Genomic DNA, 115343 nt, shown 5'->3' on the forward strand with positions numbered 1-115343 from the left:
CTCGTCCATGTGCTCTCCGCCATTCCCTTTGTTCTGCTGGGTCTGGCTCTGGGCTTTGTCTTTGGCGCCAACGCCGCGGTCGCCGTCGCCAATATCGCCTATCTGGGCATGGCGGTTCTGGGCGGCCTGTGGATGCCGATCAGCGTCTTCCCGAAGATCATGGGGCAGATCGCCCAGTTCCTGCCCAGCTATCATCTTGCGGAAATCGCCCTGGGGGTCAGCGGCGCCGCAGGCGAGAAAGCCCTGCTGGGTCACATGCTGGCCACGCTGGTCATCACCCTCATCGCAGCAGGTCTCGCCCTGCTGGCCTGGGCGCGTCAGCGCTAGGGTCTGGTTCTGCACGGCGGAGCAGGGCAGGGTATCCCCTCCCGGCTCCGCCCGCTCACCGACAAATAGTCCGAACACCATGGCGTCAGAACCGATCTACAAGCCCGCCGACGGCTCCGAAGACGCGCCGCATGAGCAGGCAAAGCCGCGCGCACGCGCCATCGGCATGCGCGGCCTGTCTGAAACACCCGCCTTCTACCTGATCTATCTGGTCTTCTACTTTACGCCCTGGTTCTTCCAGCTGCCGGGTCTGCGTGACGCCCTCATCGGCTTCGCCGCCGTGGGCAGTTTCATTCCCGTCTATCTCTACGCCAATGCCGGCGACCCGTATCGCAACGGCGCCAAAGCGCACCGCATCGTGATCGCCGCGGCCTATGCCAGCTTCCTGTCCCTCGCCCTGATCCCGGTCGCAGGCATGAGCGGCAATTTCCATATCTTCGCCGTCACCCTTCTGGCCGGCCTGCGCCCGCAAAAGCTGGCCCTCATGGTCATGGCCGGGCTGAGCGCCTTCTATCTGTGTGCGTCCTGGCTCCTGGATGTCACGATCTTTGAAATGGTGCTTTCCCAGTTCATCGCCGTGATGGCGGGCATGGCGACGTTGGCGGGCTATAACACCGCCCAGCGCGTTTCGGTTCGAGAGCAGAATCTGCGCATGGAGGCGGAACTTGCCGCCCTGCGCGAACGCGAACGCATCGCCCAGGATCTGCACGACCTTCTGGGTCACACCCTGACCACCATTGCCGTGAAATCCGAGCTGGCGGCGCGACTTCTGGATGCCGACGCCGATCGGGCGCGCTCTGAAATTATCGAAATCCGGGACGCCGCGCGGATCACTCTGCGCGATGTACGCGCGGCGGTCGCCGGCATGCACGTCACCACCCTGCATCAGGAACTGGCGCGCGCCCGCTCCGCCCTGTCGGCGGCGGACATCCGGCTGGTGGTCGAGGGCGAGCCGCCCGAGATGGATCAGGCTGCCCATGCCGCCCTGGGTCTGGCGCTGCGAGAAGCGGTCACCAACATCATTCGACATTCCGGCGCGGAAACCGCCCATATCCGCTTTGCGCCTGAAGGCGCGCTGATCATCGAGGATGATGGACAGGGCGGTGAGCTGAATGCGGGCACGGGCCTGATGGGCATGCGCCGCCGCATTGAATCCCTGGGCGGGGAGATGGAGATCGAAAGCCGGGAGACCGGCGTTTGCGTCACCCTCAGCCTGCCGCCCGCCCAACCCGGCCATGAGAGCCTTGAGTCCGAACCATGATTTCCATCGTCATCGCTGAAGACCAGTCGCTGCTGCGCGGCGCCCTGGCGGCCCTTCTGACGCTTGAACCTGATATCGAGCTCCTGGCGCAGGCTCAGGATGGCGAGGAAGCGGTCCGGCTGGTCAAAGAGCTCAAACCCGACGTGCTGGTCACCGATATCGAGATGCCCGGACTGACCGGCATCGAGGCGTCAGAAACCCTGCGCCAGTCCGGCAGCGAGACGCGCGTGCTGATCGTGACGACCTTCGCCCGCCCCGGCTATCTGCAGCGCGCGCTGCAGGCGGGCGTACTGGGTTATGTGCTGAAAGATGCGCCCAGCGAAGAGCTGGCGGATGCGGTGCGCCGCGTCGCCCGCGGCCAGCGCGCCATCGCCTCGGAGCTGGCCGAAAGCGCCTGGAGTGCGCCGGTCGTTCTGACAGCGCGTGAGCGCGACATATTGCGGCTGGTGGAAGAGGGCAAGTCCAACAAGGAGATCGCCCGCCTTCTCAATCTGTCTCCGGGTACGGTGAGAAACTATCTCGCCGAAGCCACCCAGAAGCTGGGGGCGGCCAACCGCATCGAGGCATTCCAGATCGCCCGCGAAAACGGTTGGCTGTGACCCGTCAGTTCTGCGCCTAGCTGCGGTCCACGACGGCGGCCAGCTCACGCAATTGCGTCGAGCAGATCGCCACTTTGGACAGCGTCCAGCCGCCGGTTGCCGAGACTTCCTCGAGCGCCCGGTCAGCGCGTTTGACCATGACGGACTGGGAGTCCGCCCAGGCGGAAACCACCTCTTGAGCCCACTCCGCTCCGGCCGAGGAGAGATCCTTGGCCAGATCGGTTCGGTCCGATTTCACATACGCCATCATGCCTTCGCAGATCGCCTGCTGGCTGCCGTACAGATCCTCGATCAGACGGCGCATGGCCAGACGGTCCCAGTGCAGGGTCGAGGAAAGCTGATTGCCCGCCGCGCGCAGGCGGTCGAACATGAAGCGCGCGCCCACCGCGTGATATAGGCGCCCCACCGCCGCCAGCGGCCAATCTACCGCCTTGGCGAGGTCGATCACGTCAGAGGACGAGGTCAGCGGACGCAGACGCGCCACATCGCGGGCGATGTCTTCAGGCGCGCCGGCCTCCACATAGGCCTGGAAGCGCGCTTCCACAGCTTCACAATCAAACGGGCTGGCGATCTCGGTCACCAGCGGCTTGAGTTCGTCCACACCCGGCTGATAGGCCGCAATCACATCCGCAATCGGCAAGGCGTCCTGACCCAGCGTCCGGCGTGACAGCCAGTAGCTCTGACGGCGCAGCAGGCGGATCACCTCGTCATGCAGAGCGATCTGAACCTCGGCCGGGGCCTGGTTGTCGAGCGCGTTGATGCGGTCGCTGTACTCGTTGAAGCGGAAGATGTTCCGCCCCGCCTCGAACGCCCGCGCCACCGCGGCCACATCCGCGCTGGTGCTCTCGATGGCTCGGTTCACAAAGGTCGGGCCGCCCAGATTGATCATGTCGTTGGCGAGCCGCGTGGCGATGATCTCGCGCTTCAGCCGGTGCCCGTCCATGGCGTCGGAGAATTTCTCCAGCTTGTCAGGGAAGTAAGTCACCAGCGATTGCTTGAAGTGAGCGTCGTCCGGCACGTCGGACTCCACCAGCGCATCAAACAGGGCGATCTTGGAATAGCTGATCAGCACCGCGATTTCGGGACGTGTCAGGCCCAGCCCCTGATCTTTAAGCTCGCGGATCTGATCTGGCGCCGGCAGGCCCTCGACCTTTCGATCCAGACGGCCATCCTGCTCCAGTCGCTCCATCAGACGCTCATGGGCGTCCAGATCCTCGACCGCATGCTCCTTGGCGATGGTGATCGCCAGGGTCTGGTCGTAATTGTGCTCAAGCACATGGTGCGCGACCGTATCGGTCATGGATTCCAGAAGCGTGTTGCGGGCGTCGAGCTTCATCGAGCCCTCCCGCATCATCGGGTTCAGCAAGATCTTGATGTTGACCTCGTGGTCCGAGCTGTCCACGCCGGCCGAGTTGTCGACAAAGTCCGCATTCACGCGGCCGCCATTGCGGGCGTACTCGATCCGCGCCGCCTGAGTAACGCCCAGATTGGCGCCCTCGCCGATGACCTTGGCGTTGAGCTCCTTGGCGTCGATGCGCAGCGCGTCGTTCGCCTTGTCGCCCACCTGATAGTTCTGCTCGCTCGACGCCTTCACATAGGTGCCGATGCCGCCAAACCACAGCAGCTCCACATCCGCTTTCAAAAGCGCCTTGATCAGGGTCGTGGCCGGGGCCGTCTGCGCTTTCAGCCCGGTCAGCTCGCGGATCTCGTCGCTGAGCTTGATGGACTTGGCCGCGCGCGGGAATATCCCGCCGCCCTTGGAGATCAGCGACTTGTCATAGTCCTGCCAGCTTGAGCGACCCAGTTCGAACAGGCGCTTGCGCTCTTCCCAGGTCTTTTCAAGATCGGTCGGATTGGGATCAATGAAGATGTCGCGGTGATCAAATGCGGCGATCAGGCGGATCTGCTTGGACAACAACATGCCGTTGCCGAACACGTCGCCGGACATGTCGCCGACGCCGATGACGGTGAACGGCTCGTTCTGGATATCCTTGCCCATCTCGCGGAAATGGCGCTGGACGCTGACCCAGCCGCCGCGCGCGGTGATGCCCATCTTCTTGTGGTCATAACCGGCTGAACCGCCAGAGGCGAAGGCGTCGCCGAGCCAGAAATCATACTCGGTCTGCGCCACGGAGTTGGCGAGGTCGGAGAAGGTCGCCGTGCCCTTGTCGGCGGCGACGACGAGATACGGGTCCTCGTCATCCCAACACACCACATTGTCGGGACGTTTCACCGCGTCATCGACAAGATTGTCGGTGATGTCGAGCAGACCGCGCAGGAAGGTCTTGTACGCTTCCTGACCTTCGGCCAGCCAGGCGTCGCGATCGCCGCGCGCGGGCAGTTGCTTGGGATAGAAACCGCCCTTGGAGCCCACCGGCACGATGACGGCGTTCTTGACCTGCTGGGCCTTCACCAGACCCAGAACCTCGGTGCGGAAGTCTTCGCGACGATCCGACCAGCGCAGGCCGCCACGGGCGACCGGGCCGAAGCGGATATGCACGCCTTCGACGCGCGGGCTCCACACGAAGATTTCGCGGTACGGCTTGGGATCGGGCAGCTCGCGCACATCGCGGCTGGCGATCTTCATCGAGATCCACGGCTTGGCGCGACCCTCGCTGTCGGTCTGGAAGAAGTTGGTGCGCAGCACCGCCTCGATCAGACGCAGCATCCGGCGCAGGGCGCGGTCATGGTCAAGGCTTTCCACGCGCTCCAGAAGGATGCGGATGGCCTTTGAGACATCCTTGGCGTGGTTCTCGCGGCTCTCCTCGCCAAAGTCGAGATCGGGGTTGAACTTGGTGTTCACCAGCTCAAGCAGGCCGCGGGCAATTTCAGAGTTCGCAGCCAGCGCCTCTTCCTGAATGGCCTGGGACGGATCAAGACCCGTTTGCTGGCGATAACGCGCGACCGTGCGCAGGAAGGCGGCTTCCCGCCAGCTCACCCCGATGCCCAAGACCAGCTTGTTAAAGCCGTCATCCTCGGTCTGACCGTTCAGAACCGCCAGAAGCGCGTCTTCAAAGGCCTCGGCTTCGCTGTCGATCTTGCTGGCGTTCTCCCCGTTCAGGGAGGCCTCGAATTCGTGCACCCAGACGGTTTCTGAGCCGTTCTCGCCATGACGCTGGACCGGATAGCCGGCCTCGGCCAGCACATGCAGGCCCAGATTTTCCAGAACCGGCATGACGCCGGACAGCGCCACCGGCTCACCACAGCGATAGAGCTTCACGCGCAGGCGGTCCTCGCCGTCCTTTTCGACGCGATAGGCGCGCGCAGACGTGTCGTCAGAGGTCTTCACCCGCTCCATGCGGCCAATATCCGCCAGCGCGTCTTCAGGGCTGAAGCGTTCGCGATACCCGGCGGAATACCCGTCGAGATAGCGGGTCACCGCCCGGCGCAGCTCGGCATCGCCCGACGTGCGGGCGGCGTTGTGCAGCTCGTCTTCCCACGTGCGCGCCAGCGCCGCGATCTCACGGTCAAGCTCGGACGGATCGGGCTCGGGATGGTTGAACGGATCCAGGCCGATGATGAAGTGGACCCGCGCCAGCGGCGCATCGCCAAACTGCGGGTAGAACGCAGACAGGCGGCCATTGAAGGCCTCCCGGATCTTCTCGCCCGCAAGCTCGCGCACCTTGGAGTTATAGCGGTCACGCGGCACGAAGAGCAGGCAGGACACAAAGCGATCAAACTGGTCACGGCGCATGAACAGCTTGGTGCGCGGACGGTCATGCAGGTGCAGAATGCCCAGCGAGATATCCAGAAGATCCTGTTCCTCGGTCTGGAACAGCTCGTCACGCGGATAGTTCTCGACGATGTTCTGAAGCTTCTTGGCCGAGTGCGAGCCCGGCGCCTTGGCGGCCTTGTCGAGCACGCGGCGGACCTTGCGCCGGATCAGCGGCACTTCGCGCGCCATCTGGTCATAGGCCTCGGCGGTGAACAGGCCCACAAAGCGGGTCTCGCCCACCACATTGCCGTCGGAATCGTAGCGTTTGACCCCGATATAATCCATGTAGACGCGGCGGTGGACGCGGCTCTTCATGTTGGCCTTGGCCACGATCACCGGCGAGGGTGCGCGCATATAGGCTTCGATGGCCGGGGTCAGCATCATCGGCTCGGCGCTCTTGCGCAGCACCTTGCGATCGGGATCGCGCAGCACGCCGCGACCGCTTTCCGATTTCACTTCCGGCTTCTGGTCGCCCGCTTCGCCCTTGTCGAAGTCAAACTGATAGGTACGGCTGCCCAGGAAGGCGAAATGGTTGTCCCGCAGCCAGCGCAGGAAGGCGACGGCCTCTTCCTGTTCTTCCTTGGACGCCGAAGTGTTGGCGTTGGTCAGATGGTCGATTGCATCGTCCATCTCCGCGCGCATGTCGTTCCAGTCCTCGACCGCATCGCGCACATCATCAAGCGTGGCGCGGACGCCCGCCTCGAGACGCTCGCGCAGATCGTCGCTCAGAAGGTCCAGATGGACCTGGATCATGGACTCGTTCAGACAGCGACCGCCCGAGGCGATGCGCTGGCCGTCATCATTCCGGCGCACCTGCACGACCGGGTGGAACATGGCCAGCACGTCCAGACCCTGGCTGGCGATCTCGCCCATGACAGAATCCACCAGGAAGGGCCGGTCCTGACCGATCACTTCCAGAATGTCGCGTTCCAGGCTGCGGCCGTCCGCGCCATGGGCCGTGCGCACCCGCACCAGCAATTTGTCCGACGCCCGCTCGGCGCCATAGCCCCAGAATTCCTCGGCCAGGGAAATCGCGTCCTGCTCGCTGATGCCTGCAAGATCATCCGCCAGAGCATCGCCCCAGACCTGTTCCAGGAAACTGGCGGCATCAGGCCCGCTATCGCCATACGCCGCAGCAAAACGGCTTTGTGCGGCCTTTAAAAAGGCCTCTCTGTCATATGCGTGTCGGACGCTGACCACGGCGTTCATATCAAGGGGCTCCTGAACGGAAAAATGGTGGACGGTGGACGGTGTTCATCGAATAACCATGAACATATGACCCGCAGCCTACTCCCGCTCGCGCTGGGTTCAAGCGGTACTGAGCGGCTAGACCTGCAATCTTGGCTGTGCTTGGTTCTGCCCTAACAAAAGAACAGATTTCCACATCGGAGACGACCATGCCACACGCTCTCATTACGGGTGCCAATCGCGGGCTCGGCCTAGAGCATGTCAGCCAACTTCTTAAGCGGGAATGGACGATCAGCGCCGCTGTGCGCGATCCTGACAGCGCCGACGCGCTCAAGGCGCTCGATCCGGGCGATGGCCGGCTGACAATTCTGCCCTATGACGCGTCCGACCTGAACGCCGCAAAAGCGCTCAAGGACCAGGTCACCGGACCGCTCGACATCCTGTTCGCCAATGCCGGCGTCATGGGCCCGAAAGAGCAATCCTTCGGCGAGGCCGCCAATGACGGCTTCCTCGACACCTTCCGCATCAACACCCTCGCCCCGCTGGCGCTGGCTGAAGCGTTCGCCGATCAGGTCGCACAGAGCCAGCTGAAGGTGATCGCACTGCAATCAAGCCGCATGGGTTCGATCTCCGACAATGACAGCGGCGGGCGCTACGCCTATCGCGCTTCCAAGGCGGCGCTGAACGCTGTGGGCAAATCGCTGAGCATCGACCTTCAAGACAAGGGCGTCGTCGTCCTGATCCTGCACCCGGGCTGGGTGCGCACCGATATGGGCGGCCCCAACGGGCTCATGACCCCCAGCGAATCCGTCAGCGCGCAGCTTGATCTGATCGCGCGCGCCAATCCGGCGATGAGCGGCCGCTTCTTCCACATCAGCGGCGAAGACCTGCCCTGGTAGTGCGCTCGAACACTCGCAAATCAAAAAACCCCGCAGCCACGCTGCGGGGTTTCTTTTTTCAAGCGGCGCCGCCGGACGGGGACAGGCTTGTCCGGCGGCGCCTGCAGGCCTCATCGGGCAGGCTGGGGGGACGCACTCTGAGGCCTGTTCTGTTCACTGACGCGTTTCACCGAATCGCGTTCACTTAACTCGTGATGTAGAGACCTTCGCCTGAAGCGCAAGCCGCGATCAGGCTGAGAGTCAGAAAAATACCAGTTGCGATCACCAGTGAGATGGCGCGGGTCATGGCTGAACCTTCTTTCTTTTTGTTGGCCCCGGACTCATGCCGGTTGGCGAAGGGCGGAGCCGGGCAGGCCCGTCAAGACACGTCTTTCAGGGCCTTCCGGCTGGGGAGAGGTCCGGTGGGGGGAACCGGCTCCGCCTTCGCAAATGGGGATATGGGACGCCTTTGAGCCTTTCGCCAGACACAGACAGTCACAGCTGTGTGAAAGCTATCTTTCCTGTTGAGCAACACTGGAACGCGCTCCGCGCAAATCCGGTTCCGGCGTATCCGCACCGAATACGCTTATGCTGTCATGAGGATGATTGATCACGGCCCGGTATCGGTCACAATCAGCCATTGTCCAGCGCGTTGAAGAGACTCAAGGCTTTCTTTCATGATGATCCTCCGAAACGCCGTCCGCCTGCATAAATGGCTGGCGCTCATCATCGGCCTGCAGGTGATGATCTGGCTCCTGGGCGGACTTGTGATGAGCGCCCTGCCCATCGAGCGGGTGCGGGGCGAACACAAGATCGCCGAGCACCCGGCGCTCATGGCCTCGCCCGGCACACTGATCCCGCTCTCAGATGCGGCGCAGTCCGCAGGTTTTGAGACGCTGGATGGCGCGGTTCTGACAACCCTCACCGGAGAGCCGGCCTGGCGTTTGCAGAGTGATGACCGGACGGTTCTAGTCTCCGCGCGCGACGGCTCACGCCTCTCCCCGGTAAACGAAGATCTCGCCCGACGCATCGCCGAGCATGACTTCGCCCCCGAAGCTGACATCGAGAGCATCCGCTTGCTCACCGACCCGCCCTCCGAATACGGCCCGGGCGGGCCGGTCTGGCAGATCGTTTTCGCGGATGAAGAGGGCACCCGGCTCTATATCGACCCCGAGAGCGGCCTGGTCCGTGCGCGACGATCTGATGCCTGGCGGCTCTTTGACTTTTTCTGGCGTCTGCACGTGATGGATTATGATGACGGCGAGGACTTCAACCACCCGCTGCTGATCGTCTCGGCGGCGCTAGGCGTCATGGTCGCGCTGGCCGGGCTGGTCATCCTGTTCATCCGGATGCGGCGCAGCTGGATGATCTTCAGGCAGACGCGGACACGATAAGGATGGGTGCGGGGCGGAGCCTGTCAAAGGCGGTCCAGAGGGATTGGGGGCCGTAGGCCTTGGGGGAAGGCTGACCAATGATCCGCCCCGCGCAGTCCATCCTGAAACGCAACGCCCTTGCGGGCACGTTCCTCAAACGACTTCACCGGCCCGAAGGCCGGCAACTGGGGACTTGCCCGGGCAAAAGCCCGGCTGCAGGTGCAAGTCATTCTGTCGTCTGAAAAATGGAGCGGGCGATGAGATTCGAACTCACGACCCTCACCTTGGCAAGGTGATGCTCTACCCCTGAGCTACGCCCGCTCACTACCTGCGTACAGGGTCCGGCTTGCGCCGAGGCCGGGTATATCGCTCATCGCCGTTCGTTTTGCAAGCCTGTCATCTGCAGCTTTTGCAGTCCTGTTGCACCTTGCCTGACATCCCTTGTCCTGCTGATCTATTCTGATGACACAGACGCCGCCCCTGCCCGCCCCGCCCGCTTCCCGAGACGCGCTCTTCCAGTTTCTGAATGCGCTCGAGATCCGCCATGACACGCGCGATCACGAACCTGTCTTCACCGTCGAGGAAGGCGAGGCGATCAAGCTGGACATGCCGGGCGGGCACACCAAGAACCTGTTCCTGAAAGACAAGAAGGGCGCGCTGATCCTGATCTCGGCGCTGCAGTCGACCCGAATTGCGCTCAACCAGCTGCATCACAGGCTGGGCTGCGGGCGGCTCTCCTTTGGCAAGGCCGACCTTCTTGAGCAGAAGCTGGGCGTGACGCCGGGTTCGGTGACCGCCTTCGCCCTTCTCAATGACCCGGCGCGCGACGTCCGGTTCATTCTGGACGAGGCGCTGATGGCGCATGAGATCGTCAACTTCCACCCGCTGAAGAATGACGCCACCACCGCGATACGGTCCGCGGATCTGCTCAAATTCGTTCAGGCGCTGGGCCGCGCTCCGGAAATTGTGAAGCTCGACGGGTGAGCTGATGCGCTTGCATCACGGCGCGCAAACGGCCACCTAGAGGTCAAACGACATTTCGCCCCAAACGGGAGGCTTTCATGGATATTATCGGTGCAAACGGCGCAGGCGCGTCCGACGGAAATGATCTGGTGCGCGATGGCACCGACCAGTCCTTCATGGCCGACGTTATCGAACCCTCACGCGAGGTGCCGGTGCTGGTGGACTTCTGGGCGCCCTGGTGCGGTCCGTGTCGCCAGCTGGGCCCGACCATCGAGCGCGCCGTCACCAAGGCTGGCGGCAAGGTGAAGCTGGTCAAGGTCAACATCGACGAAAACCCAGGCGTCGCGGGCCAGCTGCGCATCCAGTCCATTCCGGCGGTCATCGCCTTCAAGGATGGCCAACCGGTGGACGGCTTCATGGGCGCTCTGCCCGAGAGCCAGGTCAATGACTTCATCAACCGCATGACGGGCGAAGTTTCCGAAGAGGAAGTCGCTGCGCTTGTGGAACGCGCTCAGGACGCGCTTGAAAACGGTGATTTCGGCGGCGCAGCGCAGGACTTCGCCACCGCGCTTCAGATGGACAAGGACAATGCCGAGGCTATCGCCGGCATGGCGCGGGTCTATCTGGCGAGCGGCGATCCGGTTCAGGCCAAGGCCCTTCTGGACAATGTGCCCGACACGCTGCGTTCGGTGCCCGCCATCGCTGCGGTTCGCGCCTCCATGGAGCTCGCAGGCGAAGCCCAGGATGCGCCGGAACTCGACGCGGCCGAGGACGCCGTGCAGTCCTCGCCCAATGCGCAAACCTGGTACGAGCTGGGCCGCGCCCGCCTGGGCGTGGGCGATATGGGCGGCGCTGCAGACGCGCTACTGGAATCCATCGCGATAGATCGCGAGCACAATGACGCGGCGGCCCGCCAGCTGCTGCTGCGGGTGTTTGAATCCGCAGGCGCCGGATCTGATCTGGCCAAGAATGGTCGTCGCCGCCTGTCCTCGATCCTGTTCTCCTGATCCAGTCAGGGCTGCGGGCCTCGCCTGCAGCCCGGATCGGACTATCTGACGCCCAAGGAGCGACCCAAGAGCCCAGCCATGTCCGAAAGCCTCATCCTGCCCAGCGAGATCAAGCTGTTCCCCATCCGCGGCTGCATCCTGCCGCCGGGCGAGCACTTGCCGCTGAACGTGTTTGAGCCGCGCTATCTGAACATGGTCGATGACGCTCTGGCCTCTGACCGGATCATTGGCGTGATCCAGCCCGCTCCGGGCGGAACGCCCGACAAGCCCGCCCTTCATGGCGTCGGCGGCGCAGGCCGCATCGTCAGCCATCAGGAAACCTCTGACGGGCGCTATCTGATGGTGCTGGAGGGCCTTACCCGCTTTGCGCTTGAGGCGGAGCTCGACCGGCAAACCCCCTATCGTGTGGCGCGGGTCGACTATCGCCCCTTCACCCAGGACCTGGTGGAAGTTCACATGCCGCCCGCCATCGAGGTGACAGGGCTGATCGAGCGCTTGCGCGCCTATTTCGATCTTGTGGGCATCGAGACGGACTGGCCCGCGCTGGAGAAAGCGCCACTGTCTCTGGTGATCAACAAGACCGCCATGGCCGCCCCCTTTGATCCGAACGACAAGCAATCCTTGCTGGAAGCGGTCTCGATCCCGCATCGCGCCGAGATTCTGGACCGGCTCATGCAAGACAGTCTGGACGAGGCGGCGAGCGGTTCGCAAGGCTGGACGCCCTGACCCGCCCGGCGTAAGAGTTTTCCCATGAGTGATGCCAAAACCGAACAATCCGCTCTCGATCCGAAGCTCCTTGAGATTCTGGTGTGCCCGGTCAGCCGCGGCCCGCTTGAGTATGATCGGGAGGCCGGCGAGCTGATCTCCAAACAGGCGCGTCTCGCCTTTCCCATCCGGGAAGGCGTGCCGATCATGTTGCCTGAAGAAGCCCGCAATCTGGACGACTGATCCATGAGCGACCGCCCCTGGCCGACCCGGCTGAGCTTCAAGGGCTCTGACCGCGTGCTGGACATCGCCTTTGACGATGGCGCGCGCTTCGCCATCCCGTTCGAGCTCTTGCGCGTGGAAAGCCCGTCCGCCGAGGTTCAGGGCCATGCCCCGGATCAGAAGAAGCTGGTAAGCGGCAAGTCAGCCGTGCGCGTCACCGCTGCTGACCGGGTGGGGCGCTACGCTGTCCGCCTGAGCTTTGACGACGGCCATGACAGCGGCATCTATTCCTGGGACTATCTGCATGAGCTTGGCGAGAACGCTGACGCCATGCTCAGCGCCTATCGCGCCCGACTGAAAGCCGCCGGCCTGCCGCACTAGGCGGCCGTATCGCTCTGTGGCGGGCTCTGGGTTTCCGGCGGGGCCAGCTGGGCGAACAATTGCTGCACGGCCAGCATCTTTTCTTCCCCGCCCGGAGAGGCGGCGGCGACCCGCGCCTCATCGCTTTCCATCATCCGCACAGCGCGCAATTGCGCATCGGTCCGGCAACGCCCTTCGGGCAGCACGCCCGTTGTGGAGAGCTTCAGCAAGGCTGCGGCCCGATCCAGAACCGGCGCCGGAGAATTCGCCACCCGGTCCATCACCTTGGTGGCGTCCAGGATGGCGAGGCCAAGATTGTCGAACGCGTCCACCAGCTCTTTCTTGTCTGACTTGGGGAAACCGCCCTTCTTGGCGCGGGCCTGAAGGCTGGTCACCCGCGACAGGCGCTCCAGCGGGGAACCGCTGCCACGTACGAAATAGCTCACCGTGGTGTTCGCCGTCACCTTGGCGCGAATATAGCTCGCGAGCTTCTTCTTGTTCTCCTCGCCCACCAGATGGTCTTCCATGGCGAACAGACGCTCGATCTGATCCACCGGGGTATGAGCGCCTGACAGCGCCTCCTCGATGGCGTCCGGTTGCAGCAACCGGGCGGAGCGGTGGGTGAAGGCGTCCACCAGCGCTTCGGGGTTGAGATTGTCTCCCGCCGATACGATCAGCCGCTGAGCCAGCTTCCGCGCCAGTTCGATCTCGGCCATCACCGAACGCGGTCGGAAGCGTTTGGGCGCACGCAGTTTTTCAAGGATCTGCTGAGCCAGCTCGCTATGAGCGGCCGGCAAGGAGGCCGACTTGATCTGGCTGGCCAGCCGGCGCGCGGTTTCCGGCGCGCGGCTGAGGTCAGGGCTGTCCGGCGCGCCTTCATAAATCCCGGTCAGGCGCAGGACTTCGTCCCCGAGATCCACCGTATCGCCAAGAACCCGGCGCAGGGCGGAATCAAAGGACAGAATTTCAGCGATGAAAGCGTCGGTCTGCTTGGCCGCCATCGCCCGCGCGTCCTCGCTTTCGGGCAGATCATCATGCATGTCGAGCAGGCGGCGAACCTTCTCGCCCATGTCATACGCTTCAGACAATTCATCCGCGATCAGGCGGCGCATCTGCTTTTCGGACGTGGATTTGCAGGCGACCAGGGTCGCGCTTTCCGCAAACGACTTGCCACGCGGCGGCTTGCCGCCCGCCTTGGCTTCCTTGCGTGATTGTTCAATGCCGCGCTGCACGAGCTCGGTGATCAGACGCACATAGGCGTGAACGCTGGCGTCAGAATTCTGGGCGCGTGCAATGGCGACCTTCTGAATGGCGTGCTGCAGATCGGTGTCCGACCCGTCAAGCTCCTCGATCAGGTCAGGACGGTTGAGCAATTCCATCGGACAGACCTGAGAGCGCTCAAGCCAGCCAGACAATGCCCGGCGGACCGTATCGCGCGCTGCGGGCCCGGACAGGTCATCCGGCGTCAGGCAGGGGATCGTCGCTTCAGCCGGCTTGTCGCCCCCGGAAAACTTCTCGGGGCCGACCTCGAAGATCGCGCCGCCGCGGAAACCGCTTGAGTCCGCGTCCCAGACTTCGCGCACGACACGGACCGAGCCGCTGGAATGGTTTGAATGCAGCTTGTTGGCCAGCGCAAGGGCGGCGTTGCGATCCTTGAGCGCCTCCACCAAGGTCCAGGAGGCCTTGATGTTTTTCTTCAGAAAGACCTCGTAATGGACGTCTTCGTGCGCCATTTCCGCCTCATTCCCCAGCAGGTTTCGTAAAGTAATGCACTACCCGCCTTAACCCTAGGTAACCATGTCTTTGCTTGATCTTGGACACCAACTAGTGTGAAGCGCTAACGACATCGGTTTCGCCGAGAGATGACAGGATACGAACGATGGCGACCATCGCCCTTGTGGATGACGACGAGAACATTCTGACCTCTGTTTCCATGTTCCTGGAAAACGAGGGATACAACGTGCGCACCTTCACCGACGGGTCCGCCGCCCTGCCGCATCTGACCGAAACGCCGCCCGATCTGGCGATCTTCGACATCAAGATGCCGCGCATGGACGGGCTGGAATTGCTGCGCCGGGTGCGTCAGTCCTCCAACCTTCCGGTGATCTTCCTGACGTCAAAGGACGGTGAGTTCGACGAAGCGCTGGGCCTCGATCTGGGCGCGGACGACTACATCGCCAAACCCTTCTCCCACCAGCTGCTGGCGCGCCGCATCAAGGCCGTGCTTCGCCGCGCCCAGGCCGATCCGGCGGGCGCTGAAGGCGGTGAAGGCAATGAGCACAAGGTGATCGAGCGCGGCTCGCTGGTGCTGGACCCGAACCGTCACGCCTGCACCTGGTCGGGCAAGCCGGTGCGCCTGACCGTCACCGAATTCCTGATCCTGCATGCGCTGGCGAACCGTCCAGGCTTTGTGAAGAGCCGCGACAGCCTAATGGACGCAGCCTATGACGATCAGGTCTATGTGGACGACCGCACGATCGACAGCCACATCAAGCGCATCCGCAAGAAGTTCCGCGACGTGGACGACACGTTTGACAGCATCGAGACCCTGTATGGCGTCGGCTACCGATATAAGGAAGCTTAGGGTTACGCACCGCGCCGTCATGCGTCTGTCGGCCCAGCTCAAACCCCTTCTGTTCACGCGTCTCGGCGCCACCATCATCCTGACAAATCTGGTGGCGCTGAGCGTGCTGATCGGCGGCATGTTCGCGATTACCGAGAACCGTCGCGGGCTGGTGGACGCCAAGGTGGACTCCCTGTCCGCCCAGGCCGAGATCATCGCCAACATCATCACAGAGACCGCCGTGTACGGCGACGCGCCCGGTCCGCAAATGGACCGCGATGCGGCGCGTGAGGTTTTGCGTCGCCTGTCCGGTCTTTACGTCCCGGACGAAACGCGCGCCCTGCTGCATGCGCCCGGACCTGTCCGGATTGCGGACTCAGACCTCATCGCTGGCGAGGTGGACCAGATTCCCCTGCCCCCGATTGACGACGAAGCCGACACGCCCATCGAACGCGCGCGCGGCTTCGGTCACTCGATCATGGAGCATGTCGGGGAGATCTTCCTGCCCGAGGAGGAACGCGCCGCGCTTGATCGCACCCTGTCTGACGAAGTGCGCGCCGCCTTCCAGACCGGCGAGGCGCAGACCGGCGTGCGTCGCGATCCCGATGGCGGACGCGTGGTGTCGGTCACCATCCCCATCCAGCTGATCCAGGCTGTGGTCGGCACGATCACCTATGAATCCTATGACCTTGACGCGCTGATCGCCCAGGAGCGCGCCGCCATCCTGCCCTATGTGATCGTGGCGGCGCTGGCGACGACCTTCATGGCGGTTGTTCTGACCGTCCAGATCGCCTGGCCGGTGCGGCGGCTGGCGGAAGCCGCGCGCGAAGTGCGGCTGGCTGGCGGGCGTCGCGTGCCCCTGCCCGACATGAAGGGCCGCAAGGACGAGATCGGGGATATGGGCCGCGCCTTCACCCAGATGACGAACGCGCTCTATGACCGGCTGGACGCCATCGAGGCCTTCGCCGCAGACGTCGCCCACGAGATCAAGAACCCGCTCACCTCGATCCGCTCGGCGGCGGAAATCCTGCCCCTCGCCAAGGATGACGAGAAACGCGCCCGTCTTCTGGATGTGATCCAGCATGATGTGAAGCGTATTGACCGCCTGATCACCGACATCTCCAACGCCTCGCGTCTGGACGCCGAGCTGGCGCGCGAGAATCTCGAGACCATTGATCTGGTCGTATTGCTGACCGACATCGCCAGCCTGCAAAACGATCCCGATGCGCCCGCACCCCGGGTGATCGTGCAAGCCGAGGGCGAGCGTCATATCGTGCGCGGGCACGAGAACCCGCTCAGCCGCGTCTTCATCAATCTCATCGAGAACGCCGTCACCTTCTCGCCGGAGGAAGGCGGGGTCCGGGTCTTTATCGAACGCGCCGCCGGTCAGTCCCAGCAGGTTCGCATCGAGGATGACGGCCCCGGCATCCCCGAAGACAATCTCGAGACGATTTTCGACCGCTTCTATACCCAGCGCCCGAAAGGGGCGGCGTTCGGCGGCCATTCCGGGCTCGGCCTCGCCATTGCCCGACAGATCGTCACCGCCCATGGCGGGCAGATCCACGCCTCCAATCGCACAGATGATCAAGGCCGTGTTGTCGGCGCCTGCTTTACGGTCATCCTGCCGGCATCTTCGCGCTAGACGGGATGTGTGGCGCGAAAACGGCGCCTGTCATCATCATGCAGCAGACTGTTGCACAGCCGTCGCACAGGGCTTTCGCCGGACGCAAAACCGGGTTTACATGGACATGAACGTATTCCGCCTGAGGACCTGATCCAAACCATGATCGGCATTGTCGTCGTCACCCATGGCCGTCTCGCTGACGAACTTGTCGCCGCCACTGAGCATGTGGTCGGCCCGCTGGAAGCCTGCAGCGCCATCTCCATCGGCCCGGATGATGATATGGAGCGCCGCCGCGATGACATTCGTGAAGCGGTGGAGAAAGCCGATCAGGGCGATGGCGTCATCATCCTGACCGACATGTTCGGCGGCACCCCCTCCAACCTGTCCATCTCCTTGCTGGAAAAAGGCCGGGTCGAGGTCATCGCGGGCGCCAATCTACCCATGCTGATCAAGCTGGCCGAAGCCCGGTCGCGGCTCGACATGGGCGCGCTCGCCGAAAGCGCCAGTGAAGCGGGCAAGCGCTATATCGCGGTCGCCTCCCAGATTCTGGACGGCGCAGCGTGAACCAGGAACGCACGGTCACGATCTGCAACCAGCGCGGCCTGCATGCGCGCGCCTCGGCCAAGTTCGTCGCCGAAGCGGCCCGTTTTGACGCCGAGGTGAGCGTGGCGCGCGACGCCGAAGAGGTCAGTGCGGATTCCATCATGGAATTGCTGATGCTGGCCGCAGGCCCCGGCGTTTCCATTACCATCAAGGCGCAAGGCGCGGACGCCGAACAGGCCGTGGACGCCCTCAGCGCGCTTGTGGAATGCGGCTTCAACGAAAACGACTAGATCACCTGTCCTGAACACCAGAACGCCGCCGGGATGACCCGGCGGCGTTTGTGATTCTGACGATGAGCAAGGTCGCTTACGCGTCCTCATCCTCCGAGCTGCGCGCCGGAGCCGCAGGCGCCGGCGGAGCCGGCGGCACGGGTGGATTGGAGAACAGCGACATCACACGATTGGTCAGCGGCGCACTGGGGCGCAGCTCACGCGTCTCACGGGTGACAGGGCCGGTCGGTTTCACAGCCTCGACCGTTTGTTCTTCCGCGCTCGGCATGGGCGGCGGAGACGGCAGAACAATGGCCCGCGCCGCATAGCGCGGATCATTCTTCAGGCGCTCGGCTTCTTCGGCATCAAGACCGGCGAGCTCAAGCGGCTCGTCTTCAACCGGCACTGCGTCTGCGTCAGGCGCTTCAGCCGTCAGGGCCGGCTCCAGCGCGTCCTCGGAAGTCAGGGTCTCGGGATCCGCCTGGGTCTCGACCTCGGTTTCGGCCTCAAAGGCCACAGCCTCGCCTGCAAGCCCGGCGTCGTCCTCAGCAGCAGCCTCAGCGACGGCTTCACCTTCATCTTCAGCGTCAACAGGCTCTTGCCCGGCAACATCTTCTGCCTCTGCAGACGCTTCGGTCCCGGCTTCCGCGTCCAGTTCGACGGCTTCGACTTCAGTCTCGTCCGTCGACAGCTCAGTGACGGTTTCCGCGTCTTCAGACACAGCAGCGATCACGTCATCCGCCTCGCCCGTTTCGGACTCCGTCAAAGCCGGTTCGAGCGTGTCCTCGGACAGAACCGCATCCTCGGCCACCGGCTCGGCGTCTGCAGGCGCGGCTTCGATCGTCTCTTCGACCGCCTCGGCCTCATCCAGAACAGTCTCGTCCAGATCGACCGCGACGGCTTCGTCCTCGGTGACCGCCGGCGCTTCAGCGTCTACCGCCTCAGCTTCGCCCTCTGCAGCCTCGTCCTCGACCGCTTCTGCTTGGGTTGATGCGTCAGCAGCGTCTTCGGTAATGACGGCCTCGGCATCTGAGTCATCCACAGTGTCGCTCAGAGCGGCGCTGACCGGCACGGCGATGGCGGCCGGCGCATCGTCATTGGCCGCATGGGGTTCATCATCTTCGATCTGAACCTCATCCACGAGCACAGCTTCAGGCTCTTCGCTGCGGGCGATGGTCTCTTCGGGCGGATGACGCTCGAGATGGTCCGCCAGCAGGGCGATGCGGCGCTCCAGACGTGCAGAGTCGCGAATCCGGTTGATCACGCCGCCGATCACGAAGATCAGCGCGGCGAGGCCATAGCCGCCCACGGCGAACCCGGCAGCTTCCGCTTCACCGCCCAGCCCCAGCGCAGCAGCGCCCACAAGGCCAACAAAAAGCGGCGCCCAAAGAAGCCGCCAGGAGCGGGCGGCGAACATGGTCAGCGCGGCCAGGCCGCTCAGACCGAAGAACACGATTGCGTCAGCATGCTCGGCGGCGAAGGGCCCCGCCTGCGCGATCAGGTTGCTGACCGGCGCGACGCTTTCGGAAAAGCTCCAATTGCCCAGATCCGGCAGCGCAGAGAGCGTCAGGGCGAACAGATCAAACTGCGGCAGACCGCCGAAGATGCCCGGATCAACTTCGGTCAGGAATGTGCGCAGCGCCGGCCAGACCATGACGATGGACGCCAGGGCGAACAGCAGCATGGTCAGGAACCAGTTCACATTGCGCGCAACGCCGGCCCGGGACAGGAGGGCGCTGGCGCCGGGATGGGTGCGCGACCAGCCTTTCTGGGTGTGATTGACCAGCGCGACCGGACGCGAACGCTGGGACGGGCCGGTCTGCATGCGCAGGACAGACGCCTGATCGCCAGCCTCCAGAGCGAAATTGCGATCCATGATGCGCACGGTGTGTTTGGCGCCGTCATAATCGGTCAGGCTGCGCTCATCGGCGCGGGCGCGGGGGTCGGAACCACTCACCTCGCCGGAGGCGGCATAGAAATCCAGCGTCTTGCGGCCAAAGTTCTGGCTCGCGTAAGCGGTTGGCAAATTCGCCATATCAACAGTCCCCTCAGTCCGTTGCACAGGCGCGCCGCCCCTCGGCGACGCCTGCGGCCATGCCGCAAAGACCCATATCACGGGCCCCGAGCAAAAACCTTACCAGAAAGTTTATACAGATTTAGGACCAATTTAAGAAGTGCCTCGATTTTCCTGTCCCAAATTGATCTGCACGCCAGATGGTTTGCCCGTTTTGGGACGCGTGTTAAGAGATGCGCCGTCTCAAATGGAACCTGCAGGCGACCCCCTGCCCGCAGTCAGAAAACAAGGCGTTCTTTCATGACCCTGCTCAATGCCGCCAACACCGGCGACGATCGCTATGTCAAAGACCTCTCGCTGGCGCGCTGGGGCCGGCTGGAGATCGAGATGGCCGAGATCGAAATGCCCGGCCTGATGGCCCTGCGTGAAGAGTACAAGGGCAAGAAGCCCCTCGCAGGCGCCCGCATCGCCGGCTCGCTGCACATGACGATCCAGACCGCCGTGCTGATCGAAACCCTGGTCGAGCTGGGCGCTGACGTGCGCTGGGCGTCGTGCAACATCTTCTCCACCCAGGACCACGCCGCCGCCGCAATCGCGGAAAAAGGCATTCCGGTCTTCGCCTACAAGGGCGAGACGCTGGAAGAATACTGGGAATTCGCCGACGCCATCTTCCATTGGCCGAACGGTGAAACCGCCAACATGATCCTGGATGATGGCGGCGACGCGACCATGTATCTGCAGCTGGGCGAGAAGGCCGAGGCCGACGCCAGCTTCCTGGGCGAGCCGAAATCGGAAGAGGAAGGCTATCTCTTCCAGACCATCAAGAAGCGCATGGAAGCCTCCCCGGGCTGGTTCGCGAAAGCCAAGGCCGCCATCAAGGGCGTGTCCGAGGAAACCACCACCGGCGTGATGCGCCTGTATCAGCTGGCCAAGAAGGGCGAGCTGGCCTTCCCGGCGATCAACGTCAACGACTCCGTGACCAAGTCCAAGTTCGACAACCGTTATGGCTGCCGTGAAAGCCTGGTGGACGCGATCCGTCGCGGCACCGACGTGATGATGGCTGGCAAGACCGCCGTCGTCTGCGGCTATGGCGATGTGGGCAAAGGCTCGGCGGAATCCCTGCGCAGCGCCGGTTGCCGCGTGTCGGTCACCGAGATCGACCCGATCTGCGCCCTGCAGGCGGCCATGGACGGCTATGACGTCGTCAAGCTGGACGACGCGATCAAGAACACCGACATCGTCGTCACCGCCACCGGCAACAAGGACGTCGTCACCATCGACCACATGCGCACCATGAAGAACATGGCGATCGTGTGTAATATCGGCCACTTCGACAACGAGATTCAGGTCGAGGCGCTGAAGAACTTCCAGTGGACCAACGTCAAGCCGCAGGTCGACATGGTGGAGTTCCCCGAAGGCCACAAGATCATCCTTCTGTCTGAAGGCCGCCTTGTGAACCTGGGCAACGCCAATGGTCACCCCAGCTTCGTGATGTCTGCAAGCTTCACCAACCAGGTGCTGGCCCAGATCGAGCTGTGGACCCGTGGCGATCAATACCAGAACCAGGTCTACATCCTGCCCAAGCATCTGGATGAAAAAGTCGCCGCTCTGCACCTTGAAAAGCTGGGCGCGCAACTGAGCGTGCTGTCGCCCGAACAGGCCGACTATATCGGCGTCGAGCAGAAAGGCCCGTTCAAGGCCGAGCACTATCGCTACTAGAAAGCCTGTTCAGCAAAAGTGGGAACCGGTTTTGCGGTTCGAACAGGCTGAACGACAAGGCGCTAGCTTCAGACCAAATGAGAAACCCCGTCGGAGCGATCCGGCGGGGTTTTTTCATGTCTCTCTACCTTGCCCTTCCCGCGCACCCGCCGCACTGTGCCCGCCATGCGCCTGATCATGATCCCGACCCTGTTCGCCCTGTCGCTCTCGCTCGCCGCCTGCGGTTCGGGCCCGGAGCTCAATCCACTGGCCGATCCGCGGCTTCAGCCCTTCATCGCCACATCCGACATGCCCATTCCGCCCAATGTGGAGCGCGCCGCCAGCTCGGATGAGTGCGCGGGCGAGCCTTTGAGGGCGATCAATGCCAGCCTGCCCGACTATCCGGCACGGGGCTGGTCACGCGGCCTGCAGGGCTGGTCGATTGTCCAGTTTGACGTCACGCAAGCGGGCGAGGTGGCGAATGTGTCCATCGCACGCGGCGTGCCCGGCGGCAGCTTTGATCGCGAAGCCCGCCGCGCGGTCGAGGACTGGCGCTTTGCCCCGCTCAGCCAGGGTGCGGGGCTGCAAGGCTGCGTCGTCCTGTTTGAATTCACCCAAGGCGAAGTGCGGATTCGGTGAATCCGATTATTCAACTTTGATTGAAATTTAAGCCTTTATTGACCTTGTCCACAGTGGAGCACGGACATTTCCGGCTCCCAAATCCCCTGACCATCGCGTCTGAATTCACCTTCCGGTAAGATGTGATTCGCACGTGTGCGCGTTTTCAGCGGGATGGCGCACCAGGCAAATGGGGAAAAGGCGCGTCATGACCGCAGCCGAACCGGTACAACTGGCCACACTCATCGTCACCGGCGGCTCGGTCGCCTTCGCTCTGGCGTCCTCTGTCTGGGCCTATCGATTGACCGCGGGCGCCCGCAAGGCCCGCAAGTTGTGGCGTGAGCGCCTTCTGGCGGCTGAAGACCGCGCCGAGCGCAATACCAGCCTGTTCGCCGCCCATCCGGGCGTGGTGGTCGTCTGGGACGCCCCGCCCCCGTCTGACGCGGAACACTGGTCCGCGCCCAAGCTTTATGGCTCTCCCGCCGCCCTCGCCTCGCTCTTGCAATTCGCCGAGCTGAGCCAGTCTGCGGGTGGCGACGGGCAGATCGCGACCGATATTCTCGACAGCATTTCCGAATTCAGCGCCCGCAACGCCTCTGGCGAAACGGTGAGCTTCCGGGATCGCGCCCGCGCCCTGATGGCGGACGGCCAGCCCTTTTCGCTGACCCTGACCGGCCGCTCGGGCCGAAAAATCCAGGCGGATGGCCGCCCGGCCGGGCGTCAGCTGGTCATCTGGCTGACCGACACCGCCTTGCGCCATTCCGACGGCGCGTCAGATGAAGACATCAGCCATGATGATCCCATCGGGTTCATGGACATGATGGGCCGCAACCCGGTTCCCGCCTGGCGCATGGATCACAAGGGCCAGCTCAACTGGGTCAACGCCGCCTATGTCAAAGCCGTTGAGGCGGCTGATGTGGCGGACGTGATCGAACGCCAGCTGCTTCTCGAGCCCACCCTGGGCGAACAGGCCCGCGACGTCCTCAATTCCGGCGATCCCCGCACCGGCGCCCGTGGCGTGGTGCTGGCCGGTCAGCGCCGGGTGATGTCCGTCACCAGCTATCCCGTGCAAGGCGGGGTGACCGGCTTTGCCGTGGACGTGACTGATGGTGAGGAAGCCAAGGCGGCGCTCAATCGCTTCCGCGAAGCCCATGACCTGACGCTCAATCACATGACCGAGGCTGTGGCGATTTTCGATCGCGCCAAGAAGCTGGTCTTCTACAACCGCGCCTTCAGCCAGATGTTCAATGTGGAAGAGGCCTTCCTCAATGATCGCCCGGCCCATGGCGTGCTGCTGGATCGCTTGCGCGAGAAACGCCGCCTGCCCGAACAGGCCGATTACAGCGCCTGGCGTCAGGCCGAGCTGTCGCGCTATGAAACCGCGCCGAGCCAGGACGCCGAACCGGACGAGCTGTGGGCCCTGCCCGACGGTCGCACCTTGCGCGTGGCGCGCCAGCGTCACCCGATGGGCGGGCTGCTGGTGATTTTCGAGGACATGACCGACCAGCTGTCCCTGCAGGCGCGCTACAACACCCAGCTCAAGGTGCAACGCGCCACGCTGGACAAGCTGCATGAAGCGGTCGCCGTGTTCGGCTCTGACGGGCGGCTGAAGCTGCGCAATGCGGCGTTCGAAACCCTCTGGAAGCTCGATCCGGAACGGCTCGACGGTGTGCATTTTGACGAGCTGGTCACCGCCTGCACCCCGCTCTACGACAATGGCGAAGCCTGGGGCCAGCTCAAGGCGCGCATCACCGATCCCAGCCCGGAATCGCGCAAGGCGATGACCGGCGAGATCCGCCGCGCAGACCATTCGGTCCTGACCTGGCTGACCCGTCCGCTGCCCGATGGCGCGACCCTGATCGCATGGGACGACATCACCGACAGCCGCCGCATCGAATCCGCTCTGCGCGACCGCGCCGAAGCGCTGGAAGCGTCCGAACGCATCAAGACCGAGTTCGTCGAGCATGTGAGCTATCAGCTGCGCACGCCGCTGACGACGATCCACGGCTATGCCGATCTGCTGGCGGGTGGTTTTGCGGGTGATCTGTCAGATCGCCAGAAAGAGCATATGGGCGCGATCCAGACCGCCTCGGCGCAGCTGGGCAAGCTGATCGACGATATTCTGGATATCGCCGCCATCGATGCGGGCCAGCTGGAAATGGAGCTTGGGGATGTGAACCTTCACGCCCTGGCTGAAGAATCCATGGAGCTGATCGCCTCGCGCGCCGAGCATTCAGGCATCAAGCTGACGCTGAACGCCGAAGAAGGCACGCCCCTGATCCGCGCCGACGGCAAACGCCTCAAACAGGTCATCTACAACCTGCTCACCAACGCCATGGATCACGTCAATCCGGGCGGCGCGGTGGAAGTGGGGGCCGAAGTCGCCGGCGATGATGTATCCGTGTGGGTGGCTGATGACGGCGTCGGCATCGCGCCGGATCGACAGGCGAAGATTTTCGAGCGCTTTGAACGCGGCGATGGCGGCGGCGCAGGCCTGGGCCTGGCGCTGGTCAACGACATCGTCCGCCTGCATGGCGGCTGGGTGGAGCTCGAAAGCGAACCCGGCGAGGGCACGCGCGTGACCTGTCACCTGCCGCGCCTGACGAGCTCGGAAGCGGCGCCGGAGCTCGATCTCCCCGGCAGCCACTCCCTTAGCGCGGAATAACCTCAGGCGTTCGCCTGACGCGCCGCGTCATCGCCTTCAAGCCCCAGATCGCGGAAGAGGCTGGCGTCCGTCGTCTGATCCGGGTTCGGGGTGGTCAGAAGCTCATCGCCCACAAACACCGACGCCGCGCCTGCCAGGAAGCACAGCGCCTGAAGCTCTCGCGACATGGTCTCACGGCCCGCTGACAGGCGCACAACACTCCTGGGCATGATCAGGCGGGCGGTGGCGATGGCGCGCACAAAATCGAGACCATCCAGGCTTTCTGAGCCCGAAAGCGGCGTGCCTTCCACATCCACCAGATGGTTCACCGGAACGCTTTCTGGATGGACCGGCAGGCGCGCAAGCTCGGTCAGAAGCCCGATCCGGTCGTCCTTGCTCTCGCCCATGCCGATAATCCCGCCGCAGCAGGTCTTCATCCCCGCCGCGCGCACCTTGGACAGCGTATCAATGCGGTCATCCCAGGTGCGCGTGGTGATGATCTTGCCGTAATACTCCGGCGAGGTATCGAGATTGTGGTTGTAATAGTCGAGCCCGGCCTCGGCGAGGCGCTCCGCCTGCCCCTCCCCCAGCATGCCCAGCGTCATGCAGGTCTCCAGCCCCAGCCCTTTCACCCGGCGGATCATGTCGTGGATCTTGGGTTCATCGCGCTCTTTGAGTTCGCGCCAGGCTGCGCCCATACAGAACCGCGTCGCGCCTGAAGCTTTGGCTTCCAACGCCTTTTTTTCGACCTCTTCGGGATCCATCAACTTGGAGGCCTTAAGACCCGTGTCGAAATGGGCGGACTGATTGCAATACCCGCAGTCTTCCGCGCAGCCACCGGTCTTGATCGACAGCAGGCGCGACTTCTGCACCGTGTTGGGGCGATGCCCCCGGCGGTGCAGGCTTTGGGCGGCGAAGATCAGATCGTTGAACGGCGCGTCATGGATTGCCGCAACCTCGTCGCGGCTCCAGTCGTGACGGGGTTCGGCCAGACGGTCGAGATCAGTGAGAAGAGTGGACATGAGCGCCTCTGAGCCTTTGGAAAATCAGCGCGACGGTAAGAAGCCCGCCCCCTGGCTGCAAGCCTTGCTGCTCAGCCCGGTGCAGGCGCGCATCCTGTTGCTGGCGGCCTGTCTGGTGATATTCACACTGGCGCTGATGCCGTCCGGAGACGTGACGCCGGTCTTTCTGGGCGTGGACAAGATCAAGCACCTCTTCGCCTTCCTGGTGCTGACCGTACTGGCGCACTGGAGCTGGCCGTCCGCCCGGCGTTTGACGTTTGTGCTCTGCCTGACGCTGTTCGGGATCCTGATCGAGCTGGCGCAGGGGCTGAGCCGTCTGGGACGGACGGCGTCCCTCGCCGACATTCTGGCTGATCTTGTCGGGATCGGCCTTGGCCTTGTGGTGATTGAAGCGCTGCGCCGGCTGCGCCTGGTCCGGGCAACGTCTCAGGCCTGACTTCCCGCAAAACAAAACCCCCGACGCCAAGCGCCGGGGGTTTCACATTTCAGAACGAAGCCGATCCCTAGATGATCGATTCTCCGCGCTTGACCTTGTCGTCGGCTTCACGCGCCATCGTGGCGACAGCCCCCGACAGCAGCAGGATGGCGATGAGGTTCGGGAAGGCCATGGAGGCGTTCGCGATATCGCCAAAGCGCCACAGGGTGACGGTGTCGATCACCAGACAGCCTGCAAAGACGATCAGCACCCACACATAGCGGATGATGTTGGTCACCCAGTCGCCGAACAGATAGCTCGCCGCCTGTTGGGCGTAATAGGACCAGCCGATGATCGTGGTGAAGGCGAACAGCGCCAGCGCCACCGTGATCACGAACTGACCGCCCGGAATGGCGCTCGCAAACGCCGCCGTGGTGATGGCGGACGAGTTCAGCGAGGACTGCCAGGCGTAGGAGACGACGCCGCCGCCTTCCGCCGGGTAAGAGCCTTCCGCCACCAGGATCACGAGCGCGGTCATGGTGCAGATCACGATGGTGTCGATGAAGACGCCGATCATGGCGATCTCGCCTTGGGCCACCGGGCTCTTGGTCTGGGCCGCTGCGTGCGCGATCGGGGCGGAGCCCTGACCGGCCTCGTTGGAGAACAGGCCGCGCGCCACGCCGTAGCGCACCGCTTGCATCACGCCATAGCCGGCCGCGCCGCCAACCGCTTCATGCCAGCCAAAGGCGTGGCTGAAGATCAGGCCGAAGGCCTCGGGCACGTGAACGATATTGATGATGATGACGACCAAGGCCACGGCCACATAGAACAGCGCCATGAAGGGCACGACCTTGCCGGCCACAGAGCCGATGGACTTGATGCCGCCCACGATCACCAGGAACACCAGCGCCGCCAGAACCAGGCCCACGCCCCAGGTGGGGATGGCGAAGTTCAGCTCATTGCCGGTCTGGATCACGGATTCGGTGATGGAGTTCGCCTGGATCATGCCGCCCGTCGCGACCGCCGAGATCAGGGTGCCGATGCAGAACAGCATGGCCAGCCAGCCGAACCAGCCGCCAAAGCCGGCACGGCCCTTGTTCAGGCCGTTCTTGATGTAGAACATCGGACCGCCATGGATGCGGCCATCGGGGTGGGTTTCGCGATACTTCACCGCCAGGCTGGATTCAGCGAAGGCGCAGGCCATGCCCAGAAGCGCGGTGATCCACATCCAGAAGATCGCGCCGGGACCACCCAGCGAAATGGCGGTCGCCACACCGGCAAGATTGCCCGTGCCCACCTGCCCCGACAGCGCCGTCGACAGCGCCTGCCACGGGGTGATGTCGCCATCCTCGCCCTGTGATTTGCGGCCCGCCCACAGCTCTTTCAGAGCCGGGAAGAACCGCAGGATCGGGCGTCCGCCCAGTCGGATCATGTAGTACAGGCCCGTGCCCAGAAGCACGACCGCCAGGAAACCCAGCGGCAGCACTTGAGCGTCGCCCCAGGTGCCGCCCCAGATGAAATTGGAGACGTTGTTGATTAGCCCGTCCAGGCCGGAAAATAGATCGCCCACGCCGCTCCCCTTGCGTTGGTTAGGTCTGATTGTTGGTTCAGGACTTTATAGGGCTTAGACGAAAGTACAAAGCACTGAGGCGCCAATGGGTAATATGTGTAAACCATTCAAATCGTCTGCGACCCCGCCCCGGCGAGGCGATCAAATTACTTGATATTTCAAGGGCTGAGAGCACATCCGCTCGTGACACGCTCAAACATTGAGCCCTGATGCGCATCCACGCATGAACGCGATTTCACGCCGAATACGAATATCCATGACGCAAGTGTGACTAAAGACGGCGTTTGAGAAAGTCCATGAACCGCCCTTCGGTCTCCCCGGTGGCCTGCGCGTCATAGCGCAAGGTTGAGTCCGGATGATGGTCGGGTTCGTCAAACGCATGGGTGACCCCGCCCAGCACCGACCAGCTGACCGGCGCGCCGTGCTGGCGCGCACGGCTGAAAACGACCGAGGCGTCCGCTTCGCTGGCCATGGAATCGCGTTCCACCAGCACGCCCTCGATCGGCATGTCCGGCAGCCAGTCATTGCGCACCGCCAGAGAGGGTCCGCTGACATAGGGATAGATCAGAAATACGCCCGTCACGCCCTTGAACGGTTCTTCAGGCGCATCTGACAATCCGTCGGGCGGCAGCTTCATCTGCGCCAGCGTCAACGCATCCAGCAGCGTCCATCCGCCATGGCTCCAGCCCGCCAGCGCCAGTTTGTCTGAAACGATCTTCCTGTCCTGCCGGATCAGTTCGAGCGCGGCGTAGACATCCGCTGCGCGCTCACGCCCCCACAGCTTGCGCCCGGTGCAGACCTGGGCCAGCGCCTCTTCATAACTGATAGTGCGGGCGCGCAGACTGTCCACGATCACGGCAGCCACGCCCGACTTCACGGCCAGGGCGGCGTAGTTCTCGGTGACCTGACGCACCCCGCCGCAGCCATGAAACAGCAAGACGGCCGGAAACGGCCCGTCGCCGGGCGGGTAGGACACCCGAACATAGGGCTCCATGAAGGCGACATGGTCTGCAAAGGGCTTGCGCGCCATATGCTGGCCGCGCAATCGCCGATACAGCGACCAGGCGATATAGAGGGCGAAGGCGAACACGCCCGCCCCCGCAATCGCCAGAACCTGGATCAGCATATCCATGTCACACACCCAACCCTGATGGCCTCGTCTTCATGACTAAGCCCATCAGGATCAGGGTCAAACATGAAGAGTCTAGTGACGGAAATGGCGCATGCCGGTGAAGACCATCGCCAGGCCCGCTTCGTCAGCCGCCGCGATCACGTCTTCATCGCGCACGGAACCACCCGGCTGGATGATGCAGCGGGCGCCCGCCTTGGCCGCTTCCAGAAGCCCGTCCGGGAACGGGAAGAACGCGTCAGAGGCGCAGGCGGAGTTCGCCGTACGCGGCGCGTCCCAGCCATTTTCCTTGGCGGCGTCCTCGGCCTTGCGGGCGGCGAGCCGCACCGCTTCCACGCGCGAGGTCTGGCCCATGCCGACACCGGCGGTCGTGCCGCCCTTGGCGAAGACGATGGCATTGGATTTGACGTGCTTGACCACGCGCCAGGCGAACATCAGATCGGCCAGCTCTTCCTCGGTCGGGGCGCGCTTGGTCACCACTTTGAGGTCAGACGGCAGGATGTGTCCGGTATCGCGCTCCTGCACCAGCAGACCGCCTGCGACCGCCTTGGTGGTCCAGCCCGGCTGGGTGGGATCGGCCAGGGCCCCGGTCAGCAGCACGCGCACATTCTTTTTCGCTGACAGGATGTCGAGCGCGGCTTCGTCCGCATCCGGCGCGATCACGACCTCGGTGAAGATCTTGGTGATCGCGTCAGCGGTCTTGGCGTCAAGCGTGCGGTTGAAGGCTGCAATACCGCCAAAGGCCGAGATCGGGTCCGCCGCAAAGGCGCGCTCATAGGCCGTGGCGAGATCGTCCGCCGCCGCAGCGCCGCACGGATTGGCGTGCTTGATGATCACAGCAGCGGCGCGGTCTTCAGGATCAAACTCGCTGACAAGTTCGAAGGCGGCGTCCGCATCGGCGATATTGTTGTAGGACAGGGCCTTGCCCTGGATCTGGCGCGCGGTGACCACACCCGGACGCTGTTCGGCGGCTTCATAAAGCGCCGCATCCTGATGCGGGTTTTCACCATAGCGCAGTTTTTCAAGGCGGCGGCCGCCAATGGTGAACCAGCTATGGGCGGGCTTTTCGACTTCCGGTTCAAACCGGGCGGCGATGGCGCTGTCATAGGCGGCGGTGCGGGCAAACGCCTTGGCGGCCAGATGGCGGCGGATCGCCAGCGTGGTCTGGCCCTCATTGGCGCTCATGGATTCAAGCACCTTGTCGAGATCGCGCATGTCGGTGCAGACGGCCACGTAATTGTGGTTCTTCGCCGCGGCGCGGATCATCGCCGGACCACCCACATCGATCTTCTGGATGCAGGCGTCGATATCGGCGCCGGACCGAGCGGTTTCCTCGAACGGGTAGAGATTGACGACCAGAAGGTCGATCTGGGGAATGCCGTGCTCGGCCATGGCCGCCAGATCATCTTCCTTGTCCCGACGGGCCAGAAGACCGCCATGGATGCGCGGATGCAGGGTCTTGACCCGGCCATCCATCATTTCGGGGTATTCAGTGACGCTGGAGACGTCACGGGCGTCCAGTCCGGCGTCGCGCAAAGCCTGCAGCGTACCGCCGGTGGACAGAAGCTCGACGCCCGCTTCCGCCAGCTTGGCGGCGCGTTCGGCGAGACCGGTTTTATCAGAAACGGAAATCAGCGCCCGCTTGAGCGGGGCAAGGCCGGAATTATCCATGGAAACGTCCTCCCATACGGCGCCAACCTAGCTGCGCCAGGAACGAAGACGGCCCCTTATCACGCGTCACGCGCGGCGGGAAGCGTCTGACTGAACGCCGCCACGCCTTCGGGCCATCCTGCCTCGATGACCAGTTTTAACCGATTGCGGACCTGATCGTCATCGCGACGCTGCGCCGCGGCGACCAGTTGCTCAAGCGCAGACTCAACGCGCGACAGGTCCAGATCCGGCGTCTGGATGCGCATCACCCCGGCCGGGCCCGCAGGCGACACCCGTTCAAAGGCATGCGTGAGCGATTCATGCAGCTTCTCGCCCGGACGCATGCCCGTATAGATGATCTGCACATCGCGCTCGGGCTCCAGCCCGCGCAAACGGATCAGCTGGCGCGCCAGACGCGAGATCAGCACCGGCTCGCCCATGTCCAGCAAGAAGATGTCGCCGCCTTCAAGGCCGACCGCGCCCGCTTGCGCGCCCGCTTCCAGCACCAGGCCTGCCGCCTCTTCCACGGTCATGAAATAGCGCGTGGTCTCTTCATGGGTGACAGTAACAGGGCCGCCCTGGGCGATCTGACGTTCAAACAGGGGCACGACCGATCCGGCCGAACCCAGCACATTGCCGAACCGCACCGAGGCGAGCTTCATGGGCTCGACCTTGTCAGCGGCCGCCGCCAGATAGAGCTCAACCGCGCGCTTGCTGGCGCCCATGATCGAGCTGGGATCCACCGCCTTGTCGGTGGAGATGGACACCACGGCGTCAACGCCCGCCGCCGCTGCGGCCTCAACCACATTGCGCGTGCCCATGAGATTGGTGCGCACGGTTTCGGAGACGTTCTCCTCCATCAGCGGCACGTGCTTGAGCGCGGCGGCGTGAAGGACGACTTCAGGCTTTTCCTCAGCCATCAGCACTTCAAGGCCCTTGCGGTCCTTGATATCGCCCAGCACCGAACGCCAGCTGGGCGCTTCGGGCATGGACTGCAGCACCATGTCGATCTCGTAGAGATTGGGTTCGGCGCTATCGAGCAGGATCAGGCGCTCGGGCTTGAGAGCCGCAGCCTGACGCACCAGCTCGGAGCCGATCGTGCCGCCCGCGCCCGTCACCAGCACCCGTTTGCCCGCGATCAGGCGACGGGCGCCGTCCCGCGACAGGGCGCGCGGAGGACGGGCCAGAAGGTCGGACGCCTCGACTGACGTGAAAGCGCGCACGCCATTGCCGCCCCGGGCCCGGCTCAACTGCACGCCAGTGCGGCCCGCCACGCGCGCCACTTCATTGACAAGCGCCGCGTCCGGATTGGGGTCGGCGAGCACAATGCGGACCGCGCCATCACCCGCCTGCCGCTTCACACGCAGTACGGCACGGGTCAACTTGTCCGGGCCGCCCTCGATCGGGATGCCGTAAAGCGCGCGACCGCCCGCCGTGCCTTCGGTCTCCACAAGCGCGCGGAAGCGGAAGCTGGGGCCGGACGCCCGGCGCAAATGCGCCTTGAGCACATCCGCGAGATGCTCGCGCGCGCCGACCAGAACCGCCATAGGGGCGCTTTCATCTCCGCGCTGGACCAGAGATCTGAGATCGCCGGACCGCCAGGCCGCCGCCGCAACGCGGGGCGCGACCAGCAACAGGATCAGAAGCGGGGCCGAGATGGCGAAGGTCGAACGCGGGAAGTCCTCAAGCCGGTTCATCGCAAAGAAGACGGGCAGGAAGATCAGATGCGACAGCAGCACCGCCTGCACGATCGGCAAAAGGTCCGGCATGGACATGTGCCGCCACAGGCCCCGATGCACGCCCAGCCCCAGGAAGACTGCGGCGCTGATGGGCGCGAACACGGCGGGCGCCATGTATTCAAGCGCGCCGGGCGGCACGCTGTATTCGCTGAAATGGTAGCGGAGCATCAGGCTGGCGAACATGGCCGCCGCCGCTGCAAGCGTGTCGTAAAACAAAACCAGGACGGTCGTCAGCGCGATGCCGTTAGACGGAGACAGACGCAGATCCTCTTTGGCGTTTTTGCTCATGTCGCCGCCTTCCAGCCTGCCCTGTTCATCCCGCCGCACCTACGCGGCCCAAGCGCTGAAACGCCCATCTGACCCGGTTTGGCGGCCGTTCGCCGCCTCCATAAGGCTCCGCTTCGCCAGACACCACAAGCTGGGTCGAACGTTCAGGCTTGCCCCCCGCCGCCAGATAGACGGATCGCTCCAGGCGCACAGGTCCCCCATCGGTCCGGAAACGCCATCCATCACCATTACCCGCAACCAGAAGTGCGCTCAAGGAATCCCTTGAAAGAGAAGCACGTACGCTGGGATGCAGATGGAAGCGGATGGAGAAGCGATAGCGCAGCTCGGGATTGTCCGGCGCGCCATCCTCGACCGGGCGATACAGGCTGTCCTCGCCACGCAGATCCCCGCCATCAGAGGCCAGGAACAAGCGCCGTCGCAGCGACAATCCGAACTGGCGCCGATAGCCTTCATGGCTGGCTTCCAGCCAGACGCCGAGATCTTCCTCATTGCGTCGCGCCTTGACCGGCTCGGGCCCGGCGGCGACGCGCGGTCCCAGAAGGGCGCGAGCCCAACCCTTCGCCACCAGCCTTGTGGAAGAAGTCTCTTCAAGCGTCAGGGCGGAATGCGCCGCGGTCGCGCGCACAGCTTCACGCCAGGTGCGGGGCTGGTCTTCAGACCAGCCGCAATTGACCACCAGCCGCCCGCCCGGAGCCGCGAATTCGAACGCCAGGGCGCTGGCGTGAACATCAGCGGAATGCGGACCACCAGGCGGACCTGCGGAATCCATGATCAGGACGGCGCCGCCCGCTTCCACGCGGTTGAAACCGCTATGCGGGGCGACATTGAAGCCACGGCCCTGACCACCGCCCACATGCTTGAGCGCGGTCTCGATGGCCCGGGAATCCCCTTCATCCCCGCCATGAAACACCGTCAACCCGCCGCCGGGCATGCGGCAGAAGCGGATAAAGGCCGCCGTGCGGTCCATGGCCCGGCTGACTTCAGTGGACAGGGTGACGCCCCGGGCGTCTGCGGCCTTGTCGAGCACCACAAGCGCGATCAGGGCGTCTGCAGCGACGCGCGGATTGCGGCTGGCATGCCCGCCATCGGGCAGAATCTGGCTGGTCAGCTCGCGATCAAGCGCGCTCTGGGCCTGGGTCTGCAGCTTGGCCGGCAGGTCCAGCGTCAGGGCCGCCAGCCGCAACGTGATCGCGGCAAACAGGCGCGCCTTGTCCTGCGGCATCAGCGACAGGCAGCGAGAAAGCCGGAGGGTTTGCCGGACAGCGGATTTCAGACGTTTGGGAGTCTCGGCGTCATCGGCGCCGAACACCGTATCGCTGGCCAGCATCCAGGCCCACAGCCGGCCTTCAAGGACGTGCGGCTCCCAGCTGAACCAGTTCCAGCTGCCGAACCGCGCCAGCCAGTCATCGACCAGCTTGCGCGCCATGACGGGCGCTTCAGGGTCCTCGACCGCCAGAAGATCGGCCAGCCAGTCAAACCGGTGCAAGCGTTCAGCAAAGCGCTTGGACGGCGCCGTGCGGTCCCAGACCGAATCCTCTTCGGACACTTCCAGCATCTCGCCCGCCAGCGCGAAGCGCCCGCCCAGCAGGGCCGCGCCATGCGCCTTGTCGCCCTTGATCAGCCCCTTGGGACGGACCGTCAGCCCTTCAGGCGCACGCTGGCTCTGGGTCAGCATGCGATAGGGCGGAGCCGCATTGAGAAGGTCTGACATTTCCCGACGACCGCGCAACGCCAGAGCGGCGGCGATCTCTCGGGTCCTGGGCTGGCGTTTCATCAAGGCCTCAAACGCCCCGCAGCGCGGAAATGTTCCCCGCATAGGCGTCCGGGCCGCCCTTGAAGACAGCCGAGCCCGCCACAAGCGCGTCCGCCCCTGCATTGATGCAGTGCTGGGCGGTTTGCGGGTTCACCCCGCCATCCACCTCGATCAGCGTATCCAGACCCCGCCGCTCGATGGTCTTGCGCAGGGATTCGATCTTGCGCAGCTGGGAGGTCAGGAAGCTTTGGCCGCCAAAGCCGGGATTGACGCTCATGATCAGCACCAGATCGAGCTCGTCGAGCACATAGTCGATCATGTCCAGAGACGAGCCCGGATTGAGCGCCGCCCCGGCCTTCACGCCATGGCTCTTGATTGATTGCACGGTGCGGTGAAAGTGTGGCCCCGCCTCGGGATGGGCGGTGATCATGTCCGCACCCGCCTCGGCGAAATCGGCGATATACGCATCCACCGGCGAGATCATCAGGTGCACGTCGAAGGGCTGATCAGACCAGGACCGCAGGGCTTTCACCACTGCCGGGCCAATGGTCAGATTGGGCACGAAATGCCCGTCCATCACGTCAATATGAATCCAGTCGGCGCCAGCGGCGTCGATGGCTTTGACCTCGTCTCCCAGCCGGGCGAAATCAGCGGAAAGAATCGAGGGTGAAATAATCGTCGAACGAGCCATGCTGATTGCGTATCAGCGGCCCGCTGCTTGAGCAAGATGCGGCGGCGGCTTTCCCGCCCTCCGCGTCAGTTTATTCGGCGAATTCAGGCCTATCGGGAAGGCGCTGGAGAGATGCGCCTTCCCGATGGAGATGATGGATCAGCCCACAGCGCGGTGACCGCGCATGCGCAGGCACTCGACCACCATCTGACGGCGTTCGTCACGGGTTTCGAGCGAGCCGCTCACCCCGCCGACCGCCGCGCCCACAAGGGCGCCGGCAATCGCGCCTTCGGTGTCGTTCACATCGTCATCCGCAAGGCCCGCCAGGGCGCCAATCCCGGCGCCCACCGCCATGGAGGTGCGGGTTTCGGAGTTCAGGTAAGCCCGCTCACGCGCCAGCGCCTGACAGGCTTGAAGATCAGCCTCATAGGCCGCCGAGCGCGGGCCATCCACGATCGGGGCGTAGTCCGCGCCGCCGCCGGCGCAGGCGGTGACCATCAGGCCGGACGCAATCACGGTCATCAGAACAATCGGTTTCATGGGGAGTTTCCTTTCTTGTTGTTCTTGGGGGTTCAGGATCAGAAGCGCGCGCGCAGGGTCAGAGCGACCTGGTCATCAGACTGGCGGTCATCGCCCCAGCCGCGGCCATAGCTGAGCCCGGCGGTGAAGCGTTCGGCGATCCGGGCTTCAAGGCCCAGTCGGGTCTCAAAGCTGTTCTCGGCCAGGCCTTCGCCAAACAGCGTCACCGGGTTCGCCGAGTTGTCGATGAGCTGGGAAACCAGCGCGTGATCGGCATTGCTGTGCCAGGTCCAGCCCACAGCGCCCACAGGGGCGATGGTGACAGTGTCCGACACACGCCAGCCGTCCATGCGCACATCGAGATGGGTGTCAAAGCGCCAGGTGTTCAGCGACTGATCGCCATAGCTTAGCGCCAGACCGGTCGCGCCGGTCTCCGCCGCGCCTTCGATGCGGATCGCGTCATATTGCAGGGAGTTGCTGACCTGAAGGTCCAGCGGGCCCCATTCATAGGCCGCATCGCTCAGAAGGCTCGCCTGCCAGGCTTCGCCGTCAAAGCCGGTGCGGGCGGACAATCCCTGAACCCCGGTCTGGCGCACGCCATCCTCGAAATCGAGCCAGCTATGGTTGACCGCTGCGGTCAGGCCGTAATCGTCCTCGGCATAACGCAGGAAACCCGTCAGCGTGGTCGCTGAATAGTCCTGACGATCCCCGTTGGCGAAGCGGATGTCGGCATCGTCATACCGCAAGGCGGCGCCGGCGCTGAACACGTCGGTCAGGCGATAGGCGCCGCCCATGCTGACGCCTTTCAGGCGGACATCTGCGGACAGGCCGTCAAAATCGAACTCGGCGTCACGATAGACCATGTCGCCAAACACGCCCGGCCCCTGACGGGCGCCCGCCCAGACCGATTGCTCACTCATCTCAAGACCCGCAGCGACGAGAGACGGCAGCATCAGCACAGGCCGCGCGGCCTCGCCATTCGCGCCCGCCAAAGTCGCCTGCCACCATTGCGCGGTCAAAAGCTGGCCGGCTTCGGTGAAGTGCAGATCATCCAGGAACAGATAGCGGTTCTGCCCCGCCAGATCGGGCGCGCAGACGCTGTCATCGGTATCGAGATAGCATTCGCGATCGACCTCATCGAAGCCCAGCGCCGCGGCATTGTCGCGGATATAGGTGATGAACGCCTCGTCCCGCACCGTCACCAGATTGACGCCCGCTTCGTCCGCGGCAGCGACCGCCGCATCAAACAGGGCGACATTCGCAGCGTCCACGGCCTCGGCGAAGGCGGCTTGCGCATCCGCATCCCCGCGCACCAGCGGCGCGAACTTGATCGGGCGCACTTCCGCCATCAGCACGGTCTTCACACCCAGCGCGCCCAGCGTGGTGATGTTGTCTGCGCCCGCCTCGGCGATATCCGCGATGATCGTGTCGAACGCTTCACCCGCCGCGGCGCGGTCCATCAGATCATTGGCGCCCGCCATGATGAAGGCGACATCGTCTGCGCCCACCTCGGTGTCGCCCGCCGCAACCATGTCCGCAAAGATCGCGGTCTGGACCTGAACGCCCGTATAAAGGCCGAATTCGGCCAGATCGCCGCTCGCGGTGATGTGTGCGCCCGAGAAGGCGAAATTCACATTGGCGCTGTCGCGATCAGGGTCGAGGAAGATGTCCACGTCCCGGCCCATCATTTCTGACCAGACCAGGCCATTGGACAGACGGCGGAAGCCGTTATTGGCCGAATAGGGGAACTCGGTCTCGCCGCGCTGGTCCAGCAGGGCGGCGTGATTGCCCTGGCCCGTCGAGCTGTCGCCGAAGAAGTACCAGTTCCCGTCACCGGGTTTGGCGTAGCTCGCCCCGCCCAGCGCCAGCGCCGCAAACCCCCCGGCCATAAGGGCGCACCCGCCCCGCAACGCGCACAGAGCCGTGCGCGCAGTCAAACTGCGTTTCATGTTTCTCTCCTGAGGAAGGGCCCGCCTGTCCGGACCCGGATCTTGGGCCGCGCGAACCGCGCAGCGTCAGTTAGCTGTCCGGGCCGATCATCGGCGGGCCGGACACGGCATGCGCAACGCCGGGCGGCGTTGTCGTCAGCTGGATAAGGGGCGCAAACATCGCCCGAACTGCCCTGTGCGCCATTGTGGCGTCTCCTGCAGTATCCGCCGACCGGGTTTTCCCGTGTTCAGGCGGAAGGGTTGACCAACCAGCGGGGACGATGCCCCCTTTTGTAGACGCCGCCCTTCAAATCCGGGCGGCAAGCGCTACGTATTGTGTAGCAAGATTTATCGCTACGCTTTCCGTAGCGCAAGTGACCATTTCGAGGAGAGATTGTGGCGAAACTGACCGAATCCTCGCGCCCCGTGATGGCCCTGTTTGAAGTCCTGGGTCAGAAATGGGTCCTGCGCATCATCTGGGAATTGCGCGACGGCCCGCTGACCTTTCGCGAGCTGCGCGCCCGCTGTGACGAAATCTCTCCGACCGTCCTCAACCAGCGCCTTGCGCTTCTCAAAGACACGCTGCTGCTGGAAAGCACTGATGAAGGCTACAAGCCCACCGCCCTGCTCGAGGAGCTGGGCCCGGTGCTCTACGCCCTGCGCGACTGGTCGAACATGTGGGCGGAAACCCGCGTCGCCCACGGTCATGACCTCTGACATCTACTCAGGCCTCCGCCGTTCGGGCGCGTGCGGGCCGGAAGCGCTCGCGATATTCGCGCACCGTGACGCCGAGATGCTTGTGAAACGCCCGGCGCATACGCTCGGCGGCGCCAAAGCCTGACTTGAGCGCGATGACATCAATACTGTCGTCAGTCTGTTCGAGCCTGACCCGCGCATCCTGAAGCCGCGCCTGCTCCACATAGGTGGCGGGCGTCTGGCCGGTCTCGCTCTTGAACTTGCGCGCAAAGCTGCGCTCGGACATGCAGGCGAAATGCGCCAGCTGGGTCACGCTCAACTCGTCAGTCAAATTCGCCAGAATATACTGGAGCGTACGGTTGATCGGGCCGTCATCGACCTGCTGGGCCACCAGCTGGGCGCTGAACTGGGCCTGTCCGCCCGGCCGCATCATGTACATGACATTATAGCGCGCGACCTTGAGCGCCATGTCATGGCCCCAGTCCGCCTCCACCAGCGCCAGCGCCAGATCCATGCCCGAAGTCACGCCCGCAGACGTCCAGTACTTGCCGTCGCGCACATAGATCGCATCAGAGTCCAGATCGATCTGCGGATAGCGCTTCGCCATCACCGGGCACCACCACCAATGGGTGGAGGCGCGCCGGCCATTGAGCACTCCCAGCTCGGCCAGGATGAAGGAGCCGGTGCAGATCGAAATCACCCGCTCCGCCTCGCCATCCGCCCAGCGGACAAAGTCCATCAGGCGCTGATCCTTGAGCGCGGCCTGAGTGCCGTGCCCGCCGGCGATCATCAGCACATCTACCGGCAAGCCGCTGTCTCGCACTTGCTCGAACGTCATGTCCGGCACAAGCGACAGGCCGGACGTAGTGCGGATCGGCGTCGGATCAGCGGCGACCAGCGTCAGCTCATAGCCGCCCACGCCGCCATCCTTGAACAGCTTGACGCCGGACAGCACCTCCATCGGCCCGGTGATGTCGAGCACATGGGCGTCAGGGTAAGCCACCATCACCACATGGATGAGGGGCGTGTCGGCGGCGGTAGGGTCAGCTCTTGTGTTCATGCGGCGGATATTGCGCCCTTTCGCAAAAACCGTAAGGCCGGAAAAAACGCAAATCCCGCCAAACGCGCTATTGGGCGCCCAGAAGGATCGGCAGGGCGTTCAGGACGCTGCGCGGCAGGGAACCCTGACGACTGACCGCATCCAGGCGCTGAAGATCACCTTGGTCAAGCCAGACGCCGTTGGCCATGACAGCCGTGGGATACTCCACGCTGGAAATATCGCTGAGCGGGTCGCTTGAGACGAGGATCAGATCGGCGCGCAGGCCCGGCGCGATCATGCCCCGGTCCTCAAGCCCGAAAACCCCCGCCGGCGTCACCGTAGCCGCTTGCAGCGCCTCATACGGGGTCAGGCCGGAGAGAACGAGCAATTCGAGCTCTCGCGTCAGCGAGCGGCCTGGAAGATTGGTGAAAATGCCCGCATCCGTGCCCGCAATCAGGGTGACGCCCGCCTCATGCATCTGGCCCGTGGCCTGGCGATAGAATTGACGCCGCGCCTCTTCCCGGAACGCCGGGTCCTGCCCGGACCAGAACTCGTAGACGCCCGCATCCACCTTCACATACAGCGGGTTCATCGCCTCAACGCCGTCGCGCTGAAGATAGGCGCCATCGCTTTCCGCCACACGCACCAGATTGTCATGGGCGATCAGGGTGGGCGTCACCACCACGCCCGCCGCCGCCATCTCATCCACCAGCGACTGCATCCGTTCTGCGTTCAGCCGGTCGCGCAGACCATGCCAGACAATGGATTCGGTGTGCTCGATGGTCAGGAAACCATCATCCAGCACGCTCACAAACGGGATCAGGAAGTCGCGTTCCAGCGGAATGCCGGGTTCGCGTACGCCTTCAGGCGTATGGCCGGAGACGGTCATACCCAGCGCGCGCGCCTCGTCCAGAACCCCGCGATAGGCGTCTTCGGACAGGTTGGAATAGACTTTCAGATGCTCAAAGCCCTGCTCATGCTGACGACGCACGGCGGCGCGGGCCTCATCCCCGGTCATCACCAGCACATGGTTGGACTGGGCGTTGGGACCGGGGGAGTTCAGGATCGGCCCGGTGGTCAGAAGCGTCGGGCCCAGGAGGGCGCCGCGCTCGATCTTGTCCGCCCAGCGCAGATGCACTTCAAGACCGGACAGATTGCGCACCGTTGTGACGCCATGAGTGAGATAGGCGGCGAGCTCGGGCACATCCCAGACATGCACATGGGCGTCGATCAGGCCCGGCAGCAGCGTCTGCCCTGCCGCGTCCACGCGCAGCGCGCCCTCAAGCCGGGGGTCGCCCTCCAGCGCGCCGTGATCAGTGATGGCGGCGATGACGCCATCCAGCACCAGCACATCGCGACGGGGCTCGACCTCGGCGGCGCCCGGAACCATCGACACAAGCCGGACATCGGAAATCAGCACTGCAGATTCGACCGATGTCCCGGTCAACGCTGATGGCCATTTGAAAAACACCGCCCAGACCAGAGCAGCAATCAGGGCCAGACCGGCCAGACCAAATCCCAGAATACGCATTATGACCCCATTTTTTGCTCAGTCTGGATTGGCGCAATCCTGAGGGGAAGCGCAAATCCAGACATGTTGAGGTCATTTCATGCCAGTTTCAGGGGCATGAGCGCCCGAGAGTCGTGATCTTAGGCCGATGCTGGTTGACCCAAACGGAACCGGAGCGCCAATCGACTCACCCGTTCCCCCAGCTTCTCCGCTGTCAGATGGTCAGCCTTGGGCGGCACGAGGTCCGGTCCCTGATCATTATTGGCCTGGGCCATCACACCCAGCGAGGCCCCGACCCGGTTCAGATCATCCGCGCTGGCGGTGGACAGGTTGTTGCCCGGCATCTGGTTGAGGCTGACCCACAGCATGCCGTGCTGGGCGGCAAGGGTGGACAGCTGACTCAAGGTGGCGAACTTGTCGCCCGCCATGGAGCCGGACACGGTGAAGCCCGCCGCCAGCTTGTCCGCCCAGCCGCGCTGCATCCACACCGCCGAGCTTTGATCCATGAAGATTTTGAAGGGGCCGGACACGGCGCCCATATAAGTGGGGGAGCCGAAGATGATGGCGTCCGCCCGCTCCAGCACCGCCCAGTCGGCCTCGGTGATCTCGGTCACCTGAATGAGCGCTACATCGGCGCCGCCCGCTTCAGCGCCCCGCGCGACTGATTGGGCCAGAACCTGAGTATGGCCGTAGCCGGAGTGATAGACGATTGCGATTTGAACCTGCATGAGGGCCTCCCGTTTCAAGACGGGCGACAGATAGAGCCTTCATCAATCGCGAATAATCGGCCAGTTTTTGAAATAATATTTTCGCCAAAAGAAACTATGAGCATCAGCCCGCCTGCTTGAAGGCGGCGCTGAGATGGTCCAGCAAGGCCCGGAGCTTTCGCGACATCTCGCGCTGTTCGGGATAGACCACATACAGGCCGCGCTCTGACCCGCGCCAGTCCGCAAGGACCTGCACCAGCGACCCGCTCTCAAGTTCCTGACGGACGTAGATATTGGGCAGGGAAGCGACACCCAGCCCCGCCAGCACTGCCGCCTTCACCGCCAGCGAGTTATTGACCCGGAAGCGCGTTCTGAGCTGAGCCTGCACCAGCTCATCGCCGCGTCGGAAACTGTAGAGAGTCTGGGGCTCGATGACGCCAGAGAAAACCAGCGCATCGTGGGCGTTCAGATCCTCGGGCCGGGTGATGGCGGGGTTACGCGCCAGATAGTCCGGGGTCGCGACCACCACATGGTTGATATCCATCAGCTTGCGGGCCTTCAGACTGGAATCGGGCAACACGCCGCCCCGGATCGCAGCGTCAAACCCCTCGCCCACCACATCCACCATGGCGTCGCTCATATGAAGGTCGAGGATGATTTCGGGATAGGCCTTGCAGAAGGACAGCAACGCTTCCTGGACCGCCACAAGCCCCAGCGACATGGGCGCGGAGACGCGTAACCGCCCCTGAGGGGTCGCGCTCTCGTTTCGCGCCTGCTCGTCCGCTTCGCGCAGGGAATCGAGCACATCCCCCACGCGCTGATAATAGGCCTGCCCCACATCAGTGAGGTGCAAGGAGCGCGTGGTGCGTACAATGAGCTGGGCGCCAAGCTGGGCTTCAAGCTCCTTGACCGCCTTGCTGACCGACGCGTTTGACAGCCCCAGATCACGCGCCGCAGCGCTGAAGCCATTGCGGTCCACGACCTTGCGAAAGATCTCAAGCGCGTTCAGCCGATCCATGCCGCCACCCCCGGTCCACCCATACGAATCCACTCTGGGGCAAGTCGACGGAGGGGGAAAGCAGGCGCTCTGCGGACAACTCGTTTAAAAGCGGGAACGATACAGCAGGACAGGACTGCAGGTCCCCGGCCTCACGGCCTTCCTGTTGCGCCGCCAGCAGGAACAGGCTCAGAAATGCTGGGGCCAGACACGGTCTCACATCGCTCTCCGGTCGTCAGATCAGGCGCGCAAACGCCAGTACGAACAGGCCAAAGGCCAGGATCGCTCCGACGCTACGAACATGGTTCCACAGCGTCCATACGCGTTGATACCGACCCCAGACCGAAGCCTCGCCGCCGGAGGCATCCAGCTGTTTGTTCAGGGGGACATTGCGGGCGGCGGTCAGGCCGAACACGAGGACGCCATAGACCCCCGCGCCCGCGCCGAACAGTCCGCGCACCTCATCGCTGACCCCGTGAGGGGCCCAGACCGCGAGGGTCGCCGCCACCGGCGTCGTCACCATGAAGCCGGTCAGAAAGAGCGAGCGATAGATCACCCGGTTGATCGAAATCATGGCGGCGGGGCCGGCGCCGTTTTCCGCCAGACGCAAGCCCCGCATGATGAAATCGGAGAAGGCGAGGAAGACGCCGGCCCCGAGCCCCGTCATCATGACGAGGCCCAGCGCAATCACCGTATAAAGGGTCATGGTCATCCCCTAGGCCGGCTCAGTGACTTTGAAAGCGCCCGCCGCGGCAGCCTTGCGCGCAAAGGTCTCAAAATCGGTCGGCTTGCGTCCGAGCGCCCGTTCAACGCCATCGCAAACCTGCGCGTTGCGACCGTCAAAGACCGTGCTGAACAGGTAATCCATCAGCCAGACCACCTCGCCCGGCGCACCCTCCGCCTTCAGCCCGTCGAGGAAATCCTTGTGCGGGATGGGGATGTAGGCGATCTCGCGCCCGGACGCCATTGACAGGATCGCCGCCAGCTCGGCGAAGCCCAGAAGGCGCGGGCCGGTGACTTCATAGATCTCACCCGCATGTCCCTCCCCGGTCAGCGCAGCAACCGCGACCTCGGCGATATCATCCACATCCACAAAGGGTTCGAGCACATCCGCGCCCGGCAGGGTGATCTGTCCGGTCTGCACCATCCCGGCGAAGCCGCCTTCGGAGAAGTTCTGATTGAACCAGCTGGCGCGCACCACGGTCGCTTCCAGACCACTCTTGAGGACAATCTGTTCGCAAGCCTGCGCTTCGGCTTCGCCACGCCCGGACAGAAGCACCAGACGTTTCACGCCTGCAGCCTGCGCCGCCTCGACAAAGCGGGTGATCAGCTCGACCGCGCCCGGCACCGCAAGATCCGGCGAGTAGGCGATGTAGACCGCTTTCACATCCTTGAGCACAGCCGCCCAGCCTTGCGGCGCATTCCAGTCAAACGGGATATCGGCGCGGCGCGACCCCAGCCGGATGTCATGACCTTGCCGGGCCAGCCGGGCCGCGACGCGACTGCCGGTCTTGCCACTGGCTCCGGTGACGAGAATGGGTGAGGTGCGCGTGAACGCGCGGCGAACGGAGGCAAAAATGCTCATCTCGGGCTCCTGACGCGTCACTTGACGCTGTGTAAAGTTTACACCATGACAAGTGTCGCTGACTTGACACGATGTCAAGTTCATTCGAGCCTGATCCGTATCAATCCCTATCAAGGAGCCCGGCATGGCGGACGCCTCGGTTACCAGCACCAAAATTCTCGACGCCTGCCGCGCCTTGCTGGAAAGCGATGCGGGCGCCGCCACGCGGATGAGCGATGTGGCCAAAGCCGCCGGCGTCAGCCGTCAGGCGGTCTATCTGCACTTCAAGACACGCGCGGAGCTTCTGATCGCCCTGACCCGGCATATTGATGAGGTCGAGCATGTGGATGAGCGGCTGATCGCCAGCCGCGCCGCGACCGGGCTGGACCGGCTGGACGCCTTTATTGACGCCTGGGGGGCGTATATCCCGGTGATCTATCCGGTGGGCCGCGCCCTGATGGCGATGGCGCCGTCTGACGAGGCCGCGCGGCTTGCCTGGGAGGATCGGATGAACGCCATGCGGCAGGGCTGCGAGGCGGCGGTGAACGCGCTTCAGACTGCACGCTTGCTGCGGGAGGGCGTCGGCAAACAACCTGCGACAGATATGTTGTGGACGCTATTGTCGGTGCGCAATTGGGAGAACCTGGTGCTTGAGTGCGGCTGGAATCAGAAGCGCTATATTCGTGACATCAAGGCGTTGAGCCGCGCGTATTTGTGCGCTGAGACCGTCGGCGGATGAGTATGTGCCAGCCCCGTTTCCGTCGCGCTGAGGCTCGCGATCTTGACGCCATCATCGCGCTATTGGCCGACGACCCGCTGGGCGCGATGCGCGAGCGCGTCAGCACGCCTACCGACCCCGCCTATGTGACAGCGTTCACCGCTATCGATACCGACCCCAACCAGCTTCTGGCCGTAGTGGAGGACGAGGACGGCGTTGCAGGCTGCCTGCAGATCAGCTTCATTCCCGGCCTGTCGCGGCTGGGCATGTGGCGCGGCCAGATTGAAAGCGTGCGTATCGCCAGCCGCCTTCGCGGCGCGGGGCTGGGGCGTCAGATGATCGAATGGGCGATTGAACAGTGTCGGGCGCTGGACTGCCAGCTGGTGCAGCTGACCTCTGACAAGAGCCGGACCGACGCTCTGCGCTTTTATGAAAGCCTTGGGTTCGTCGCCAGCCATGAAGGCTTCAAGCTAGCCTTGTGAAGGCGGGGGCTCGTTCTGCGGCACCGCCGCCAGCGGGTCCTGTTTCACATCCTCCAACCAGCGATCCATCACCACGCAGGCGGTCAGATCACCCGTGACGTTCACCGCCGTGCGGCACATGTCGAGAATCCGGTCGACGCCCAGCAAGATCGCCACGCCCGCCGCCGGAATGCCCATCCCCTGCAGGATGGTCGCCAGAATGATGATGCCAACGCCGGGCGTTGACGGGCTGCCAATGCTGGCGCCCACCACCGTGATCACCAGCAGCGCGAACTGGGCGGTGGTCACCTCCACGCCGAAGAGCTGGGCGATGAAGAGCGCCGCCACCACCTGATAGAGCGCTGTGCCATCCATATTCACCGTCGCGCCCAGCGGGATGACGAAGCGGGCGATCGGCGGGGCGATTTTCAGCCGGTCTTCGGCCACCCGCAGCGACAGCGGCATGGTCGCCGCCGAACTCGACGTGGAGAAGGCCAGCAATTGCGCCTCCACCACCTGGCCGGCGAAAGCGATCGGATTGCGCCGCCCCAGCACCAGAACAATCAGCCAGTACGCCACCAGCAGCGCGACCAGCCCCAGCAGCACGGACAGGATATAGGCCGAGAGCCCCACCAGCGCGTCAAAGCCCGCCCGGATGACAAAGTCCGTGATCAGCCCCAGTACGGCGAACGGCGCGAGCCGCATGGCCCAGCCGACAATCTTCATCGCGACTTCCTGCACGGTCTGAAGAAGGCGGCTCAGGGGTTCGGAGCGGTCCGGCCCGATGATCGACATCGCCACCCCGATAAACAGGGCATAGACCACAATCTGCAGCATGTTCCCCGTCAGCATGGCGTTGTCGATATTGGCGGGCACAAGATTGGCGATCTGGTCAGGGACCGACATCATCGCCGCAGGCGCTTCGGTCATCTGCGACCCGTCCACCGCCTCGGCGGTGAAATCAGCCCCGTCAATGAACTGGCCCGGCCTGATCGTGGTCGCCACCAGCGCGCCCAGCAGCACCGCCAGCGTGGTCGTGCCGACAAAATAGGGTGCGATCCTGAGACCGACCTTGCGCAGGAAGGCCGGGTCCCCTGCTGAAGTGAGCCCGAGAATGATCGAGGTGACCACCAGCGGGATCACCACCATCTGGATGACATTCAGAAACAACTGGCCCGGCAGGCGCAGCCATTCCGCCCATTGCTCGGCCGTGGCAGGGTCAAGGGAGAACGGGCCTTCGGTCTGTGGCGACAGCAAGAGCCCCAGTCCGACGCCCACCACCATCGCCACAAGGATTTGCGCCCACAAACGGGATTCGATGAGCCCGCTGATATCGCGGACCCGCAAATTGCGCCGGACATTCATGGGCGATCTCTTGATACTGGCCAGACGCCATAGAGCCGACAAGCGCGCAGCCTGACAAGAGGATCAGACCTGCGTCCGATCAGCTCATCAAAATCCGGCGCGCCAGAACGGCGGCGGTTTTCGCGGTCACCCCGTCCCGGTCATGAACCGGAGACAACTCCACAAGGTCCGCCAGCGCCAGCGGGGTTTTCAGGCTGGCCGAGGTCTTCAGCGCAAAGCTGACGATCTGCTCGATTGTGGAGAACGGCACGCCGCGCGCCGCGGGCGCGCTGACGCCCGGCGCCTGAAAATGGCTCATCACATCGATATCGATGGTGAGGTACAGAAAATCATTGCGTGCAATCAGATCGGTAATCGCCGGATAAGCCGCCAGCGGATCGGCGATCAGCTCGTGATCCCGGACCAGCCCCACGCCCCAGTCCTGCGCCCGTTTCATCAGGGCCTGGGTATTGGCCTCCTCGGCATAGCCCACGCACAGATAGTCAAAGCGATCCGGGTCCAGCGCGCGAATCTGCGCAAACGGCGTTCCGGACGACCCGCCCGCCTCGCCGGGCAGGCGCAGGTCAAGATGAGCGTCGAGATTGAGAATGCCGATGCGCGCCTTGGGGTGCGCCTTGCGCAAGCCCTTAAAGCTGGCGAAGGCGGTTTCATGCCCGCCGCCCAGCACCACCAACCGCTCATGCTCGGACAGGGCGTCACGAATAGCGTTCGCCAGCGTTTCCTGCCCCGCTTCCAGCGCATCCCCGTCCACCGCCACATCACCAAGGTCTGAAAACGCGAGCGCGTTTGCGGGCGCGGACAGGTTGGCGAGCGCCTGACGCAGGGCGGCGGGCCCTTCCTTGGCCCCTACGCGGCCCTTGTTGCGCTTCACCCCGGCGTCACACGCAAACCCGAGGACGGCGCGCCTGGCGCCCGGCTTCACCAGCTGATGCAGTCGGATCGCATCCGGCCCGTCTTCAGGGTCCATGCGGCCGGTCCAGTCCGGCGCCGGGGTAAGGGTGACGCTCATCTCAAACGCCTTCTAGAGGATGCCGGGCAAATTGAGCCCGTTCTCCCGCGCGCAGTCGAGGGCGATTTCGTATCCCGCGTCGGCGTGACGCATCACCCCCGTCGCAGGATCATTCCACAGCACATTGGCCAGACGCTTGTCTGCAGCTTCACTGCCGTCACAGCAGATCACCATGCCTGAGTGCTGGGAGAAGCCCATGCCGACCCCGCCGCCATGGTGCAGGCTGACCCAGGTGGCGCCGCTTGCGGTATTCAGAAGCGCGTTCAGAAGCGGCCAGTCCGACACCGCGTCAGAGCCGTCTTTCATCGCTTCGGTTTCCCGGTTGGGCGAGGCGACGGAGCCTGAATCAAGATGGTCGCGGCCAATCACCACCGGCGCTTTCAGCTCGCCATTGCGGACCATTTCGTTGAAAGCGAGGCCCAGGCGATGGCGCTGGCCCAGCCCAACCCAGCAGATGCGCGCGGGCAGGCCCTGAAAGCTGATGCGCTCGCGCGCCATATCCAGCCATTGGTGAAGATGGGGATCATCCGGGATCAGCTCCTTCACCTTGGCGTCGGTCTTGTAGATGTCCTCAGGATCACCGGACAGCGCCGCCCAGCGGAACGGACCCACGCCGCGACAGAAGAGCGGGCGAATGTAGGCGGGCACGAAGCCGGGGAAATCAAAGGCGTTCTTCACGCCCTCTTCCAGCGCCACCTGACGGATATTATTGCCGTAATCAAGCGTGGGCACGCCGTCGGCATAAAAGGCCAGCATGGCTTCCACATGGGTTTTCATGCTGGCGCGGGCGGCGGCCTCGACCTTTTTGGGATCGCGTTCACGCGCATCGCGCCAGTCCGCCACGCTCCAGCCCGCCGGCAGATAGCCATTGATCGGGTCATGGGCGCTGGTCTGGTCGGTCAGCATGTCCGGGCGCACGCCGCGCTTGTACAATTCTGGCAGGATTTCGGCGGCATTGCCCAGAAGTCCCACGGACTTGGCTTCGCCCACCTTCGTCCAGCGCTCGATCATCGCAAGCGCCTCGTCCACCGAGGTCGCCTTCTCGTCCACATAGCCGGTGCGCAGGCGGAAATCGATACGGGTCTCGTCACACTCGATCGCCAGACAGCACGCGCCCGCCATCACAGCGGCCAGCGGCTGGGCGCCGCCCATGCCGCCAAGCCCCGCGGTCAGAATCCAGCGGCCCTTGAGATCGCCCTCATAATGCTGGCGCCCCGCCTCGACGAAGGTTTCGTACGTCCCCTGAACAATGCCCTGGGTGCCGATATAGATCCACGAGCCCGCCGTCATCTGGCCGTACATGGCCAGACCCTTCTTATCGAGTTCGTTGAAATGGTCCCAATTGGCCCAGTGCGGCACCAGATTGGAGTTGGCGATCAGCACGCGCGGCGCGTTCTCATGGGTGCGGAACACCCCGACCGGCTTGCCCGACTGAACCAACAAGGTTTCGTCTTCGTTCAGCGCCTTGAGGCTCTCGACGATCTTGTCAAAGCTGTTCCAGTCACGCGCGGCGCGACCAATCCCGCCATAAACCACAAGCTCATCGGGGTTCTCGGCCACGTCCGGGTGCAAATTGTTCATCAGCATACGGAGCGGCGCTTCGGTGAGCCAGGATTTGGCGTTCAGCGCGGTCCCCGTCGGCGGGCGGACTTCGCGGGCGTTCTGGCGACGATCAGTCATCACAGGCTCTCCATATCAGAGGCGCTCACCCCGGCGGCGGCCAGGATCTGCGGGCCGCGCACCAGACGGGCTGCGGCTTCCAGATCGGGGGCGAGATAGCGGTCTTGCAAAAGCGGTTTGATCTCGGCGCTGAACACGTCGAGCACGGCGCGCAGTGGTGCGCTGGTTTCAAGCGGCGCGCGGAAACGCACGCCCTCGGCGGCGCAGAACAGCTCGATGCCGAGAATATGATAGAGGTTCGCCGTCATCCGCATCAGGCGGCGCGCGCCATGGGCGGCCATGCTGACATGGTCTTCCTGATTGGCCGAAGTGGGCGTTGAATCGGTCGAGCACGGATTGGCGAGGTGCTTGTTCTCGCTCATCAGCGCGGCGCTGGTCACTTCCGCGATCATGAGGCCCGAATTGAGGCCCGGATCAGCGGCCAGGAAGGGCGGCAGGTCGAAGCTGAGTGTGGGATCGACCAGAAGCGCGATGCGCCTTTGAGCGATGGCGCCGATTTCCGACACCGCAAGCGCGATCATGTCGGCGGCGAACGCTACCGGCTCGGCGTGGAAATTGCCGCCCGAGACAATCACGCCCTCATCCGCCAGCACCAGCGGATTGTCCGTCGCGGCATTGGCTTCGCGTTCGAGCATACGGGCGGCGTTGTCCAGCATGTCCATGGCTGCGCCGACGACCTGGGGCTGGCAGCGCATGCAGTACGGGTCCTGAACGCGCGGATCATCGGTGCGGTGCGATTGCCGGATTTCGCTGTCTTCCAAAAGGCCCCGCATCACCCTTGCCGCCGTGATCTGCCCCGGCTGACCGCGCAGGGTATGGATCTCTTCCAGCAAGGGCGCGGTGGAGGCCATCGCCGCATCCATGCTGAGCGAACAGGTCACAAGCGCGGTGCGGGCGGCGTGTTGCGCCTCAAACAGGCCCGCCAGTGCATAGGCGGTGGAGAACTGGGTGCCATTGATCAGCGCCAGTCCTTCCTTGGGCCCCAGCACCACCGGGGTCAGCCCGGCCTTTGAAAGCGCCTCGGCGCCGGACAGCACCTCGCCACGACAGCGCGCCTGCCCTTCACCGATCATCACGGCGGCCATGTGCGCCAGCGGCGCCAGATCACCCGATGCGCCGACCGAGCCTTGCGCGGGCACCACCGGCAGGACACCCCTGGCCAGCATGGCCTCCAGAAGATCAATCAGGTCTTCGCGCACGCCCGACGCGCCCCGCCCCAGCGAGATCAGTTTCAGGCTGATCATCAGGCGGACAATGGCTTCAGGCGTCTCTTCCCCCACCCCGCAGCAATGAGACAGGATCAGATTGCGTTGCAGCGCGGCGGTGTCATCGGGCGCAATGCGGATCGAGGCGAGCTTGCCGAAGCCGGTATTGACGCCATAGACGGCGTCCGCGCCGCGCGCAGCGGCTTTCACCGCTTCCGCCGAGCGGCGCACGCCAGCCCGGGCGGCGGGATCTAGGCGGATATCGCCGCCCTGCCGCCAGATATGTTCAAGTTCGGTGAGTGTGACAGAACCGGGCGTCAGCACGCTTGGCCTCCCAGATAACGGGCATGAAGCGGGGCGTCGCCCATGCGATAGGTGAGTTCAGCAGGATCGGTGACATCCCAGATGGCGAGATCCGCAAGGCAGCCTGCGCCTAGACGCCCCAGATCGTCCCGCGCCAGCGCTTTGGCAGCGTTCACGGTCACGCCTCTGAGCGCTTCTTCCGGGGTCAGGCCGAAGAAGGTCGCGCTCATATTCATCGCCAGCAGAAGCGAGGTCATGGGCGAGGAGCCGGGATTGGAATCGGTCGACACCGCCATGGGCACGCCCGCGCGGCGGAAGCCCTCGATGGGCGGTTTGCGGGTTTCTTTCAGGAAATAGAACGCGCCCGGCAACATCACCGCAACGCTGCCCGCTTTCGCCAGCGCGTCGATATCGGCGTCGGAAATGTATTCCAGATGCTCGACCGATTTCGCGCCATAGCGCGCCGCCAGCGCCGCCCCGCCCTGATCAGACAGCTGTTCGGCGTGCAGCTTCACCGGCAAGCCCAGCTCGACGGCCACGTCAAAAACGCGCGCGATCTGGGCGGGGGTGAAGGCGATGGACTCACAAAACCCGTCCACCATGTCCACAAGCCCTTCAGAAGCGGCCTCTTTCAGGGTGGGGATGCAAACCGTGTCGATATAGGCGTCCGCCTCCATCCCTTTGGGAATAGCGTGCGCGCCCAGAAAGCTTGTCACCACGCGGACCTTACGCAGCTGACCCAGACGCCGCGCTACGCGCAATTGCTTGAGCTCGGTCTCGCGATCGAGGCCATAGCCGGACTTGATCTCGACCGTGGTGACCCCGTCCGCGATCAGACGGTCGAGGCGCATCAACGCCTGCTCGACCAGAGCGTCCTCACTGGCGGCGCGTGTGGCGGCGACGGTGGAGACGATGCCGCCGCCCGCTTTTGCAATATCGGCATAGCTGGCGCCGGACTGGCGCATCTCGAACTCACGCGCCCGACTGCCGCCATACACGAGATGGGTATGGCAATCGATCAGGCCCGGCGTAACCAGCCGTCCACCCAGCGAGACCGGTTCGAGCGTCTTGAAGCGCTCGGGCAGCTCAGCCTGCGGCCCGGCATAGGCGATCTGATCGCCGTCAATCACCAGCGCAGCCGCATCAATACGGCCATAGGGCGCAGGGGCGTCAAACCCTGCCAGGACAAGATCGGTCAGCAATATCATGAGTCGCTCATTCGCAGCTTCAATATGTCTATACATATAAGATCGGCTGTTCAAGACGGGCTTTGCTGAAACGCGAACCAGTCTTAAAAAGGCGCCATGCACCCTTACGAATCCATCCGCACAGAGATGTTGCGCCGTATCAATGACCAGAGCTGGCCGGCCGGTTTCACCCTGCCGCGCGAAGAGGATCTGGCCGACGAATTTGGCGTGGCGCGCGGCACGATCCGGCGCGCCCTCGCCAGCCTGTCAGAGGCCGGACTGATCGAGCGCAAGCGCCGGGCGGGCACGCGGGTGGTGGATCGCCGGGCCCATAGCTCGACCCTGACCATTCCCATCGTGCGTCATGAGATCGAAGCGCGCGGCGGCCAGTACGGCTATCAGCTGATCTGCGTGGACGAAGAAGCGGTCTCCCCGCTCGATCCGTCTGTGTTTGAAGGCGCGCCGCTGCGGCATGTGCGCTGCCTGCATCTGAGCGACGGCAAGCCGTTCCAGCTTGAAGACCGTCTGATCAATCTGGACGCCGTGCCCGAGGCCGCAGACGAGAGCTTCAAGGCGATCAGCCCGAATGAATGGCTGGTGCAGCGCGCGCCCTATTCCTTCATCCGCACCGCGCTACGCGCGGAGCTGGCTCACCCGATTGATCAGGAGCATCTGGGCGTGGAGCCCGGCGCGCCGGTTTTTGTCATCGAGCGCCAGACCCGCTTCCGCGATGCGCCGCTGACGGCGGTGCGCCTGTCAAACCGGGCGGACGAGTTCGAGATCGTCACCGAATCCGGCGACCTCGTCTGACCCCTGAAATAGCGAAGGCCGCGCAAATGGGGGGACATCCAGCGCGGCCTTCAACACGTTTCCAGAACTTCGGGATTATTGGTCGCCGGTTTCAGTCCAGCGACCACCCAGAGCCATGAAAACGTCCACTTCGGAACTGGCCGCCGCCGCATCGGAACTGGCGAGCGCCGTTTCCGCGTTGGCGAGGGTGCGTTCCGCATCCAGAACCGCGATATAGCTTTCCGAACCGGCCTGATACCGGATCCGGGCGAGCCGGGCGGCTTCCGCCGCCGCATCACGGGCCACTTCCAGAGACTGGCGACGTTGACGCTCTGCGGCGAACACCGTCAGGGCCGTCTCGGTTTCCTGCAGCGCTTCCAGCACCGTCTGGTCAAAGCCCGCCAGCGCGAACTGCGCCCCGGCTTCCGCCTGACGCATGCGCGCCCGGGCTGCAGACTGGTTGGGGAAGCTCCACGAGATGAGCGGGCCAAGTGAGATCGACAGGCTGTCCTCGTCACCCACATCGCCCAGATCAAAGGCGGTCGAGCTGATCGATCCTCCCAGCGTCACAGACGGGTAGAGCTGGGCGACGGAGACGCCGACACGGGCCGAGGCCGCCGCGAGGCGCGCTTCGGCTTCGCGCACGTCCGGACGGCGCGCCAGAAGGCTCGAGACATCACCAATGGCGATCGCCCCTTCAAGGCGCGGCGCCGCCTCGCAGGCCGGGATCACGGCGCGCATTTCCGACGGGGTGCGGCCGGTCAGGGTCGCAAGGCGGAAGACCGCAGAATCCCGCGAAGCCCGCAGGGAAGGCAGCTCGGCGCGGCTGGTTTCCAGCCGGCTCTGCGCCTGCACCACATCCAGGCGCAAGCCGCGACCTGCATCATAAAGACGCTCGGTCAGGTCCAGCGACTGTTCGGCGAGGGCCACATTGTTCTCGCCCACGCTGACCAGACGCGTCCCGGCGCAATAATCCGCCCAGGCGCGCGCGGTTTCGCCGGCCACCAGAATGGCGGCGGCGTCATGGGCGGCTTCAGCCGCCACGACATCCTGACGCGCAGCGCGGATGGCGTTGCGGACCCGACCGAACAGATCGACCTGCCAGCTGGTGGAGAAGCCGGCGCCGTATTGCTCGCCATCATAGCCGCCCTGGGAAAGCGGTTGCTCCACATAGCCGCCTTGCGCCGACAACTCGGTCGACGGCAGGCGCGCAGAGCGCGCTTCGCCCAGGCTGGCGCGCACCTGCGCCAGCGAGGCCTCGGCCTGCGCCAGAGAATTGTTGTTCTCCAGCGCGTCCGTGATCAGGCCATCGAGCGCGGGGCTGTCATAGAGCCGCCACCACATCGGGTCGGGCTGGGCTTGGGTGAACGGCCCGGCGTCAGACGCCGAGACCAGCTCGCCGCCCAAACGCCCGTCGAGCGTTGAATCCGACAGATCCGGGCTGGTGGTGGCGCACGCGGTCAGGACCAGCGTGCTCGCCATCATGAGGGTCAGAGATTTCAAGGTCATGCGCGACCTCCTTCCTCATCGGCGTTTTCCGCGCCGTGGTCTTCTTCAGACAGCCAGTATTCGGGGTCGGTAGGACCGCTGGGCCCCTGGGGCATAAGCCCGGAGAGCCAGCGACCGACCACATAGAAGACCGGCGTGAACAGCAGGCCGAACACGGTCACCCCGATCATGCCGGAGAACACCGCGATGCCGAGCGCCTCACGCATTTCCGAGCCCGCCCCGTGCGAGAACGCCAGAGGCGTCACGCCGAAGATGAAGGCGAAGGAGGTCATGAGGATCGGGCGCAAGCGCACACGGGCGCCGGCGACCGCCGCCTCTTGCGGGCCATTGTGATCGCGGTCTTCCGCCTGCTTGGCGAATTCCACGAGCAGAATGGCGTTCTTGGCCGCAAGTGCGATCAGCACCACCAGACCGACCTGGGTGAGGATGTTGTTGTCCGACCCGGCCAGATTGACCCCGATCATCGCCGCCAGCACACACATCGGCACGATGAAGATCACCGCCCAGGGCAGGGTGAAGGCTTCATACTGAGCCGCCAGCACCAGGAAGACGAAGACCACGGCGAGGCCGAAGATCATCAGGCCTGAATTGCCCGCCGCCTTCTGCTGGTAAGCCAGCTCGGTCCATTCATAGCTGACCCCGGCGGGCAGGATCTGATCGGCCATCGCTTCCATGGACGCTAGCGCCTGACCGGTCGACACGCCCGGCGCCGCCTGTCCCTGCAGTTCGATGGACGGGAACAGATTGTGACGCACCACGCGCACAGGTCCGGAGTTCTCCTGGATCTGGGCGATCGCGGAAATCGGCACCATGCCGCCTGACGCCGACCGCACCCGAAGCTGAGCCAGATCGGAAACATCATTGCGGAACTCGGCATCCGCCTGCGCCATCACCCGGAAGGTCCGGCCCACGAAGTTGAAGTCATTCACATAGGTCGAGCCCATGTAAGCGCCCAGCGTCTCGTAGACATCGGCAGGCTGAACACCGAGCTGGAAGGCCAGCTCGCGATCCACATTCACATCAATGCGCGGCGCGTTGGTGTTGAAGGTGGTGTAGACCTGCGTGACGTTCGGGTTCTGCTGCGCCGCGCCCATCATCGCGAAAGTCGCGTTCTGAAGCTCGGCATAGCTTTGGCCTTCACGGCCCTGGATCATCATCTTGAAGCCGCCGCCATTGCCCAGACCCTGGACCGCCGGAGGCGCGATGATGAAGGCGCCGCCTTCAGGAAGGGCCATGTTGATCGCGCCCGTCAGCTGCTGGCTGAGCTGGACTGCAGACATGCCCGGATGGTGCTCCCGCTCTTCAAACGGATCGAGCCGGATGAAGATGGTGCCGGCGTTGGACGCCGCCGAGAAGCTGGCCCCGTCCAGACCCACGATCGCAGCCGTGGTGCTGACCCCGTCCGTGCTCAGAAGCACGTCCTGAGCCGCCGCCATCACAGCGTCGGTCCGCGCCAGAGACGCGCCCGGAGGCAGCTGGATGACGCCGATCAGGAAGCCCTGATCCTGCTCGGGAATGAAGCCCGTAGGCGTGTCGGTCAGACGCCAGCCCGTCAGAGCCAGAAGACCTGCATAGGCGATCAGCATGACGGTGACGAGACGCACCAGACGCCCGGTCAGGCGACCATAGCGATCCGACAGCCAGTCAAAGCCGGCGTTGAACTTGTTGGCGGCGAAGCTCAGCGGCGCCAGCCAGCGCGGACCATGATCGCCTTCCTTGTGAGGCTTGAGGATCAGCGCGGACAGCGCAGGAGACAGGGTGAGCGAGATGATCAGCGAGATCACCGCCGAGGTCGCCACAGCCACCGCGAACTGACGATAGAAGATGCCCGGAATGCCCGGAACCAGCGCGGTCGGCACGAATACTGACACCAGCACCAGCGTCATGGCGATCAGCGCGCCGCTGACTTCCTTCATGGACTGGTGGGCCGCCTTGCGGGGCGACATGCCCTCCCGCATCAGACGCTCGACGTTTTCCACCACGATGATGGCGTCATCGACCACGATGCCCACGGCGAGCACCAGCGCGAACAGAGATAGCGAGTTGATCGAGAAGCCCAGCGCCAGCTGCACGGCGAACACGCCGATGATGGAGACCGGGATCGCCACGATCGGGATCACCGCCGCACGCCAGTTCTGCAGGAAGATCACGATGACCAGCACGACCAGGAAGACGGCTTCGATCAGCGTGCGCTGCACGGCGGACACAGAGGCTTCCACGAACTCGGTCGGGTTGTAGGGGATGAAATAGTCCATGCCCTCGGGGAAGTCGGCGGAGGCTTCTTCCAGAGCATTCAGAGCCGCGGTCGCGGCGTCGAGCGCGTTTGCGCCCGGCTGCTGGATAATGGCCATGGCCACGCCCGGATCACCGCCGAAATAGCCCTTGATGGAATAGTCTTCCTCGGACAATTCGATCCGCGCCACTTCACGCAGATGGGTCAGCTGGCCGTTGTCGCCGCGCTTGACGATGACATTGCCAAACTCCTCCACGCTCATCAGACGGCCCTGAACGGAAATCGCCTGCTGGAATTCGGCCGGATTGTTCTCGTCAAACGGAGGCTGGCCCAGCGAGCCGCCCGCCGCCTGGATGTTCTGGCTTTGCAGGGCCGCCACAACATCCCCTGCGGTCATGTCATGGGCCGCGGCGCGCTCGGGATCGATCCAAACGCGCATGGCATAGTTGCCGCCGCCGAAGATCTGGACGTTCGAAATGCCTTCCAGACGCAGCAGACGATCTCGCAGAGAGGTGTTAGCGTAGTTGCCCAGGAAGGTCGTATCGAGAGACTCATCGGGAGAAATCAGCGCCGCGATCAGCAGGAAGCCCTGTGATTGCTGGTTCACCTGCACGCCGCGCAGACGGACCTGTTCGGGCAGGCGCGGTTCGGCGCGGTTCACCCGGTTCTGGACAAGCACCTGTGCGGTGTCGAGGTCCGTGCCCGGACGGAAGGTGACCGTCAGGGCCACCTGGCCGGAGGCCGTGGCCGAGGAGGTCATGTAGAGCATGTCCTCGACGCCGTTGATCTCCTGCTCCAGAGGCGCAGCGACCTGTTCGGCGAGGTCTTCGGAGGTCGCGCCCGGATAGCTCGCCTGCACCTCGATCGTGGGCGGGGCGATTTCAGGATATTGCGAAAGCGGCAGCGACGGATACGCGAACAGGCCGATCAGGGTGATGAACACCGCGATCACCAGCGAGAAGATCGGTCGCTGAATGAAGAAATGTGAAAGGCGCATGTGCGGTCTTTCCAGACTTAAGGGGGGATGGGACCAGACGGTGTGCGCGCGCTATTGAGCGATGCGCGCACTGCCCGCCGGCCGGGTTTGAAGCGTGGAGCCAGACTGCGCATCCGCAGGCTGGTGGACGATCTCGCCGCCCGGACGCACCTGGACCGGGCTGCCCGGACGCAGGTTCTGAAGCCCGCTGACCAGCACCGGCGTATCCGCCGACAGGCCATGCACCACCTGAAGATTGTCCACCGTGGGGCCCAGCGTCACCGGCTGCGGCGTCGCCACATCACCTTCGCCAAGCACATAGACATAACGCCGGGTCGCATCGGAGAAGATGACCGTCTTGGGCACCAGCAGCGCCTGATAGGGAGCGGAGCCGCGCACACGGATCGTGCCCAGCATGCCCGGACGGATCAGCCCGTCCTCATTGTTGAACTCGGCCCGCATCAGGATCGAGCCCGTGCCCGCCTCCACAGCGTTGTCGATGAAGTTCAGAACCCCGTCATGGGTGAACTCGGTCTCGTCCTGCAAGCGTACCTGGACCGGCGCGCCCAGACCGGCGCCTTCCTCACGCTGATAGCGCAGGAAGATGCTTTCAGAGGCGTAGAACGGGAATTGCAGCGGGTCGGTCTGGACCACGGTGATCATCGGTTCGCCCGCAGCCGAGACGAGATCGCCCGGATCCACCATCCGCTGGGACAGGCGCCCCGCGATGGGAGAGCGGATCTCGGTGTATTCAAGCTCAAGCGCCGCTGACTGAGCCTCAGCCTGCGTCGCCGCATAGGCGGCTTGCGCCGTGGCGGACGCCGTGCGGGCCTGTTCGAGCTCTTCTTCGGAAATGGCGTCCGCTTCACGCAATTGCTGGGCGCGGTTGAGATCGGCTTGCGCCTGATCTCGGGTGGCGCGCGCCTGTTGCGCACGGCCGCGCGCGGCGTTTGCCGTCGCCTGATACGGGCGCTGGTCGAGTGTGAACAGAAGGTCGCCGGCTTCCACCAGCGCGCCATCCTCGACATGAACCTCTTGCAGATAGCCGCTCACCCGTGCCCGAATGGTCACCTGTTGGGGCGACTCAAAGCGTCCGGTGAATTCATCCCAGTCTGCAACCTCGAGGCTGAGGGGATTTGCGGATTGAACCACCGGAGCGGGTGGTGCGTTGTTTTCTTCAGCGGGCGCTTGTCCGCAGCCCGCAACAAGAACAAGCGCCGCAATCGCGGCGCCTGGGAGGCCAAAACGAAATGACATGGGGGAGGACCTTCCGTTGAGTGCGTCTAAACGTCTTTTGCTTTTGTCATCGGTTGATGACATATTGTGCAGCGCACACAGAAAGTCAACAGCTGAAGACATGAGAATAGTTCTCAGAAAGGCCGGAATTTGAACTGCGGTCCCATCACCAAGAATCGCAATGCGACGGAAGCCAAGATCCTGGATGCGGCGCGGCGGCTCTTTGCCCATGACAGCTATGACAATGTCGGCATTCGCGATATCGCGTCTGAGGCGGGCGTGGATTCCGCTCTGATCGGACGCTATTTCGGGTCCAAGGAAGGCTTGTTCCTCGAAGCGCTCGAGAACGGTCGCAGCGATCCCGAATTCCTGCAGGAAGGCCGCTGCGGCATGGCGGCGCTCGCCGCCGAAATGCTGACGGACGGCCCGCAGGATGACGACAAGCTCATCGATCTCCTGATCATGCTGAACTCGGCCAGCTCCAGCAATGCGGCTTGCGCCGTGCGCGACTCCATCGAGACCCGCTTTCACAAGCCGGTGGCCGCCCTTCTGGGCGGCGAGCAGAGCGATCTGCGGGCGCGCCTGTTCGGCAGCGTCCTGATGGGCCTCGCCATCAGCCGCACCATCATGGGCCCCTATGGCGTTCCGGACGAAGAAGCCATCAAGCTCAAGGAGCGCATCCGGACCATTCTTGAGGACACCCTGGCGCCCTTCCCTGAGTAATCAGAACGACGCCAGAGCCTCTCTTGCGCTAGTTCACATTCACCAGATGGTGGATCCACTGGCGGTGACGCTCATAGTGGCGGATCACATCGCGGATGATCTGCGTCTTGGAATAGCCGTAGATGCAATAGTGCTGACCGCCTTCGGCCAGGAACACTTCACCGCGTGAGTTTTGCTGGCTGACGCTCGAGCCCGGCACCGCCGTCTCGTCATAGCTCTTGAGCTCGACGCCATAGACGAAGTCGGGCTGCTCGCCATGTTCAATCGTGAGCCAGATGCGGTCTTCCTCCTCCGCGCTCTCAATGCGGGCGCTCAGGCCCTGGCTTTCCATTTCCGGCACGATGTCCTGAAAGGCCGGCTCAACGCAGTCCTTCATCCAGGCGCGCACGTCCTCAGGCTTGGGCGTTGAGAACATCAGCTTGAGCCGCGTGCGCCAGGGCACGGCAGCGCCTTCCACGGGCAATTGCGGTGCGGACTTTGCGCCCGCCCGACGCGCGGTCTCCATGGACCAGGCGCGCATCAGGCCCACAAACGCCAGGAAGATCACCAGCGTGAAGGGCAGCGCAGCGGCGATCGTCGCCGATTGCAGCGCGGCGAGACCGCCCGTGAGCAGCAGCACCGCCGCAACGACGCCTTCGAGCACCGCCCAGAAGAAGCGCTGCCAGAGCGGCGGGGTCAGCGAGCCGCCAGAGGCCAAAGTCGCCTTCACCAGAGAGCCCGAATCCGAAGACGTCACAAAGAAGGTCGTCACCAGAATGATCGCCAGCACCGATGTGACGGCGCTGAACGGCAGGGTGTCGAGGAAGGCGAACAGAACGAGCGGCGTATTCCCGTCCCGAACCAGCTGCAGGATCGGGTCGGCCATGCCGTTCACCGCCTGCAGGAGCGCGGAATTGCCGTAGATCGTCATCCACAGGAAGGTGAACAGGGTCGGGCCGAACAGGACGCCGAAGATGAACTCACGAATGGTCCGGCCACGCGAGATACGCGCGATGAACATGCCCACGAACGGCGACCAGGAAATCCACCAGCCCCAGTAGAACAGCGTCCAGTCATTGACCCAGACGCCATCGCCATACGCGTCCACATTGAAGGTCAGCACCGCCAGCTGGTCGATATAATCACCGATATTCTGAACATAGGCCCCGATCAGGAACAGCGTGGGTCCTGCGATGAAGACAAACAGCATCAGGGCGATGGCGAGGAACAGATTCCATTCGCTCAAACGCTTGATGCCGGCATCGAGCCCGGCGAGCACGGAGGTCGTCGCAAGCGCCGTGATCAGGCCGATCAGCACCACCTGAACGCCGGGCGAGATGGGCAGGCCGAAGAGCGTGTTCAGCCCGGCATTGATCTGGTTCACGCCATAGCCCAGCGAGGTCGCGACGCCGAACAGGGTCCCAAGGATCGCCACCACGTCCACGGCATGACCGATCGGGCCGTAAATACGGTCCCCGATCAGCGGATAGAGCGCCGACCGGATCGTCAGGGGCAGGTTATGACGGAAAGCGAAATACGCGAGGCTCAGGCCCACGATCGCATAGACCGCCCACGCATGAATGCCCCAGTGGAAGAAGGTCAGAACCATCGCCTGCTCGGCGGCCTCGACCGTCTCGGGATCCCCCAGCGGCGCGGCGATATAATGGGTCAGCGGTTCAGCCACCGCAAAGAACATCAGGCCGATGCCCATGCCCGCCGAGAACAGCATGGCGAACCAGCCCAGAAAGCCGTATTCGGGCTCGGAATCGTCCGGTCCCAGCTTGATCTGCCCCCAGTCTGACAGCGCCACAAAGACCGAGGCGACCAGAAACACCCCCACGCCCACCGAATAGACCCAGCCGGCCTTCTCGGTGATCATCATGCGCAGGTCCACGAACAGGGCTTCAGCTGAGTCTCCCGCCAGAACCGCATAGGCCACCCCGGCGAATATCAGGACAGCGGCCGGTATGAAGACGGCGGGTTCAAACTTCTTCATGCGGTGGTCCTCTCGTTATGAGCAGGCGGCAATGTCGAGCGGGGCGTCCCGGCGCCAGTCGTCCCTCACAGGGCCGAGGGCGTCGCGCAGCGGGTCGAGCCAGGCGTCATACGCCTTCCATTGCTCAAGCCCCCTGGTGTTGATGGGCTGGCGCACCTGTTCGGAACTGGCGGTGCGCACTTCGCGCCGGGTCTTGTGAAACTCGACGCAGGCCGCTTCGAAGGGCAGGCCGCAATAGTCGAGAATGCGCCGCACCTGGGTTTCCAGATCCGCCACCACATCTTCGTGAATCACACGCAGGATCTGGCCGGGCATGACGGCGTCCCAATGATCCATCAGATCGACATAGCCGCGATAATAGGCGCCGATCTCTTCCAGCCCGTAGGTGAACTCCTGGCCTTCGGCAAAGAGCTGTTTGAAGCCCGACACGCAGCACGCCATCGGATGACGGCGCGCATCAATGATCTTCGCATTGGGCAGAATGGCCTTGATCAGCCCGATATGCCGAAAATTGTTCGGCATCTTGTCGGTGAAGAAGGGCGCGCCCTTTCTATGGATCGCCGTTTCTTCCAGATAGCGCCGGCCCAGCTTTGCGAGTGCCTCGCCATCGAGCTCTGACAGGATGCGCGGATAGCGCGTCTTGTCGCTGGCGCGCTGACGCCCGCGCAGGGAATGGCTGATCGAGATAATATTGGGCAGCTCCAGCGTGCCGTCCACCTGGGAGTGGGAGGCGAGAATCTGCTCGAGCAGGGTCGAGCCCGCACGCGGCAGTCCGACAATGAAGATAGGGTCAGGCGACGGGTCGCCCTTGGGCGCAGACGGCGTGAACAGTTCGGGCGTGCAGTATATTTTCTGCGCCTCGAACTCGCGCTCGATCTGGTCGGTCGTATAACGCGTCTGACGGGTCTTCAGCGCATTGCCGGACCGGTAATGCTCGAAGGCAGAGGCGAAATCGCCCTCGTCCTCGAACGCCTTGCCCAGCGCGAAATTGAGATTGATCCGGGTCTGTAGCGGCTGTCCCGGACGCGCGTCCTCGGCCTGCATCACCGCGCGCTCATCGGCGCTGAAGCGGTAGGTTTTCAGGTTCGCCAGCCCGTACCAGGCGTCGCCATGGGCCGGATCGGTTTCACAGGCGGCCTGGTAGGAAGCGATGGCGTCTTCGGACCGCCCCCAGGTTTTCAGCGCATGGCCGCGCGAAGTCAGCGTCGCCGGGTCACCCGGCGCGCGTTCCAGCACCTGATCGAACAGTTCGACCGCGCGTTCATAGTCGCCGGTCTGCATGCGCTCGATGGCAAGCTGGGAGATGAAGACCGGGTTCTTCGGATCACGATCGTAAAGCGCCTGCGCCTCTTCGAGGGCTTTCTCGAACTTCTGACGCTTTCTGAGAACGCGGATATAATCCACGCGCAAATCGGCATTGTCGGGCTCGAAGGTCACGGCGCTCTCGAGCAGGAATTCGGCGTCTTCCAGCACGCCCAGGCGCGAGCCGATCTCGGCGAGAAGTCGCATGCCGGCAACGTCCTTGGGATGCTGGGTCAGCCAGGACCGACACAGATTCTCCGCCTTCAGAAGACGGTTTTCATGCAGATGATGCATGGCGGCCTGCAAGGCGGGCGGCAGCGCCTTGATCTGCGCGGCCTGCAGATCGGCCATACGGGCGTCCTCGGTCCGCCCCTGAGCGGCGAGGATCCGGGCTTGCGCGCTCCAGGCGGCGTGAAGCGCCGGATTGGCGCGGACAGCGGCGCGATAGCTTTCAAGCGCTCGCCCCGTCTCGCCCTGATCACGGAACAGGTGCGCGTCTTCCTGCAATGCGCGTCCGAACTCCGGCGCGATGCGCAGTAGATGGTCCAGCGTGCTGCGGGCCGCCTGAGTATCCTTGAGGTAACGCTGACAGACTGCACGCATGTAGAGCGCATCCACCAGATCCGGGTCGGTGTTCAGGACCGGCTCGAGAACTGAAAGCGCCCTGTCAAAAGCGCCCGTGCGCATATGCGTCTCCACCGTGCGGAGGGCCTCAGTCTGGATTTCGTCAGCGGACATCACGTCTCCATAAAACACGAACCGGCGCTCCATGTGAAATGGAGCGCCGAGACCGTGAGAACACCCGGCCTGTGCATCAGGCCGGGTGTTTCAACCTAGTAGGAAATGCCGAAGCGAATTCCGTAGGTGCGCGGGCGCATCACGGTGACGCGCTCGCGATCGTTGACGAAGTTGTTGGCCAGCTCGGCGTTCTCGTTAGTCACATTGTCCACGTAGAACTCCGCGCTCCAGTTGTCCGACGTCAGACCCGTACGCAGGCCCAGCGTGGCGTAGCTGTCCACGTCGATCGCGTTGATCTCGATGATGTCGGACCGGCTGTCGCTGGAATAGATCACCTGACCCTGAACGTGAGCGGTCCAGGCGTTCTGCAGCTGCCATTCATAACGCGCACGCGCATTGAGCTGCAGGCTCGGCGCATAGGCCAGCTCTTCCCCCACGACCACATCGTCGGTCGGGGTCAGCACTTCGGTGATCTCGGAATCGAGCATGGAGAAGGCGCCCGACACTGTCAGCCCCGGCACATCCGCCGGCGCCCAGGTGACATCACCCTCAATGCCCATGATCTCGGCGTCTGCGGCGTTATCAGAGAAGAACAGGTTCACGATCGACGGATCGAAGATCGTCGTCTGCAGGTCCTCGATCTCCACGAAGAAGGCATTGCCGTTAAAGCGCAGCTGATCTTCAAAGAGGTCGAGTTTCCAGCCCAGCTCGTAATTGGTCAGCTCATCGGAATCGATCGCGAACGGCACGGTATAGCCATTCGGTCCCGGCGCGCCGCCCGGACGGTTCAGCAGACCCGGACGGAAACCTTCCGAATACGTGGCGTACAGCAGAACGCCTGCAGCCGGGGTCCAGGTTCCGGTGAACTTGAAGATGGCGCCGTCGGTTGCAGCCACATCGGGAGCCCGCGCGGCGTTGAAGATCTGCTGGGCCTGCGACTGGCTGAGCAGCGGATCGATCGCCATGATGTCGGCGATGGACTGGGTGTCGTTATAGGTGATGTGGCGGCTGGTGTCGCAGGTGCCGCGGAAGGTGTACTCGCCATCGCCATTGTAAAGATCGGAGATGTCGGTGCCGAACGCGTTCGCGTCGGTCCCGCCCGAGTTACAGAAGGACGCGTTGGCGCTGCCCGCGAGATCCACTTCGATGTCGTAGTACCGCGCGCCAGCGGTGACAGCGAACACGCCCGGCACGAGATCATAGCTCACCTCGCCGAACAGACCCATCTGCTCGTCGGTGCGCTTGACGTCATTGCGGAAGATCACGCCTTCAGGGAACGGCCCCGGATCAGAGGTGAAACCCGTGGTGAACGGGAAGTTCGGCGCGAACGGACCGAACGGGTCCGCATCGATCATGCCGTAATAGGTGAAGTCGTTGCGTTCCTCGACTTCGGTGTGGGAGTAGAAACCACCCGCCGTCACGCGCAGACGTTCTGATTGCGGCGTGTTGAAGCGCAGCTCGTGGCTCTCGACCTGAGTGTTGGTGGTGGAATCCACCAGCGATTGCGGGCTGTAGCAAGTGCCCGACGGGGCGGCGGCGCCCGGATAGGTCACAGAGCCTTCGCAAGTGTAGTACGGGAAGTACTGACCCACGAACATGTACTCGGTGTAGTCGATGATCTGGTCGGTATCACGATCGGTGAACGCACCGGTATAGACCACGTCCAGCATCGCGACCCGGCCTTCCAGCGTCCAGGCGGCGTTGACGAAGTCATCCTGCAGCGTCTCGTCGGAATAACGCGAGACTTCATAGTCATCCAGATCCGGATCCTGGAAGAACACGCCATCAGAATCGAGCTGCTGGCTCATCGCCGAAACGGTCAGCCGCCAGTCATCATTGAACTCGTAGCGACCCGAAATGCGGAAGCCCGAATAGGTGGTGTCGTTGAAGTCATCCTCGACCAGCGCGGCGTTATCCGCATCGATAAAGGTGACGGCGGACAGGTCGGCGCCAGCCTGGAAGCCTGCGCGACGCGCGCTGACCGGCACGCCATTGGCGCGCACCGTGCCTTCAGGGCGGAAGCGCGCGGATTCAGACGTGTTCACCGTGCCCTGGACGTTATCGATATAACCGCCCTGCTGATCCCAGAAGCCCACCAGACGCAGCGCGAAATTCTCGCCCACTGGCAGGTTGACCATGGCGTCGGTCTTGTAGCTGGCTTCGCCGCCTTCGGTGAAGGACAGGCCGAAATTGGCCGCCGCTTCATAAAGGCCGATGGCCGGCTTGTTGGTGATCATGCGCACGGTGCCGGCCTGCGAAGACGCGCCAAACAGGGTGCCTTGCGGCCCGGGCAGCACTTCCACGCGCTCAAGGTCAACCGCATAGACATCCAGATTACGACCCGGCTGCGCCAGCGGCTGCTCATCAAGATAGAAGGCCACGTTCGGAGCGAGGCCCGCAACGCCCGCCGTGGTCATGTTCGGCGTGGTGGAGGCGATGCCGCGGATATAGATGGTGTTCTGGCCCGGCCCGCTGCCGCCGGCGGTCACGCCGGGAAGCTGGACCAGATAGTCCGCGAACACGTCCACATCGAGTTCTTCAAGATCATTTGCGCCAATCGCGGAAACGGCGACAGGAATGTCCTGGGAATCCTGTTCGGTCTTGGTGGCGGTGACGACAATACGATCCACCTGCGCCATTGCGGCGCCGCTCATGGCCACACCCATGGCCGCGGACAACATGGTGCTGGCGAGAACCCGGTTCTTGAGACCCATCTTTAAGCGCTCCGATTGTTTATGATTGCTCCGATGTAAACAAAGCATTCCGCACTGACCAGCCATGCTTTCGCCACAAAGCTTTTGCGGCGCACAAAATCGGGCCCACAGAGCAGACCCAACTCAGATTAACAGTTTTATTACAGGGTGATATTGGAAAATGTTGTTGAAAAACAACACCTGAAAAGCGTTTCCGGAACGCTGCTCCTTGCCCGGCGCGCGCCACATTCTTCATTCGTATTGAAATGATGAGGAGCGCGCATCTTCAACAAGATATTTCGAACTCTGAGCTTTGACCACCGCTCTGCGAACCCCGGTACCCCTCACCCCCCATTTTTGGCATAACAGCGCCATGAGCCAGTTCCGCGTCGCCGCCCTTTACAAATTCACACCGCTGCTAGCCGACAAGGCGCTGCAGGACCATTTGCTAAGCGCCTGTCACGCGCACGGCGTCATGGGAACGCTGCTGATCGCCCGCGAAGGCATCAACGGCACGATTGCAGGCTCGCCGGACGGCATCGAGGCCGTGCTGAATGTGATCCGCGCCCTGCCCGGTTGCGCCGATATCGAGCACAAGGATTCCTTCGCCAGCGAGCAGCCCTTCCTGCGCATGAAAGTGCGACTCAAGAAGGAGATCGTGACCCTTGGAGTGGAAGGCGTGGATCCGACCCGCGCCGTGGGCTCCTATGTGGAGCCTAAAGACTGGAATGATCTGATCAGCGCGCCGGACGTCGTCACCATCGATACGCGTAACGCCTATGAAGTGCGCATCGGCCAGTTCAAGGGCGCGGTCGATCCTGAAACCACGAGCTTCCGTGAGTTTCCGGACTGGTTTCGCAAGTTCCGCGAGACCCGGCCCAATGCCCGTATCGCCATGTATTGCACCGGCGGTATTCGCTGCGAGAAATCGACCGCCTTCGCCCTCGCTGAAGGCCTTGATGAGGTCTACCACCTCAAGGGCGGCATCCTGAAATATCTCGAGACCGTGCCCGAGGAAGAGAGCCTGTGGGAAGGCGAGTGCTTCGTCTTTGACCGGCGCGTCGCTGTGGGTCACGGCCTGAAGGAAGGCGATTACACGACCTGCCATGCCTGCCGCGAGCCGCTGGGCCCGGAAGACCTCAAATCGGAGTTCTTCACCCCCGGCGTCAGCTGCCCGCACTGCCATGAGGCGCGCACCGAAGAACAACGCCAGCGCTATGCCGAACGCCAGCGTCAGGAAGCCGCCGCCGCACAACGCGGGGAACGCCATCTGGGTGCGGTGCTCGACACGCAGACCCGACCGGATGACTGAGCCCAAGCCCATCCTCTATTCCTTCCGCCGTTGCCCCTATGCGATGCGCGGCCGCATGGCGCTGGACGCCTCGGGCCTGGACATCGAGCACCGCGAAATCCTTCTCAAGGACAAGCCTGCCGAGATGCTGGCCGCTTCGCCCAAGGGCACGGTGCCCGTGGTCGTGCTGCCGGACGGGCGCGTGATCGAGGAAAGCCTTGATGTCATGCTCTGGGCGCTGGAACAGAACGATCCCGAAAACTGGCTGTCGCCCCCCTCGGGGGAGCAGGCGGAGATGGAGGCGCTGATCGCCGCCAATGACGGTCCGTTCAAGCATCATCTGGATCGCTACAAGTATGACACGCGTTATGACGGGGCTGTGGCGGACGACCACCGCGACGCCGCCAGCGACCATCTGAACGCCCTGGAAGACCGCCTCAGCAGGACGGACCAACTCCTCGGCGACGCCCCCTGCCTCGCCGATATCGCGGTGTTCCCTTTTGTGCGTCAGTTCGCCAACACTGATCGCGACTGGTTTGACGCCCAGCCCTGGCCAAACCTGCAACGCTGGCTCAACGGGCATCTGACCTCGGAGCGGTTCACGCGGATCATGCAAAAGCACGACCTGTTCGTCTCGTCCGGAACCTGAGCTCGCCCGCTCTAGAACCGGCCCTGAAGCTCGATGCCGATTGATCTGGGACGGGGGCGCGACGCCTCGCCCGTTACAGCGGCCACCGTGTAGAGCGCCCCGTCCTCATTGCCGAGATTGCGCGCAAAGACCGTAAGCGCAAAGCGGTCGCTCTCGATCCCGAACCGTCCGTTCACCAGCAAAATCTCGTCGCTTGGCGCATAGATCGTATAGGCCGGATTGGTCCGGCTGGACGTGAAATTCATATCGAGCCGCGCCGAGATCGCATGATCGCTCGAGATCGGCCGGATGTAATCCAGCGACGCGCTCGCGGTCCATTCAGGCACCATTTCCGGCGCGCTGCCCGCCACGATGGGCGAACCGGGTACGTCGCTCTCATACTCGGCATTGATATAGGACACGCCGAGATTGGCGGTCACGGTCTGGCTGAGGCTTTGACCCAGAGAGACTTCCACGCCGCGCGAGACAATCGAATCCGCGCTGGCCAGCCCGCTGAGCGTATCGGTGAGTTCAAACCGGCTCGCCGGATCCGTCCACTGGCTGGCGTACACCGCCCCCTGAAGCTGGGTGCGCCCCGAGAACAGGGACAGTTTGGCGCCCAGCTCACCGGACCAGAGGCTATCGGGCTCCAGCGTTTCAGGCAGATCAAGACCCAGAGATTGCGCCACCAGAAGCGAGGACAGCGGCTGGGACTGCCCGCCGCGTCCGCCCCGCGCAATACTGGCGTAAAAGAGGGCGTTGTCGCGCGGCTCATAGCTCAGGATGAACCGCGGCAGCACCAGAGAATTGCGATCCTCGATCCGGTTCTGACCGGACAGGCCCTGAACGCTGTCCTCCCCTTCATAGACATAGCTTGACGTGAAATAGCGCAGCCCCGCCGCCAGGCTGAAGGTCCGGGTCAGCTGATAGTCGAAATCGGCGAACAGGGCGTGCTCATGACGGATCAGATGATCATCGGTATCCAGCCCCAGCGCCAGCGCCTGGACATGTTCGTCCCGGACCGCCCGGCGATAGTAATACCCGCCCGTCCAGCTCAGGCGGGACGGCGCCTGACGCGTTACCAGAAGCTCGTGTGTCTCCACTTCCAGCCCGATATCAATGTCGTAGAGCTGGTCGGACAGAAAAGAAATACGGTCATAGGCAAAGTCGTTATGGCCAAAATTATAGCTGATCTCATGGCCTTCGACCTCCAGCGCCACCCCGGCGGAGACCTGGTCATAGGACTGCTCGGCCGGCACATTGGTGCGGGTGCGCCCGTCTTCATCCGCGCTGGCGCTGGCCGCATTCGTGCGATCGTTGGACCAGATCGCGACATCAACGGTCAGCGCCTCGATCGGGGTGACGCGCAAGCGCGCGCGATAAGTGACAGAGTCCACATCATTGACGTTATTGGCCTCGTCCGCATCGATCCAGCCGGCCCGATGATCGTCCATCGCCACCAGACGCAAGGCGGCGACATTGTCCACCAGCGGAATATTGGCCATGGCGCGCACGCCATGACTGACCGAGCCGCCCTGGGTGGCCTGGGTCCAGACTTCGCCCAGACCTTCATAGGTTTCAGGGTCGGGTGCGCGCGTGATGATGCGCACCGTGCCGCCCAGCGAGCCCTCGCCAAACAGCGTGCCCTGAGGTCCACGCAAGACCTCGACCCGTTCCAGATCAAAGGGTTGGACATTGGGGTTCCACGGCACGGACACGCCGGAGAAGGGGACATTGTCGAGATAATAGCTGTTGGCGTTGCCGCCCAGCGAGGTCCCGATGCCGCGAATGGCCAGTTGCTGGAAGACCGTGTCCGAGCTGACCGAGACGCCTGGGGAATACTGGATGAAATCGGAGATCTCGAGCGCGGTCAGCCGGTCGATCTCAGATTGGGAGAACGCCGTGACCGCAACGGGCGTATTCTGCAGATCCTCGACCCGTCGGCGCGCTGTCACCACCATCACGTCCACTTCGTCCCGGGGCTGAACAGGCCCATCCTGAACGGGACGAACAACGGGCGTCGCCGGGGGCCGCGGATCAGACGTCGTGAGGGAGACCACAAACACCCCGGACTCAGTCCGGCTGTACTCCGCGCCCGTGCCTTCGAGAATCGCTCTGAGCGCAGCCTCGGGCGCAAGCCCGTCCGGGATCGGGTTGGCGGTCAGATGCGCCAGGTCTTGAGGCGAGAAGAGGATGCTGACACCGGTTCGCTCAGCAAATGCCGACAGGGCGTCGTTCATTGGTCGGGACGGTGAGCTGTCATCATTCGCCCAGGCAGAGGCCGCAGACATCAGACAGCTGGCGATAATCGCCAGCAGCCCGTGAACATGCGGTCTGAGACTCCCCTGTCCCGACATGGGCTGACGCTCCCGTCCTCCTGCCCTCTCTGTCACCGGCGACGCCGGCGCCTCAAGCGTGTGACTGTCCTACACTTCCGGGTCTTGAATAAAGCTTGCTCAAGCAGTCAGAGCCGTTTGCACGCCCCCTCGGGGAGACGCGCCCCGCTCAAGGTTGATCCGGCCTTCCCGAAGGAAGGCCGGATCGTCTTGCCCCAGACCCTGGAGATTTTAGAGCCTGGAACGGGGGCTCGGAACCTCTAGCGGTCTTCGTCCATGATCGATTGCATCAGGAACACGCCCTGCATCGCCACGAGGCGAGCCTTGGAGCGCAGATCCGATGCCCCGCCATGTCCGCCGGTCTGGTTCTCGTAGTAGAGAACCGGCTGACCGGCGTCTTCGAGCCGGGCGGCGAACTTGCGGGCATGGGCCGGGTGAACCCGGTCATCACGCGTCGAAGTGTAAACCAGCGCAGGCGGGTAGTCCGCCGACGCATCTATGTTGTGGAAGGGTGAGTATGCGAGCAGGGCCGCACGTTCGCTCTCCACTTCCGGACGACCATACTCGGTCACCCAGGTCCGGCCTGACAGCATCTGGTCAAACCGCATCATGTCGGTCAGCGGCACGCCGCTGATGATGCCGCCGAACAGGTCCGGACGCTGGGTGAGCAGGGTCGCCGCCAGCAAGCCGCCATTGGAGGCGCCATAGAAGCCGACATCTCCCGCCCGGGTGTAGCCGCGCGCGATCAGATCATTGATCACGGCGTACATGTCATCAAACGAGCGCTGATTGTTCGGGGCCACCGCCTGGTCATGCCAGTCGGGACCGAACGCGCCGCCGCCGCGAATGGCGGGAACCACATAGATGCCGCCAGCTTCCAGCCAGGGCGCCGCCATCAGCGAGTTGTCGCCCAGATTGAAATAGGCCGGGGTCATGGTGATGCCGAAACCGCCATAGGCGTGCATCATCACCGGATACGGTCCCTCCAGCGTTTCAGGACCAACGAGATAGTACGGGATCTCGACGCCATCATCCGCCGTCGCCCAGAACTGCTGGACGGCGAACCCGTCTGCATCCATCACCGTCTCGGCCGGGCGATCCGCCGCCTGAAGCCCCACTTCGCCCACAAGGGCTGAAGTCGGCGGGGTCAGATAGCTCTGATACTCAACCAGCGCCGTATCACCGGCGACGCCGCGCACTTCAACACTGGAGAATTGCGGCAGCTGATACTCGATCAACGACCAGGCGCCATCGGTTTCCGGGCAAGCCTTGATCAGCTGGCCCTGTACGTTGTGCAGCGCTTCCATGTAGACGCAATGCGCCCCGCTGGAGATGCCGCTGACCGTGCCCTGCGCACCCGGATCAAAGACCCGAGACAGGGTTCCGCCATTCGTCAGGTCCAGCGCGATGACTTCACCCGCGCCAATGCTTTCACCGGCGAACTCCACATCCCGGTCCACCAGGCCCACCATGTGTCCGGCCACATGAGCCGGATAGGGGAAGCTGGTCAGGGGCGGAGTGGCGACCGCTTCAACCTCACCCGCAGCCGAGACGAGATTATAGCGAATATCGTCAAAACTGTGCGCATTGCCGACCCAGATGGCGCGGCCTTCAGGCATGTCGACGACATCGGTGTAAAGCAGGATGGTATCCGGATCGCGCGGGAAGACTTCACGCGCCGCATTCCGATCCGCGCCGCGGCTCCACACATCGACCGTCACCGGCCAGCCGGCGCCGGACACATCCTCAGGCGCTTCCTGACCACCGACCACCGCCAGGGTGTCGATGTCGATCCAGTAGGCATAAACCCGCGCAATGTCGGTGGTTTCAAAACCACCGGGCACGAAGTCGCCGGTTTCAAGATCAATCTCGCGGACAATGCCCGCATCACTGCCCTGATAGGAGAAGCGGATCAGGCAACGGCCCGGCTCGGTCGGAGCGCAATTGAGGCCCGACCCCATGAAGTTGCTGAACGGGTGCGGGACATAGTCCTCGGTGTCCAGACGCTCGGCGAAGTCAAAGGCCACGGTCCAGTCTTCTCCACCGGACAGGAACGCGTCCTGGGACATGCTTTCAAGCCGCCCAAGACCGCCGCTCGACGGCGTGAACATCCGGTAGATGCGCCCATCATGGGGGTAGAACCCGCCCGACAGCGGATCGCTCTGCCCGGACTGGGAGAACCGCTCCACCATCGCTTCAAAGCGCGGGTCTGCAGACAGGGTGCTGACCGTCTGGTCAGACTGGCTGCTGGCCCAGTTCAGGGGAGCGTCCCCTTCGATATCCTCAAGCCACAGATAGGCCTCGTCTGGTTGGTCGCCCCCTGAGGGGGCGACCGTTTCAGACTCAGGCGTCTGCAGGCTCAGGGCGAAACCCGCCGGCACGCATAGGGCGGCCGTCAGGAGTGCAAGAGCCGTTTTGCGCATCAGAAGCTCCCCCGCAGTTCCACGCCGATGGAGCGCGGGCGGTAACGGGAGGCCTGGCCGGTTCCCACATTGATGTAGGAGATCGCGCCGTCTTCATTGGTGATGTTGTCGGCGAAGACGAAGATGCCGTAGCGATCGCCTTCCAGACCCACACGACCGTCGACCATGGTCAGAGCATCGCCGTTGATGAAGGTGTCATAGGCCGGGTTGCCGCGGTCAGACGTGTAAGACACGCCCAGACGGCCAAACAGGCCATACCCCCAGGCGAATTCCGGCTGGAAGTAGTTCAGCGAAGCGCTGGCGGTCACGTCCGAGACGTTTTCCGGCGTATCGCCTGCAGAAATGTTCGAGCCCGGAATGTCGGAGGTGTACTCCGCATCCACCAGCGACAGGCTGGCATTGGCCGTCAGATACTCGGTCACATCAAAGATCGCGGACACTTCCAGACCGCTCACATCAATGCCTTCAACCGCCATCAGGCCGTTCAGGGAATCGGTGAGCTGGAAGCGCTGAGCCGGATCGCTCCATTCGCTGTGATAGATCGCGCCTTCCAGGGTCAGACGCGTATCAAACAGCTCGACCTTGCCGCCCAGCTCATAGGTCCAGATGGAGTCAGACGGCAGCGAGGCCGGCAGGTCCAGGCCCTGCATCTGGGCGATCTGGGCCGACACCGCCGGCTGGTTCTGACCGCCGCGGAAGCCGCGCGCCGCGCTGGTGTAGAACATGGCGTAGTCAGTCGGCTGATAGGTCAGGATGAAACGCGGGCTGACGCCATCGAAGGTGTCGTCGTTCTGATAGTCGATCGGGCCGCTGGAGCCGAAGCCCTGCTCGTCCACGCTCAGATCTTCGGTGAAGTAGCGCACGCCGGCGGCGAAGCGCCATTGCTCGTTGAACTGATATTCGCCTTCGGCGAACACCGACTGGGCGGTGGACTGGGTCAGGCCGACCGTATCGATGCCGGCGAAGGGCCAGTCAGAAATATCGGTCCGCACCGCGTCACGGTAATAATAGCCTGCGGTCCAGACGAAATTATCGCCCAGATCGCCGTTCAGCACGAGCTCGTGGGTGTCCACGTCCATGCCGATGGAATAGGCGTAGGTGCCTTGTGCGCCGTAATCGATCGCTGCAGAGCGCAGGAATTCGTTGGTGCCATAGGCGTACTGGATCGTGAACAGATCCAGCTCGTACTCGGCCGAGAAGGAATACTGGTCATAGCTGTCATGGTTGGAGGACAGCGAGGAGGCATATCCGTCCGCGGTGGACGAGGACGTCGCGCCGGTTTCCTGGTCATTGAACCAGCCCGCCACGTCGATCGTCAGGCGATCGTTCGGCGTAATGCGCAGACGGGCGCGATAGGTTTCAACGTCGATATCGTTGACGTTGTTGGCGCCATCGGTGTCCACCCAGCCAGCGCGGTGTTCGTCGATGCCGACAACGCGCAGGGCGATCACGTCTTCAACGAGCGGGATGTTGACCATGCCGCGCATGCCGTCGCTCATCGAACCGCCTTCGGTGGCCTGGCCCCACAGCTCGACACGACCTTCATAGGTCGAGGTGTCAGGCGTGTTGGTGATGATGCGGATGGTGCCACCCATCGAGCCTTCACCGAACAGCGTGCCTTGCGGGCCGCGCAGCACTTCCACGCGGTTCACATCAAACGGCTGGACGTTCGGATTCCACGGCACGGACACGCCGGTGAACGGCACGTTGTCGAGATAATAACCGTTGGCGTTGCCGCCCAGCGAGGTCCCGATGCCGCGAATGGCGAGCTGCTGGAATGCGCCGTCCGAGCTCATCGAGACGCCCGGCGCCTGCTGGATGAAGTCGTAGATTTCGAGCGCGCCCATATCCGACAGCTCTTCGCCGGAGAATGCGCTGATCGCGATCGGCGTATCGAGCAGGCTTTCCTCACGCTTACGCGCGGTGACCATGATGACATCGGTCGTGGAGACGGCTTGCGGCGACTCCCCCGTCGCCTCTTGCGCCACAGCGACGCTTGTCTGGCTGGCGAGCAGCAGCACTGCGAGCGCCGTTCCGGACTGGAGCACAGGACGGAACTTTCTGGAATGGTCCAGCATGATTGATGATCCCCTTATTATAACAATCAACAAGGGGTAGGACGGCAGGTGCGAGCGGAACCCGTAACGGAACTGTTAAAAAAATGTCCGTATATTTCTAATTATCTGAATACATGGAATTAAAGGCTTCAGCCTTCGTCGTTTGCAGACGCACGAGCCAGCACAACGCCACCGTTCGACAGCGGCTCGCGCTGCAGATGGTGCAAGGCCTCCACCGCTTCGAGGAAGCCTTCCGCATCGGTTGCGCCAAATTGCCCGCTCACGGTCAGATCTGCGATATCGGCGCTGGAAAGCGTGATCGGCGCGTCCAGATAGCGATTGAACTCGGCAACCGCTTCACCCAGCGTCGCGCCGTCAAACAGGATGCGGCCAGACCGCCAGCTGCGTGACGCCGTCAGGTCCACAGTCCGCACCAGCGCGGCCTGCCCCTCGCGCGCCACCCATTGCTGGCCAGGCTGCAGCACCACATCGCCGACCCGACTGTCCGGACGCCCTATACGGACCTGGCCTTCCAGCAAGGTTACAGTGACCCGGTCCTCATCCAGACGGACGTCAAACGCGGTCCCGGTCGCAACAACCTGATAGTCTCGCGCCTCCACGACGAAGGGACGGCTGGCGTCATGGGCGACTTCAAAATGCGCCCGTCCCTCATTCAGGGTCAGGTCCCGGCGTTGCGGCGCGAAGCGCACATCCACGGCGGAGCCGGTGTCGAGCGTCAACGCAGAACCATCTTCCAGCACGATCTGACGGGTTTCCCCCACGACCGTGGCGTAGACTTGGGGCTCCACGTCGATCATCTCGGGCCCGGACCCGGACGGATTGAGGACATAGACAGACAGCGGCGCAGCAATCACCAGCAAGGCGGCGGCCAGTGCGCCCGCGCGCCAGCGCGGCTCGGAAAGGAAACGGGAGAACAGCTGCGACCGGGGCGCGTCGCCCGCAGCGCGCGCATCCTCGCGCAGCGCGTCCACGGCCGCCGTATCGGCGCCCGCATCAAGATCCGCGAGTGCGACCTGAAGCGCTGAGAAAGCCCGGGCGTTCTCCGGATGCGCTTGCATCCACGCGTCAAAGGCGTCGAACGTTTCGTCCGACACCGCGTCGCCGCTCAGGCGAACGTCCCACTCGGCGGCTTCGCGCGCCGCCTGTTCCTCCAGTTGCGCCAGCGACAGCGTCATGAGTCGCCAACCTTTTCTTTTAGTTCAATCAAAACTTTATTGGCCCGCGCCAGGCTTTTTTCGACGGTCGACAGGGAGATTCCCAAGTGTTGAGCGACCTCTGTCTGCTTCATAGCGTCAAAATGGTGCAAAACGAAGACGGCGCGGGTGCGCTCGTCCAGTGTTTCCAGCGCCGCCAAAAGCCGATTCAGCCGATCCCTGCCCAGTAGGACGCGCTCGGGCGTAAAACCCGTATCCTCGATTTCATCGGCAAGTTCGTCATGTTCAGTGCGGCGGCGCACCTGACCCTGACGCAGATAATCGCGCAGTACATTGGCGGCTGTCTGGAAGATATACTGCTCGGGCCTGTCGATCACCGTGTCAGAGCGGCGCTTGAGAAGTCGCAGGAACACCTCCTGCATCAGGTCATCCGCTTCAGCGGGCTGATGGCGCAAACGGCGCAGGAAAAACCCCTTCACGGCAGGTCCGTAAAGGGAAATCCAGGCGGAAATCTGGTCAGACCAGCCCGACGGTGTGGTCATCCCGACACCCGCCAATCACCAAGCATGAACACCGTCAGCCGCCATTACGCACCATGAACCGAGTGAGCAATTATGACGCACCCGCGTTCACACACGCAACCAGTCGCCTGCTTCAGACGCTGCGCGCGTGCCTAGGTCAGCCCCAGCCGGGAGGCCAGCAGCGCCGCCTCGGCGCGCGTGGAAATGCCCAGCTTGGAATAGACCGACTTGATGTGTCCGGCGATGGTGTGTTCGCTCAGACCCAGCGCTGACGCCGCTTCCGCATTGCGCAATCCCCGCCCGATCAGGCTCAGAACATCGCGCTCGCGCGGGGTTAGGTCACCGCCTTCGGTCTCCACCAGCGCCGTGCGCCGGAAATGCTCGATAATGCGTCGCGCAATGGAAGGCGAAAGCGCAGGCTCGCCCTGATCGATTGCGGTCAGCTGGCGGATGAACACCTCCTGCCGCGCATCCTTGAGCAGATAGCCATCGGCGCCGCTGGACAAGGCCGTGATGACCGAGGCGTCATCGCCCATCACCGTGGCCACCACAATGGTTGCCGACGGATGGCTCGTCTTCATCGCCGAGATCAGCTGACCGCCGTCCCCGTCCGGCAAACCCAGATCAAATATGCCCAGCTCAAAGACCCCGGACCGGATCATCTCCAGCCCGTCTCGAACCCGTTCCGCCTCTTCAATGCGGCAGCCGGGAAAGGCGAGCTCGGCCGCTTCCCGCAGCCAGGCGCGCGTTTCGGCGATGTCCTCAACTAGCAAGATCGTCTTCATGCCCGCAGCCTCTGATAGGGAAACAGAGCGAGGAAGCCCGCGCCCTTGTCTTGATCGACAACGTCAAAGGAGCCCCCCACGCTCTCCATCCGCGCCTTCATGTTCGACAGGCCCTGCCCCGAACGGACGCTGGCGGGATCAAACCCGGCGCCGTCATCGCGAATATCGACCCGGATCTCTGACTCACCCGCCTGCACGCTGATCATCAGGGTCTGCGCGCCGGCATGCTTGATGGTGTTGCTCGCCACTTCCCGAACCACTGAACGCAGGGCATGCACACAGACCGGGGTCAGCCTGTGACCCGCGCCGGCCTCCAGCGACCAGACCAGACGCACGCCATGCGGTTCCAGACGATCCGCCGTCTCTGCGCGCAGATCAGCCAGCAATTCATCCAGCGACACTTCGCAACCATGGGCGTGGTTGATCACGTCGCGCAGGTCCGACAGCGTGTCGCGGATCATGGAATCCTTCTTGTCCGGCGCAGCCGAGTGCAGGGCGCGCATGAGCTGGGCGCCGATATTGTCGTGCAGGTCTCGCGCAATGCGGACGCGTTCCTCACTGACGCCCCGGTCATACGCGGTCCGGCTTTCTCGCGCTTTTTCCGACAGGGCCAGCAAATCATTCGCCAGCCGGACATCAGCCGAGTTGAACAGGGCGCGCCCGCCCTGCTTGTAGGCGAGGCGCACGGCTGGCGCGTCATCACTGGCGGGCAGTCGCAGCACCAGCCCCTCTTCCTCAATACGGGGTTCGCCCGCGGGAGCCGTATCCAGATCCAGCGAAAGCGGGCGGAAATGCTCGCCCAGCAAATCCGTCCACGCCTGCGAGCGTTCGGCCGCTGAAGGCTTGAAGGCGGCCTCCAGGACGCCGCTGAACAAAGGCGTATCCTGCGGCTGCGCACTCATCGCGAAGTGTCGCCAGATCCGGTCCCGGAAAGGCAGATAGGCGAAGCCGACCACCAGCAGCGACACGCCGAGCGCTTGCGACGGGCCAATGGACAACAGGGTGATCAAGCCCAGATCGAGCGCGAAGATCAGCATCACGCCGACCGAATAGAAGATGATCCGGTACGACCAGGCGCCCAGATCGAACAGCCGATAGCGCATCAGCCCGACCGCCAGCCCCACATAGATCGTGAGGAAGAAGGCGAAGGCGAAATTCTCCCGCACCAGTGGCTGGAAGCCGAAACTGATCGGCGCGGCGACCGTGCCGATGAACGCCCCGGCCCCCAACAGGACGGACGTGCCCAGCCAGACGGCGATCGCCTGCTTGCGCGGCTCGGTCGCGCACGCATACATCTGCCAGACCACCACGCCGACAATAGCCAGCATCTCCACCGTGGTGATGAGCTGGACCTGGGCGAACTCCCGCCAGGGCCCGAAGGTGCGCAACAGGGTCCAGATCCCGAACCCGAACACGCTCAGCGCCATCAAGACCCGCCAGAAGGGCAGGCGCGTCGGATAGATCAGGAACAGGCTGATCATGATGATCCCGAACGCGGACGCGCCCAGCATGTTCACAATCCAGAACCAGGCGACCGTCTCTTCCGCCAGGGGCAGGGCGAGGGAAAACGAGAAGGAGGAGAAACAGAACGCCAACGTCGCCAGACCGCTGATTGCGAACAGGCTGGCGGGAAAACTGGTGGGTTTCAGCGCCCAGACCCAGGCGGACAGCAGGTACGCGATCAACCCGGTGAACAAAGAGCTCCAGATGCCCGGATCAAGCGCGAACGGGCTGCGCCAGTCCGCCGGCGACCAGGACCAGCCGGTTTCGGACTGAAGCGCCACCAGCACGAGCGCGAAAAAGGCCAGAGCACCAAAGACGGTCAGCCCGATCAGTCGTGTGAAAGGCGTTGCAGCCAGACGCGATGCGTCCGTCTCTCCGGTCAGTCTCATGGCGCTTCGCCCCCTCGTGCGACCTGCAATCCCAGTGACGAGCGTCCCTGATCGTCACCCGCGCCCCGAGGTCGACGCCGGGATCGCAGGCCGCACGCGGCCTGCTTATTGGCAGACCGATGCGCTCCTATTGCTACCGCTCATCGTACAATGCGCATAGCGGTATCGATCCCGTGTCGCGGCGGAAATCTCCGCCGCGCTCTCCACACGGGGCGGCGTCACGCTGGACGCGTTGGACGTGTAGGAGGGGGCGCTGGAGCCATAGAGTTCACGCCACCGGGCGTCTGCAGCCCCCGGTGAGTTGGTCCCGGTTCCAAACGTCCCTTCCAGACCCGTGCCGCGCGCGGACATTTCCGCATCCGCGGCCTGCCGCACCGGCCCTGACGAGAACCAGAGCGCTGCGGCGTAAAGATCATTGGTCGCCACATCACCCATGCGGCCTGCACTGCGGGCGGCGAGAATGGCGCGCTCGGCCAGATCACGCGACCGCGCCGTGTTGATGGCGGCGGAGACCGCCTCGCCATACCGCCCCTGGGACAGGGCCGCATTCACGGCGGACGATTGCGCCGCCTGGCGCTGTTCATACTCGGCGACTTCTGTGAAATAGGTTTGCCATTCCTGGGCCATGCCGCAGGAGAACTGGTGCCCCAGCGAGCAGGCGCGCTGATAATAGCGGGCGCCCAGCTGGTGCTCCTCGATCAGGACATAGACCGCCGCCACATTGCGGCAGTCACCCGCCGAGTTCTGCTCGTCACAGCGGATGAGCGAATAGCGCATGCCCTTTTCTTCATTGAAGGTCGGAAATTCAGGGTTGGCGTAGAGACGCGCCGCCACGTCACAGCCCTTGATGTCGCGATAATTGTCGCAGGAGCGCTCAGCGAACCAGGCCGCCTCATCCATGTTGATCAGGCGCGGGAACTGGCCCTCATTGCCGTCATACGCCCAGTCGAGCCCCCACAGGCAGGCGTTTCTCACCCCGGCTTCACAACCGGCGTGCGCGGTCGGCAGGACCCGATTGAGGTTGCGGCCTTCGGACTCATCGTCGATCCGGTGCCCCAGCGCATTGCTGCAGCCGTCATCATGACCCATGGCGCAAGCGCGTTCCATGTATTCAACCCCGCGCACCACATTGCGGGGGACATTGCCCTGACCCAGCGTCGTCAGAACGCCTGCCGTGTTACAGCCATCAGGCACGCCCAGATCACAGGAGCGCAGGAAGAATTCGACCGCGCGACGCTTGTTCTCGGCGACGCCCATGCCCTGGGCATATTCTGCGCCTGCATAGAAACAGGATTCCGCGTCATTCGCCCGGCACCCGGCTTCTGATTGCGATTGCTGGGCCTGCGCTGCGCCTCCGGCGCACAGCATCAATCCCAGAACAACAAGAACTCTGAACATGCGCATCTCCCCGCCTGCATGAAGGGCGCAGGTTAGGCGGCCTCGCACGCCTCCGCCTCCCCTGTTCAAGGGGGCGGGTGCGCATTCGTATGCAACGCCTATGGGGCCGGGTTCACCTGTCCCCTGACAGGAATGCCGTGATGTCGCTGGCGAAACGGTCCCGGACGCGCGGGTCCTCATACATCATATGCCCACCCGCATAGCAGGCCAGGGTGATGCGAGCGGCGGCGTGTTCGGGCAACCGGGTCAGTACGGCCTCATTGCCCACACAGCTGTTCAGCGAGTCATAAAGACCCGCCGCCACCCAGATGCGCAGCCGGGGATCCGCTTCCAGCGCTTCCAGCGTCCAGGGGCGCGAGGGGCTGGGCGGTCCCTCGCCCGCCATGGCGCGCGCCAGGGAAGCTTCTGTGATCGGCGCCTGATCATATCGCCATTGCCCGCCAACGGACTCAGAAGGCCCTTCCAGCCCCGCATAGACGCCTGCCTGATAGCCCAGCGTGTCTCGATAATAGCTCAGCACTTGAGCCGCTTCATGATCCTCCTCGGCTGGCGCGTCCTGAGCGTGGATGATGCGCATGTCGAACACATTCAGCACGCGCTCCTCACCGGGCAGGAGCGTGCGGAATTCCCGCGGCGACACCCACAGGGTCTGGGCATCAATCTGATCGGCGGACAAACCCTGATAGGCCGCCAGCCGGGCCACCAGAGCGTCACGCGCCTCAGAGGTCAGCGCGGCAGGGTCCGACAGGGCCGGGTAATAGACCTGCCTCGCCCAGTGTTCGACCTCGGCCAGAAACGCGGCCTCCCCCGCCTCACTTGCCTGGATTTCGCCTAGCGCCAGGGCGGTGGCGGCCCGGTCTACCAGGGACAGGGCCCGCCCCAGCGCGCGATCGGGATTTTCACCCAGCGGAATCCCGCCAGAGATCAGCGCGATGCCGGTCACCGGCGTGCCGGTCTCCAGCAGGTACTGCCCCGTGCCCGTGGCGCGCCAGGTTCCAAAGCTTTCGCCAGCGAGAAACAGCGGCGACTCCTGCCGCTCATAGGCGGACTGAAACGCGCGTACAAAACTGGCCGTCGCCTCGATATCCGCCACAGTGCCATAGAACGCCGCCGCCATTTGCGGGTCATCGGCACGGCTGAAGCCAGTGCCCACCGGATCCATGAACACCAGATCACTGGCCGCCAACGGCGTTCCCGCATTGGGGGTCAGCACCCCGTTCTGAAAGGTCTGCGGGCCCAGCGCATGAAAATGCAACAGCCGGGAATCCGCGCCGGGTCCCCCATTCCAGATAAAGCTCAGCGGGCGCGTCTCACCGGGCGCAACCGGCGCCAGATAGGCTGTGTAGAAAATCTCGCCGCTGGCGGAGCCATCCGCCAGGCTGACCGGCAGTGTTCCCGCGCAGGCCGTATACTCCAGCGCGCCTTGAGCCATGCCGATCTGATGGCGGGTCTGGGACGCTTGCGCCACGCACGTCATCGCTACGGGCTCTGACCCCGTGTCCGCTTCATTGCTACACGCGGTCACCAGCACGGCGGTGAGTGTCAATAAGGCGCGTTTCATCTTCATTCCCCTGTACCGGGCGAGCTTTCAGGCCCGTCACTGGCGTCAGGCTAGACCGGTCATTGGGGAAATTTTATGCGATTGCCCGGCCAGACGAGGCACAGATGGGGGCGACATGCCCTCAACCGTCCGCCAAATCCGGACCATAGCCCTCACGCCTCGCTCTTGCGGGGCGTGTGAGTGGATTTGATCTGAAAGGGAATGGCGGTGAGGGTGGGATTCGAACCCACGAGACGGTTACCCGCCTACACGCGTTCCAGGCGTGCGCCTTCGACCACTCGGCCACCTCACCGTAAGGCGGCGGAAAGTACCCAATAGCTGGCCGCAGTCAAGCACTCAGGGCTGCTCTATCTGCGTGAAAATGCGGTAACGGGCGCTTGCGCCTGATTTGGCGTATTCCCAAGTGCATCTAACCCGTTACCCGCGCCCAGACGGACGTTCAGCTCTGCGCTGCGCCAGCCTCCTCTTGAAAGGTCCGCCATGTTTGACGTGAACAAGATCATCACCGCCCTCCAGACCGACCCCAATGCCCAGCGCACCGCGCTTGCGGGCGGCGGCGGACTTGCCGCCGGTTTCGCCGCCTCCATGCTGATGGGCAAGAAAGGCCGCAAGATGATGGGCTCCGCCGCCAAATACGGCGCGGTGGCGGCGATTGGCGGGCTGGCCTATCACGCCTGGCAAAAATCCCAGCAAAACAAGCAAGGTCAAGCCGCGGCCCCTACCGATTCCGCACCGCAGGACGCGGCCTTCACCCCGGCGCCGGAAAACTCCGCCTTCCTGCCCGCCCCGACCGATGAAGCGGCGGTGGACCAGCTGGGCAAGGCGCTGGTGCGCGCGATGATCGCGGCGGCCAAGGCCGACGGCAAGGTGGACGCCGAAGAGAAAGACGCGATTTTCGCCCGCCTGAACGCCATGGATCTGAGCGCCGAAGACAAGGCCTTCGTGTTTGACGAATTGTCCGCCCCGCTCGACATCAACGCCGTCGTGGACGCCGCCGACACGCCCGAGCACGCGGCTGAAATCTACGCCGCCTCTCTCGTGGCCATCGAGATCGATACACCCGCCGAGCAGGCCTATCTGCAAATGCTGGCGGCGCGGCTTGAGCTGGACGCCGATCTCGTCAACGAGATCCACAAGGCGGCGGACGCCCAGACGGCCTAGAGGGCGCTAGAAGCGCGCGGGTTCATCTTCCAGCGCGTGCGCCAGATGATCGGCGAGGCGCCGGGCGGCCAGCCCGGCGTCAGCCGCGGTCAGAAGCACCGCTTCAGCGTCATCGAGCGGCGGCATGCGCCGGCCTTCATCAATGGCGAGATCATCGGGCGCAAAGTCCCGCGGCAGCACCGCCACGCCCAGACCCGCCCGCACCGCCGCCAGAGCCCCCGCCAGCGAGCCGCACACATAGGCCGCCCGCGCCCGTCCCCCGGCCTTGCCCAGCGCCTCCACCGCTCGCTTGCGATAGACGCAAGGTTCGGGACTGACCACGAGGGCGGTCACGCCGTCCGTACTGAACACGCTGTCATTGGCCCCGACCCAGACCAGCGGCTCGGACCAGACGCGCTGGCCGTCCACGGCGGCGCTTGGCTCGCGTTTCACGAGCGCCACATCCAGCCGCCCGGCGTGAAACATCTTCATCAGGTTCAGCGTCAGATCACACGTCACCTCAAGCTGGATGCCGGGATGAGCGCGGGAAAACTCCGCCAGCGCCTTGGGCAGATGCGCCGTGGCGATGTCTTCGGGCGTGCCCAGCCGCACCGTGCCGCGCGTTCCGCCATCGCGAAACGCCGAGAGCGCCTCGTCATGCAGCGCCAGCATGCGCTCGGCATAGCCCATCAGGCGCTCGCCTGCGGGCGTCAGCGTCACACGCCGCGCCGTCCGGCTGAACAGGCGCTCGCCCGTGATCTGCTCGAGTTTTCTGATCTGTAGCGAGATCGCGGACTGGCTACGAAAGAGCAGCTCTCCCGCTCGGGTGAAGCTCTGGGACTGGGCGACAGCCACGAAGGCGCGTAACAGATCAAGGTCAAGACGGTCGGTTTGCATTGGATGAGTTTTTCAAATGCATGGGCGCATGACAATCAATTTTTCAAATCCGGTCTGCGACCGCTAAACAGCCCCCCAAGCGCGGTCTCGTCCACCCGGGGCCCGCCATATCCATCTCACGCTGGAATGAGGGAATACGAATGAACGTCCACGTCTCCGCCAACGCCGCCACCTCCGAAACGACCCGCACGCCCACCCCGATCACGGTCGCCTATGGCGACGGCATCGGTCCGGAAATCATGAAAGCCAGCCTGAAAGTGCTGGAAGCGGCAGGCGCCGCGCTGGCGCCGGAACCGATCGAGATAGGCGAGCAGGTGTATCTGAAAGGCGTGAGCGCGGGGATCGAGGACAGCGCCTGGGACTCCCTGCGCCGCACCAAGGTTTTCTACAAGGCGCCCATCACCACGCCCCAGGGCGGCGGCTTCAAATCGCTCAATGTGACCGTGCGCAAATCCCTGGGCCTGTTCGCCAATGTCCGCCCCTGCGCCGCGCTCTCACCCTTTGTGGCGACGCGCCATCCGGACATGGATGTGGTGATCGTGCGCGAGAACGAGGAAGACCTCTATGCCGGCATCGAGCACCGTCAGACCGATGAAGTGGTGCAGTGCCTGAAGCTGATCTCGCGCCCGGGCTGCGAGCGGATCGTGCGCTATGCTTTTGATTATGCCCGCGCCAATGGCCGCAAGAAGGTGACCTGCCTGTCCAAGGACAACATCATGAAACTGACCGATGGTCTGTTCCATGAAGTCTTTGACGAGATCGCCAAGGAGTATCCCGATATCAAGACCGATCACTGGATCATTGATATCGGCACCGCCAAGCTGGCTGATGCTCCCGAACAGTTCGACGTCATCGTCACCTCGAACCTTTATGGCGACATCATCTCTGACGTCGCCGCCGAGATCACCGGCTCTGTGGGCTTGGGCGGTTCCGCCAATATCGGCGAGCATTGCGCCATGTTCGAAGCCATCCACGGCTCCGCCCCGATGATCGCGGGTCAGGGCGTCGCCAACCCGTCGGGACTTCTTCTCGCGGGCGTGCAGATGCTGGTGCATATCGGTCAGGCCGATGTGGCGGAAAAAATCCACAACGCCTGGCTCAAGACGCTGGAAGACGGCGTTCACACCACCGACATCGCGTCCGAGGACATGACGAAGGAACAGGTGGGCACGGACGCCTTCGCCGATGCGGTCATTGCACGCCTCGGTCAGGAGCCCACGCACTTCACCCCGGTGCGCTATAACGCGGATGCGGGCGGGGTCGAGATCGCGCCCTATCAGCGCCGTGAACGCCAGACCAAAACGCTGGTGGGCGTGGATGTCTTTGTCGACATGCCGACCCAGAACCCCGATGCGCTGGCTGAAATGCTCACCACCGCGACCTCAGAGGCGAAGCTGGGCCTGAAAATGATCACCAATCGCGGCGTGAAGGTCTGGCCGAACGGTCTGCCGGAAACCTTCAAGACCGACCATTGGCGCTGCCGCTTCATGAGCGGGTCGGTCAGCCAGAACGCGGACGTGGTGGACCTACTGGACCGTCTCGACGCCGTCGGCATCGACTTTGTGAAAACCGAGCAGCTGTATGAGTTTGACGGCAAGCCCGGCTATTCCCTCGGTCAGGGCCAATAGGGACACGCCTACCCCTCTCCCCCTTGAACAAGGGGGAGAGGTTGGGTGAGGGGGTGCGCTTCAGCGCGCAATCTGCGTGGAGGATCAAGCGCCGCTCACCCCTCACCTGTCCTCTCCCCTCAGGAAGGGGAGAGGGACGCTCTGCAGCGCCATCACCTTCTCTCCATGTCATTCGCCGGTTTATCCGGTGAATCCATGCCGTGACCTCTGATCAGGCCGACCGGAATGGATCCCCTGCATGAAGCGGGGAAAGAGGGAAAGAGAGGTCGAGGAAAAGGGCGGAAGCGCCCTAACCCTTCACGATCCGGGCGATGTAGAAGCCGTCCATGCCGCCGCGTTCAGACCACATGTCCGGACGGGTGCGTACGGCGCCCTCTGGCGTGATCGCAGCCTTGAGGCCCAGCAGTTCGTCCGCCGTCACCGGATCAAGACGCGCGTCGGGCGTGCGCTTGAGGAAAGCTTCGATCTGGTCCTCGCCCTCTTCAGGCTCAAGCGAACAGGTGCAATAGACAAGCCGCCCGCCCGATTTGAGTTGGGTGAAGCTGGCGTCCAGCAAACGGCGCTGGATGTCCGCGAGGTTGGCGATATCGCCAGGCTGTTTGGCCCAGGCCGCATCCGGGCGACGGCGCAGCGTGCCGGTCGCCGAACAGGGGGCATCCAGCAGAATGGCGTCCAGCGGTTCCGGCGCCGTCCATTCTGCCACGTCGGCCGCGACGATCTCGGCTTTCAAACCCGTGCGTTCGAGGTTTTCTTCCAGACGCTTCAGACGCTTGGGCGAGGCGTCGACGGCGATCACGGATGCCCCGGTCGCGGCGAGCTGCAAGGTCTTGCCGCCCGGCGCCGCGCACAGATCAGCGACCTTTTCGTCCGCCTTCACGCCCAGAAGGATCGCGGGCAGCGCCGCGGCAGCGTCCTGCACCCACCAGTCGCCCTTTTCAAACCCCGGCAGGCCATCAACCGCGCCAATGTCAGGACGACGGATGGTTCCGGTTTCCAGCACGCTCGCGCCGATCTCATCGGCGAAGCCCTGGGCGTCAAAGCCCGGCTTGGCGCTGAGATCGAGCGTCGGCGGCACGGAGCGGGCGATGGCGATGGCGCGCGCGGTCGGCTCGCCATAAGTCTCAACCCAACGCTCCGCCAACCAGTCCGGCAGGTCTTCGAGCGGATCAGAATCCAGAAACGCGCCCTTGCCCTGATCCACGACCCGGCGGAGCACGGCATTCGCGAGGTTCTTGAAGCGCGCGGTGTGGCGATCCTGCGCCATCAGGCTGACCCAGGCGTCCACAGCCGCATGGGCCGGGGTTTCAAGGATCAGGCGCTCGGCCGCGCCACAACGCAGGATGAGATGCGCCCGCACCTCTTCATCCGGCAAGGGCTTGTCCAGAACCTGCATCAAGGCTGCATCCAGCGCGATCGGCCGACGAATGACGGCGGAGGCGATGGCGCGGGCGAACGCCCGATCGCGCGGCTCCATCCGCTTCCATTCAGGTCGTCCCGCCAGCGCGCCATCCAGCGGCACCGCCTTGGCGAGCACGCCTTCAACCGCGCCCAGTGCAACCGCGCGAGGCATCAGGTTCTTGGTGGAGGATTTGGGTTCGGGTCCAGATCTGCGCGGCTGGCGGCGGTCCTGCTGCCGGTTCACGCCTGATCCTCTTGGGCTGCAGCCTCTTCCGCCTCACGCTCCAGACGCCGGCGTTCGCTGGCGCGTATCTTCTGGCTTTCGCTTTTGAGCTGCCCACAGGCCGCAAAGATGTCACGGCCGCGCGGCGTGCGGATCGGGCTGGCGTAACCGGCCCGGTTCACCACATCGGCGAAGGCTTCGATCTGATCCCAGTCCGAGCACTCATAGGGGCTTCCCGGCCAGGGATTGAACGGGATGAGATTGATCTTGGCGGGAATGCCCTTGAGCAGTTTGACCAGCGCCCGCGCCTCGGCGAGGGAGTCGTTCACGCCCTTCAGCATCACATACTCGAACGTCACCCGCTTGGAGTTGGACAGGTCGGGATAGGCCCGGATCGCGTCCATCAGCTCGGCGATGGGGTATTTCTTGTTCAGCGGAACCAGCTCGTTGCGCAGCTCATCATTCGTCGCGTGCAGGCTGATCGCCAGCATGGAGCGGGTGCGCTCGCCCAGTTCGGGGATTTTCGGCACGACGCCAGAGGTAGACACCGTGGTGCGGCGACGACCGATGCCGATGCCTTCATGATCGGAGATCACGTCGATGGAATCTGACACATGGTCGAGATTGTAGAGCGGCTCGCCCATGCCCATGAAGACGATATTGGTGATCTGGCGATCCTCGTTGGAGGTCGGCCATTCGCCCAGATCATCACGGGCAATCATCACCTGGGCGACGATCTCGGCGGCGGTCAGGTTGCGCACCAAAGGCTGGGTGCCAGTATGGCAGAAGGTGCAGTTGAGCGTGCAGCCCACCTGAGAGGACACGCACAGCGCGCCCGACCGCGCCACGGCGGGAATGAAAACCGTCTCGACCTCCACACCCGACGCCATGCGGATGAGGTATTTGCGGGTGCCGTCCACGCTGACCTGACGCTCGGTGATTTCCGGACGAGCAAGCGTGAACTTCGCCTCCAGCTGCTGGCGCAGATCCTTGGAGACGTTCGTCATCTGGTCAAAGCCGATGACGCCGTAATGGTAGATCCAGCGCCAGAGCTGCTCGGCGCGCATCTTGGCTTTCTTCTCGTCCACAAGGCCGTGCTCGACGAGCGCATCGCGCAATTGCGGACGCGTCATGCCGACGAGCGGAATGGGCCCGGTCGTTTCCGGCCGGTTGGAGAAGGACAGGTCGAGGGTTTTCAAAGGTGCGTTCATGGCGGCGTCATATAATGGAAAACTGAACAAAGTTCGAGGGGCGAGAACGCATGGCGGGGTTGCGTATGGCGCACACGGTCGCTCTCATGCCCGCCATGAAACTGATTTGCCATCCGCTGACCGCCTTCGAACCGCCTTTGCGTCCCGCCTCCTCCCGCCGCCAATGGATGGACGACACCCCGCAAGGCCATGCCTATCGCTGCCTGCCGCTGGTCGTGGGCAACCAGCATGGCTGGGAAGTGTTCACGCCGACAGGCTTTACCGCCCGCTGGAATGGCGGCGACCGGGTGGAGGATGTGAGCGTACACCCGGACACGCCCTCCGGCTCGGCGCCCGCCAGCCCGATGAGCAATTTCGGCTCCGGCATCCTGACCTTCGAGATGGGCTTCCTGCTGCGCACGCCGCCGGGCTGGAACATCTGGGTGCAGGGTCCGGTCAACGCGATCAAGGACGCGATTGCGCCGCTTTCAGGCGTGATCGAGACCGACTGGAGCCCCTACAGCTTCACCATGAACTGGCGTTTCACCCGGCCCGGCGAGGTGCGCTTTGAGGCTGACGAAGCCATTGCACACATCTTCCCGGTCCGGCGCGATCTCTTTGACAAGATCACGCCCGAGATCAGGCCCCTCCAGTCAGACCCCAAAACCGCCCGGGCGATGGAGGACTGGCGTCTGAGCCGGGCCGATTTCGCCCAGCGCCTGAAGGAAAATGACGCCGGGGCCGCCGAGGAAAAATGGCAAAAGACCTATTATCGGGGTTTAATGCCCGACGGCGCCCAAGGGCCATCCAGTCACAAGACCAAGCTGCATGTGAAACCCTTCACGGCAAGCGAGCCAGGCAAGAAGCGGCGATAAGGACGGGGAGACGCGATGAAACGGGCACTGATCTATCTGATGACAACCGCAATGTTGCCGGCGGGCTGCGCCACCGCGCCTCAGGAACGCCCGATCGCCTTTGTCGACCCACCCGCCTATCGCCAGTGCCCGGCCGAGAGCGCCGTGGACTGGCCCTTCTCGCTAAGCTGGGTGGAGGAGCGCGGCTTTGCAGACGACTTCCCCGCCTATCCGGGATGGTCAGACCGGATAGCGCTCAGCGGTGACGATGTCCTGGTCCGCTTCCATGCCAGCGCCAATATTCATGTGGGCGCTGCGAGATGGGTCCGCGCCCGGCGCACGGATGGCCAGTGGACGGTTCAGACCGCCACAAGCCCCAATTCTGCAATGCCGCCCCCGCCGCCGCCTCACCCACCTCCATACACACAGGTCGCGCATCAGTGCCACGGCCTGCATTTCAAGCTGGAAGGCGTGGCCACCGACGCGCTTGCCGAAGCGCTGGACGCCTTCCTGTCAGACGGATGTCGCGCCTATCTGCCGCCCTTCATCCCGGCGCCGCTCTATCTGCATGATGCGAACGGGCGCGGCTGCGAGGACGGGGCGCACTTTGTGCTTCAGGTAGAGACCGCGTCAGGTGTGGAGCAATACCGCCAGTCCTGCGGCGTGCCCGGCGCCTCGCTCACCCATGTGATGCGAGCTCTGACGCATGAGACCCCGGAGAATGCCGAGCGCATGACCGTGCTGCCGCAGGAGATGACGGTCACGATGCGGGACTGGGCGTCGGTCTGGGAGATCGAGCAGGCCTGCCGGGCTGAAGCCGAAACGCAGGCGCTAGACATTGATTTCAATGATCCGTTCGAGTGGTGACGCCTATTTCCGGATCAGCGGCCACAGTAGTTCCCGCCCGGCGCTGACCGGCTCCATGCCCTCAATGCCATAGCTCTCGGGATAGCGGCGGGTGATCCTGGCGGTGCCGAACAGCACGTCCCAGAAGAACAGCAGATTGCCGTAATTGCCCTTGTAATGGGTGACGCCGTCTTCTTTGTGCAGGCCATGATGGGCGCTATGGGTAGCGGGGGTCGAGATCACCCGCTCCAGCACCCACATCAGCGGTGCGAAGACCGGAACCCTGTACAGCGCCTCATCCCAGCGCCAGGACGAATGGGCGCCGAAGATCACCGTCATCTTCACCACCAGATACACCGCATAGACCGGGTAGAAGCCCAGATGCACAAGCACGGCGGACAGCCACAGCCCCGGCATGAAGAGGTAATAGAACAAATTGTTGCGATAGGCGGTGCGGATCGACAGATAGCCGCCCGAATGGTGCGCCCGGTGCAGATTGTAGAGCAGAGAGAAGCTGTGGCTGGCGCGATGCCACCAGTACTGGGTCATATCGTCCGCCACGAGGAGCAGGCCGAGCATCGCCCACCAGGGCAGGAAGGCCAGCGCATCCTTGGAGCCTGGACGCACCGCCTCGACCAGCACAGGCGCCACCGCGAATATCAGCGGCACGGTGATGAGCACGATGGTCAGTGAGGACAGCGCCTCAATCACCACATCCCGGCGCGAGCCCTTTTCCCTCTGGAAGAAGCGTCCGGTGACGGCTTCAAGCAGGATGAAGCCCGCAAAGATGGCCGGGACCAGAATTTTCTCATTGATCATGGCGGTCGCCTCCCGATCCCAGACTGGGTGAGACTTGCCATAACCTCCAATACAAGTTTTCTATGATGGCATAACTTCTGATTATGTAAGTCATGCTCTCGCTTCGTACGGCCCGCCTGTTTGTAACCGCTGCTGACGCCGGCACGCTGACCGCCGCCGCCGAGCGCCTGCATGTCAGCCAGCCCGCCGCCACCAAGTCTCTGGCGCAGCTTGAAGACAGTCTGGGCGGGGCGCTGTTTGAGCGCCCCGGGCGCAAGCTGGTGCTGACGGCATTGGGAGACGCGCTTCTGCCGCGCGCCCGGGCCCTGATCCAGCAGGCCGAGGATTTGAAGCTGGAGGCGCAGCGTTGGCGCACGGGTGAGGATGGCGTGCTGAGTGTTGGCGCCGGGCCCAGCCTCACCTATCGGCTCCTGCCCGAGGCTGTGGCGCGCTTTTACCGTTCGGGACGCACGGTCCAGCTGACCATTCGGGCGGGCGCGGCAGACGCGCTCGTCGACGATGTGCGTCGCGGCGCGCTGGATCTGGTCGCCGCCGATATGGGCGAGGCCGAGCACGACCCATCCCTGAAGATCCACCCTCTGCCCGAGGAAGGCGTGGCGGCGCTGGTGCGTCCCGGCCACCCGGCCCTGCAAGGCGCTGCGCCGGACCTGTTTCCCCTGGCCACCGCCACCCCGCCAGACCGACTGACGCGTGAGCCCTTGCCCTGGGGCGCAGAGCGCCCGGGTCTCGTCTGTGATGATTTCACGGTTCTGGCGCTGGCCTGCGCCGCCTCCGATCACATCCTGGCGGCGCCGGAATCGGTGATGGACCGCCTGATGGCCGAGCATGGCCTGCTTGCGCTCTCGAACGCGCCTCAGGCTCTCAGGCTGCGCCCGGCGCTGATCTATCGCGCCAACGCGCCGCAAAGCGCGGCGCGCGATCAGTTGTTTGCGTGTTTCGAGGCGGCGGCCCGCTCAGGCTAGTCGCAGAGATCGTCCACCTGCTCGAGCGCGGCGGTCACGCCCAGAAGCGAGAAGGTGTAGGCGGTCGCCGTGCCGCGATTGCTGGTCGCTTCAACCCGCATGTCCGAGCCGCGACGCATGACGCGCACCAGCTGGGATTCCTCGCTCGTCTCTTCCAGAAAGCCTTCCTGCTCGGACACGAACATCTGGAAACGATCCGATCCGACCCGTACGCGAGGCGGGCTGTCAGGGCGCAAGGGATAGCCCGCCAGGAAGCTGGGCTGGGCGTCAGCTGCGCCATTGGCCCAGCTCGCCACCAGAAAGAACACATCGCCATGATCCACATTGCTCGGCAGCGCTTCCTGCGGTCGGCTCAGCGCATAACAGACCTTGCTGTCACCCGTCCCGCGCGTGAAGACGCGCCAGTCGCGGTGCGCGCCCTGAAATTCAGGCTCGGACGTTTCCTGCGCCAGGGCAGGCGTCAGGCTCGTCAGGGTCAGACACAGGCTGGCAATAAGCACGCGCATGGCGAATTTCCATTCAGGTTAAGCGGTTTGACGCTGGCAGATCAGCTGGCGCCGATCCTCATCCCTGTTTAAAGCGGTCTCAGGCGGCGGTTTCAAGGCAGGATCTGGCTTGATCGTCATGTGCGTGAATGTGAGAGTGATCTGCAGAGAGCTTCAAGGGTGAAACTTGCCTGACGCCCCCTTTACTTCCGGAGCGACACCGGACCGCACGACCCTGAATTCGCTGGTTCTGGAAACCGCCAAGCGGGACCGGCAGGCGTTTGCGGCGCTGTTCAATTTCTATGCGCCCCGGGTGAAGGCCTATCTGTTGCGGCTCAACGCCCACGACAGCCTCGCCGAAGAACTGACCCAGGAAATCATGCTGACCGTCTGGCGCAAGGCCAGCCAGTTTGATCCCGATCAGGCCTCCGCCTCCACCTGGATCTTCCGCATTGCCCGCAACCGGCGCATCGACGCGGCGCGGCAAGCCAACAAGCCTGCGCTTGATGGCGAGGATCCCAGCCTGCGCCCGCCGGACATCCAGCCGCCGGATGATGCGGTTCACGCCAGTGATCGCGATGATCGTGTGCGCGCCGCCATGCAGGATTTGCCAGAGGAACAGGTGGCGCTGTTGCGCCTCGCCTTTTTTGACGGCCTGTCCCATCGCGACATCGCCGATCAGCTCGGCATGCCGCTGGGCACGGTGAAGTCCAGGCTCAGGCTGGCCTTCGACAAACTCAGGCGGGTGCTCGATTCAGACACCCTGTAAGCAAAACTGAACGCTTCTGAAGAAAAATGGCCCGCAGACTTGATATCCGCTCCATGAGATCAATATCCGCGACGCTGAAGCAGACGACGACTTGAAACGACCATGACGAACCATCCGCTGGGTGACGAAATCTACTCCGCTTACGCTTCGGGCGCCCTATCGGCCCCGATGCGCTTGCTGCTGGATGCGCAAGCTGCCGTGAATGCTGACGTGGCGCAGGCGCGTGACGCCGTTGAAGCCATGGCCGGCGTGCTGCTGGAGCGCGAAACCCCGGCCTCTATGATGCCGGACGCACTCTCCACCCTGTTTGACGTCATCGACAGCGAGGAAGCGGGTCTGGGTGAAGCAGGTCCGGCCCGGTTTGACGCCAAGGCGGGGTCGGAACGCTCTCGCTCCGCCGCCCACAAGGCCGGTCAGGCGATCGAGGAATTGCTGGCCCTGCCCGATCCCGTGCGCGATCTGGCGCTTGAAAAGGGCGGCTGGTCCTTCGCCGGTCCCGGCGTGCGCACCATGGCGCTGATGGATGAGGATGGCGCGAAAGCCGAACTGATCCGCATCGAGCCGGGTCGCGGCGTGCCCCATCACGGCCATGACTGCACGGAATTCACCCTGGTGCTGACCGGCGGCTTCTCTGATGGCCGCGCCAGCTATGGCCCCGGCGAAGTGTGCATGGCCAATCCCGATACGATCCACAAACCCGTCGCCGACGAGGGCGAGGTCTGCATCGTTCTCGCCGTCACCGACGGCCCCCTCGCCTTCACGGGCGCCCTGGGCTGGATCCAGCGCGCGCTGAGCCGGTAACGCCCCCTGCGGCGCCGCGCCGCTTTCAATCGGCTCGGGCGTCGTTATCTTGTGCCCTATGAGCAAACCGATCTTTTCTGGCGATGTGGTGATTTCCGGCGGCGGGCTCGCCGGTCTCACCCTGGCGCTGGCCCTGCACAAAGCCGGGCTGGCTGTGGCTGTCGTGGACGCGATGGAGCTGTCTGATCAGGTCACGCCTGAGCATGACGGTCGCTCCTCGGCGCTGGCCTACACCTCCATGCGCATGCTCGATGCCGTCGGCGCGGGGCAATATCTGCGCCCGCATGTGCAGCCGATTGAAGACATTCTGGTGGTCGATGGCCGCCCCTATGACGGGCTCAAGCCCGGCGGGCCGGGCCATGACCAGCTGCATTTTGATCGCCGGGAAATCTCGCCCGAGGATGATGGCGAGGCGCTGGGATACATGGCCGAGAACCGCTGGACGCGGGTGGCGCTCGCAAAAGCTGCTGACGAAGCGGGCCTGACGGTGTTCGCGCCCGAACGCGCCAGCCATATGGAAACCGACACGACGCCGGGCAGGAACCGTCTGGTGCTCGCCAGCGGCAAGGTGCTGGAAGCGCCGCTGATTGTCGCCTGCGAGGGTCGCCAGTCGGGTTTGCGCCGCCAGGCGGGCGTGCGCACCTATGACCATGCCTATGGCCAGAAAGCCGTGGTGCTGACTGTCGAGCACGAGTTCAGCCATGAGGGCGTGGCGTATGAGTTCTTCATGCCCACAGGCCCATTCGCCATCCTGCCTTTGCCCGGCAATCGTTCCAGCCTTGTCTGGTGCGAGAAGCCCAAGGCGGCGGATGCCCTCAAAGACATGGACGACGAAGGCTTCCAGGAGGCGCTGGAAGCGCGCTTTGGTGATTTCCTCGGTTGGGTGAAGCCGGTCAGCCCGCGCTGGACCTACCCGCTGACGCTGAAATTCTCCGAACGCTTCACTGATGAGCGGCTGGCGCTGGTGGGTGACGCCGCGCGCGGCATTCACCCCATCGCCGGACAGGGCTTCAATCTGGGGGTCCGCGATGCGGCGGTGCTGGCCGATGTGCTGGTGGACACCAAGCGCGCCGGGCTTGATCTGGGCGCCCCGGCCACCTTGCAACGCTATGAGCGCTGGCGGCGGACCGATTCCGTCGCCGTGGGGCTGGGCTCGCACCTGTTCACGCTGCTCTTTTCAAACGATCACAGCCTGATCCGCACCGCGCGCGGTCTGGGACTGTCGATCGTCGATCAGATCCCGGTCGCCCGGCGCTTCTTCATGCGCACGGCGGGCGGTGAAGTGGGTGATCTGCCGGCGCTTTTGCGCGGGGACAGCCTGCATCTTTAGGAATTGAAGGCGTCAGAGCCTCAGGTGCGCTTCTTGGGCGCGCCCCAGATATGCTGCTTGTCTTCCAGCGGGCCGCCCGGCATCACCGGGCGCTCGGGATAGCCCCCAAGGCACAGCGTGCGGTCATACAGCGCGATGGCGGCGGCGACCGACAGGTTCACGCAGAATTTCGTGGGAATCTTCACCACATGCGAGCAGCGCTCGAGCATGGCCGGGCTGAGATCGCCGCGCTCCTTGCCCAGCACATAGGCCGCCATGCGCGGATGCCGAAAGCTCGGCAATTCCACCGCATCATCGGTCAGCTCCACCCCGACGATCTGGCAGCCGCGCGGCAACAGCATGTCGTCCACACTCTCCCAGTCATAATAGGGCAGGTTCTCGGTGGTCTTGGCGGTGTCGGTCTGGAACATCTCGCGCGCGCGATTGGCCGCGCCCACGGTGAACACGAAGCTGCCGCCAAAGGCGTGCGCCGTGCGCATGACCGCGCCCAGATTGCGCGCCTTGGAAATCCCTTCGACGCCGACTGCGAAATAACCTCTCATGGATTTGCGTTTAGCCGCGCCCGCCGTTTGTGGCAAACCGCCAAGCGCAGACGAAAACGCCCCCTGCAAGGCAGAGGGCGTCTTGCGTCATCCAGTCAGGATTGAAGGCTAGTGCACGCTCACCGGCTCGGCGCCATGGTCGCGCGCGGCGGCGAACGCCGCTTCCCGGTCAGAGAACACCGCCATGCGCTGACCGTTCTCGTCATGAATGGCGTACAGCGTCGCATCGGAATCAAGTTTGACCCCGGCGCTCGCCGCCTGATCCATGATCTCGGCCGCGTCGATGGTGCGCACATACACCGTCGGCGTCGTGTCCAGCATCAGTTCGGTTTCGGTATCCATCCAACGCCCCATGCATTGCTTTGTTAGACTATCACATGGGTTTTCTTAGCAGAACGTTCAAGGCATGCGCCGGTGTAAACCGGGCAACAAGAAAAAACCCCCGCGCATCAGCGCGAGGGTTTTCTTGGTGGAGCCAGGCGGAATCGAACCGCCGACCTCTTGAATGCCATTCAAGCGCTCTCCCAACTGAGCTATGGCCCCGAAACTTTTGCGAGCGGCGAGATTGGGGCCCCGCCGTTTCGAGAGCGCGGAAACTAGCCGCGCGTTTGAGAGCAATCAAGCCTGTTTTTCAGCACCCGTCGCCCCCAATGACAGCGATCCGGATCAGACGTCGTCCTCGTCGTCGTCCAGCGCGATGTCATCGTCCAGATCATCGTCGTCATCGTCGAGCAGGACGCTGTCATCGTCATCATCGTCGAGATCGGATTCGTCATCGGAGAAACCGTCCAGATCGTCATCGGCCGGCGCAGAGCGCTTGGCGACGGGCGCTTCGTCCTCGTCGTCATCATCGCCCAGATCGATGGGCTCCTCGTCCAGCTCCGGCGCGTCGTCGTCCTCGTTTTCGTCCTCGTCGGACTCGTCCTCGGCTTCAGCGTCCGTATCCTCGTCCGCTTCCTTCTCAGGCTTGGGCGCCTTTGTGGGAACGATGACTTCCTCGAAATACGACAGGGGGTATTCCATGCCGGTGAACGGGGACACGATCGGGTCCTTGTTCAGGTCATAGAACTTCTTGCCGGTTTCCGGGCAAACGCGCTTGGTCCCAAGTTCAGCTTTCGCCACGAGTCCATATCCTTTCACACCGAAGGGCGATAAATCGGCGCGCCAGTTGCCATGTTCTGGCGCGGCTGTCAAAACCCGATTGAAGCCTTCTGTCATCTGCCGTTCCGCGGAGCCCGCATGTCCAACGCCACACCTGCCCCGTCCAAGGCCGTAAGCGGGCCCAAAACCGCCCGCCCTGTCAATGCCCTGAAAGGACGACTTCACGCGGCGGCGGACAAATCCTGTTCACATCGCGCGCTGATCTTTTCTGCACTGGCGGATGGGGAAAGCCGGATCGAGGGCCTGCTGGAAAGCGATGACGTTCTGGCGACCGCCCGCGCCGTCGCCGCCCTCGGCGCGGATGTGAAGCGCGAAGGCCCCGGTCAATGGCGCGTGACCGGTCGCGGCCGGTGGACCAGCCCGGCTCAACCGCTCGACCTTGGAAACTCCGGCACCGGCGTGCGCCTGTTGATGGGCGCAGCGAGCCGGTTTGATCTCCAGGCCGAATTTGTGGGCGATGAAAGCCTGTCCTCGCGCCCCATGGCGCGGGTGCTCGATCCGCTGTCGCGCATGGGCGTGAAAAGCCAGTCCAATGATGGCGGTCGCCTGCCGGTGACCCTGCGCGGCTCATCCACGCTCAACGCCATCGAGTACACCCCGCCCGTCGCCTCCGCCCAGGTTAAAAGCGCCATCCTGCTTGCCGGTCTTGGCGCGGTCGGCGAAACCATTGTGCGCGAACCCCACTCCACTCGCGATCACACCGAGATCATGGCGCCCGTCTATGGCGCCGATCTGAGCGTGGAGCGACAGGGCGAGGGCCTGATCGCGCGCGTGCGCGGAGGCAAGACATTGTCGCCCGCAAACGTCTCCATCCCCGGCGATCCGTCCTCGGCGGCCTTCCCGGTCGCGGCGGCGCTGGTCACACGCGACAGCATGATCACGGTCACTGGCGTGATGACCAACACCGCCCGCTTCGGACTCTACAAGGTGCTCGGGATGATGGGCGCTGACCTTGAAATGACGCCCGCCGGCGAGCGCTGCGGCGAGCAGCTGGTGGACATCACGGTGCGTTCGGGCGCGCTCAAAGGCGTTGAAGTCCCGGCCTCCCTCGCGCCGTCCATGATCGATGAATACCCGATCCTGTCAGTCATCGCCGCCTTTGCGGACGGGGTGACCGTGATGCAGGGGCTGGCCGAATTGCGCGCCAAGGAAAGCGACCGTCTGGCGGCCAGCGCCGCTTTGCTGGACGCCAATGGCGTCAAGGTCGAGCTGGGCGAGGATTCCCTGACGGTGCATGGCTGCGGACAGGACGGGGTTCCGGGTGGCGGGATGGTGAAAACCCATCACGATCATCGACTTGCCATGAGCGCGCTGATCATGGGTCTGGGCGCCCAGGCGCCGGTCAGCGTGGATGATGTCGCCATGATCGCGACCAGTTATCCGGACTTCTTTGACCATATGGCGACGCTCGGCGCGCAAATCGACTAGCGTCCCGAGTCAGTTAGCCGGTCCGGCAAGCCTTGCTCTCCTGGTAAATCTGCGGTAAGTCCGCGCGCGATTGGCCTGTTGCGTCTGAGGACAGGAAGAGGTCAATCATTCGCCGGGCGGGCGATGACCCGCGGCCTGGCGCGCCTTCATCTTGTTCGTCGGTTCTGACTTACGGCTCGATCGCGCCGCCCTGCCGTTTCGCTCTGCTCATTTGGAACGCGTTATCCGGCCGTTCGCGGCTGCTTTGGAGATTTCCAGCCGCCGTGCGCGGCAAGACCGCCGGATACAACCGGCCGGCCGGAAACGACGACAACCCCTGGAGCCATCCTCTAACATGTCTGAAACCAACACCTCGGCCCCGAGCCGCGATGATTTCGCCTCAATGCTGGAAGCGTCCCTTGCGGGCCGCGACCTCATGGAAGGCACGGTGGTGCGCGGCACCGTCACTGCAGTCCTGCACGACACCGTTGTCATCGACGTCGGTCTGAAAACCGAAGGCCGCGTGGCCCTGCGTGAATTCACCGGCCCCGGCTCTGAAGCCCCGAAACTGGGCGATCAGGTCGACATCTACCTTGAGCGTATCGAGAACGCGATGGGTGAAGCGGTTCTGTCGCGCGACAAAGCCCGCCGCGAAGAAGCCTGGGACCGTCTGGAGAAGACGTTCGAATCCAAAGAGCCGGTCAACGGCGCCATCGTCGGCCGCGTCAAAGGTGGCTTCACCGTGGACCTGGGCGGCGCATCTGCGTTCCTGCCGGGCTCTCAGGTGGACATCCGTCCGGTGCGTGACGTGGCCCCGCTCATGAACAAAGAGCAGCCGTTCGCGATCCTGAAAATGGACCGTCCGCGCGGCAACATCGTGGTCTCCCGCCGCGCTGTCCTGGAAGAATCCCGCGCCGAGCAGCGCGCTGAGCTCGTCGGTCAGCTGGCCGAAGGCGAAGTGCGTGAAGGCGTCGTCAAGAACATCACCGATTACGGTGCGTTCGTGGATCTGGGCGGCATTGACGGCCTGCTGCACGTCACCGACATGAGCTGGTCGCGCGTGGGTCACCCGAGCGAAGTGGTCGAAGTCGGCCAGACCGTTCAGGTGCAGATCATCAAGATCAACAAAGACACCCAGCGCATCTCGCTCGGCATGAAGCAGCTGCAGTCCGATCCGTGGGACGGCGTGGCGCTGAAATACCCGAACGGCGCTGTCTTCAAGGGCCGCGTGACGAACATTGCCGAATACGGCGCGTTCGTGGAGCTGGAGCCGGGCGTCGAAGGTCTGGTGCACGTCTCCGAGATGAGCTGGACCAAGAAGAACGTCCACCCGGGCAAAATCGTCTCCACCTCCCAGGAAGTGGACGTCATGGTGCTCGACGTGGATCCGGACAAGCGTCGCGTCTCGCTTGGCATCAAGCAGACCCAGCGCAATCCGTGGGAAGTCTTCGCTGAAGCTCACCCGGTCGGCTCCGAGGTCGAAGGCGAAGTCAAGAACATCACCGAATTCGGTCTGTTCATCGGCGTCGACGAAGAAATCGACGGCATGGTTCACCTGTCCGATCTCGACTGGGATCGTTCGGGCGAAGACGCCATCCAGGACTACAAAAAAGGCGACTCCGTGCGCGCCAAGGTTCTGGACGTCGATGTCGAGAAAGAACGCGTCTCCCTGGGCGTCAAGCAACTGGGCGGCGATCCGATGGACGAAGGCGGCTTCAAGCGCGGCGAGACCGTGACCTGCACCGTCACCGAAATCACCACTGGCGGCGTCGAAGTCAGCCTGGGCCCGGACAACCTGGTCAAGGCGTTCATCCGCAAGTCCGACATCTCGCGTGACCGCGCCGAGCAACGCCCCGAGCGTTTTGCTGTCGGCGACAAGGTCGACGCGCGCGTCACCAACATCGACAAGGCGTCTCGCCGCGTTTCCGTGTCCATCAAGGCGCTGGAAATGGCGGAAGAGAAAGAAGCCGTCGAACAGTACGGGTCTTCTGACTCCGGCGCGTCCCTGGGCGATATCCTGGGCGCCGCTCTGAAAGGTCAAGACGAAGACTAATCGTCTGATCTTGCACTTTCTCCCCATCTGAGGGAGCTGGAACCCCCGATGCCCGTCATCGGGGGTTCTTTTTTGGGTTGTAGCCCGGCTAACCGATTGACGGCTCTGTTCAGGTGTTCCTACACTGATGACCTTCAAGGGGACTGGACCATGATCAAATCCGAACTCATCGAGAAGCTCGCAGAAGAAAATCCCCATCTGTACCAGAAGGATCTGGAGCGGGTGGTGAATACCGTGCTGGAAGAGATCACCCAGGCGCTCGAGCGTGGCGACCGTGTGGAATTGCGCGGCTTCGGCGCGTTTTCCGTGCGCAACCGTCCGCCGCGTCAGGGTCGCAATCCGCGCACCGGCGATCCCGTCTCGGTCAAGGAAAAGCACGTGCCTTTCTTCAAGACCGGCAAGGAATTGCGTGAACGGGTCGACGGCAAGGCCTAGGCCTTAACCCGCGTTACCCAAACCTTAAGACTTGTCCGCCACATTCATCGGCAGGTTGCATCTGCAGGATGATACATGGCGCTTTCGCCGATCATCTCTGGCGGCGCTGACCTTGCCTATACGGGCGGGTATGGCGCAACGCCCCAGACGCCTGAGCTGCGTGCGCAGGCGACCGGGCGGACTCTGTCCTCAGCAAACCCTGCCCCTACTGGTACAAGCTCCCGTGTCATCACCGATCCGGTCAGCCTGTCTGCACAGGCGCAGAAGGTCGGCGCGTCCGACGCAGCGCCGGGCGCTGCAAAGTCCGCCGCGGGTGAAGACCTGTCCGAAGGCGAGCAGAAACAGGTCGCAGAGCTGAAGAAGCGTGATCGCGAAGTACGCCAGCATGAGCAGGCGCACCAGGCCGCAGGCGGCCAATACGCCAGCGCCCCCTCCTACGAGTACCAGAAGGGCCCGGACGGCCAGCAATACGCTGTTGGCGGCGAGGTCCAGATCGATTCAAGCCCGATTGCCGGCGACCCCGAGGCGACCATCGAGAAAATGCGCGTGGTCAAGGCCGCCGCCCTCGCCCCTGCCGAGCCGTCGGGTCAGGATCGCAAGGTCGCCGCAGCCGCAGACGCCGCCGCCCAGCAGGCCCGCGCTGAGCTGGCCGCACAGGACCGCGAAGAACGACAGGCCGCGCTTGAGGGCGAACAGCCCGTCGACCCGGCACAATCGGGCTCGGTGCTGCCTCGCGATGACGCGTCCCCTGCGTCAGAGGCCAACACCGATCAGAGCCAGCCCGCCGCTTTCGGTTTCAGCGGCGCCGCACCTGCTCCCGCGGCGCTCAATCAGGCCAATGGCGCCTATACCGCCACCACACGCGCCCAGGCGATCCGTCAGACAAGCGTCGTCTTCGCCTGAGCTGACTTTTGCAGCTGTGACTTGGCGCAGCCGCGCTTCAGCGCTAAGTCCGGCGCATGAACGCGTCATCCCACACCCGGATCAAGATTTGCGGCCTCAATTCCATTGCGGCGGTCGACGCCGCCGTGGCGGCAGGCGCGGATTATCTGGGCTTTATTCATTTCCCCAAAAGCCCGCGCCATGTCTCGCTCAGCGAGATGCATCAGCTCGCCGCCCGCAAGGGCGATGCAAAAACGGTGGCGGTGCTGGTCGATCCCGATGAAGCGCTGATGGGCGAAGTGCTGCGCGCCATGCGGCCCGACTATATCCAGCTTCATGGCGGGGAGAGCCCGATGCGGTGCCTGGATGCCCGCCATTACGCTGAGCTGGGCGTGTGGAAGGCTTTGGGAGTCTCAACCGCGCAAGACCTTGAAAAGGCGCGCGCCTATGAGGCCTATGTGGACGGCTTCGTGTTTGACGCCAAACCACCCAAGGACGCAGATCGCCCCGGCGGTTTGGGTCAGGCGTGGGATTACAGCCTTCTGAAGGGCTTTGATCCCGGCCAGCCCTGGCTCTTGGCGGGCGGGTTGACCATCGACACCGTGGCGGACGCCATCACGCAATCAGGCGCGCCGGGCGTCGATGTCGTCTCTGGCGTTGAAAGCGCGCCGGGCGTCAAATGTGTAGACAAAATCAACGCCTTCATCACTGCAGTGAAAGCGGTCTGAATACTTGCGCCGCCGCCCTTTACCGGCTTCTCTGAGCCCGACCTTCTGACCCTTACGGGCTGCGTGATCCAACCAGCCTGACCGTCGTGAAAGACTTCGTCATGACCCAACCCAACGCATTTTCCCAACAGCCTGATGCTGAAGGGCGTTTCGGACAGTTTGGCGGCCGCTATGTGGCCGAGACGCTGATGCCGAACATACTGGCGCTGGAAGAGGCGTATGAGCACTACAAGAATGATCCCGATTTCGTGGCCGAGTTCGAGGAATTCAGCCGTGATTTCGTGGGCCGTCCGAGCCCGCTCTATTTCGCCGAGCGCCTGACCGAGGAGTTTGGCGGGGCGAAGATCTGGTTCAAGCGCGACGAGCTCAACCATACCGGCGCGCACAAGATCAATAACTGCCTGGGTCAGGTGCTGCTGGCGAAACGCATGGGCAAGACTCGCATCATCGCCGAAACCGGCGCGGGTCAGCATGGTGTGGCGACCGCCACCGTGGCTGCCCGCTTTGGCCTGCCGTGCGAAGTGTTCATGGGCGCAACCGATGTGAAACGGCAAAAGCCCAATGTCTTCCGCATGAACCTTCTGGGCGCGAAGATCCACGCCGTCACTTCGGGTCGCGGCACGCTGAAAGACGCCATGAACGAGGCGCTGCGCGACTGGGTGACCTATCCTGACGAGACCTTCTACGTCATCGGCACGGTGGCGGGCCCGCACCCTTATCCGGCCATGGTACGCGATTTCCAGTCCGTCATCGGCCGCGAAGCGCGCGCCCAAATGCTTGAGCGGATCGGACGCCTGCCCGACGCGGCGGTCGCCTGCATTGGCGGCGGCTCGAACGCCATGGGCCTGTTCCATCCTTTCCTCGAAGACGAAGGCGTGCGCCTGATTGGCGTCGAAGCCGCGGGTAAAGGCCTTGATACGCCCGATCATGCCGCCAGCCTCAACGGTGGTCGCCCGGGCATTCTGCACGGCAACAAGACCTATCTGTTGCAGGATGACGATGGCCAGATCATCGAAGGCCATTCCATCTCCGCCGGTCTTGATTATCCCGGCATCGGTCCCGAACACGCCTTCCTGCATGATGTGGGGCGGGCGGAATACCGCTCGGCCACGGATGCTGAAGCGCTTGAGATGTTCCAGCTCTGCTCCCAGCGCGAGGGCATCATTCCCGCCCTTGAGCCCGCCCACGCGCTCGCTCGCGTGCGCGATCTCGCGAAAGAGCTGGGCAAGGACGGCGTCATCTTGATGAATATGTGCGGCCGCGGCGACAAGGACGTGTTCTCCGTCGCCGAAGCGCTCGGTGTGGAGCTGTAAGACCATGACCCGCCTCGCCCCCACTTTCGCCGCTTTGAAATCCGCCAACCGCGCCGGGTTCGTCGCCTATGTCATGGCCGGTGATCCTGATGCCGATGCCACGCTGAAAATGATGCAGGGCCTCGCCGATAAAGGCGCGGACGTGCTGGAGCTGGGCGTGCCGTTCACCGATCCCATGGCGGACGGCCCGACCATCCAGCGCGCCGCGATCCGCGCGCTTGAGGGCGGCATGACGCTCAAAGGCGTGCTCGCGCTCGTCAAACGCTTCCGCGAAACCCATGCCGACACGCCCGTGGTGCTGATGGGCTATGCCAACCCGTTCTTCGCGTATGGCTTTGAAAAGTTTGCGTCTGATGCCGCGGCGGCGGGCACGGACGGGGTGATCTGCGTGGACATCCCGCCTGAAGAGGACACCGAGTTCCGCTCGGCTCTGGACGCAAACGGTCTGTCCTTTGTGCGCCTCGCCGCGCCCACCACCGACGACAAGCGTCTGCCGCAAGTGGTCGCGCACACGTCCGGATTTGTTTATTACGTATCCACAACGGGCGTGACCGGCGCTGGATCAGGCGCGACCGGAGATATCGAGGCGGCGGTTGCACGCGTGCGTGCGGCCTCCGGTCTGCCGGTGGCGGTGGGCTTTGGCGTCAAAACGCCCGAGCGCGCCACAGAGATCGGCAAGGTGGCTGACGCCGTCGTCGTGGGCTCTGCGATTGTGGAAGAGCTGGCGACGAACGGTGTGGACCAGGCCTTGCATCTCGCCGGCTCTCTGGCGGACGCCGCCCATTCCGCCCGATAGCGGGACAGGCTGACGCCGGGCGAAAGAGAAATGTTTGAAGAGGTGTGACGCGATATGAGCTGGCTTCAAAGACTGACCCCGCCGGGCGTCCAGAAAATGTTCGAAAAGCGCGACACCCCGGAAAATCTCTGGGTGAAGTGTCCGATTTCGGGCGAGATGGTCTTTAACAAGGACCTGGAAGCCGCCCAGCACGTTACACCGGCGGGCCACCATATGCGCATCGGTCCGGCCCTGCGCTTCAAATACACGTTTGACGGCGAGTACACCGAAGTGGCCCTGCCCGAGGTGGCCAAGGACCCGCTGAAATTCCGCGACGACAAGCCCTATACCAGCCGCATCGCCGCCGCCCGCAAGAAGACCGGGCGCGAGGATGCGATGGCGATTGGCGTCGGCTCGATCAAGAATATCGAGACCACGGTGCTCGTTCAGGACTTCTCCTTCATGGGCGGGTCGCTGGGCATGGGCGCAGGCGAGGGCTTCCTCAAGGCCTGTGAAACCGCTGTGGAGCGCCGCACCCCGCTCGTGGTCTTCACCGCCGCAGGCGGCGCGCGCATGCAGGAAGGCGCCCTGTCGCTGATGCAGATGCCGCGCACCACGCTGGGCGTTGAAATGCTCAAGGACGCCAAGCTGCCCTATATAGTGGTCCTGACCGACCCGACCACGGGCGGCGTTACCGCATCCTACGCCATGCTGGGCGATGTGCATCTGGCCGAGCCGGGCGCCCTGATCGGCTTCGCCGGTCCGCGCGTGATCGAACAGACCATTCGCGAAAAACTGCCCGCAGGCTTCCAGCGCTCGGAATACCTTCTCGAGAAGGGCATGGTGGACAAGGTCGTGCACCGTCACGAGCTGCGCACCACGCTGGGCAATCTGATGCGGACCCTGCTCAAGCGCCCGGCTGCGGCGGACAACACCCCCGCGCGCACCGAATAGCGGAGACGGCATCGTGGCGACCGCTGAAACCATTGAGGCGGCGCTACAACGCCTCTCGCGTCTGCACCCCAAGAAGATCGACCTGTCGCTGGGCCGGATCGAGCGCCTGTTAGAGGCGCTTGGCCGCCCGCAAGACCGCTTGCCGCCCGTCATCCATGTGGCCGGCACCAATGGCAAAGGTTCCACCTGCGCCTTCCTCAAGGCGATCTCCGAAGCGGCGGGCGAGCGTTGCCATGTCTACACCTCCCCCCATCTGGTGCGCTTTAACGAGCGCATCGTGCTGGCGGGCGAGATTGTCGATGACACCCGGCTGGAAGACGCCTTCGCCCGCTGCGAAGCGGCGAATGGCGATCACGAGATCACCTTCTTCGAGATCACCACAGCCGCAGCCTTCCTGCTGTTCTCCGAAGTTCCGGCGGACCGGCTGATCCTGGAGACGGGGCTCGGCGGGCGCGTGGACGCGACCAATGTTCTGCCCAAGCCGCAATGCACGGTGATCACCCCGATCAGCCTCGACCATCAGGCCTTTCTGGGCGACACCATTCGCGAGATCGCGGCGGAGAAGGCCGGGATCATCAAACAGGGCGTTCCGGTGATCGTGGGCCCGCAGCCACATCCGGCCGAGAACGTGATCTATGATGTCAGCCTGCGCCTGGAGACGACGGTCCAGATGTGGGGGCAGGACTTCCGCGCCTATACCGAGCACGGTCGCCTTGTCTTTGAAGCCGAAGACGAGCTGTGGGATCTCAACCCGCCCAGCCTTGCGGGCTCGCACCAGATCATCAATGCCGGGGTCGCCGCTGCGGCCGCGCGCGCTTGCGGCTACAGCCAGCAAGCGGTGAGCGCCGGACTTGAAACCGCGCGCTGGCCCGCACGCCTGCAACGGCTCACCGAAGGCCCTCTCGCCGACATCGTGTCCGAGGGGGAAGGCGCGCTGTGGCTGGATGGCGGACATAACCTCTCCGCCGCGGAATCCCTCGCCGCCAGCCTCGGGGAGATGGAGGCGGGGCGCGAGCGCCCGCTGGTGCTGGTCTGCGCCTTCTCCAACAACAAGGACGCGCAAGGCTTTCTGGGCTATTTCGAAGGCCTCGCAGCCCGCGTCATCGCCATTGATTTTCAGGGCGGACGCGAGGGCGCGCAGACGCCGGGCGCGGTCGCCGAAGCCGCTCGACGGGCCGGACTGCCCGCCCAGACGGCGTCAGACCTCACCGAAGCCGTACGGGACGCCATCAGCGATTATCCCGGCGCGCGCGTGGTGATCTGCGGCTCGCTGTATCTGGCGGGCGAAGTGCTCGCGCTGAGCGAGGGTGGAGTGGCGGTACAGTCCACGCCCGGCTAGGCCATAGGCGTTCTCAATAGCTTCGATCAGAAGCATTCATGTGACAAATGAGAACGGGCTTCCTATCTTCTACTTGCGAACGGTTCGCATGAGGAGGCCTGACCATGTCCGAGATCCTGAACGCCATCCCCCGCACGGCTCTGCCGTTCGATTTACCGTTTTCTGTGCCGATGCGCGCCCTGAAGCCTGTCACCTACGGCCTGATGCACCTGGTGGTCGCCATTACGGTGGCTTTCACCCTGACCGGCAGCTGGAAAGCTGCGCTGGCGATCGGACTGATCGAACCGGCTGTGCAGACGATCGCCTACACCCTGCACGAACGCGCCTGGAGCCACGCCCCGGCGGCTAGCGTGGACGCGAGGGCGTCGGCCCGCTGACAGGCGCGGTCTGGCACCAGGGGCCATCCTCGCCATACACCGTCGCCAGACCGGCTTCCAGCAAGGCGTCTGACAGGCTCTCCTGAGTGTCAGCATCTTGCATGTCCGCGATCACCCGGCCCGCAAAGCTGCCCAATCGCACCTGATGCAGGGTTACCCCCGGATGCGCGGCGAGCCAGTTTTGTGTGAACGCTGTCGCCTGATAGCCCGCCTCACGTTCGGCCTCGCAGTCGGGTCGGCGGGTTTCCGGCGTATCCACGCGATCAAGCCGCACCCGTGTTTCCACGATATGACCGGGCCAGATATGCGCGCGCACAGCGATCGTATCGCCATCGATGACCTCGACCACATCCGCAGCTACAGGCCCGGCGATCACATCAGCACCCATAAGGTGTGTGATTGTAATTATGCTCGCAGCAAGGGAGTAAAATCCGGTCATGCTGCGAGTATAGGAAAATTATCAGATTCGGAAAAGCGACACTGGCGCTTCAGGCCATCGCTCTGAAACCAGATCTACCGCCAGCGGGAATAGGAATGACCGTGTTGCTGCACCACGACAATGCGGGGCGGTTGGCCGCCCACGCCGCCGGTCAGCGGCCCCTGGAAGAAGCCGTCATCCAATGAAACCGGATCTCCCGCCTGCACAGGCCTCTGAGAGGCAAAGGCGCTGTCATGGGGAATGTTGGTCCGGCTGCGCTCATGGCGATACCGCTCATAAGAGCCCTCGGCGCGATAGGCCTGCTCTTCATGGACGTAGATGACTTCGCCCGCCTCCTGGGTGGCCCGCACATCCTCCGGCCCGCCCAGCAAAGGGGCGGGGTCAGCGGTGATCAGGGCAAAGCTCAGCAGCAACATCATTGTCTCAATATAGCACAGCCCGGCCCAGACAGAAGCCATGTCGGGCGCGGCTAGAAGTCGTAGGTGATGCCCTTTTTCTCCCAATCGCCATAACGGGTGGGCTCGGGGCCGCGTGGTCCGCCCAGCTCCTTCTGGCGCTCCGCTTCACGCTCGGCTTCGCGGCGACGCTCTTCGGCTTCGGCCAGGGCGCGTTTCGCCGCCTCGCTCAGAGGCTTGCGGGGCTCTTGCGGTTCGGGGGCTTCTGCATCGCTCATCACTTGCGGTCCTTTTGTCTCGCGCCCAAATACCTAAGTCGTGGAGCGCGCTCCGCCAAGACAGGTGATCGCATCAATGACGGCTAACACACTTCGGACCTTCATCCTGCTCGCAGCCCTGACCGGCCTGTTCATGGCCGTGGGCTATCTGATCGGCGGAACCGGCGGCGCGCTGATCGCGCTGGTGATCGCAGGCGGCATGAACCTGTTTGCGTACTGGAATGCCGACAAGATGGTGCTGCGCATGCATGGCGCGCGCGAGATTACACCGGATGAACGCAATCCCGCCCTGCTACAATTTGCATCCGATACGATCGGCATGGCCGACCGGGCGGGCCTTCCCTATCCGCGTGTCTATGTGATCGAGAGCGATCAGCCGAACGCCTTTGCAACGGGGCGCAATCCGAACAATGCCGCAGTCGCTGCAACGACAGGTCTGCTCGCCACGCTCAACCGTCAGGAAGTCATGGGCGTGATGGCCCACGAGCTGGCGCATGTCCGCCACCGCGACACCCTGACCATGACCGTCACGGCCACCCTCGCCGGGGCCATCGGATTTCTGGCCAATTTCGCCCTGTTCTTTGGCGGCGGGCGCGATCGCGGCGGCTTCATCGGCGCGCTTGCGCTCGCCATCCTTGCGCCCCTGGCCGCAGGTCTGGTGCAAATGGCGATCTCGCGCGCCCGCGAATATGACGCCGACAAGGGCGGGGCCGAGATTTGCGGCGATCCGCTCTGGCTGGCGTCAGCCCTTGAGAAAATTGAACGCGGCGCGCGCCAGACGGTGAATGTCGCCGCCGAGCGCAATCCCGCCACCGCTCACATGTTCATCATCAATCCGCTGAACGGTCAGGGCGCAGACAATCTGTTCTCCACGCACCCCGCCACCGCCAACCGCATCGCCCGCCTGCGCCAGCTGGCCGGCGCGGCCGCTCACTCCCCGGCCGGTCCCTGGAACGCACAAGGCCCCTGGGGGGATGACGACGCCTCGAACGGCGGTAATCGCCCCGATTTTGGCGGTCCCTGGGGTTAGACGACCTCAAGTCGTAAACTGGAGATTAAACAGTTTCAGGTCATGTTATCCCATAATTCCTGCATGGGTTTACGGGATGATGAAACTGCGTCTACCTCAGGTCTGTCTGGTCCTGGCCGTCGCTCTGGTCAGCTCTGTGCCTCTGGCCGGAGCGCTCGCCAGCGCGCCAGAGTCCGGCCAGGCCGCGATCTTCTTGAATCCGGCGTCGAGCAAGTCCGAGCAATTGCAAATCATTGCCCGGACCGATGCACGTCTTGTGCGTTTCGGTGCTCTGAACGGCGTGGTCATCGTCGATCTGCCCGATATCCAAACCCGTGCAGCACTCCGCCAGGCCGGCGCCTGGTTGATCGCTGATCCGCTCATACTGGGCGGCTGTCTTACGACTGGTTCTGAAGGTGAAGGGGCCTTCTCATGACACGTATTCAAACGGTTCGCGCCAAGGCGATGAAAGTGCTTCTGATCGCACTGGGCGGCGCCATTCCTCTCTATGCGTTGGCGGCGCTTCTGGTGGATCCGGGCAAGCTGCCGCTGGGCGGCATCGTCCTCGTCGCTGCATTCGCCCTGGCCTTCCTGTCCTGGAAGTCCGCCCCTCACGAACCGACGACCCGCGCCGTTTTTGGCGCCGCCATGATCGGCCTGCCGGCCGTGCTGACCTATCTGATGAGCGGTCGCGCCTGGCAAATCGACATGCACATGACCTTCTTCGCGGTGCTGGCGGTAGCGACCCTTTTGTGCGACTGGCGGGCCGTTCTGGCTGCGGCGGGCGTCACCGCCCTGCACCATTTGTCGCTGAACTTCCTGATGCCGGCGGCTGTCTTTCCTGACGGCGGCGACTTCTTCCGGGTCGTACTGCATGCGGTCGTCGTGATCGCCCAGAGCGCGGCCCTGTTGTGGCTGACCGTGACAATCACACGCGCCCTCAACGACGCCGATGAAGCCGTGACCGACGCCGAAGCCGCAAACGTGCAGGCGCGCCAGCTGTTTGAAGCGGACAAGGATCGTCAGGCCGGCATCGAGCAATCGCGCCAGACAATTGCTGGCATCGCCAACGCGTTCGAGCAGACCGTCGCCAGCGTTCTGGACCGGCTCCAGAACGCGTCCTCGGAACTGGGCGCCCTTGCGGATCAGCTGCGGGCCGATTCTGACGCCACCGCCACCAGCGCAGGCTCGGCATCAGATCAGGCCTATCAGACCAGCGGGCATGTGGAGGCTGTGGCCTCCGCCGCTCAGGAGCTGGCGGCCTCCATCGCCGAAGTGACCCGCACCCTGACCACTGCGGACGAGATTTCCGTCCGTGCAGAATCTGAAGCAGGTCGCGCAGACGGCTCCATGAAAGAGCTGCACGAGGCCGCACGCGAGATCGAGGACATCGCCAAGCTGGTCAGCGACATCGCCGAGCAGACCAATCTTCTGGCTCTGAACGCCACCATCGAGGCGGCCCGCGCCGGCGAAGCCGGCAAGGGCTTCGCGGTTGTGGCCAGCGAGGTGAAGGAACTGGCCAATCAGACCGGCAAGGCCACCGAGGACATTCACAAGAAGATCAACGCCATGCGCGATGCCGCGGACGCCGCCAGCTCCGCATTGACCCAGATCGCCACCACGATCGGGGAAATCCGCAACGCCTCTTCCAGCGCCCGTGACGCCTTCAGCCAGCAATCGAGCGCTACGGACGAGATTGCGCGCCTGGCCGCTGACGCCGCTCAATCCACCAGCCGGGTCAGTGACGAGGTGACGGCTGTGACCGGCGCCGCCGAACGCGCCACGCAAGCGGCCGGACAGTTTGATGAAGCCGCGGATGGCTTGCGAACAGCCGCCCAGCACCTGTCCAACGAGCTCGGCAAGTTCCGCAGCGATCTGGATAACGCCGCCTGACCCTCGCTCCCGTTGCGGGATTTTTCCCTATTATTTCTCCATTTTGGGGAAATTCTTGTTGCGGGTGAATTTCTGTCTGTCACTCTCTCCTGACTAGAAACAGGGAGGGACAGATGGAAGCATTCATGTCCATGATCACCCCATTCGGGTGCAATTTCGTCATTCGCAACTGGGGCGCCTGCTGGGGCGGCTTGCTCTCGGTCGCGCAGTACAACGCATTATTTTCGCTGCTGGGCGACAATTTCGGCGGCGATGCGCGAACCACATTCGGCTTACCGGATCTGAGAAGCCGGTCGCCTGCGGGCTGGGGCAGCGGACCGGGTCTGAACCCGATGGTGCTGGGCCAAAAAGGCGGTGTCGAGTACTCGACCATCACCACCGCGAATCTTCCCCCGCACAGCCACAGTTTCAGCGCGACCGGCTCCACTCAACCGACCACGGCGGAGCTGCCGGTTTCCTCTGACCCGGCGATCATGTCGGACCCGGACGGCGCCTATCTCGGCGTCACGAGCGGCTCTGTGCGGCCTTATTCCTCAACGCTGTCCACTCCGCCGGGCTCAATGGGCCCGATCCCGATACCGGGCCAGTCCGTCGCCATTACCGGAACCACGTACAACACCGGCGGCGGCATCTCGCTTTTCGTTCAATCGCCCTATCAGGCGCTGAACTACCAGATCTGCCTGTTCGGCATTTATCCGAGCCGCGCCTAGGACAGGAAGGACACTGACATGAAACCGACTGAAAACCTGACCGTGGACGATTTCAAACCGCTGGTCGGCCAGAACTTCACACTTGCCCATAGTCACACGCTGGTCCTGAAGGAAATCGAGACGCGGGACGCGCCTCATCCTGATTTCCGCGTTCCGTTCAGCCTGATCTTCTCGGGTCCGGACGCACTCAAACTCGCAGATGTGGTCCCGGTCCAGCACGACGCCATCGGCGAGCACGAGCTGATGGTGCACCGGATTGCGTCTCCCAAGGACGCGCAGTTCGAAATCATTTTCAACTAAGCCGGCCTTCCGCCCCGGGCCTTGCAGCCCGGGGCGATCGCTTTGCCCTGACTGACAGCGGACCGGGATGGACACATGATCCAGACAGCCTCACAGACCTCGAACGATGCCGCGGTGAACCCGCTGGATCTCTATCTGCGCCCTGCAGCCGCCAAGGACGAAGCCTTCCTCAAATCCGTGCATGACGCCGGTCGCGCCTGGGAATTTGAAGCCCTCAGAGGTCAGGTTGACGACGCGCTGATCGAAACGATCTACCAGCAGCAATATAGCGCCCAGCACGACGTCTATTTCAACGCCTTCACCCTGGCCCACTATGCTGTGGTGGAATGGTGCGGGCAGCCGATCGGTCGGCTTTATGCCGACTTCCGCGAAACCGAAATCCGTCTGCTGGACATCAATATCCTGCCGCCCTATCGCGGCAAGCGTATCGGCGAGATTCTGATTCGGAGCCTGTGTGCGCAAGCGGCGGCGCAGCGCATGCCGCTCAGCCTGCAGGTGCACCCGATGAACCCCGCGCGTCAGCTCTACAGGCGACTGGGCTTTCAGGAGCTGGGAACGCGCATGGACAACTCGCCCGGCGCCGGCTCGTTCATCGAGATGGAATGGCGAGACCTGATGACGACGCCTCTTCGCCCGGCCTAGCTGGCCGGGGCGGCGAAGGTGCTCAGACAGGCGTCGGACAGGCGCCAGCCGTCCGCCGTTTCTTCATAGCGGCAGGCGATGTGATCAAGGCCCGGTCGCCCGCGCTCAAGCCCTTCAAGCTCGACATTCTGAAGGGCCTCAAAGCGCGCTTGCGGGAAGACATAGCTGATTCGCGCGCCATTGCTGGCGGCGCCATCGACCACACACAGCGGCGGCTGCATCAGCACGGTGCGCACGGCGGCGTCCCCCATGCGTTGACCAAAGACCTGAGCCTCGATGCGCGGGTCCAGATTGCGCACCTGCTCGGCGGCGGGCCCTTGAGCCATCAATTGCGCCAGACGCGCCTGGTCATGGGCGACCACAGCGCCAAAAGCGGCGCGTTCGGCCGCATCCGCCGGGCGACAGACCGGTTCAGACGTCGCGCAAGCGGTCAGGGCGAGTGCAGAGACAGCGCAAGCGAAAATCGAACGTACGAACATGAGAGGCTCCGGCGGCGGGATTGATCAGGCGCCAGTGTGCCCAAACCCTTCCCGTCCGCCAAGCACTAAACCATGACGATTTAACCGCAACCGCCGCTCATGGCGTCGATCCAGGCGGCAATCAGCGCCACGCCCTCTTCATGGGACAACGCGCGCCCCAGTTCAGGCATCATCACGTCAGACTGTACGCTGGCGAGGCGATGGGTGAGGATGGAGTCCTCCGCAGACCCCGGCACGATGTCATAACGATGATTGCCCGTGCCGCGCCCCGCCGCGATCGGCAGCTTGCAGACGCCCAGATGCGGACCAACCGGCTCATCCGCTTCCAGATACAGCCCGGACGTATCCGCAGGCCCGGTGCGCGAATGGCAATGGGAGCAGTTGATATCGAGATAGGCGCGCGCCGCATGATCCAGCGCCTCGCCCGTCAGGGGCAGTTCGCCATGCCAGGCGACATTGCGCGGCGCATCGTCAGACGCAGGCGACCCCGTCAAAAGGCCAAGCTCCGACCAGTGGTCGATCTGGTTCGCGACGCCGTCAAAATACTCAAAATCGGTATTCATGTGACGGGCGCGCGGCCCGATCGGTCGGGCGCCGACGCCATCCATGGTGTCAGTCTCATGACAGCCCGCGCACTGGTTCACATTGGGCACGGCATAACCGAGCGCCTGATCGCCGGCTTCTGAGACGAGCACCAGGTCAATGAAACCGCCAGCGCGCGCCAGCGTGGCTTCGGTCTGCGCGTCATTCCAGATATAGGGCAGCGCAACCCATCCGGTTTCACGGTGCACAAGCACGCGCGTCTCGATCAGGCGCACCTGGGTCAGGTCCAGACGACGGTCGGCGTAATGCGCCATGCCCGCCCCGGCCAGGGCCACATGATCAAAGCCGCCTTGCGCACGCGGATAGTAGAACGTCTTGGTGATCACCGTTCCGACCGGAAAGTCGAAGGCGCCTTCAGGATCATATCCTGCAGGTCCGGCATCGGCGGGAATCCAGACCGTACGCAGCTTCTGGGCGTAGTCGGTGAAAAGGGAGGTGGCGAGATGATAGGGCGTCACCGCTTCCCCCAGCACCAGCTCGCCGCCGCCCACCGCCAGCTGCCCCCAGGAGGAGAGGGTTTCCGGGCGTCCGTCAGGCAGATAGGCAGGGCTGGGCGGCGCTGGCGGCGCCTCCTGCGCGCATGCGCACAGAAGGGCCCCCAGACACAGGCAGGCAAGAAGGCTTCGGATCACAGGTCGAGCTCCACCGCCGGGCGCGGTTCCAGCGTGCAGTCAAACAGGGCGGAATCCGCCATGTGCGGGCTCGAAAAGCCATTGGGCGCGTCCGCATTGACGACCTGGGCGTCGGTCACGCAAATGCGCAGATCCTCAGGCAGTGAGCCGTCGATCATCTTGTCTTCATCCACATAGCCATCCCAAAGAACGCCCGGCAGGCGCCCGGTCGGGCCGAACAGCGCCACGCGCAGCGCCTGCAGCTCCAGCCCGTCAGGATTGCCGCCGCCGCCCGAATAGATGTTGTCGTGGATGTAGATGGCTTCCGGATAGGGATCGAAACCCTCGGTCACGCCCAGATCTTCATAGCCCGAGGTATAGAGCGAAGAGACGATCACATGAGCGGTGCGGTTATCGCTCAGCCGGTTGTTGAAGATCTCCACATCATCATTGGAGTTGATCAGGATGCCCGACCCGGCCGGCACGCTGGACACCGGAGTGCCGGCATGACCGAAATTGGCGGTGTTGTTCTCGAACACGTCATTGTCAAAGACACGCGTGCCCGAACCCGGACGCGGCAGGTTGGGCATGTTGAAGATCAGAATGCCGCCGGTGTTGTTGATGGCCGTGTTGCCATAGACATCGGCGTTGTTGCAGTTCTCGATCTCGATCCCGGCCACATTGTATTCGGCGCGGGAGTTGCGAACGATGACGTTCTGCGACTGGCCCACATAGATGCC

101 protein-coding genes and 3 tRNA genes (2 of these 104 only partly in view) are annotated in these 115343 nt (G+C 63.7%); 49 read left to right on the top strand and 55 right to left on the bottom strand.

Translation table 11 applies throughout. The annotated features are described in order from the left end of the window. The 3 genes from ACFELO_RS13000 to ACFELO_RS13010 form a co-directional block, all read left to right on the top strand. A protein-coding gene (locus ACFELO_RS13000) for an ABC transporter permease (RefSeq protein WP_440958195.1) crosses the window boundary here: on the top strand, positions 1-327 show its end. Its footprint begins 402 nt before the window's first position; only the last 327 of its 729 coding nucleotides appear in the window; the start codon falls outside the window, past its left edge; the stop codon is at positions 325-327. A gap of 79 nt (positions 328-406) precedes the next feature. Continuing rightward, complete coding sequence (locus tag ACFELO_RS13005; RefSeq protein ID WP_440958196.1) at positions 407-1588, top strand: sensor histidine kinase; 1182 nt, start codon at positions 407-409, stop codon at positions 1586-1588. Next, positions 1585-2187, top strand: coding sequence for a response regulator transcription factor (locus ACFELO_RS13010; RefSeq protein WP_440958197.1), 603 nt, complete (start codon positions 1585-1587; stop codon positions 2185-2187). Before ACFELO_RS13005 ends, ACFELO_RS13010 begins: the two co-directional genes overlap by 4 nt. A 16-nt stretch (positions 2188-2203) precedes the next feature. Here ACFELO_RS13010 and ACFELO_RS13015 read toward each other — a convergent pair whose 3' ends face one another. Beyond that, on the bottom strand, positions 2204-7111 hold the full coding sequence (locus ACFELO_RS13015; RefSeq protein WP_440958198.1) for an NAD-glutamate dehydrogenase: 4908 nt from the start codon (positions 7109-7111) through the stop codon (positions 2204-2206). A 188-nt stretch (positions 7112-7299) separates the two neighbouring features. Here ACFELO_RS13015 and ACFELO_RS13020 point away from each other — a divergent pair, with 188 nt between their 5' ends. Beyond that, positions 7300-7989, top strand: a complete 690-nt coding sequence (locus ACFELO_RS13020; RefSeq protein WP_440958199.1) for an SDR family oxidoreductase — start codon at positions 7300-7302, stop codon at positions 7987-7989. 656 nt (positions 7990-8645) lie between these two features. Beyond that, positions 8646-9362: a PepSY domain-containing protein gene (locus ACFELO_RS13025; protein ID WP_440958200.1), complete on the top strand. Its 717-nt coding sequence runs from the start codon at positions 8646-8648 to the stop codon at positions 9360-9362. A gap of 225 nt (positions 9363-9587) precedes the next feature. Here ACFELO_RS13025 and ACFELO_RS13030 read toward each other — a convergent pair. Further along, positions 9588-9662, bottom strand: a tRNA-Gly gene (locus ACFELO_RS13030). A 141-nt stretch (positions 9663-9803) separates the two neighbouring features. Between ACFELO_RS13030 and ACFELO_RS13035 the strand changes: the two genes are divergently transcribed. The 5 genes from ACFELO_RS13035 (at position 9804) to ACFELO_RS13055 (ending at position 12619) form a co-directional block, all read left to right on the top strand. Continuing rightward, positions 9804-10325 carry a prolyl-tRNA synthetase associated domain-containing protein gene (locus ACFELO_RS13035; RefSeq protein WP_440958201.1) on the top strand — a complete coding sequence of 174 codons (522 nt, stop codon included), beginning with the start codon at positions 9804-9806 and terminating at the stop codon, positions 10323-10325. A 77-nt stretch (positions 10326-10402) separates the two neighbouring features. After that, positions 10403-11311 (top strand): thioredoxin, encoded by a 909-nt coding sequence (gene trxA / locus ACFELO_RS13040; protein WP_440958202.1) that lies wholly within the window; start codon positions 10403-10405, stop codon positions 11309-11311. 78 nt (positions 11312-11389) lie between these two features. Continuing rightward, the gene (locus tag ACFELO_RS13045) at positions 11390-12037 is read left to right on the top strand and encodes an LON peptidase substrate-binding domain-containing protein (protein WP_440958203.1); all 648 of its coding nucleotides are present in this window, start codon (positions 11390-11392) and stop codon (positions 12035-12037) included. Positions 12038-12061: 24 nt separating this feature from the next. Continuing rightward, the gene (locus tag ACFELO_RS13050; RefSeq protein ID WP_440958204.1) at positions 12062-12259 is read left to right on the top strand and encodes a Trm112 family protein; all 198 of its coding nucleotides are present in this window, start codon (positions 12062-12064) and stop codon (positions 12257-12259) included. 3 nt (positions 12260-12262) lie between these two features. After that, on the top strand, positions 12263-12619 hold the full coding sequence (locus ACFELO_RS13055; RefSeq protein WP_440958205.1) for a gamma-butyrobetaine hydroxylase-like domain-containing protein: 357 nt from the start codon (positions 12263-12265) through the stop codon (positions 12617-12619). Here the strand turns inward: ACFELO_RS13055 and ACFELO_RS13060 are convergent. Next, on the bottom strand, positions 12616-14331 hold the full coding sequence (locus ACFELO_RS13060) for a hypothetical protein (protein ID WP_440958206.1): 1716 nt from the start codon (positions 14329-14331) through the stop codon (positions 12616-12618). The genes ACFELO_RS13055 and ACFELO_RS13060 overlap by 4 nt on opposite strands. A gap of 146 nt (positions 14332-14477) precedes the next feature. On the opposite strand from ACFELO_RS13060, the gene ACFELO_RS13065 reads away from it, so the two are divergent. The 4 genes from ACFELO_RS13065 (at position 14478) to ACFELO_RS13080 (ending at position 17618) form a co-directional block, all read left to right on the top strand. Then, positions 14478-15182, top strand: coding sequence for a response regulator transcription factor (locus ACFELO_RS13065; RefSeq protein WP_440958207.1), 705 nt, complete (start codon positions 14478-14480; stop codon positions 15180-15182). A gap of 19 nt (positions 15183-15201) precedes the next feature. Beyond that, a complete protein-coding gene (locus ACFELO_RS13070; RefSeq protein WP_440958208.1) occupies positions 15202-16803 on the top strand; it encodes a stimulus-sensing domain-containing protein in 1602 nt (533 codons plus the stop codon). A 141-nt stretch (positions 16804-16944) separates the two neighbouring features. Then, on the top strand, positions 16945-17349 hold the full coding sequence (locus ACFELO_RS13075) for a PTS sugar transporter subunit IIA (RefSeq protein WP_440958209.1): 405 nt from the start codon (positions 16945-16947) through the stop codon (positions 17347-17349). Further along, entirely contained in the window at positions 17346-17618 is a 273-nt protein-coding gene (locus ACFELO_RS13080) for an HPr family phosphocarrier protein (protein ID WP_440958210.1), read from the top strand. The genes ACFELO_RS13075 and ACFELO_RS13080 overlap by 4 nt, the downstream gene beginning before the upstream one ends. A 76-nt stretch (positions 17619-17694) precedes the next feature. On the opposite strand, the gene ACFELO_RS13085 is transcribed toward ACFELO_RS13080, so the two are convergent. After that, a complete protein-coding gene (locus ACFELO_RS13085; protein WP_440958211.1) occupies positions 17695-19632 on the bottom strand; it encodes a hypothetical protein in 1938 nt (645 codons plus the stop codon). Between the two features lie 279 nt (positions 19633-19911). Between ACFELO_RS13085 and ahcY the strand changes: the two genes are divergently transcribed. The 3 genes from ahcY (at position 19912) to ACFELO_RS13100 (ending at position 24592) form a co-directional block, all read left to right on the top strand. Next, positions 19912-21330 carry an adenosylhomocysteinase gene (gene ahcY, locus ACFELO_RS13090; RefSeq protein ID WP_440958212.1) on the top strand — a complete coding sequence of 473 codons (1419 nt, stop codon included), beginning with the start codon at positions 19912-19914 and terminating at the stop codon, positions 21328-21330. A 165-nt stretch (positions 21331-21495) separates the two neighbouring features. Further along, entirely contained in the window at positions 21496-21948 is a 453-nt protein-coding gene (locus ACFELO_RS13095) for a TonB family protein (protein ID WP_440958213.1), read from the top strand. Positions 21949-22135: 187 nt separating this feature from the next. Beyond that, positions 22136-24592, top strand: a complete 2457-nt coding sequence (locus tag ACFELO_RS13100; RefSeq protein ID WP_440958214.1) for an ATP-binding protein — start codon at positions 22136-22138, stop codon at positions 24590-24592. 2 nt (positions 24593-24594) lie between these two features. Here ACFELO_RS13100 and bioB read toward each other — a convergent pair whose 3' ends face one another. Beyond that, a complete protein-coding gene (gene bioB / locus ACFELO_RS13105; protein WP_440958215.1) occupies positions 24595-25593 on the bottom strand; it encodes a biotin synthase BioB in 999 nt (332 codons plus the stop codon). On the opposite strand from bioB, the gene ACFELO_RS13110 reads away from it, so the two are divergent. After that, positions 25592-26029: a VanZ family protein gene (locus ACFELO_RS13110; protein WP_440958216.1), complete on the top strand. Its 438-nt coding sequence runs from the start codon at positions 25592-25594 to the stop codon at positions 26027-26029. The genes bioB and ACFELO_RS13110 overlap by 2 nt on opposite strands. A 67-nt stretch (positions 26030-26096) precedes the next feature. Here ACFELO_RS13110 and ACFELO_RS13115 read toward each other — a convergent pair whose 3' ends face one another. The 8 genes from ACFELO_RS13115 to ACFELO_RS13150 form a co-directional block, all read right to left on the bottom strand. Beyond that, positions 26097-27578, bottom strand: a complete 1482-nt coding sequence (locus ACFELO_RS13115; RefSeq protein WP_440958217.1) for an alanine/glycine:cation symporter family protein — start codon at positions 27576-27578, stop codon at positions 26097-26099. A 271-nt stretch (positions 27579-27849) separates the two neighbouring features. Then, positions 27850-28710, bottom strand: a complete 861-nt coding sequence (locus tag ACFELO_RS13120) for a dienelactone hydrolase family protein (RefSeq protein ID WP_440958218.1) — start codon at positions 28708-28710, stop codon at positions 27850-27852. A 72-nt stretch (positions 28711-28782) separates the two neighbouring features. Then, positions 28783-30378: a bifunctional phosphoribosylaminoimidazolecarboxamide formyltransferase/IMP cyclohydrolase gene (gene purH, locus ACFELO_RS13125; RefSeq protein ID WP_440958219.1), complete on the bottom strand. Its 1596-nt coding sequence runs from the start codon at positions 30376-30378 to the stop codon at positions 28783-28785. Between the two features lie 59 nt (positions 30379-30437). Further along, a complete protein-coding gene (locus ACFELO_RS13130; RefSeq protein ID WP_440958220.1) occupies positions 30438-32384 on the bottom strand; it encodes a polysaccharide biosynthesis protein in 1947 nt (648 codons plus the stop codon). 25 nt (positions 32385-32409) lie between these two features. After that, positions 32410-34158, bottom strand: a complete 1749-nt coding sequence (locus ACFELO_RS13135; RefSeq protein ID WP_440958221.1) for a heparinase II/III family protein — start codon at positions 34156-34158, stop codon at positions 32410-32412. Positions 34159-34165: 7 nt separating this feature from the next. After that, positions 34166-34828: a ribulose-phosphate 3-epimerase gene (gene rpe / locus ACFELO_RS13140; RefSeq protein ID WP_440958222.1), complete on the bottom strand. Its 663-nt coding sequence runs from the start codon at positions 34826-34828 to the stop codon at positions 34166-34168. A gap of 138 nt (positions 34829-34966) precedes the next feature. Continuing rightward, complete coding sequence (locus ACFELO_RS13145) at positions 34967-35347, bottom strand: YMGG-like glycine zipper-containing protein (RefSeq protein ID WP_440958223.1); 381 nt, start codon at positions 35345-35347, stop codon at positions 34967-34969. Positions 35348-35385: 38 nt separating this feature from the next. Beyond that, positions 35386-37275, bottom strand: coding sequence for an autotransporter domain-containing protein (locus ACFELO_RS13150; RefSeq protein ID WP_440958224.1), 1890 nt, complete (start codon positions 37273-37275; stop codon positions 35386-35388). A gap of 375 nt (positions 37276-37650) precedes the next feature. On the opposite strand from ACFELO_RS13150, the gene ACFELO_RS13155 reads away from it, so the two are divergent. Continuing rightward, positions 37651-37971 carry a winged helix-turn-helix transcriptional regulator gene (locus ACFELO_RS13155; protein WP_440958225.1) on the top strand — a complete coding sequence of 107 codons (321 nt, stop codon included), beginning with the start codon at positions 37651-37653 and terminating at the stop codon, positions 37969-37971. 7 nt (positions 37972-37978) lie between these two features. On the opposite strand, the gene ACFELO_RS13160 is transcribed toward ACFELO_RS13155, so the two are convergent. The 6 genes from ACFELO_RS13160 to ACFELO_RS13185 form a co-directional block, all read right to left on the bottom strand. Beyond that, entirely contained in the window at positions 37979-39010 is a 1032-nt protein-coding gene (locus ACFELO_RS13160) for a GlxA family transcriptional regulator (RefSeq protein WP_440958226.1), read from the bottom strand. A 67-nt stretch (positions 39011-39077) separates the two neighbouring features. Further along, the gene (locus tag ACFELO_RS13165; protein ID WP_440958227.1) at positions 39078-40520 is read right to left on the bottom strand and encodes an amidohydrolase family protein; all 1443 of its coding nucleotides are present in this window, start codon (positions 40518-40520) and stop codon (positions 39078-39080) included. Positions 40521-40639: 119 nt separating this feature from the next. After that, on the bottom strand, positions 40640-41227 hold the full coding sequence (locus tag ACFELO_RS13170; RefSeq protein ID WP_440958228.1) for a flavodoxin family protein: 588 nt from the start codon (positions 41225-41227) through the stop codon (positions 40640-40642). A 103-nt stretch (positions 41228-41330) separates the two neighbouring features. Then, positions 41331-42224, bottom strand: a complete 894-nt coding sequence (locus ACFELO_RS13175; protein ID WP_440958229.1) for a LysR family transcriptional regulator — start codon at positions 42222-42224, stop codon at positions 41331-41333. Positions 42225-42438: 214 nt separating this feature from the next. After that, positions 42439-42909, bottom strand: coding sequence for an anthrone oxygenase family protein (locus ACFELO_RS13180; protein WP_440958230.1), 471 nt, complete (start codon positions 42907-42909; stop codon positions 42439-42441). Between the two features lie 9 nt (positions 42910-42918). Beyond that, positions 42919-43788: an NmrA family NAD(P)-binding protein gene (locus ACFELO_RS13185; protein WP_440958231.1), complete on the bottom strand. Its 870-nt coding sequence runs from the start codon at positions 43786-43788 to the stop codon at positions 42919-42921. 124 nt (positions 43789-43912) lie between these two features. Here ACFELO_RS13185 and ACFELO_RS13190 point away from each other — a divergent pair, with 124 nt between their 5' ends. Both ACFELO_RS13190 and ACFELO_RS13195 read left to right on the top strand, forming a co-directional pair. Continuing rightward, entirely contained in the window at positions 43913-44506 is a 594-nt protein-coding gene (locus ACFELO_RS13190) for a TetR/AcrR family transcriptional regulator (RefSeq protein ID WP_440958232.1), read from the top strand. Next, positions 44503-44967, top strand: coding sequence for an N-acetyltransferase family protein (locus ACFELO_RS13195; protein WP_440958233.1), 465 nt, complete (start codon positions 44503-44505; stop codon positions 44965-44967). The genes ACFELO_RS13190 and ACFELO_RS13195 overlap by 4 nt, the downstream gene beginning before the upstream one ends. On the opposite strand, the gene ACFELO_RS13200 is transcribed toward ACFELO_RS13195, so the two are convergent. From ACFELO_RS13200 to hutI, 5 genes are all read right to left on the bottom strand, one after another. Beyond that, positions 44956-46311 carry a dicarboxylate/amino acid:cation symporter gene (locus tag ACFELO_RS13200; protein ID WP_440958234.1) on the bottom strand — a complete coding sequence of 452 codons (1356 nt, stop codon included), beginning with the start codon at positions 46309-46311 and terminating at the stop codon, positions 44956-44958. The two genes, ACFELO_RS13195 and ACFELO_RS13200, sit on opposite strands and share 12 nt — an antisense overlap. Positions 46312-46390: 79 nt before the next feature. Next, a complete protein-coding gene (gene hutG / locus ACFELO_RS13205; RefSeq protein WP_440958235.1) occupies positions 46391-47320 on the bottom strand; it encodes a formimidoylglutamase in 930 nt (309 codons plus the stop codon). 12 nt (positions 47321-47332) lie between these two features. Beyond that, positions 47333-49000: a urocanate hydratase gene (gene hutU, locus ACFELO_RS13210; protein WP_440958236.1), complete on the bottom strand. Its 1668-nt coding sequence runs from the start codon at positions 48998-49000 to the stop codon at positions 47333-47335. After that, positions 49000-50529, bottom strand: coding sequence for a histidine ammonia-lyase (gene hutH, locus ACFELO_RS13215; RefSeq protein WP_440958237.1), 1530 nt, complete (start codon positions 50527-50529; stop codon positions 49000-49002). Before hutH ends, hutU begins: the two co-directional genes overlap by 1 nt. Further along, positions 50523-51716, bottom strand: a complete 1194-nt coding sequence (gene hutI, locus ACFELO_RS13220) for an imidazolonepropionase (protein WP_440958238.1) — start codon at positions 51714-51716, stop codon at positions 50523-50525. The genes hutH and hutI overlap by 7 nt, the downstream gene beginning before the upstream one ends. Before the next feature lie 96 nt (positions 51717-51812). On the opposite strand from hutI, the gene ACFELO_RS13225 reads away from it, so the two are divergent. Continuing rightward, positions 51813-52505, top strand: coding sequence for a GntR family transcriptional regulator (locus ACFELO_RS13225; RefSeq protein ID WP_440958239.1), 693 nt, complete (start codon positions 51813-51815; stop codon positions 52503-52505). A gap of 75 nt (positions 52506-52580) precedes the next feature. Here ACFELO_RS13225 and ACFELO_RS13230 read toward each other — a convergent pair whose 3' ends face one another. The 3 genes from ACFELO_RS13230 to ACFELO_RS13240 are packed head-to-tail and all read right to left on the bottom strand — an operon-like array spanning position 52581 to position 58669. Continuing rightward, positions 52581-53993, bottom strand: coding sequence for an efflux transporter outer membrane subunit (locus ACFELO_RS13230; protein ID WP_440958240.1), 1413 nt, complete (start codon positions 53991-53993; stop codon positions 52581-52583). Further along, positions 53990-57223, bottom strand: a complete 3234-nt coding sequence (locus tag ACFELO_RS13235; protein WP_440958241.1) for an efflux RND transporter permease subunit — start codon at positions 57221-57223, stop codon at positions 53990-53992. Before ACFELO_RS13235 ends, ACFELO_RS13230 begins: the two co-directional genes overlap by 4 nt. A 51-nt stretch (positions 57224-57274) precedes the next feature. Further along, a complete protein-coding gene (locus ACFELO_RS13240; protein WP_440958242.1) occupies positions 57275-58669 on the bottom strand; it encodes an efflux RND transporter periplasmic adaptor subunit in 1395 nt (464 codons plus the stop codon). On the opposite strand from ACFELO_RS13240, the gene ACFELO_RS13245 reads away from it, so the two are divergent. Beyond that, entirely contained in the window at positions 58589-59161 is a 573-nt protein-coding gene (locus tag ACFELO_RS13245; protein ID WP_440958243.1) for a TetR family transcriptional regulator, read from the top strand. The two genes, ACFELO_RS13240 and ACFELO_RS13245, sit on opposite strands and share 81 nt — an antisense overlap. A gap of 28 nt (positions 59162-59189) precedes the next feature. On the opposite strand, the gene ACFELO_RS13250 is transcribed toward ACFELO_RS13245, so the two are convergent. The 3 genes from ACFELO_RS13250 to ACFELO_RS13260 form a co-directional block, all read right to left on the bottom strand. Beyond that, positions 59190-61136, bottom strand: a complete 1947-nt coding sequence (locus tag ACFELO_RS13250) for a BCCT family transporter (RefSeq protein WP_440958244.1) — start codon at positions 61134-61136, stop codon at positions 59190-59192. A 15-nt stretch (positions 61137-61151) separates the two neighbouring features. After that, positions 61152-63176 (bottom strand): tetratricopeptide repeat-containing sulfotransferase family protein, encoded by a 2025-nt coding sequence (locus tag ACFELO_RS13255; protein WP_440958245.1) that lies wholly within the window; start codon positions 63174-63176, stop codon positions 61152-61154. Positions 63177-63271: 95 nt separating this feature from the next. Continuing rightward, positions 63272-65890: a TonB-dependent receptor gene (locus tag ACFELO_RS13260; RefSeq protein WP_440958246.1), complete on the bottom strand. Its 2619-nt coding sequence runs from the start codon at positions 65888-65890 to the stop codon at positions 63272-63274. Positions 65891-66242: 352 nt separating this feature from the next. Here ACFELO_RS13260 and trhO point away from each other — a divergent pair, with 352 nt between their 5' ends. Together trhO and ACFELO_RS13270 are read left to right on the top strand one after the other, a co-directional pair. Beyond that, on the top strand, positions 66243-67181 hold the full coding sequence (gene trhO / locus ACFELO_RS13265; RefSeq protein WP_440958247.1) for an oxygen-dependent tRNA uridine(34) hydroxylase TrhO: 939 nt from the start codon (positions 66243-66245) through the stop codon (positions 67179-67181). Next, complete coding sequence (locus ACFELO_RS13270) at positions 67174-67809, top strand: glutathione S-transferase (protein WP_440958248.1); 636 nt, start codon at positions 67174-67176, stop codon at positions 67807-67809. Before trhO ends, ACFELO_RS13270 begins: the two co-directional genes overlap by 8 nt. A gap of 11 nt (positions 67810-67820) precedes the next feature. Here ACFELO_RS13270 and ACFELO_RS13275 read toward each other — a convergent pair whose 3' ends face one another. The 10 genes from ACFELO_RS13275 to ACFELO_RS13320 all read right to left on the bottom strand — a co-directional run bounded on the left by ACFELO_RS13275 (position 67821) and on the right by ACFELO_RS13320 (position 82228). Next, positions 67821-70145, bottom strand: a complete 2325-nt coding sequence (locus tag ACFELO_RS13275) for a TonB-dependent receptor domain-containing protein (RefSeq protein WP_440958249.1) — start codon at positions 70143-70145, stop codon at positions 67821-67823. Positions 70146-70384: 239 nt separating this feature from the next. Next, positions 70385-72547, bottom strand: a complete 2163-nt coding sequence (locus ACFELO_RS13280; protein WP_440958250.1) for a prolyl oligopeptidase family serine peptidase — start codon at positions 72545-72547, stop codon at positions 70385-70387. Next, entirely contained in the window at positions 72547-74625 is a 2079-nt protein-coding gene (locus ACFELO_RS13285) for a TonB-dependent receptor (protein WP_440958251.1), read from the bottom strand. The genes ACFELO_RS13280 and ACFELO_RS13285 overlap by 1 nt, the downstream gene beginning before the upstream one ends. Before the next feature lie 128 nt (positions 74626-74753). Continuing rightward, positions 74754-75800 carry a FecR family protein gene (locus ACFELO_RS13290; protein ID WP_440958252.1) on the bottom strand — a complete coding sequence of 349 codons (1047 nt, stop codon included), beginning with the start codon at positions 75798-75800 and terminating at the stop codon, positions 74754-74756. Continuing rightward, on the bottom strand, positions 75797-76321 hold the full coding sequence (locus ACFELO_RS13295; protein ID WP_440958253.1) for an RNA polymerase sigma factor: 525 nt from the start codon (positions 76319-76321) through the stop codon (positions 75797-75799). The genes ACFELO_RS13290 and ACFELO_RS13295 overlap by 4 nt, the downstream gene beginning before the upstream one ends. A gap of 131 nt (positions 76322-76452) precedes the next feature. Further along, positions 76453-77085, bottom strand: coding sequence for a response regulator (locus ACFELO_RS13300; RefSeq protein ID WP_440958254.1), 633 nt, complete (start codon positions 77083-77085; stop codon positions 76453-76455). Further along, entirely contained in the window at positions 77082-78977 is a 1896-nt protein-coding gene (locus ACFELO_RS13305; RefSeq protein ID WP_440958255.1) for an ATP-binding protein, read from the bottom strand. The genes ACFELO_RS13300 and ACFELO_RS13305 overlap by 4 nt, the downstream gene beginning before the upstream one ends. Before the next feature lie 105 nt (positions 78978-79082). After that, positions 79083-80375: a tetratricopeptide repeat protein gene (locus ACFELO_RS13310; protein WP_440958256.1), complete on the bottom strand. Its 1293-nt coding sequence runs from the start codon at positions 80373-80375 to the stop codon at positions 79083-79085. Positions 80376-80487: 112 nt separating this feature from the next. Beyond that, complete coding sequence (locus ACFELO_RS13315) at positions 80488-81936, bottom strand: S10 family serine carboxypeptidase-like protein (protein WP_440958257.1); 1449 nt, start codon at positions 81934-81936, stop codon at positions 80488-80490. Positions 81937-82138: 202 nt separating this feature from the next. Further along, positions 82139-82228, bottom strand: a tRNA-Ser gene (locus ACFELO_RS13320). Positions 82229-82416: 188 nt separating this feature from the next. Here ACFELO_RS13320 and ACFELO_RS13325 point away from each other — a divergent pair. Continuing rightward, positions 82417-83097: a tellurite resistance TerB family protein gene (locus tag ACFELO_RS13325; RefSeq protein ID WP_440958258.1), complete on the top strand. Its 681-nt coding sequence runs from the start codon at positions 82417-82419 to the stop codon at positions 83095-83097. Between the two features lie 6 nt (positions 83098-83103). Here the strand turns inward: ACFELO_RS13325 and ACFELO_RS13330 are convergent, their stop codons facing one another. Next, on the bottom strand, positions 83104-83973 hold the full coding sequence (locus ACFELO_RS13330; RefSeq protein WP_440958259.1) for a LysR family transcriptional regulator: 870 nt from the start codon (positions 83971-83973) through the stop codon (positions 83104-83106). Positions 83974-84113: 140 nt separating this feature from the next. Here ACFELO_RS13330 and ACFELO_RS13335 point away from each other — a divergent pair, with 140 nt between their 5' ends. After that, complete coding sequence (locus ACFELO_RS13335) at positions 84114-85601, top strand: NADP-dependent isocitrate dehydrogenase (protein WP_440958260.1); 1488 nt, start codon at positions 84114-84116, stop codon at positions 85599-85601. Between the two features lie 289 nt (positions 85602-85890). Here the strand turns inward: ACFELO_RS13335 and ACFELO_RS13340 are convergent, their stop codons facing one another. Beyond that, a complete protein-coding gene (locus ACFELO_RS13340; protein ID WP_440958261.1) occupies positions 85891-87243 on the bottom strand; it encodes an RsmB/NOP family class I SAM-dependent RNA methyltransferase in 1353 nt (450 codons plus the stop codon). Continuing rightward, a complete protein-coding gene (rlmN, locus tag ACFELO_RS13345; protein WP_440958262.1) occupies positions 87240-88433 on the bottom strand; it encodes a 23S rRNA (adenine(2503)-C(2))-methyltransferase RlmN in 1194 nt (397 codons plus the stop codon). Before rlmN ends, ACFELO_RS13340 begins: the two co-directional genes overlap by 4 nt. A 50-nt stretch (positions 88434-88483) precedes the next feature. Here rlmN and ACFELO_RS13350 point away from each other — a divergent pair, with 50 nt between their 5' ends. Both ACFELO_RS13350 and ACFELO_RS13355 read left to right on the top strand, forming a co-directional pair. Further along, on the top strand, positions 88484-89287 hold the full coding sequence (locus ACFELO_RS13350; RefSeq protein WP_440958263.1) for a DUF6065 family protein: 804 nt from the start codon (positions 88484-88486) through the stop codon (positions 89285-89287). Positions 89288-89302: 15 nt separating this feature from the next. After that, positions 89303-90133, top strand: coding sequence for a hypothetical protein (locus ACFELO_RS13355; RefSeq protein WP_440958264.1), 831 nt, complete (start codon positions 89303-89305; stop codon positions 90131-90133). A 3-nt stretch (positions 90134-90136) separates the two neighbouring features. Here the strand turns inward: ACFELO_RS13355 and ACFELO_RS13360 are convergent, their stop codons facing one another. Then, the gene (locus ACFELO_RS13360) at positions 90137-90931 is read right to left on the bottom strand and encodes a sterol desaturase family protein (RefSeq protein ID WP_440958265.1); all 795 of its coding nucleotides are present in this window, start codon (positions 90929-90931) and stop codon (positions 90137-90139) included. A gap of 92 nt (positions 90932-91023) precedes the next feature. Here ACFELO_RS13360 and ACFELO_RS13365 point away from each other — a divergent pair, with 92 nt between their 5' ends. Next, a complete protein-coding gene (locus ACFELO_RS13365) occupies positions 91024-91893 on the top strand; it encodes a LysR family transcriptional regulator (RefSeq protein ID WP_440958266.1) in 870 nt (289 codons plus the stop codon). Here the strand turns inward: ACFELO_RS13365 and ACFELO_RS13370 are convergent. Further along, positions 91890-92399 (bottom strand): invasion associated locus B family protein, encoded by a 510-nt coding sequence (locus ACFELO_RS13370; protein ID WP_440958267.1) that lies wholly within the window; start codon positions 92397-92399, stop codon positions 91890-91892. The genes ACFELO_RS13365 and ACFELO_RS13370 overlap by 4 nt on opposite strands. Positions 92400-92565: 166 nt before the next feature. Here ACFELO_RS13370 and ACFELO_RS13375 point away from each other — a divergent pair, with 166 nt between their 5' ends. The 3 genes from ACFELO_RS13375 to ACFELO_RS13385 all read left to right on the top strand — a co-directional run bounded on the left by ACFELO_RS13375 (position 92566) and on the right by ACFELO_RS13385 (position 95278). After that, positions 92566-93147 (top strand): sigma-70 family RNA polymerase sigma factor, encoded by a 582-nt coding sequence (locus tag ACFELO_RS13375; protein ID WP_440958268.1) that lies wholly within the window; start codon positions 92566-92568, stop codon positions 93145-93147. A 102-nt stretch (positions 93148-93249) separates the two neighbouring features. Beyond that, a complete protein-coding gene (locus ACFELO_RS13380; RefSeq protein WP_440958269.1) occupies positions 93250-93948 on the top strand; it encodes a cupin domain-containing protein in 699 nt (232 codons plus the stop codon). Between the two features lie 58 nt (positions 93949-94006). After that, positions 94007-95278 (top strand): UbiH/UbiF/VisC/COQ6 family ubiquinone biosynthesis hydroxylase, encoded by a 1272-nt coding sequence (locus ACFELO_RS13385; protein WP_440958270.1) that lies wholly within the window; start codon positions 94007-94009, stop codon positions 95276-95278. 20 nt (positions 95279-95298) lie between these two features. On the opposite strand, the gene ACFELO_RS13390 is transcribed toward ACFELO_RS13385, so the two are convergent. The 4 genes from ACFELO_RS13390 to ACFELO_RS13405 all read right to left on the bottom strand — a co-directional run bounded on the left by ACFELO_RS13390 (position 95299) and on the right by ACFELO_RS13405 (position 96942). Further along, positions 95299-95820: an RNA methyltransferase gene (locus ACFELO_RS13390; RefSeq protein ID WP_440958271.1), complete on the bottom strand. Its 522-nt coding sequence runs from the start codon at positions 95818-95820 to the stop codon at positions 95299-95301. 108 nt (positions 95821-95928) lie between these two features. Continuing rightward, the gene (locus ACFELO_RS13395; RefSeq protein WP_440958272.1) at positions 95929-96162 is read right to left on the bottom strand and encodes a DUF1150 family protein; all 234 of its coding nucleotides are present in this window, start codon (positions 96160-96162) and stop codon (positions 95929-95931) included. Between the two features lie 125 nt (positions 96163-96287). After that, positions 96288-96363: transfer RNA gene (locus ACFELO_RS13400), tRNA-Ala, on the bottom strand. Positions 96364-96486: 123 nt separating this feature from the next. Continuing rightward, complete coding sequence (locus tag ACFELO_RS13405) at positions 96487-96942, bottom strand: TIGR02300 family protein (RefSeq protein ID WP_440958273.1); 456 nt, start codon at positions 96940-96942, stop codon at positions 96487-96489. Positions 96943-97059: 117 nt separating this feature from the next. Between ACFELO_RS13405 and aroA the strand changes: the two genes are divergently transcribed. From aroA to ACFELO_RS13455, 10 genes are all read left to right on the top strand, one after another. After that, the gene (aroA, locus tag ACFELO_RS13410; RefSeq protein WP_440958274.1) at positions 97060-98409 is read left to right on the top strand and encodes a 3-phosphoshikimate 1-carboxyvinyltransferase; all 1350 of its coding nucleotides are present in this window, start codon (positions 97060-97062) and stop codon (positions 98407-98409) included. Between the two features lie 334 nt (positions 98410-98743). Further along, positions 98744-100441, top strand: a complete 1698-nt coding sequence (gene rpsA, locus ACFELO_RS13415) for a 30S ribosomal protein S1 (protein WP_440958275.1) — start codon at positions 98744-98746, stop codon at positions 100439-100441. Between the two features lie 150 nt (positions 100442-100591). After that, on the top strand, positions 100592-100876 hold the full coding sequence (locus tag ACFELO_RS13420; protein ID WP_440958276.1) for an integration host factor subunit beta: 285 nt from the start codon (positions 100592-100594) through the stop codon (positions 100874-100876). Between the two features lie 75 nt (positions 100877-100951). After that, a complete protein-coding gene (locus tag ACFELO_RS13425; protein ID WP_440958277.1) occupies positions 100952-101779 on the top strand; it encodes a putative metalloprotease CJM1_0395 family protein in 828 nt (275 codons plus the stop codon). 56 nt (positions 101780-101835) lie between these two features. Then, positions 101836-102486 (top strand): phosphoribosylanthranilate isomerase, encoded by a 651-nt coding sequence (locus ACFELO_RS13430; protein ID WP_440958278.1) that lies wholly within the window; start codon positions 101836-101838, stop codon positions 102484-102486. Between the two features lie 101 nt (positions 102487-102587). Further along, entirely contained in the window at positions 102588-103799 is a 1212-nt protein-coding gene (gene trpB / locus ACFELO_RS13435; protein ID WP_440958279.1) for a tryptophan synthase subunit beta, read from the top strand. A gap of 4 nt (positions 103800-103803) precedes the next feature. Then, positions 103804-104595: a tryptophan synthase subunit alpha gene (gene trpA / locus ACFELO_RS13440; RefSeq protein WP_440958280.1), complete on the top strand. Its 792-nt coding sequence runs from the start codon at positions 103804-103806 to the stop codon at positions 104593-104595. Positions 104596-104649: 54 nt separating this feature from the next. Continuing rightward, a complete protein-coding gene (accD, locus tag ACFELO_RS13445; RefSeq protein ID WP_440958281.1) occupies positions 104650-105528 on the top strand; it encodes an acetyl-CoA carboxylase, carboxyltransferase subunit beta in 879 nt (292 codons plus the stop codon). 13 nt (positions 105529-105541) lie between these two features. Continuing rightward, on the top strand, positions 105542-106867 hold the full coding sequence (locus tag ACFELO_RS13450) for a bifunctional folylpolyglutamate synthase/dihydrofolate synthase (protein ID WP_440958282.1): 1326 nt from the start codon (positions 105542-105544) through the stop codon (positions 106865-106867). Between the two features lie 104 nt (positions 106868-106971). Next, complete coding sequence (locus ACFELO_RS13455; protein WP_440958283.1) at positions 106972-107244, top strand: DUF2061 domain-containing protein; 273 nt, start codon at positions 106972-106974, stop codon at positions 107242-107244. Here ACFELO_RS13455 and ACFELO_RS13460 read toward each other — a convergent pair. From ACFELO_RS13460 to ACFELO_RS13470, 3 genes are all read right to left on the bottom strand, one after another. After that, positions 107213-107632 carry a thermonuclease family protein gene (locus ACFELO_RS13460; protein ID WP_440958284.1) on the bottom strand — a complete coding sequence of 140 codons (420 nt, stop codon included), beginning with the start codon at positions 107630-107632 and terminating at the stop codon, positions 107213-107215. The two genes, ACFELO_RS13455 and ACFELO_RS13460, sit on opposite strands and share 32 nt — an antisense overlap. Positions 107633-107757: 125 nt before the next feature. Further along, entirely contained in the window at positions 107758-108141 is a 384-nt protein-coding gene (locus ACFELO_RS13465) for a hypothetical protein (protein ID WP_440958285.1), read from the bottom strand. Positions 108142-108152: 11 nt separating this feature from the next. Further along, positions 108153-108356, bottom strand: a complete 204-nt coding sequence (locus ACFELO_RS13470) for a DUF1674 domain-containing protein (protein WP_440958286.1) — start codon at positions 108354-108356, stop codon at positions 108153-108155. Positions 108357-108432: 76 nt separating this feature from the next. On the opposite strand from ACFELO_RS13470, the gene htpX reads away from it, so the two are divergent. The 6 genes from htpX (at position 108433) to ACFELO_RS13500 (ending at position 112910) form a co-directional block, all read left to right on the top strand. Next, positions 108433-109386 carry a zinc metalloprotease HtpX gene (htpX, locus tag ACFELO_RS13475; protein WP_440958287.1) on the top strand — a complete coding sequence of 318 codons (954 nt, stop codon included), beginning with the start codon at positions 108433-108435 and terminating at the stop codon, positions 109384-109386. 76 nt (positions 109387-109462) lie between these two features. After that, on the top strand, positions 109463-109801 hold the full coding sequence (locus ACFELO_RS13480) for a hypothetical protein (protein WP_440958288.1): 339 nt from the start codon (positions 109463-109465) through the stop codon (positions 109799-109801). Then, positions 109798-111258, top strand: coding sequence for a methyl-accepting chemotaxis protein (locus ACFELO_RS13485; protein ID WP_440958289.1), 1461 nt, complete (start codon positions 109798-109800; stop codon positions 111256-111258). Before ACFELO_RS13480 ends, ACFELO_RS13485 begins: the two co-directional genes overlap by 4 nt. A gap of 113 nt (positions 111259-111371) precedes the next feature. After that, the gene (locus tag ACFELO_RS13490) at positions 111372-111968 is read left to right on the top strand and encodes a phage tail protein (RefSeq protein WP_440958290.1); all 597 of its coding nucleotides are present in this window, start codon (positions 111372-111374) and stop codon (positions 111966-111968) included. A gap of 18 nt (positions 111969-111986) precedes the next feature. Beyond that, positions 111987-112268, top strand: coding sequence for a DUF6916 family protein (locus ACFELO_RS13495; protein WP_440958291.1), 282 nt, complete (start codon positions 111987-111989; stop codon positions 112266-112268). Between the two features lie 75 nt (positions 112269-112343). Beyond that, entirely contained in the window at positions 112344-112910 is a 567-nt protein-coding gene (locus ACFELO_RS13500) for a GNAT family N-acetyltransferase (protein WP_440958292.1), read from the top strand. On the opposite strand, the gene ACFELO_RS13505 is transcribed toward ACFELO_RS13500, so the two are convergent. From ACFELO_RS13505 to ACFELO_RS13515, 3 genes are all read right to left on the bottom strand, one after another. Continuing rightward, positions 112907-113389 carry a hypothetical protein gene (locus tag ACFELO_RS13505; protein WP_440958293.1) on the bottom strand — a complete coding sequence of 161 codons (483 nt, stop codon included), beginning with the start codon at positions 113387-113389 and terminating at the stop codon, positions 112907-112909. The two genes, ACFELO_RS13500 and ACFELO_RS13505, sit on opposite strands and share 4 nt — an antisense overlap. A gap of 80 nt (positions 113390-113469) precedes the next feature. Then, the gene (locus ACFELO_RS13510) at positions 113470-114624 is read right to left on the bottom strand and encodes an SO2930 family diheme c-type cytochrome (protein ID WP_440958294.1); all 1155 of its coding nucleotides are present in this window, start codon (positions 114622-114624) and stop codon (positions 113470-113472) included. Then, positions 114621-115343: the 3' portion of a parallel beta-helix domain-containing protein gene (locus tag ACFELO_RS13515; RefSeq protein ID WP_440958295.1), read on the bottom strand. 510 nt of this gene lie beyond the right edge of the window; the window shows 723 of its 1233 coding nt (coding positions 511-1233); the start codon falls outside the window, past its right edge; the stop codon is at positions 114621-114623. Before ACFELO_RS13515 ends, ACFELO_RS13510 begins: the two co-directional genes overlap by 4 nt.

This window comes from Oceanicaulis sp. LC35 (genome assembly GCF_052055585.1).
Taxonomy (GTDB): domain Bacteria; phylum Pseudomonadota; class Alphaproteobacteria; order Caulobacterales; family Maricaulaceae; genus Oceanicaulis.

What these genes read in the sequence shown, in the direction of transcription:
- ACFELO_RS13005 (WP_440958196.1), top strand. Translation starts at nt 407, where the DNA reads ATGGCGTCAGAACCGATCTACAAGCCCGCCGACGGCTCCGAAGACGCG.
- ACFELO_RS13010 (WP_440958197.1), top strand. Translation starts at nt 1,585, where the DNA reads ATGATTTCCATCGTCATCGCTGAAGACCAGTCGCTGCTGCGCGGCGCC.
- ACFELO_RS13015 (WP_440958198.1), bottom strand. Translation starts at nt 7,111, where the DNA reads ATGAACGCCGTGGTCAGCGTCCGACACGCATATGACAGAGAGGCCTTT.
- ACFELO_RS13020 (WP_440958199.1), top strand. Translation starts at nt 7,300, where the DNA reads ATGCCACACGCTCTCATTACGGGTGCCAATCGCGGGCTCGGCCTAGAG.
- ACFELO_RS13025 (WP_440958200.1), top strand. Translation starts at nt 8,646, where the DNA reads ATGATGATCCTCCGAAACGCCGTCCGCCTGCATAAATGGCTGGCGCTC.
- ACFELO_RS13035 (WP_440958201.1), top strand. Translation starts at nt 9,804, where the DNA reads ATGACACAGACGCCGCCCCTGCCCGCCCCGCCCGCTTCCCGAGACGCG.
- trxA (WP_440958202.1), top strand. Translation starts at nt 10,403, where the DNA reads ATGGATATTATCGGTGCAAACGGCGCAGGCGCGTCCGACGGAAATGAT.
- ACFELO_RS13045 (WP_440958203.1), top strand. Translation starts at nt 11,390, where the DNA reads ATGTCCGAAAGCCTCATCCTGCCCAGCGAGATCAAGCTGTTCCCCATC.
- ACFELO_RS13050 (WP_440958204.1), top strand. Translation starts at nt 12,062, where the DNA reads ATGAGTGATGCCAAAACCGAACAATCCGCTCTCGATCCGAAGCTCCTT.
- ACFELO_RS13055 (WP_440958205.1), top strand. Translation starts at nt 12,263, where the DNA reads ATGAGCGACCGCCCCTGGCCGACCCGGCTGAGCTTCAAGGGCTCTGAC.
- ACFELO_RS13060 (WP_440958206.1), bottom strand. Translation starts at nt 14,331, where the DNA reads ATGGCGCACGAAGACGTCCATTACGAGGTCTTTCTGAAGAAAAACATC.
- ACFELO_RS13065 (WP_440958207.1), top strand. Translation starts at nt 14,478, where the DNA reads ATGGCGACCATCGCCCTTGTGGATGACGACGAGAACATTCTGACCTCT.
- ACFELO_RS13070 (WP_440958208.1), top strand. Translation starts at nt 15,202, where the DNA reads ATGCGTCTGTCGGCCCAGCTCAAACCCCTTCTGTTCACGCGTCTCGGC.
- ACFELO_RS13075 (WP_440958209.1), top strand. Translation starts at nt 16,945, where the DNA reads ATGATCGGCATTGTCGTCGTCACCCATGGCCGTCTCGCTGACGAACTT.
- ACFELO_RS13085 (WP_440958211.1), bottom strand. Translation starts at nt 19,632, where the DNA reads ATGGCGAATTTGCCAACCGCTTACGCGAGCCAGAACTTTGGCCGCAAG.
- ahcY (WP_440958212.1), top strand. Translation starts at nt 19,912, where the DNA reads ATGACCCTGCTCAATGCCGCCAACACCGGCGACGATCGCTATGTCAAA.
- ACFELO_RS13095 (WP_440958213.1), top strand. Translation starts at nt 21,496, where the DNA reads ATGCGCCTGATCATGATCCCGACCCTGTTCGCCCTGTCGCTCTCGCTC.
- ACFELO_RS13100 (WP_440958214.1), top strand. Translation starts at nt 22,136, where the DNA reads ATGACCGCAGCCGAACCGGTACAACTGGCCACACTCATCGTCACCGGC.
- ACFELO_RS13110 (WP_440958216.1), top strand. Translation starts at nt 25,592, where the DNA reads ATGAGCGCCTCTGAGCCTTTGGAAAATCAGCGCGACGGTAAGAAGCCC.
- bioB (WP_440958215.1), bottom strand. Translation starts at nt 25,593, where the DNA reads ATGTCCACTCTTCTCACTGATCTCGACCGTCTGGCCGAACCCCGTCAC.
- ACFELO_RS13120 (WP_440958218.1), bottom strand. Translation starts at nt 28,710, where the DNA reads ATGGATATGCTGATCCAGGTTCTGGCGATTGCGGGGGCGGGCGTGTTC.
- purH (WP_440958219.1), bottom strand. Translation starts at nt 30,378, where the DNA reads ATGGATAATTCCGGCCTTGCCCCGCTCAAGCGGGCGCTGATTTCCGTT.
- ACFELO_RS13130 (WP_440958220.1), bottom strand. Translation starts at nt 32,384, where the DNA reads ATGAGCAAAAACGCCAAAGAGGATCTGCGTCTGTCTCCGTCTAACGGC.
- ACFELO_RS13135 (WP_440958221.1), bottom strand. Translation starts at nt 34,158, where the DNA reads ATGAAACGCCAGCCCAGGACCCGAGAGATCGCCGCCGCTCTGGCGTTG.
- rpe (WP_440958222.1), bottom strand. Translation starts at nt 34,828, where the DNA reads ATGGCTCGTTCGACGATTATTTCACCCTCGATTCTTTCCGCTGATTTC.
- ACFELO_RS13145 (WP_440958223.1), bottom strand. Translation starts at nt 35,347, where the DNA reads ATGAAACCGATTGTTCTGATGACCGTGATTGCGTCCGGCCTGATGGTC.
- ACFELO_RS13150 (WP_440958224.1), bottom strand. Translation starts at nt 37,275, where the DNA reads ATGAAACGCAGTTTGACTGCGCGCACGGCTCTGTGCGCGTTGCGGGGC.
- ACFELO_RS13160 (WP_440958226.1), bottom strand. Translation starts at nt 39,010, where the DNA reads ATGAACACAAGAGCTGACCCTACCGCCGCCGACACGCCCCTCATCCAT.
- ACFELO_RS13165 (WP_440958227.1), bottom strand. Translation starts at nt 40,520, where the DNA reads ATGCGTATTCTGGGATTTGGTCTGGCCGGTCTGGCCCTGATTGCTGCT.
- ACFELO_RS13170 (WP_440958228.1), bottom strand. Translation starts at nt 41,227, where the DNA reads ATGCAGGTTCAAATCGCAATCGTCTATCACTCCGGCTACGGCCATACT.
- ACFELO_RS13175 (WP_440958229.1), bottom strand. Translation starts at nt 42,224, where the DNA reads ATGGATCGGCTGAACGCGCTTGAGATCTTTCGCAAGGTCGTGGACCGC.
- ACFELO_RS13180 (WP_440958230.1), bottom strand. Translation starts at nt 42,909, where the DNA reads ATGACCCTTTATACGGTGATTGCGCTGGGCCTCGTCATGATGACGGGG.
- ACFELO_RS13185 (WP_440958231.1), bottom strand. Translation starts at nt 43,788, where the DNA reads ATGAGCATTTTTGCCTCCGTTCGCCGCGCGTTCACGCGCACCTCACCC.
- ACFELO_RS13190 (WP_440958232.1), top strand. Translation starts at nt 43,913, where the DNA reads ATGGCGGACGCCTCGGTTACCAGCACCAAAATTCTCGACGCCTGCCGC.
- ACFELO_RS13195 (WP_440958233.1), top strand. Translation starts at nt 44,503, where the DNA reads ATGAGTATGTGCCAGCCCCGTTTCCGTCGCGCTGAGGCTCGCGATCTT.
- ACFELO_RS13200 (WP_440958234.1), bottom strand. Translation starts at nt 46,311, where the DNA reads ATGAATGTCCGGCGCAATTTGCGGGTCCGCGATATCAGCGGGCTCATC.
- hutG (WP_440958235.1), bottom strand. Translation starts at nt 47,320, where the DNA reads ATGAGCGTCACCCTTACCCCGGCGCCGGACTGGACCGGCCGCATGGAC.
- hutU (WP_440958236.1), bottom strand. Translation starts at nt 49,000, where the DNA reads ATGACTGATCGTCGCCAGAACGCCCGCGAAGTCCGCCCGCCGACGGGG.
- hutI (WP_440958238.1), bottom strand. Translation starts at nt 51,716, where the DNA reads ATGATATTGCTGACCGATCTTGTCCTGGCAGGGTTTGACGCCCCTGCG.
- ACFELO_RS13225 (WP_440958239.1), top strand. Translation starts at nt 51,813, where the DNA reads ATGCACCCTTACGAATCCATCCGCACAGAGATGTTGCGCCGTATCAAT.
- ACFELO_RS13230 (WP_440958240.1), bottom strand. Translation starts at nt 53,993, where the DNA reads ATGACCTTGAAATCTCTGACCCTCATGATGGCGAGCACGCTGGTCCTG.
- ACFELO_RS13235 (WP_440958241.1), bottom strand. Translation starts at nt 57,223, where the DNA reads ATGCGCCTTTCACATTTCTTCATTCAGCGACCGATCTTCTCGCTGGTG.
- ACFELO_RS13240 (WP_440958242.1), bottom strand. Translation starts at nt 58,669, where the DNA reads ATGGGCAAAGAGCCGCCGCGCCGCATCCAGGATCTTGGCTTCCGTCGC.
- ACFELO_RS13250 (WP_440958244.1), bottom strand. Translation starts at nt 61,136, where the DNA reads ATGAAGAAGTTTGAACCCGCCGTCTTCATACCGGCCGCTGTCCTGATA.
- ACFELO_RS13255 (WP_440958245.1), bottom strand. Translation starts at nt 63,176, where the DNA reads ATGTCCGCTGACGAAATCCAGACTGAGGCCCTCCGCACGGTGGAGACG.
- ACFELO_RS13260 (WP_440958246.1), bottom strand. Translation starts at nt 65,890, where the DNA reads ATGGGTCTCAAGAACCGGGTTCTCGCCAGCACCATGTTGTCCGCGGCC.
- trhO (WP_440958247.1), top strand. Translation starts at nt 66,243, where the DNA reads ATGAGCCAGTTCCGCGTCGCCGCCCTTTACAAATTCACACCGCTGCTA.
- ACFELO_RS13270 (WP_440958248.1), top strand. Translation starts at nt 67,174, where the DNA reads ATGACTGAGCCCAAGCCCATCCTCTATTCCTTCCGCCGTTGCCCCTAT.
- ACFELO_RS13275 (WP_440958249.1), bottom strand. Translation starts at nt 70,145, where the DNA reads ATGTCGGGACAGGGGAGTCTCAGACCGCATGTTCACGGGCTGCTGGCG.
- ACFELO_RS13280 (WP_440958250.1), bottom strand. Translation starts at nt 72,547, where the DNA reads ATGCGCAAAACGGCTCTTGCACTCCTGACGGCCGCCCTATGCGTGCCG.
- ACFELO_RS13285 (WP_440958251.1), bottom strand. Translation starts at nt 74,625, where the DNA reads ATGCTGGACCATTCCAGAAAGTTCCGTCCTGTGCTCCAGTCCGGAACG.
- ACFELO_RS13290 (WP_440958252.1), bottom strand. Translation starts at nt 75,800, where the DNA reads ATGACGCTGTCGCTGGCGCAACTGGAGGAACAGGCGGCGCGCGAAGCC.
- ACFELO_RS13295 (WP_440958253.1), bottom strand. Translation starts at nt 76,321, where the DNA reads ATGACCACACCGTCGGGCTGGTCTGACCAGATTTCCGCCTGGATTTCC.
- ACFELO_RS13300 (WP_440958254.1), bottom strand. Translation starts at nt 77,085, where the DNA reads ATGAAGACGATCTTGCTAGTTGAGGACATCGCCGAAACGCGCGCCTGG.
- ACFELO_RS13305 (WP_440958255.1), bottom strand. Translation starts at nt 78,977, where the DNA reads ATGAGACTGACCGGAGAGACGGACGCATCGCGTCTGGCTGCAACGCCT.
- ACFELO_RS13310 (WP_440958256.1), bottom strand. Translation starts at nt 80,375, where the DNA reads ATGTTCAGAGTTCTTGTTGTTCTGGGATTGATGCTGTGCGCCGGAGGC.
- ACFELO_RS13315 (WP_440958257.1), bottom strand. Translation starts at nt 81,936, where the DNA reads ATGAAACGCGCCTTATTGACACTCACCGCCGTGCTGGTGACCGCGTGT.
- ACFELO_RS13325 (WP_440958258.1), top strand. Translation starts at nt 82,417, where the DNA reads ATGTTTGACGTGAACAAGATCATCACCGCCCTCCAGACCGACCCCAAT.
- ACFELO_RS13330 (WP_440958259.1), bottom strand. Translation starts at nt 83,973, where the DNA reads ATGCAAACCGACCGTCTTGACCTTGATCTGTTACGCGCCTTCGTGGCT.
- ACFELO_RS13335 (WP_440958260.1), top strand. Translation starts at nt 84,114, where the DNA reads ATGAACGTCCACGTCTCCGCCAACGCCGCCACCTCCGAAACGACCCGC.
- rlmN (WP_440958262.1), bottom strand. Translation starts at nt 88,433, where the DNA reads ATGAACGCACCTTTGAAAACCCTCGACCTGTCCTTCTCCAACCGGCCG.
- ACFELO_RS13350 (WP_440958263.1), top strand. Translation starts at nt 88,484, where the DNA reads ATGGCGGGGTTGCGTATGGCGCACACGGTCGCTCTCATGCCCGCCATG.
- ACFELO_RS13355 (WP_440958264.1), top strand. Translation starts at nt 89,303, where the DNA reads ATGAAACGGGCACTGATCTATCTGATGACAACCGCAATGTTGCCGGCG.
- ACFELO_RS13360 (WP_440958265.1), bottom strand. Translation starts at nt 90,931, where the DNA reads ATGATCAATGAGAAAATTCTGGTCCCGGCCATCTTTGCGGGCTTCATC.
- ACFELO_RS13365 (WP_440958266.1), top strand. Translation starts at nt 91,024, where the DNA reads ATGCTCTCGCTTCGTACGGCCCGCCTGTTTGTAACCGCTGCTGACGCC.
- ACFELO_RS13370 (WP_440958267.1), bottom strand. Translation starts at nt 92,399, where the DNA reads ATGCGCGTGCTTATTGCCAGCCTGTGTCTGACCCTGACGAGCCTGACG.
- ACFELO_RS13380 (WP_440958269.1), top strand. Translation starts at nt 93,250, where the DNA reads ATGACGAACCATCCGCTGGGTGACGAAATCTACTCCGCTTACGCTTCG.
- ACFELO_RS13385 (WP_440958270.1), top strand. Translation starts at nt 94,007, where the DNA reads ATGAGCAAACCGATCTTTTCTGGCGATGTGGTGATTTCCGGCGGCGGG.
- ACFELO_RS13390 (WP_440958271.1), bottom strand. Translation starts at nt 95,820, where the DNA reads ATGAGAGGTTATTTCGCAGTCGGCGTCGAAGGGATTTCCAAGGCGCGC.
- ACFELO_RS13395 (WP_440958272.1), bottom strand. Translation starts at nt 96,162, where the DNA reads ATGGATACCGAAACCGAACTGATGCTGGACACGACGCCGACGGTGTAT.
- aroA (WP_440958274.1), top strand. Translation starts at nt 97,060, where the DNA reads ATGTCCAACGCCACACCTGCCCCGTCCAAGGCCGTAAGCGGGCCCAAA.
- rpsA (WP_440958275.1), top strand. Translation starts at nt 98,744, where the DNA reads ATGTCTGAAACCAACACCTCGGCCCCGAGCCGCGATGATTTCGCCTCA.
- ACFELO_RS13420 (WP_440958276.1), top strand. Translation starts at nt 100,592, where the DNA reads ATGATCAAATCCGAACTCATCGAGAAGCTCGCAGAAGAAAATCCCCAT.
- ACFELO_RS13425 (WP_440958277.1), top strand. Translation starts at nt 100,952, where the DNA reads ATGGCGCTTTCGCCGATCATCTCTGGCGGCGCTGACCTTGCCTATACG.
- ACFELO_RS13430 (WP_440958278.1), top strand. Translation starts at nt 101,836, where the DNA reads ATGAACGCGTCATCCCACACCCGGATCAAGATTTGCGGCCTCAATTCC.
- trpB (WP_440958279.1), top strand. Translation starts at nt 102,588, where the DNA reads ATGACCCAACCCAACGCATTTTCCCAACAGCCTGATGCTGAAGGGCGT.
- trpA (WP_440958280.1), top strand. Translation starts at nt 103,804, where the DNA reads ATGACCCGCCTCGCCCCCACTTTCGCCGCTTTGAAATCCGCCAACCGC.
- accD (WP_440958281.1), top strand. Translation starts at nt 104,650, where the DNA reads ATGAGCTGGCTTCAAAGACTGACCCCGCCGGGCGTCCAGAAAATGTTC.
- ACFELO_RS13455 (WP_440958283.1), top strand. Translation starts at nt 106,972, where the DNA reads ATGTCCGAGATCCTGAACGCCATCCCCCGCACGGCTCTGCCGTTCGAT.
- ACFELO_RS13460 (WP_440958284.1), bottom strand. Translation starts at nt 107,632, where the DNA reads ATGGGTGCTGATGTGATCGCCGGGCCTGTAGCTGCGGATGTGGTCGAG.
- ACFELO_RS13465 (WP_440958285.1), bottom strand. Translation starts at nt 108,141, where the DNA reads ATGGCTTCTGTCTGGGCCGGGCTGTGCTATATTGAGACAATGATGTTG.
- ACFELO_RS13470 (WP_440958286.1), bottom strand. Translation starts at nt 108,356, where the DNA reads ATGAGCGATGCAGAAGCCCCCGAACCGCAAGAGCCCCGCAAGCCTCTG.
- htpX (WP_440958287.1), top strand. Translation starts at nt 108,433, where the DNA reads ATGACGGCTAACACACTTCGGACCTTCATCCTGCTCGCAGCCCTGACC.
- ACFELO_RS13480 (WP_440958288.1), top strand. Translation starts at nt 109,463, where the DNA reads ATGATGAAACTGCGTCTACCTCAGGTCTGTCTGGTCCTGGCCGTCGCT.
- ACFELO_RS13485 (WP_440958289.1), top strand. Translation starts at nt 109,798, where the DNA reads ATGACACGTATTCAAACGGTTCGCGCCAAGGCGATGAAAGTGCTTCTG.
- ACFELO_RS13490 (WP_440958290.1), top strand. Translation starts at nt 111,372, where the DNA reads ATGGAAGCATTCATGTCCATGATCACCCCATTCGGGTGCAATTTCGTC.
- ACFELO_RS13495 (WP_440958291.1), top strand. Translation starts at nt 111,987, where the DNA reads ATGAAACCGACTGAAAACCTGACCGTGGACGATTTCAAACCGCTGGTC.
- ACFELO_RS13500 (WP_440958292.1), top strand. Translation starts at nt 112,344, where the DNA reads ATGATCCAGACAGCCTCACAGACCTCGAACGATGCCGCGGTGAACCCG.
- ACFELO_RS13505 (WP_440958293.1), bottom strand. Translation starts at nt 113,389, where the DNA reads ATGTTCGTACGTTCGATTTTCGCTTGCGCTGTCTCTGCACTCGCCCTG.